A 112,587-nucleotide genomic window follows, 5' to 3' on the forward strand; every position below is an offset into this window, starting at 1 on the left:
GCTGGCTGCGGTGATGGTGCCGTTTTCCTTGCGGAACGCGGGCTTGAGCGAGGCGATCTTGCTCACGTCGGAGCGGCCGGGCTGCTCGTCGGTGTCGAACTTGACCTCGCCCTTGCGGGTGGCCACGGTCACCGGAACGATTTCATCGGCGAAGGCACCCGACTGCTGGGCGGCCTTGGCGCGCTCCACCGAAGCAGTGGCGAACGCGTCCTGTTCCTCGCGGGTGAAGTGGTACTTGTCGGCACACTGCTCGCCGAACACGCCCATGGCCTTGCCGTCGTACGGGTTGGTCAGGCCGTCCCACGCCATGTGGTCGACCAGGGTGCCGTCGCCATAGCGGATGCCGGTGCGCGCATTGACCATGTGCGGGGCATTGGTCATGGACTCCATGCCACCGGCCACCACCACGGAGGCGGAGCCGGCCTTGATCAGGTCATGGGCCAGCATCACGGCCTTCATGCCCGAGCCGCAGACCTTGTTGATGGTGGTGCAGCCGGCGGAGGGCGGCAGGCCCGCGCCCAGCGAGGCCTGGCGTGCCGGCGCCTGGCCCAGGTTGGCGGGCAGCACGCAGCCCATGATCACTTCGCTGACATCGCCCACGGCGAGGCCCGACTGTTCCAGAGCGGCGCGGATGGCGGTGGCGCCCAGCGTGGGCGTGGGTACACCGGTGAACTGGCCGAGGAAGGAGCCAATGGCAGTGCGCTTGGCACCGACGATGACAACGCTGACGTCCGACATGGGTATCTCCGCAAGTACTTGATAGGGCAAGAGCTGCCCGGATGAGCCAGGGGATTATCGCAGTCCACCGCTGACCGGGGCAAACCAGCCTCTTTTGCGATGGCAGTGCGATCTTGCCGCCATTTAGTTGCGTTTTCGTTGTGCCACTATGTGCCCGCTGCGCGATACGGCGCTGGGGACGGCGCGCGGCGGGGAATCCGGGAGTTGAGGCTGCGGAGGGGAAGCCATGAATACGGGTATGCAGGGCATGCGCTACCGTCGGGGAGCGGTGCTGGTGTGGGCGGCATTGGGGCTGGCCGCGTGCGGCGGTGGTGGCGGCAACGTCAAGTCGTCCCAGTCGAGCAACAACAATAACAATCCGTCGACGCCGCCGGCGTCATCTTCGAGCGTGGTGCAGCCGCCGATCGACGCGCAGCTGAGCATCACCAATGCCTATGCCGCCCATTCGGCTGGCTACACCGGCACCGGGGTCACCATCGGCATCGTGGATACTGGCGTGATGGCCAGCCAGCCGTCGCTTGCCGGGCGCGTGATCAAGGAACTGACCTACGTCGATCCGAGCAACAACAACCTGAGCGTGGATGACGTCAACGGACACGGCACCTACGTGGCGGAAATCGCCGCAGGCACGTCGTTTGGCCAGTTCGCCGGCGGCATCGCACCGGGCGCGGACATCGTCTCGGCGCGCATCATCGACGACAACGCGCCGGACGACAACGGCTCGACTGCCGCGAGCACGGTGACATCCTCCGATGCGATTCCATTGGCTCAGGTCAGCTCGGACCTGATCGCCAATGGCGTGAAGGTGATGAACAATTCCTGGGGCGGCATCAGCTGGAGTTCCAGCGACACCGCCACCACGCAGGCCTATCACGATGCCTACAGCACCTTCATCAACACGTGGGGTGGCCTGGTGGTGTTCGCCGCGGGCAACGACTCGCAGGCCAATCCCGACACCATCGCTACGCTGCCCAGCCTCGCGCCGGACCTGGAAAAGGGCTGGCTCACCGTGGTCGCCACCAACAGCAACAACCCGACGCAGTTGGACAGCTATTCCAACAAGTGCGGCATCGCGATGAACTACTGCCTGGCCGCGCCGGGTGATGTCATCGTCAGCGGCAAGAGCGACACCAGCCTCGCCAATGAGACGTACTGGATCGTCGAGGGAACCTCGATATCGGCACCGATCGTGAGCGGTGCCGCGGCGCTGGTGTGGCAGGCCTATCCCTATTTCAGCAACGACCTGGTACGGCAGACCCTGCTGGGTACCGCCGATCCACTGGGTGGCTCGCAGCCCAACCCCACCTTCGGCTACGGCGAACTGGACGTGGGCAAAGCGGTGAATGGCCCGGAGCAGTTCAACTGGGGTGACGTCACGGTCAGCTTCAGCGGCAGCTCCAGCTGGAACAATCCCATTTCCGGCGCCGGTGGCCTGATCAAGCAGGGTACCGGCACACTGACACTTACCCAGCCCTCCACCTATACCGGCCTGACCCAGGTGCAGGGCGGCATGCTGGTGGCGCAGTCGCTGGCAGCGGACGTCAGCATCGGAGCGCAAGGCGTGCTCAGCGGCACGCCGCATGTCGGCGGCACGGTCACCAATGCGGGTGTGCTGGCGGTGGGGAGTTCCAACGTCACCATCGGCGGCAATTACAGCCAGCAGGGTGCAGGCCGCCTGGCGGTATCGCTGGGTTCGGCGTTGCTCGTGACGGGTTCGGCCAGCATCACCGGCGGCGACCTCTACGTCACCGGCGCCAACCAGGGCTACCAGGCCAATTCGCATACCAACGTGCTCACCGCCAACGGTGGCCTCACCGGTACGTTCTCCGCGCTCAACACGGCCACCGGCGTGTTGCTCACGGCCACGCTCAACTACGACGCCGACGATGCGTGGTTGAACGTGAGCCAGGTGCAGGCCAGCAGCGTCACCGGCGTGACCTATACGCCGGCGTCCTACGGCGCCGCGCAGCGCGTGGATGAAGCCTTCAGCACGGTCAATGCACAGGTCTCGGGCACCACCACCGGCACGGGCGTGCCCAGCTCCTTCATCTCCGGTGCGGCAGCGCTGCAGCAAACGACCACGGCCGCTGCCCTGCAGCAGTCGCTGGCCAGCCTGTCGGGCCAGTTGCTCGCCTCGGGTGCGGCCATGACCTTCGAGGCGATGGATGCCGGTACGCGCGCGCTGTCCACCCGTTTCGACCAGCTCACCGATGTCGGCGCCGTGGGGGGCTGGACGCAGACGCTGGGCGACTACGGCAGCCTCAGCCGCAGCGGTTACGACAGCGTGGGTTACGACCTCAACGGCTGGATGGTCGGCCAGGACCGTCGCCTGGGCAGCAATGGAGTGGTCGGATTTGCCGTGGCGCAGAGCAACGACCTGGGCCGCCTCGATGAATTTGCCGACCAAGGCCAGAGTCGCGCCGTCGAAGGCATGCTCTATGGCGGCCTGGTGCAGAACCAGTGGTATGCCATGGGCCGCTTTGGCGTGGGCAGCTACCGGGAGGACATCCGCCGGCACCTCGAGCTGGGCAGCGACGTGGAGAGCGTGGCTTCCGACACCTACGGCCACTACGGCATTGCCTATGGCGAAAGCGGCTATCGCATGTCGCTGGGCAGCGTGCAGTTCACCCCCTACGTGAACCTGCAGTACGCCAACATCGAGACGGACGGTTACGACGAACTCGGCGGCGACGGCTTCGGCCTCAAGGCCGCTGCACAGGGCGTGCAGCGCTGGCAGGGTGGTGTGGGCCTGCGCGCGGCGCAGGACTGGACCCTGGCGGGCGGCAGTCACCTCAGCCTGCAGGCGCACATGCTGTGGCAGCGCGCCTTCAGCATGCGAGGCGATGTGGTCGACGCGAGCTTTGCCGTGCTCAACCAATGGGCTCCGGTGGGCGGCATCGGGCTGTCGCGTTATGGCGGCGATGCAGGCCTGGACCTCGACTGGGCCATCGGCGGGGGCTCCCATCTTTCGCTGGGCCTGGACCAGTACGTGGCCCAGCATGATCACGGCAAGATGGATACGCTGAACTACCGACTCTTGTTCTGATCGCTGCTTACTCCCGGGGGGGCCACCGATTGGCTCCGGGCCCGCCAGGAGCGGTGGCGGACCTCGTGTCCTTGCGGCCCAGCGATGCCGCTTTGCTGCGGAGCGCGCCTGTTCCCTGCCGCTTCCGCCCAGCCGGGCGGGGCGCCAGGGCAGCGCCAGATGACCTGAAGCGACCCCGGTGCGGCGGGCCTGCATAGGCCGCTGCGGCGCACCGTCTGCCACGAAGGGGGGCCCCGGACTGTGCGCCGGCGCCGGCATTCGCCAGTAAATTTATGCGAATATGGCGCAAGGAAGTGCTGGCGGAGTCCAGTCATTACGCCGGCCGCGCTGGGATTGCACGGGATGCCCAAAGGGCACAGGGGACGCTATGGATGGTGATTTGCGCGGAATGCGATTCCGCCAGATGTCTGTGTTGGTGGGCATGGCGCTGGGCGTGAGCGCCTGCGGTGGCGGTGCCAACGGCAACGTGAAGGTGCAGCCTTACTCGGCCCCCTCGGGCTACACGCCACCGAGTTCGGGCTACAAGCCGCCCAGCCGGGGATACCAGCCACCCAGTTCGGTGTATCGGCCGCCCGGCAGCCCCGGCACCACGCCGAACCCGCCTTCGGGCAGCACGCCGTCGTTGCCGACGCCACCGATCGACGCCCAGCTGTCGCTGACCAACGCCTATGCCGCGCAGAAGGCCGGCCTCACCGGCGCCGGCATCACCATCGGCGTGGTCGACAGCGGCGTCATGCGCAACCACCCGACGTTGGCGGGCAGGGTCAAGCAGGAACAGATCTACGTCGACCCCGGCACCAACAACCTATCGGTCGACGATGTGGTCGGCCATGGCACCTGGGTGGCCGAAATCGCGGCCGGCAAGGCGTTCGGCACGTTTGCCGGCGGCCTCGCCCCGGGCGCCTCGCTGGTGTCCGCGCGCATCATTTCGGACAAGTCCCCGGACGACAACGGCAGCACCGCGCCGGCGAAAGTGACCGCGGCTGATGCCCGGCCGCTGCAGACCATCAACGCCAACCTGATCTCCGCGGGCGTGCGCGTGATGAACAACTCCTGGGCCGGCATCACCTGGGACGCGAGCGATCCGGCCACCACCCAGGGCTTCCACGACGCCTACAGCCCCTTCATCAACTCCTGGGGCGGGCTGGTGGTGTTCGCTGCCGGCAACGACTCGCAGGCCAACCCCAGCACCATGGCCACGCTGCCCAGTCTGGCGCCCGACCTTGAGAAGGGTTGGCTCACCGTGGTGGCGCTGGACAGCAACAATCCCAGCCAACTGGCCAATTACTCGGACCAGTGCGGCGTGGCGATGAAATACTGCCTCGCCGCGCCCGGCAACGTGATCGTCAGCGGCAAGGACGACACCAACGCCAGCCAGGAATACTGGATCGTCCAGGGCACCTCGTTCGCGGCGCCCGCGGTATCCGGTGCGGCGGCGCTGGTATGGCAGGCCTTTCCGTACTTCACCAACGACCAGGTGAGACAGACCCTGCTCGGCACGGCCGATCCGCTGGGCGGTTCGCAGCCCAATGCCGTGTTCGGTTACGGCGCGCTCGACGTGGGGCGTGCGGTGAAGGGGCCGGGGCGCTTCGACTGGGGCGACTTCAATGTCACGCTCAATGGCAACTCCACCTGGGGCAACGCCATCAGTGGTGCGGGCGGCCTGATCAAGCAAGGCACCGGCACGCTGACGCTTGCGCAGGCGCCGAGCTTCCAGGGCGATACGCATGTTGCACAGGGCACGCTGGTCGCGCCGTCGCTGGCCGGCAACCTGTACATCGACAAGGCCGGTGCGGTGATGAGCGGTGCCCACAGCTTCGCCAAGGACGTGGACAACCTGGGCACGCTGGTGGTCGCCGGTGGCGACGTGCATGTCAGCGGCAGCTATTACCAGGGGTTCACCTCTGCCGACACCCAGACGGGGCGCCTGGCGGTGGAACTGGGTTCCGCGCTCAACGTGGACGGCAAGGCGATGCTGGCGGGCGGCGACCTGTATGTCATCGGTGCCAAGCAGGGTTACGTGGCCAGCGCGCACACCAATGTGCTCACGGCGAAGGGCGGCCTCACCGGCACCTTCTCCGGCCTGGACGTGGCGCAGGGCGTGCTGTTGTCGGCCACGCTCAACTACGACAGCAGCAGTGCGTGGCTCAATGTCAGCCAGGTACAGGCGACCGCCGTTGCCGGCATGACCTATACCGCTGCCTCGTTTGGCGCCGCGCAACGCGTGGACAACGCCTTCAGCGAGATCAATACGCAGCTGGGGCAGGGCGGCGCGGCCGCCGTTTCCACCGACTTTGTCGGCAGCGCGGCGAACCTGCAGCAGACGGCCAGCACGGCTGCGCTGCAGCGTTCGCTGGAAAGTCTCTCGGGCCAGATGCACGCTGCCAGCGCGGCGATGACTTTCGAGGCCATCGACGCGGGCACGCGTGCCTTGTCGGACCACTTCGACGACCTGGTCGACAGCCGCGGCAAGGCCGGAGGCTGGGCCCAGTCGCTGGGCTACCACGGCAGCATGAGCCGCAGCGGCTACGACAGCATCGGTTATGACCTCAGCGGCTGGATGGCGGGCCAGGACCGTCGCGTGGGCAGCAATGGCGTGTTCGGTTTCGCAGTCAGCCAGAGCCAGGGCCTGGGGCGCCTGGCCGAATACGCCGACCAGGGCCAGAGCCGCGCGGTCGAAGGCATGTTGTACGGCGGCGTGATGCAGGATGCCTGGTACACCATGGGGCGGCTGGGCTTGGGCAGCTATCGCGAGGATATGCGCCGGCACGTTGAACTGGGCAGCGACGTGGCGGCGGTGGCCAGCGATACCAACGGGCGCTATGCGGTGGCCTACGGCGAAAGCGGCTATCGCGCGTCACTCGGCGGCGTGCAGTTCACGCCGTATGCGAACCTGGAATATGCGCGCATCCAGCGCGACGGCTTCAACGAACTGGGTGGCGATGGCTTCGGGTTGAAGTCGGCTTCGCAGACCGTGGAGCGGTGGCAGGCCGGCGTGGGCCTGCGCGCCGGCCATCGTTGGCAGCTGGCCGGCGGCGGAAGCCTCAACGTGCAGGGACACCTGCAATGGCAGCAGGCGTTCGGCATGCATGGCGACGTGTTCGATGCCAGCTTCACCGCGGTGGACCAATGGGCGCCGGTCGGGGGTGTGGGCCTTTCGCGCTACCAGGGGCAGGCCGGGCTGACCCTCGACTGGGCCATGTCGGCCCGCTCCAGCCTGCAGTTCGGCATGGACCAGTATTTCGGCCAGCGCAGCGACGGCATGATGGGCACGCTCAATTATCGGCTAGCGTTTTGAGCCTCTAAGCGCTGCGCTGCACCGGATGTCGTTCCGGTGCAGTATGGCAATGCCATCCATGGCGTGAGGCTCGCCCCGCTATCAATGGACCATCGCTGAGGGCGAATGGGCAAACGTCGATAGCGAGCGCGCCATTGTGTGCATGGTGGCTGCCTGCTGAGTTGGGCGCACTCAGCGCCGTGCAAGATCGCGGCCCGTTGGAGTTTCCGTGAATCTTGTGACAACGTGAGTAGCTCATATTTGGTCGCAATCAAATATTAGGTAATCGATGACGGTCGAGGCGAGCGCTTCTCCCACTGAATTTCGCAGCCGTTGTCGTTGGCATTAGCTTTGCCACTATCCGACATGGTCGGGACATCCCGTACCTCGGTGCAGAGGCGAAATACACGGGATCGACGCCGATCGACACGTCTGGTTGCAGCGCCAATGCAAAATCACCGAGGCTCGTGGCTCGCGCTGGTTGATGTCGGTGTACCTGCTGGCGCCGAGCGGTGCTTGCGAAAGCGTTCCTTGCGCTTGAGCGCTGGCATATACCTTGCGCCAATAGCCAAGCAGGAAGAGTGCTCTCTCTATTGGGTAGCTGATAAGTTTGGGCGCATGCGCGATTGCCCTGCCTGCTGTGGATGATTGCGATCAGGCGATGGCGATGAACCGGTGCTATGGGTGGGCGCGGCGCCTTTTTTCTATGCTCTGGGCGCGTTGGTCGCAACCCGCGGGCGATCCAGCGGACTACGATGCTCGGCGATGTCACTTCTTAGCTCCAGGCCCAAAGGGCGCCGGTGTCAGTGCGAGGCGATCGTTGCTTCGTGTGGCTGCGGATAGCCCTGATCGTCCAGCAAGGTGAAGCGCACGCGCAGCGATGCTGCAGTGGCCACCTCCGTGGCCAGCCCGTAGTCGTGGCTGTCGAAAGGGCGGGTCATCATGTCCGCTTGCGGCTCCACCGGATGAGCCTGCCCATCCACGACGAGGGACAGTTCGCCGAACGAGGCGTGATAGGGCGTGGGGTTATGGCAGGTCAGGTGCAGGCTTCCAGGCTGGCCGCTCAGTGAGAATTGCAGCCGCGATGCCATTTGGTCGGGCGGGATGGGCAATTGGTCCGGGCGATAGAACACCTTCAGTTGGGTATTCATGGCCAAGAGTATTTTTGCTGTGTTGGTATCGTCTGCGCGCGTTGGCGGAATTTCGTAGAGGTTGAGCCAGAACACGGTTTCGCGGTCATGCGGGAGCGGGTCGCCGTTGTAGAGCAGGCGTATGCCTCGCACCGCATGTGCCTCCATCCGGAACACGGCAGGTAGCACAACGAACGGTGCCTTCACCGATTCGGGATCGCCTGTACCATCATCCACCCAGGTCTGCGCCAATATGGGGTAATCGTTGGTATTGGCGAGCATCAGGGCGCGTTCCCGATCACCCTCGTGATAGATGACGCGGGTGCTGGCGGCAAGCAGGCCGGCATGAGCCACGGATGCCGTTCCCAGGAGGCTAGCCATTCCCCAGAGCAGGTGGCCCGTCCAGGTCAGGCGTCGTACCGCGGGTTTCATTGGACCTTCACCAGCACGTAGCCCGTGGCGAATACCTTGCCCGGCGTTGCGTTCAACCCGGGAAGCCGTTTCAGCGTTGCCGTGTAACTCAACACGTAGTTGGTGTGGCCCGTATACGAGCTGCCCGTGGTCTGCGCACCGGCCAGCACGGGATACCAGCCTGCGTCATTGCCATGGGGGAAGGTCACGGCGGCATAGGTATTTCCGTCGCGGCTCACCGACGGGAGGCTGCCAGTGAATCCGGGTTGCCCAACGAAAACCATCGTGGGGTGGCTCGTACTGCTGAGACCGATGCCTACTCCACTGGCCAACGATGCGTCATGGCCGTAGTTGTCGGAGACCAGGTAGCTCACACCGCCACTGGCGTTGACCAGGCCGAGGGTCTGTGCGGCGCTGTAGGCGCCTGGCGACACCTGGATTCCGATGGCCGTCTGTCCGCTGGCGGTGCCGGAATCGACAGCATTGTTGCACTCGATCTGCACTTGGAACACGGCCGAAGGATTGACGCCTGCCTGCAGCTGCTGGGCCGACACGGCCGGGAATTCCACCAGTGGCGTCGCGTTGCGGGCCACGCAGGTATTGTTCTGGGTTAGCGAGGCGCCGCCCCACAGGGTGTATCCGAACCCGTTGTCGGCTCCCCAGAAGCTGTAATCCGAATTTGAATCCTCGCCGATGTTGTCGTGGCCGAACGGAATGGCGCTGTCGCTGCCCGATAGCTGGATGTAGGCGCTCGGCTGAGTGCAGATGTAGGGGCCATAGGAGCCCATGCCTCTGGCGGCACCTGGCGCATTGGTGGGCACGCTCATGCTGCCGCACCAGTCGGTTCCCGAGCCACTGACGGTGGGCAGCGAGCTGACACGATAGAGCTCGGCCACCAGTGGCGGTATGTCCTGCAGCCGGATCTGGATCGTGTTGCCTGAGGTGGCATAGGTGGTAACCGGCACCTGCTGCCAGTAGCGGCTGAGTACCACGCCCGCCATGGTTTGCCGCAGGCCGACATAAGTGAACCAGGTAGCGTAGACGCCGGTCAGTCCGTCGGGGCCACCGATGTCGTAATGGCCGCCAAGGCGGTCGTCGCCGTTGGTGGCCACCAGGAAATAGATGTTGGGAAGATCGGTTGCCGCGCAGGTCCATAGCACGGTGGAGCCGCTGGCGCCGCCATAGACGTAGCTGGTGGGCGGTACCACCACGCTGGCCAGAAGGGTTCCTGCGGGTTGCAGGTAGGTGTCGGTCAGGTTGATGTTGCCGAACACGATCTGTGCCGCACGCCCATCCTCCGTCTGGGCGGCACCTGAGCGGGAGCAGCTGGCGCGTGCGGTGCCTGTGAAGACCAAGAAGCCGCTGATGAGCAGTGTGGATACGAGTAGCAGGCGATGAAGGTTCATGGCGAGGGTCGCGAAACGACGCGCTCAACGCGTCGTCGGCAAGGGCTGATGGACAGTGCAGACGTGCTGCAGGCGGATGATGGGGCGGCTGAGGTCCTGGCCGGCCAGGTCATAGGGCAGGGTGCAGCGATCGCTCACGCCTTCTCCCCAACGCAGATCGAGCATGCCCCTGGCCTGGTCGCTGCGAACGTAAACCTGTCCGCCCTGGCCAACCATGCCGATGATCTTGCCGGACTCGTCGTAAACCTCGGTGCCCATGGGCAGGGCGCGGCCGTCCGATAGCCTGGTGCGGATCAGCAACGCGTTGCCGCTGCGAGTGCGAAACACCACCTTTACTGCCGCACCGGCATCCGGCGCTACCCGTTGCTCGCCGTCCTCAAGCTCGGTCTTGCCCTTCATGCCCTCCGGGTTCAAGGCCACCGTGTTGTAGCGGTATGGCGTCATCGACGGCACCAGGGCGTAGCCGCGGCCGTCGATGGCGGCGCCCATGCCGTTGAGAACCCTGGCGCCTTCGGCACCCTTGGCCTCGATCAGGGCAAACGTGTCGCCGAGATACGGACCGAAAGTAATGCCGCCACCATGGATCGCCAAGGCACCCTGCGCGTTGACCGAGGCCTGCCAGTAGTTGTCGCCACGCGAAGCCGTCACACCGATGGTGGCATCGGGCAGGCGCTTCTGCAGATTGCCGTTGAGCACGGTCTGTTGCCGATCCACGTCGCGGGTGGCACCCAGGCCATAGCTCACGCTGCGGTCCGCTCCGGTGGTGCCGGACATGGTGGCCTGGTACACGGTGCCACCGGTATCGCTGTGGGAATAGGAGGTATTGAGGCTGGATGGCGCGATGTTTCGGTTGCTGCCAAGCGGAATGGAGAACGACAGCATGGTTACCGTTTCGATGCTGCCGGACCAGCTGCCGTTCAACGCCGTGCGGTTGGCCACGTCGTTGCCATAGGGATCGTCATAGCTGCCGCTGGCCGAGGTGTAGCCGCTCATGCGCATGCGCGCCACCGACAGGTTCATGCTGATCGAGTGCCTGAACATGGTGGCGTAACCCAGCTGCACCTGCGTATCGCGGCTGCGTCCATCGCGATAGTCTTGGGTGGAGCCAGAGAGGTAAACGTTTCCCCATGAGCCCAGCCGTTGGTTGATCGACACCTCGAAACGGGCCCGCTGCATGTAGGTGCTCGATTGCCAATCACCGCCATGGGCAACGGCTAGCCGCACGCCAAGCACGTCGCCCAGGTCGCGATAACCCGCCGTGGAATAGCGGTAGCCGGCGATCGATAGCGTGGTGTTGGTCGGCTGATAGGTTCGACTATAGGAAAGGTGCGCCATCCAACCATCGGTATAGCCGATGGTCGGCATATCGGCGCGCGAGTAGGTCGCGTCCAGGCCGAATGCACCGAGAGGGCTGCTGTAGGCGCCGCCCAGCACCACCGCCTGGTAGCCCCCGGCGATACGCAGGCCGCCATTGGCCGTAACGGCGTTGCTCAGGCCTCGCTGATAGGTGAGGTCGCCGAAATCGGCGTGGTCACCGGCTTGGCGAGTTCGGCCCATGGTGACCTCGTAACGCGAGATGCCTGGGCGCAGGGACTCCGGCACGGCAGCAAATGGCACGGTGAATTGGTTGATGCTGCCATCGGCCTCGGTCACCACCACATCCAGATCGCCGTTGTAGCTTGTCGGATAGAGGTCGCCAATCTCAAAAGGGCCAGGGACTACCGTGGTCTGGTAGATCTCATTGCCGTTCTGGCGAATGGACACCCTGGCATTGGTGCGCGCCACGCCGCGAACCACCGGCGCATAGCCGCGCATGGAATCGGGCAGCATGCGATCGTCGGTGGCCAGCGTTACGCCTGTGTAGCTCAAGCCGGAGAAGATGCGGCCGGTGGTGAAGTTTTGCCCGACGGTAAGAGCACTGCCGATGCTCGGCAACCCGCGTGAGGCATAGCTTCGCGTATTGGTCCATTGGATACCCATGCCCTGCTGGTCGCTCACGTTGGACTGCTGGCGCAAGCGCCACCTGCCGAGGTTCAGGCCGCCATTGATGGACAGATACGCCGAATTCTGTGAACCGGCGTCGCTGCCGCCGTAGGAGACGTGATAGGCGTTGCCGATGTAGTTGAGGAAGGCGATGGCATCGCCGTGATCGAGTTCGGAGGGTGCGACATAGCCCCTTGGCACCTGCTTCATGAGACTCTGCGGAACGCTTAGGTCGAGCCTCAGACGCGGCAGGTCGAAGGAAGTGCTGCTGCCCTCGACGGCCCGGTCGAGGATCAGGCAGTCGTCGTCCTCGGCAGGTGACGCCCCGGTCCGGATGGCCGTGGCCAAGATACTGGCGTGATCCAACAGGGCGCGTGGCAGGCATGGTTTGACCGATCCGTCGCGCTGCATCCTGAAGGGGACATCGGCGCGATCGAGGAAACGTCGGTTGATGTACACGTCCACCATGTAGGTGGCTGGCGAAATGGCGTCAGCGCGGTTGAAGCGCTTCATCGTGGCTGCGCTCAGGTTGCCGCCCCGAAACAGGCTAGCGTCGAAGACATAACCATCTGCCGAATCCTCGGTCGCCGTGGTGCCTTCGGCGGCATAGGCAGCCGACGTCGTCAGGGCTGTGCCGATTGCCAGCATCAACATCGAGCGCGGCCTTGGGCGCCTCGCCGGGATATGCACGGGTCGTCGCTTGCAGCTCGGAAGGGATGGAGGGGCCATGGACGATGCCTGTCGACGGTCAGTGCAACGGCAGGTCGCTGGCTGTATCGCCGCCAAAATCGTTCACCAGCACCAACTTCAGTCGCACAGGATCGGTCCGTCGCATGCAATCTGCGGGAACGCGCCATTGCGCCGTAGATAGCGGTGGAATCATCACTGCGGCCGCCAGTACGCAGGGTTTGTCGCCGCCCTCGAGCGAGGCACGGCGAATCACCGCGTGATAAGGCGTAGGGTTGTCCACCTGCACGTGCTCGCTAGCGCTGTTGGACTTGCGGGTGAAGCTCAGTCGCTGTAGCAGTTCGTCAGGTGATCCGGGCAAACCCTTGGGGCGGTAGAACAGCTTTAGACGATTGCCGAACATCAGCACCAGCTTGTTGACGTTCTGATCCCTGGACTTGATGGCGGGGATCTGGTTGAAGTTGAGATAGAACACCGACTCACGGTCGTGGGGCAGGTCCTCGCCAGTGAACTCCAGTCGTACCATCTGGCCCGCATGAGCTTCCATGCGGAAGATCTGCGGCGTCACCACAAAGGGCGCATCGGCGGTTTCCACCGTTGAATGTGCATTACCCTTGTCCACCCACAGCTGCACCAAGTTGGGATGATCGTCCTGGTTGGTGAGCTGGATGGCTTTTTCCCGCAAGGCTCCGTCGTAGATCACCCGGGTATTGGTCATCACGACGCTGGCATGCGTGGAAAACGCGAGCAGAGCGGACCATACGGCGGCGCCGGCGGAAAGGGGTTTCGGGAAAACGCGCATGGCATAGCTCCCATGCTGCGTGGCAGCCTGCGAGAGGACGGGGACTGGCAGAGAGAGCGTCCTGCCCATCGAGCCGGAGGCTACGATGGACAGGAATGGAGCTACAGATAGCTCAGGGTGTACTCGGCTACGGCCTGTACGCTGCCGGCCTCGCCACCACCTGCCTCGGAGATGTACTGCGCGCCGAACTGATAGGCCGCGCTGGTGGCACCGGCTTGCAGCACCAGACCGGGCACGGTGGTGGGGCCATTCAGGGAAACCGGATTGCCACCACTGGCGGAGGTGGTGAGCTGGATGTCGACGTTCTTAGCGCTACCCGTGTTGCCCAGATTGCCGCCATTGGTCACGTTGTGGCCGAGGAATTCGGTGCCGATGGCCAGGTCATCGGCGCCCATCGTGCAACCGGTGACCTGAATCGTGAACGGCGTAAGACCTGCGGTCGCGCCTGCGGCCAACAACGATGCGGCCGAGACGGTAGGCAGCAGCACAACACTGTTGGTGTCGCCATTGATAGTGGCCTGACAGGTCTGATCCGTGACTTCACCCTGGAAGGTGACCGTCGGTGCGGCGAGGGCAAACGCTGGTACAACCATCACGGCTAGGCCAATCAAACGTCTTGCGGTTTGGACTTTCACGATGCGCTCCTGGAAACGAGGCTATGGATGGCCATGGCGATGGGTAGTCGATCGGTTGCGGCAACGGCGGGCCTTACGATGTCCGCGAGGACTCGCATCCGGTCGGATGGATAGAGGTAGCGCCGGGTAACAGTCTTCCTCGGCACGGGCATCACCCTGTTAACGGGGAATAGGGGTGAGATCGCGCCAGGTGAACAATGTCGCAGGGCCACCGAATAGGAATGTTCCTATTGCAGTTCGCTCGCACGATTGATCCGAATCAATTTTCCAAGGTGCAATTGGCGCGTGCGGCTTGTCGCCACACGTAACATTTTGTTGCCAGCTTGGGCGGTTTCGGCCCGTGCCATGTCAATGACGGTGACGCAAAGCAAGACGCCCACACAAGGGTGGGCGTCGTTTCCAGCGCGAGCGCGGCTAAGGACTCAGGCTTTGCCGTGGAACAGCTCACGGCCGATCAGCATGCGGCGGATCTCGTTGGTGCCGGCGCCGATTTCATAGAGCTTGGCGTCGCGCAGCAGGCGGCCTGCCGGGAACTCGTTGATGTAGCCATTGCCGCCCAGGGTCTGGATAGTTTCCAGGGCCACCTTGACGGCATTCTCCGAGGCGTTGAGCAGGCAGGCGGCAGGGTCGATGCGCGACTTCACGCCGTGATCGAACTGCTGCGCCACCATGTAGGCAAAGCCGCGCGAACTTTGCAGCGCGGTATACATGTCGGCGATCTTCGCCTGCATCACGCCAAAGGTGCCGATGGGTGCATTGAACTGCTTGCGCTCGCGCACGTAGGGCAGGGCGATATCCAGCGCCGCCTGCATCAGACCGATCGGGCCGCCCGAGAGCACCAGGCGCTCGGTATCCAGGCCGCTCATCAGCACGCGTACGCCCTCGTTCACTTCGCCCACGATGTTCTCGGCCGGGATCTCGCAATCCTCGAACACCAGCTCGCAGGTGTTGGAACCGCGCATGCCGAGCTTGTCGAGCTTCTGCGCGGTGCTGAAACCCTTCATGCCCTTTTCGACGATGAAGGCGGTCATGCAGCGGCTGCCGGCTACGCGCGGCGCGGTGCGCATGTACACCAGCAGCACGTCGGCATCGGGACCGTTGGTGATCCACATCTTGGAGCCGTTGGCGACCCACACGTCGCCCTTTTGCTCGGCCTTGCAGCTCATCGAGCCGACCACGTCGGAGCCCGCGCCCGGCTCGCTCATCGCCAGCGCGCCGACGAATTCGCCCGAGCACAACTTGGGAATGTACTTGCGGCGCTGTGCCTCGTTGCCGTTGTGGAAGATGTTTTGCACGCACAGGTTGGAATGCGCGCCATAGGAAAGGCCCACCGAGCCCGAAGCACGAGAGATCTCTTCCATCGCCACCATGTGCGCGAGGAAGCCCATGCCGGTGCCGCCGTATTCCTCGGGGATGGTGACGCCCAGCAGGCCCAGGTCGCCAAACTTGCGCCACAGGTCGGCAGGAAACTGGTTTTCGCGATCGATGTGATCGGCGCGGGGCGCGATCTCCTTTTCGGCGAACGCGTGCACGCTTTCGCGCAGCAGATCGATTTCTTCACCCAGCGGAAACGGACGCATGCCTACAACTCCGGTACTCGTGATCCGCGAATGGTAGCGCGGCGGGGATGACAAGCCGTTGCGCATCGCACAACCCGGGCACGGGAAAATTCAGGCTGAATGAAGCTCGTTGGCCAGTTTCGCCAGGCGGTCGCGCTGTTTCCGCACCCGTGCCAGCTGGCCCAGCACCAGCCGCGCGGTATCGTCGTCGCCGCACGTGGCAAGCGCCTGCGCCAGCGATGTGTCGTCATCGTGCGGCAACGCCTCCAGCCGGTGCGCGATGGCATCGGCAAGCTGCGCCAGTACCTCGCTGGTTTCCTGCCCGGCCTGGGTGACGGCATCGCGTGCCACGGTCGAGGGAATCACCTGCCGGTGCACGCCCAGCGCCGACAGCTGCCCCAGCAGGGTATGGCCCTCGGCAAGAAAGCGCAGCAGCCGCTCGGTATCGCCGTGGGGCTGCGCCGGCTCGCGCAGCATGTTGGCCACCACGGTGCTCAGCATGGCGTTGGCGTTGTGGGCGTCGCGCCGCGCGATGCGATAGTCCAGGTCATCGCGCCGGCCGCTGGCGTACTGGTTGATGATGCGGGTGAGGTAGTTCGCGTCGCAGCGAAGCACGTCGGCAAGGACATCATCGAAGCGGCGGCCTTTCCAGTCGGGCATCACCAGGCGCATGGCCAGCGCGGCGATCACCGAGCCCACCAGGGTATCGAGCAGTCGTGGCCACATGACCTCATAGCCACTGCCCACCTGGTTGAAGCACAGAACGATGAACAAGGTGATCGCGGCGGTTGCCGTGGGGTAGCGGCGCAGCCGGGTAGCGAAGAACACCACGCCGGCAACGATGATCAGCGGCAGCTGCCATGACAGTGCCGGCACCAGTCGCAGTACGGCCCACCCGAGCACCAGGCCGATGATCGTGCCGGCTACGCGCTGCACCAGTCGCAGGCGGGTGGCGCCATAACTGGGTTGGCACACCATCAGCGTGGTTAACAGGATCCAGTAGCCATGCCGTGGATGAAGCACGTGCAGCACGATGTAACCGGCGAGCAAAGCCAAGGCGAGTCGCAGCGCGTGGCGAAAGCGGAATGAGCGCGGCGTCAGGTGCAGCCGGATGCGCTCCCAGGCTTCACGCAACGACTGCGGGCCCGGATTCTGCAGCACGCTCTCGGCGCCGGCAGCGGGCAGGCCACTGGGCGCATCGCCGGCGAGCTGGTGTTGGATAGCACTCAGGTTGCGTGCCAAAGCCTCGATGGATCGCTGCACGTGCGCCGGCGGCGGATGGACCTGCAGTCGCACTGTGTCGATGGCGGCCAGCAAGTCGTCCAGCGCTTCGCTGGAGCCACCCACCGGTTCGGCCTGCACGCGCAGGCGAAGCGAAGCGGCACGCTGTCGGCACGCCGTGGCCTGCAGTCGCAGCAGGTGTTCGCAGCGAAACAGCACGTCGCTGTGGAACAGCGCTTCGGCCAGCGCGTCATAGGGATAGTGTGCCGAGCTGATGCGCTCGTGGATGTCCTGGGCAAGGAAATACAGCTGCAGCCGCACGGCGCTGGCGCCACGCGGCCGGCGCGCACCTATGCGGTCGATCAGCAGCAGGCGGCTATCGTTGAGGGTTTCCACCACGCGCTCGTTGCGGGTGGCCAGGGTCAGCTGCAGGGCCTCGCGGTTGACGCCATGCACGGGCGTGAACAGCGCCGCCTTCGCTTCCAGCAGGTCCGCCAGTGCTTCGTACAGGCGTGCCAGCGACTGGCGCACGGCCTGCTGCGGCGCCAGTACGCTCCATGCAAGCGAGAGCACGCCGTACCAGGCCGCGCCAGCCAGCAATGCCAGCGGTTGGTGCCAGGGATGGGCGGGCGTGGGGCCGGCAGTGTCCGCGCCGATCATGGTGTACACCGCCAGCAGCAGGGTGGCGCCTGCCACCGTGGCGTAGCGATCGCTGGCCGCCCCCAGCATGACCAGCACGAAGGTGGAAACGGTCAGCCCGATGGCAAAAAGCAGCGGATGCGGGAACAGCAGCTGCACCGAGCCGGAGGACACCGCAAAGCAGGCCAGCGTCACCAGCAGGGTGCCCAGCCGGCTGCGCCAGTGATCCTCGGTTTCGGCCAGTGCGCAGGCGATCACGCCCAGCAGCAGGGCAACGACGGCGTCGATCTCCCCGCTGCCGTAGCACCAGGCCACGACGCCGCCCATCGCCAGCAATACCCGGAGGCATTCGGCGTAGCGATCGGAGCCGCTCAGGCGGCGCCAGCCAAGAACGAAGGTGGAAGGTTTCACCCGTGCAGCATACGATGATGCAGTGCATCATTCCCAGCCGCCGGAATGAAAAACGCCGGCACAAGGCCGGCGTTGGGGGGCTCGCATCGGGGCAGGTGGGTTACTGCACCTTGGCCAGCTTGGCCTTGAGCTGCACGCCCGACATCAGGAAGCCGACGTGGCATTCGTAGCTGGTCGGGTCGCTGTACAGCACGTCGTTGTAGTTGCTGACGATGTCGACCACGGCATTGGCGCCGGCGGCCTTGGCGTCGTCCTGCAGCGCGATCAGCGCCGACTGCAGCACCCAGTCGCAGCTGACCTGGTCTTTCTTGCCGAAGGCGTTGGTCTTGCGGTTGGTGGTGACGTTGTCGTTGACCACCGTCACCTTGCCCGACGGCGTGTTGCCGGCCAGGTAGAACTTGATGTTCGGGTCGAGGCGGCCGTCCTTCTGCGCCTGCGCGACCACCTGGTCGAACGGCAGGTGCACCACCTTGTCGGCTGCCATGCCGAGCGCGGGCGCGGCGAACAGGACCAGGGCGGCGAGCCCGAGCGAAGCTGCTTTCATGCGTTGGTTCTCCTTAGGAAAGGCGTTGATCTGTGGGACGGGCGGCCGGCGCGTGTGGTATTGCTCAGCACAGGCCGCCATTGACCGCCAATACCTGGCGGGTGACGTAACTTGCCTCGGGGCTGACGAGGTACTGCACCGCGGCAGCCACTTCGTCGGGCGTGCCCATGCGCTGCATCGGGATCATGGCCAGGATTTCGTCCAGCGGCAGCTCGGCATCGAGCATGTCGGTGTCGATCAGCCCGGGCGCCACGCAGTTCACGGTGATGCGTCGCTTGGCCAGCTCCACCGCCAGAGCCTTGGCCGCGCCGATCACGCCGGCCTTGGATGCACTGTAGTTGACCTGCCCGCGGTTGCCGATGAGGCCGGATACCGAGGTGATGCACACGATGCGTCCGGGCGCGCGACGGCGGATCATGGGCATGATCAGCGGATGCAGCACGTTGTAGAAGCCATCGAGGTTGGTGCGCAGCACCTGGTCCCAATCGTCGTCGCTGAGCGCCGGAAACGCGCCGTCCCGGGTCAGGCCGGCATTGCACACCACGCCATAATAGGCGCCGTGCTCGGCCACGTCGGCCTCCAGCGCGGTGGCGCTGGCCGTGCGGTCGGCGATGTCGAACTGCAGGATGCGGGCCTGTCGTCCGCGGGCCTGGATGGCGGCCTGCACCGCTTGCGCCTCGTCGACGCGCGAGCGGCAGTGCAGCACCAGGTCGTAGCCGGCGGCGGCCAGGCGCATGGCGATGGCGCGGCCGATGCCGCGGCTGGAGCCAGTGACCAGGATGGTCTCGGACATGGGACGGTTTTCCTAAACGAGTGACGCGAGAAAGGTAGCCGGATCGGGGGGGCTGAAGACAGTGAGCCGTGCCTCAGCACGGATATCGCCCGCCTCGATACGGCAGGCGAAGGCACCCATGCCTTCCTCGCCATGGAAGGTGCGCGTTGCCTCGATGCGCAGTTCGCTGCCCGCCGGGAACGCCGGTGCGTTGCATTGGTACTGGCGCGTGCCGAGCAGGAAGCCAAGGCGCACCGGTTGCCCCGCATCCCGTGCGTGACAGCCGGACCATGCGGCCACGGCCTGCGCCATCAGTTCGATGCCGGCCCAGGCTGGCAGGTTGCCGTCGGCATCGACGAACAAGGCGCCCGGTACGATGCGGCGCACGCAAATGATGCTTTCTGCATCGTAACGCTCGACGCGGTCGAGCAGGATCATCGCGCCGGCGTGCGGCAGTACCTCGGCGATGGGGCGCAGCATCATGCCGCGTCCCCCAGGATCAGAGTGGTGTTGTTGCCGCCGAAGGCAAATGAATTGCTCATCAGGTAACGTCGGCCCCCCTCGGCCAGCTCGCGTCCCGCTGCCACCAGGTCGAGCTCAGGCAGGGCAGGATCGGCATGCCCGTCCCAGACGTGCGGGGGGAGCCGTCGAGTGGCGCGTGCGTCAGCCAGGCTGAGCCAACAGAAAGCGGCTTCGAGTGCACCAGCAGCACCCAGCGTATGGCCGGTGAGCGACTTGGTCGACGAACAGGGCACGCCTTGCGGGAACACTGCGGCGACAGCGTGGCTTTCCATCGCATCGTTCTGCCCGGTCGCGGTACCGTGCAGGTTGAGGTAGTGGATCTGCGAGGCTTCCAGTGCCGCATCGGCCAGTGCGGCATGCATGGCCGCCTGCGCGCCCAGCCCTTGCGGATCGGGCGATGACATGTGGTGCGCATCCGAACTGGCTCCGCCGCCCAGCAGCTGCACCGCGCCACGCTCGCGGGTCATCAGGAACAGCGCCGCCGCCTCGCCGATGTTGATGCCGCCGCGATGTTGCGAGAACGGGTTGCAGCGCCCCGAATCCACGGCTTCCAGTGCGTGAAAGCCGTTGATCGGCAGGCCGCACAGCGTATCGGCGCCGCCGCACAGCACGGCGTCGCAGACACCCATGCGCAGCAGCCGCCGCGCGCTCAGCAGCGCACGCGCGCTCGACGTGCAGGCGGTGGAGATGCCGTAGCAGGGACCAGACAGGCCCAGCCATTCGGCCAGGAAGGCAGCGGGTGCCCCCAATTCCTGGTGCGCATAGCGATAGTGCTCAGGCCATGCGCCGTCACGGCGATAGCCTGCAACGCCCTGGGTGGCCTCGTCGATGCCCGTGGTGCTGGTGCCGATGATGACGCCGATGCGAGCGTTGCCATAGCGGGCGACCGCATCGCGGATATCCGCCTCGCTCTCGTGTGCCGCGGCCAACAGCAGGCGATTGTTGCGGTTGTCCCTCGTCGCCAGGAGCGCGCCGGGCACGGCGGGCAGGGCGTCGCGAACGGCGCCGAGCGGTACCTCGCGGCCCGGCACCCAGCCCGCCGCGCGCTGGATACCGTCGTCCACGCCGGCGAAGAGTGCTTCGGCCACGGCCTGCTTGCCGCTGCCCAGCGCGCACACCACGCCCAGCGCATTGAGATACGTGTTCATGCGGCGTCGAGCGGCTTCTGTGCCACCACGTTGACCAGGGTTTCCTCGCGGATGCCCGGCGGCGCCGGGGCGCGCAGACCCCAACGTTCCAGCAGGCCGAAGTCGCGCGAGCGGCTCCACCACAGGTAGGGCAGCGAGATCCGTTCCGAGCCGAAGCGGAAGCCGCGTCCGCGTAGCATGGCGAGGTATTCGTCGGCGCTTATCTGCACGTGCCTCGGGTGGCGGAAGAACCAGCGGATCACCCAGGTATCGATATAGGCCTTGGTCGATTCGGCGAACAGCAGCAGGCCGCCGGGCTTGAGCACGCGCCAGAACTCGTCGAGCGCGCGTTCCTGTTCCACCAGGTGATGGAAGGTCTGGTGGCAGAACACGATGTCGACGCTGGCGTCGGGCAGGCCGATCTGTGCGCAGTCGCCGGCGATCAGTTCCGCCGGGATGCCTTCGCGGGCGGCTTCCTCGCGCGACAGTTCGATGCTGTGCGGATCGGCGTCCAGCCCGATCAGCCGCGCCGGACAAAAGGCATCGCGCAGCAGGCGGAACGAGCGGCCCTGTCCGCAGCCCACGTCGAGCAGGCTGCCGACCTGCGGCAACGGCTCGCCCGTCATGCGCCGGAGGTCGTTGATGGCCACGCGAAGCACATGGTGCTGCCAGGTGTGCGTGCGCAGGAAGCGGAAGCCGATGCGGGTTTCCGGTACGTAGGTAGCGCTGGCGTAAGTCATGCGGAAGTGCTGCCGATGTGAATGAGGGAGTCGGAGGAGGCCACCTGCACAGGCAGGTGGCGCTCGACCGCGTCGATGAACACCTGCGGCGAAACCAGCTGCATCTCGCCCTCCAGGTTGACCGCGACCTGGATCGTGCTGGCGCGCGTGAGGCGCTCGCCGCTGACTGCGTCGCGGATCAGGTAGTGCACCTTGAGCCGGTTGCGCCACTCGACCAGCTCGGCGCTCACCACCAGGCGCTGGCCGAAGCGTGCCGGCCCCACGTAACGCAGCTGCACGTCGATCACCGGCCATACCCAGCCGGCTGCCTTCATCTGGGTGTAGTTGTGGCCGATGGCATCCAGCAGCGCGCAGCGCGCCACTTCCAGGTACTTCACGTAGTGCCCGTGCCAGACCACGTCCATCGAGTCGACATCGAAGAACGGCACCAGGATCTCGGTGTCGGTGCGCAGTACGCCCTTAGCGCGCATGTTCGGTCTCCGTCGCCGGCGCCTGCCAGTAAGGGTAAAAGTTGAACCACTGCTGCGGCGCCTGCAGGCAACGTTGCGCGAGCCGGTCGGCATAGCCTTGGGCCCAGCGCTGGATGGTGGCATCGCGCTGGCCGCGCTCCCAGCTGTGGTCCTCGATGTAGGGCTCCAGGTGGATGGTGTAGCGGCCGTCCACCTTCAGGCAAAAGATCAGGTTCACCGGGCAGCGCAGCAGGCCGGCCATCAGCCAGGGGCCTTGCGGCATGGCGGCTGTCTGGCCGAGGAAATCCACCTGCACGCAACGACCGCCGTGCAACGGCACGCGGTCGCCGGCGATGGCCAGCCATTCGCCGCGCTCGATGCGCTGCGACAAGTCCATCATCAGGGCGGTGTCCAGCTCGCTCACCTGGATCAGGCGCATGCGATGCTCACCGGCTTCGCCGAGCAGGCGGTTGTAGTGCCCTACGTGGTGGGTATGCACCAGGACGTTGAGTGGCACCTGTTCGCCCAGCTCGGCCATGGCGCGGCATACGTCGAGATTGCCGAGGTGCGTGCACACCAGGATCTGCCCGCGACCACTGCCGCGACTCTGCAGCAGGCGCGAACGCACGTCGGCAGGGTCGTCGAGCTGCACTTGTTCCAGGCTGAGCTTGCCGCTCCATACATCCAGGCGATCGAGCAGGCATTCGGCGAAGGCCATGAACTGGCCGAACACGCTGCGGTGGCGCGGCATCAGTTCCGCACGCCCGCTCCAGCAGGAAAGCCGCGTCTGGTACTGGCGGATGCTGTAGCGGCCGCGACGGTCCGATGCGTAGAAATAGAACACGATGACGTACAGCAGCGGTGCCAGCACGCGGCGCCCGAGTCGGCGGGCGATCGCCGCGGTGAACTTCATCAGGATGAAGCTGCCGCGTTCCTTGCGGCCCGCCCAATGGCGGCGGTTGCTGCGTGGCTCAGCCATCGAGGCGCTCCCAGGCCAGCCGGCCGGAGGAGCAGTCGACGTCTCCGCAGGCGTAGCCAAAGTGCAGGCGCGCCATGGCCACCTCAGGACGAAGGCTCAGCTGCACGATCTGCCCGGGGCGCAGCGGTCGCTGGAACTTGAGCATGTCCACGCGATGGCAGCTCGTGGGCGTGGCAAGCCGTGTTGCCGCGAGCGCCAGCGCCCAGTCCAGCTGCATGACACCAGGCAGGATCGGCAACGCGGGAAAGTGTACGTCGAACTGCTGCAGGTCGACCGGGATGCGCAAGGTCAACACGAGTGCATCGCCAACGTGCTGCTCGTCGAGCACTTCGGGCTGTGACGGCCGCGCCTGGGCCAGCTGGCCATCGATCCAGCGTGCATCGGCATGCCCGGGCCAGGCGTCCACCAGTCGCCATGCCGGCGGCTCGGCCAGCGCGCGTGCCTGCCGATGCTCGCCAAGCACCCGCAAGACAGCTTGGCGGCCGTGTGTGCGCAGGGCGGCCAGGCCTTCGTCGGCCAGCTGCAGGACGATGCCGGCAGCGGTTTGTCCGGCATGGGCTACCCACGGGTGATCCGGCAGGCAGGGCGCCGGGGCAGCATGGGGCGCGCTCATGCCGTTGCCCGCAAACGCTGGCGCAACAGCCACTCGCCTGCGAACAGCGTACCCATGATGAAGTACACGATCAGGCCGTTGTAGAGCGTCCACCAGCTCAGCGGTTTCCACAGGGTGAGCACGGTGGAGGTGAGCGCGTTGAACACGAAGAAGCCGACCCATACCCAGGTCACCTTGCGCGTGTACGGAATGGCCGCGTCAGGCAGGTCCGGCTCGCGGATGCGCGCGATGCGCTCGACGATCGGCGGCCCGAAGCGCAGGCTGAAGGCGAATACGAACAGCAGCAACAGGCTGATCAGGGTCGGGTACCAGCGCAGCAGTGCGGCTTCGCCGCTGAAGGCGAGGATCACACAGTAGGCCAGCGCGGCGCCCACCATCCAGCGTCCACCCGGCTGCTTGAGCAGGCCAGGAGCACGGATCAGCCACACCGCGCCAAGCACCAGCGCGAACACCGGCGTGTCGACATGTTCCATGCCGAAGTACACCAGGAACGGGTACAGCAGCCCGACCACGGGCAGCAGGATGGAGGTCAGCTTGCGCATGCGGTCCGCTGAGCCTCGACGAAGGCGGCCAGACTCTCCACGTTGGCGAAATGCTGGCGCGCATCACGCGAGTCGGAGGCGATCTGGATGTCGTAGCGCTTCTGCAGCGCCAGGGCCAGTTCGAGCGCATCGATCGAGTCCAGCCCAAGGCCTTCGCCGAACAGCGGCAGGGCAGGTGTGATCTCGCTGGCCTCGATGTCCTCCAGGCTCAGCGTGTCGATGATCAGTTGGGCGATGTCCTTTTGAAGGTCGTTCACGGCGACGCGAGCTCCTTGAGATAGAGGGTGTGCAGGTGTTGGTTGAGGCGGCGCGAGGCGATCGGCAGCGGCGCGTCGTTGTTGAAGCTGGCGGGGTCGATGTCCGCGCCCACGCGCAGGCGTACATGGAAGCGACGGTGCGGAATGCTGTACCACGGCTCGGCCTTGGTCAGCGTGGAAGGCGCCACCGATATGTATACCGGCGTGATCACGCGTGCGCCACGCAGCGCGATGGCCGAGGCGCCGCGATGGAACACCGGTGACTGCCCGGGCGTCGTGCGCGTCCCTTCGGGAAACACGATCAAGGTCTGTCCTTCGCGCAGCACGTCGGCGGCATGTTCGAGCATGTCCGGGCTGCCGTTGTTGGCGATGTACTCCGCATGGCTGATCGGCCCGCGCATGCAGGGGTTGCGCCACAGGCTCTGCTTCACCACGCAATTGGCGTCGCGGATCTGCGAGACCAGGAACACCACGTCGATCAGCGAGGGATGGTTGGCAATGATCATCTGTCCCGGGCGGCCGAGGCGCTCGGCGCCCACCACCTCGAAGCTGAGCACGCCGCTGCGGTACATGAACTGCACATGCAGGTGGAAGGCCATGCTGATGGTGCGGCGCATGCGGCGGCGTCGCACGAGGTGGCCGCCAGGCAGCAGCCACAGCGCAGGGAATACCAGCGCATAGAGCGCGATGCCGCCGATGCCGAACAACACGAAGCTCATCGCGGTGGCGAACAAGCGCCACAGGTAGAAGTCGCTGCGGCGCAGGCTCAGGGGTTCGGCTGCCAGATCCATTGACGTGTCTTCCAGGTGTGCACGAGTGGGCCGGCCGGCGCATGCAGTGCCCGAACGAAATCGAGCGCGAAGGGCCAGTCGGTCTTGGCTGCGGTTTCCGTAGTACTGGCAAGGCTCAGCCGCCAGCGCGCGGCGAGCGCCGCATCGTTGCGCCCAGCGCCGACGCGCAGCGCCACGGCGTAGGAGAACGGGACATCGTCGATCCAGCCGGCGTAGGCGGCCGGCGGACATTCCTCGGCAAGCACCACGATCACGGCGGGAGCGCCCTGCTCGATCAGGATGGCGGCCTCCAGCATGGCGTGCTCGAAGGTATCGGCTTCGCCGGCAATGGCGGTGGACTCGCCGCGCTGCCCGCGCAGGATCGACCACTGCCCGGCGATGGCGTTGTGCACGGACAGCCCGAAGTGCGTGGGCGACAAGGGCTGGCCATCGGCGACGTCGCCGAGGATCGCGTAGGTGCGCGTGGTTTCGCCGTGGCGCGAGGCGGACACCAGCGGCAGCTGCTCGTCGTCGCCGCACAGGGGCCACGCCGCGTGCAGGGCGATGCGGGCCATGCGGCTCAGGCGACGACGCTGCATGGCTGGCAGGAAGCTGCAATCGGGTTGCTCGTCGCCTTCCTCGGGCGTCCAGGGCGAGCGGGCCCAGGATTGCCAGTCTTCGGCGCTGTCGAGGCCGGGGGCCCAGGCGCGCCAGCCGGCAATGTGCAGGTCGATCATGCCTCACCTCCACCATGGCGATGGAACACCAGCGAGGCGCAGCTGCCACCGAAGCCGAAGCTGTTGGACAAAGCGACATCGATGCGCCGCGCCGTGGTGGCGGCGATCAGCGGCATGGCGCCGAACGCGTCGTCGCGGCGGCCGATGGCGGTGCCGGCTGCGAGTCCGTGCTGCATCATCAGCAGGCACGCGATCGCGTCGAGCGCGCCCGCAGCTGCGGGCGCGTGGCCGATCAGCCCCTTGATGGAGGACAGTGCCGGCACGTCGACGCCGCGCTCGCCGAACACGGCGGCGATGGCTTCCCACTCGGCCAGGTCACCCAGCGGCGTCGAGCAGGCATGGGTATTGATGTAGTCGGGCAGGGCGTCGGCCTGCGCCAGTGCCTGCCGCATCGCGTCGGCGATGCCTGCCGGGCCGGGGCCGACCATGCTGGACGCATCGGTGCTGGCGCCGTAGCCGGTCACCTCGGCGAGGATGCGGGCGCCGCGCGTCTGTGCGTGATCCAGCGATTCCAGCACCAGCACGCCTGCGCCGGCGGCCAGCACGATGCCGTCGCGCTCGGCGTCGTAAGGCCGCGAGGCGAGCTCCGGCCGTGCATTGCTGTTGACCGACAAGGCCCCCATGGCGTCGAACCACAGTGCCGTGGTGTCGTGCAGCTCCTCGCTGCCGCCGCAGACCACCTGCTGCAGCTTGCCCAGCTGGATCAGCTCCATGGCCTGGCCGATCGCGTGGGCGCCGCTGGTGCAGGCCGAGGTGATCACCATGCTGCGGCCGCCGATGCCGAAGGCGTGCGCAAGACCGGCCGCCACCGAGCTGCTCATGCCGCGCGTGACGATGTATGGCGACAGGCGCGCGATGCCGCGCGAGGCGAAGCTTTCCAGCGCGGCCTGGTGTTCGCTCAGCGCGGCGCCGCCGCCGATCACCAGCCCGCACCCCGCCGAGGCGAGTTGTTCAGCCGTGACACCGGCCTGCGCAATCGCCTCACGCGCCGCCTGCCAGGCATACCATGCCGTGACGGGCAGGAAACGGCGCAGCTTGCGCGGCGGCTCGTCCAGCCAGGCTTCGTCAACCGGGCCGCCGACCTGGCAACGCATACCGAGTGCCTCAAGCTGCGGCATATGCCGCAGGCCACCGTGTCCGTGGCGCAGCGCTTCGAGCAGCCGCACATTGCCGACACCCACGCACGACACCGAGCCCATGCCGGTCACGACGACGCGGGGCAACGATGGGCGGACGGCGGCTACGGCGTTCATGCGTCGACGGTCTTGAAGATCAGCGAGGTGTTGATGCCGCCGAACGCGAAGTTGTTGTTCATCACGTAGCGCGCATCGAGGCGGCGACCTTCGCCCATGATGTAGTCCAGCGGTGCGCACTCCGGATCGGGCTCGTGCAGGTTGAGCGTGGGGGCAAACCAGCCCTCGCGCATCATCTCGATCGCCCACCACGATTCCAGTGCGCCGCACGCACCCAGCGTGTGGCCGACATAGCCCTTCATCGAACTGATGGGTGTCGCCGTGCCCATCACGGATGCGGTGGCGTGGCTTTCGGCCACGTCACCACGGTCGGTAGCGGTGCCGTGGGCGCTGATGTAGCCGATGTTCGCTGGATCGAGCCGCGCATCATCGAGCGCCATGCGCATGGCCACGGCCATGGTCTCGCGGGTGGGCTGGGTGATGTGGCTACCGTCGGAGTTGCAACCGAAACCCACCACCTCGGCATAGATGCGCGCGCCGCGGGCGAGCGCATGTTCGTATTCCTCAAGCACCAGCGTGGTGGCCGCTTCGCCCACCACCAGGCCGTCGCGTGCGCGGTCGAACGGGCGTGGCGTGAGCTGCGGTTCGTCGTTGCGCGTGCTGGTGGCGAACAGCGTGTCGAACACCGCCGCGCCCGGACCGGAAAGCTCTTCCGCGCCGCCGCAGAGCATCAGAGTCTGCTTGCCCTGCTGGATGGCCTCGTAGCCGAAGCCGATCGCCTGGCTGCCCGAGGTGCAGGCGCTGGAGGTGGGAATGATCCGGCCCTTGAGGCCGAAGAACACGCCAACGTTCACCGCGGTGGTGTGCGCCATCATCTGGATGTAGCTGGTGGCGGTGACGCCCTGCATGGAACCGGTGTCCAGCATGTGGCCCATCACGCGGATCGGCTCCACGCTGCCGCCCGACGAACCATAGGCCACGCCCATGCGGCCGTCGCTCACGGCGGGGTGGTCCTGCAGGCCGGCGTCGAGCAGGGCCCGCTCGCTGGCGGCCACCGCCAGCTGCGCCACGCGTCCCATCGAGCGCAGGTGGCGACGTGGCCACGACGGCAGGCTGAAGTCGTCCACCGGGCAGCCGAGGCGACCGTTCAGCGCGTCGAAGTAATCCCATTCGGGCATGCGGCGCACCGCGTTATGGTACTGCCGCAGGCGCGCGCCGATGGTGATCCAGTCGTGGCCGAGCGGGGTGATGCCGCCGATGCCGGTGATGACGACGCGCTTCATCGGCACGCGTCCTGCGCAGGAAGGATTGCGTTCATGGGTACGTCTCGGAGGCGGGCAGGCTGACCGGCGCGAACAGCGCGGTGATGCCGATGCCCAGCAACAGGGTGATGCCGAAATGCTGGAGCGCCGGCATGGTGCTCAGGCCCAGCAGTCCGAACGAAAGCAGTGCAGTGACGGCCGAAAGCAGCACGCTGGCGTAGCTGGCGCCGGGCAGGTGCGCGGTATGCGGCTCGCCCTCGCGCAGGAACACCGCATAGTTGGCGCCTACGCCGAGCACCAGCATCAAGGCCATCCAGTGGAACAGCGTCAGTGGCTGGCCGAGGTAGCCGAGCGCGGCCAGGCTGAGTCCGATGCCAAGCAGCGGCGGTGTCAGCACGCGCACGGCACCGCGGCCATAGCGCCAGGCGAATGCCGCGCCGACCAGCACGAGCGCAGCCAGCAACCACAGGCTGGCGTACTGGCGATAACGGCCGAACAGGGCCGACACGCTGGCTGGCTTGTCGACCAGGCTCACCTCGGCGAGGCCATCGGCGGCGCCACGCAGCACGGCGACGTCGTCCTGGCCTTGAGGAAGGACGATCGAGGCATAGCTGTGGTCGTGCTGGTTCATCCAGAGGTAGCGGAACGGAAGGGACAAGGGCATCGACAGCCAGTCGCTGATCTTGAGTACCTGTCCCGGCCATGCCGTAACGTAGGCCTGTGCAACAGATGCCTTGATGCCGGCCTTAAGCAGGGTTTCCTCCAGCGCGGCACCCGGTGCGAACAGTGGGGCCAGCGCGGCTCGGTTCTGCGCCTGTCGCTGTGCCGACGGCACCATGCTGGCCACGCCGGTCCAGCTGTCGAGTTGCTGCCGGGCCACCAACGCCTGCAGCCTCTGAGCCAGTGCTTCCTCGTGCTGGAGCGTGGCCTCCGGCGTGTCGCCGGTGACCAGGTAGAACTGGCTGCCGTTGCCGATGCCGGTGATGTCGCGGATGCGCGCCTCCTGCTGCGCGAGGTCGGCTGGAGTGGCGATCAGCAGATGGATGTCGTCGTCATGGCCCAGCCGCCACCAGCCCGGCAGCGCCACCGCCGCGGCCAACGCCAGCATGGCCAGGCCGGCGCGGCCCTGGCTGAGGCGCATCATCCTCCGTTGCCAGCCGCGCGCCATGGCCACCAGCGAAGGTGACAACGGCTTGCCGGTGGGCGGCACCGACAGTGCCGGCAGCAGCCAGAACACGCTGAGGCAGGCCACCAGCATGCCCACCATGGCAAAGCAGGCCATTTGCCGCAGCGCGGGGAAAGGCACCAGGCCAAGCAGCAGGTAGCCGAGCAGCGAGGTGCCCAGCGCAAGCAGCAGAGCCGGGCGCACCTGACGCACACCGTCTTGCGGCCGCCAGTGGCGGCCCATGTTGGCACGCGCGCAAAGGTACTGGATCGAATAGTCCACGGCCTCGCCAAGCAGGGCCGCACCGAATACCAGGGTGAGCAGATGGATCTGGCCGAACACCAGCAGGGTGACGGTCAGTGCGCTGATCACGCCCACGGCGGTGGACAGGAAGGCCACCAGCAGGGGTCTTGGCGAGCGGAAGGTCCACAGCAGCAGCAGCGCGATGCCCAGCGTGGAAGCCAGGCCCACCACGTGCACGTCGCGCTCGGCACCGGCGCGGGCCGCCGCCGCGTAGAACACCGTGCCGGTGCGCAGCAGCTGCGTGCCGGGATGATCGTGGCCCACGTCTTGCCAGGCGCGGTCGAGTACAGCCAGGGCCTCGCGCTGCACGCCATCGTCGTAGGACGAGCCGCGCAGCGCGGCAATCACCATGACGTAGGTGAGGCCATCACGGTGGGCGGTGAGCAGGTCGTCCTCGGGAACCAGCGGCGAGCGGCTCCAGGGCTGCTGGTCGAGCCAGTGCTGCAGCCAGCCAAAAGGATCGTCCTGCACGCGCGTGCCGATGCCGGCGAGGAAGGGTTCGTTGAGCCGGCGTGCCAGGGTCTGGCCGGCGGCATAGCCCGGCTGAGCCAGCGCCGTGCGATCGGCATCGCTCAACAGACTGAAGCGATAGGGCAGGTACGGTGCGATGAACTGGTCGAGATCGAACGGCGGCAACTCGGCCGTGACCGAGGCGAACACGTGCTGGCCGGTGAGTGCCTCGCCAAGCGCGCGCGCTGCCGCCTTGGCCTTGTCGTCATCGGCGTCGGCCACCACCAGCACCATGCGGTCGCCATTGGCGTGGGCCAGCTGGTCCACTGCAGCCTCGGCCAGCGGGTGGCGCTCGGTGGCAGGCAGCATGGCCAGCAGGTCAGTCTGGATCGGCAGCGGACCACGCCCGAACAGCAGCCAACTGCCGAGCAGCAGCATGCCCAGGGCGAATGCCCCGAACAGCGCCGCACGCCAGAGAGGTCCCCGCGGACTCATGGCATGCCCAGCGCCCGGGCCTCGAGTGGGCTCAGCGTGCCGGCATCGCGCGTTCCGCTGAAGCGGATCACGGTGCGTTCGCCGCCCTGCATCTCCACGTCGATGCCCTGAAGATAGCGGTCTCCACTGAGTTCGATGGCACTCAGCACGCGGGCCATGCGTTCCTGGCGTGGACTGAAGCGCAACGTCCAGCGGCTGGGGCTGCCGTGCGCTTCGACAGTGAACTGGCGCAGCGCCTCTTCGGGTTGCCCGGTAAGCATGGACTGCAGCATCTGCGAAACCTGGGCCACGCCGCGGTCGCCGTTGCGGATGACCTGCAGCTGGCCCTGCTCGTCGATGCGAGCGGTGCGCGCGCCAGTCAGCGCGAGCGTCTCGCGATAGGGTTGGGTGACCTGCCACAGCATGCCGTGCCCGCTGACGAACACGAGCTGCCCCTGGCTCTGCTGTGGTTGGGCCAGCGCCGGGTTTTCGCGACTCTGGGTGAAATCGGCGCGCACCTGCGGATGGGCCGCGAGTTCGGCCAGTACCTGGTGAAGCAAGTCGGCTTCCTGCGCGTGCAGGACACCGGCAAGCAGGCAGAGCAGGGTGGCGATCAGGCAGCGCATGCGGCCTCCGCGCGGCGCAGTCGCCGCCACAGCAGGCGCGGCGCGCGCGGCAGCATGCCGATCAGCAGGCGCGTATGCATGGCCGAGATGCGTACGTTGTCGCGCCACATGCGGAAATGGGACAGGCCGTTCTCGGGGTAGATCACCCGCGTAGGCAGGTTGCGCACGGGAACACCCCGCCATACCAGGCGCACGGCAGCCTCGGTGTCGAAATCCATGCGCGCGGGAAACGGCTTGCGCGCCAGCTCCGCGCAGGTCGGTGCCAGCGGGTATAGCCGGAAGCCGCACATGGAGTCATGGATCTCCATCGACAGCGTTTCCAGCCACACGAAGAAATGGGTGATGTAGCGACCGTACAGGCGTCCGCGCGGCACGCTGTCGTCGTAGACCGGGCGACCGCAGACCATCGCGTGCGGGTGGGACGCGCCCTCGGCCAGGAACCGCGGCACGTCGTCGACATCGTGCTGGCCATCGGCGTCGATCTGCAGCGCATGGGTGAACCCGCGCGCGCGTGCCGCCACCAGGCCGGCGCTGAGCGCACGCCCCTTGCCCTGGTTGTGGGGCAGGCGGAGCAGCTGCAGTTCCGGCCGATCGGCGATCAGCGCGTCGAGCACCAGGCGCGTGGCTTCGTTGCTGCCGTCATCCACGATCACCACCGGCAGTCCATGTGCGCGCAGGCCGGCCACGGTGCGGGCGATGGTGTCCTTGTGGTTGTAGATCGGGATCAGCGCGCAGGGCGCGAAGACGCCATCGATCGTCGCGGCACTCGCCGTCATGCCGGTAGCTGCCGGATCAGCGGTGCAGGAGGGTCTGCACGGTCGCGACCACGTCGCCTACCGTGCGTACGCTCTTGAAATCCTCGGGCTTGATGCGCATCCCGGTCATGTCCTGCACCTGGATCGCCAGGTCGACGGCGTCGATGCTGTCCAGTTCCAGATCGGTAAACAGATGCGCGTCGGGCTTGACCCGGTTCGGCTCGATCTCGAAGGTCTCGTGCAGCACTTCCCTCAGGCGGGACAGGATGTCCTCGTCGCTGATGCCGCTGGCCAAGATGGTGCTCATAAATCCTTGATCCTGCTCTCTGCACGGGTCGTTGCGGTTCGCACATTCTTGCGATACAAAGACCCTGGAACCCACTACGGCCGATTCCGGTGCCCATGTGCACAAGAACCCACGACGGCCGCACGCCGCGTGGCCGTGGCTGGAGCGTTCCCTGGTTGTCTATGCCGGTGACACCGGCCCCCTGGTGCTGCCAATTGCGTTTGTAGGCAATGCCTTACAACCGTCCATCGCAGCGGGCGGAAGTGTATCAGAAGATTGCTTCGGCCGAGCCGATCTTTCGGTTTGCAGGGGTTCCTGGCGATGCCGTCCGCAAAATAAAGAAGCCGCCAGCGTGGGCTGACGGCTTCCTTGCGACGACGGGCGTGGCCCGATCGGAGGCTTACTGGCCGCGCATGCGACCGGCAAAGCGCGGACCGTGGTCGCCCATGGTCGGCAGCTTGATCTTGCCGATGGCCTGGATGCGCTCCTCGGCCAGTCGGTCGGCCGCCTTGTAGGTCGGCACGCCTTCGGACTTGGAGATTTCGAAGATGCGGCCCAGGTTGTAGTAGATGGTGCGCATCATGCGCATCGCACGCTCGCGGTTGTAGCCATCGATCTCGAGCGACACGTTCATCACGCCGCCGGCGTTGACGGCATAGTCCGGGGCGTACAGCACGCCACGGCGCTGCAGCTCGTCGCCGATGGCATCGGTGGCCAGCTGGTTGTTGGCCGCGCCGCAGATGATCTTGGCCTTGATGCGGTCGATGGTCTGCTCGTTGAGCGTGCCGCCCAGCGCGCACGGTGAGTACACGTCGGCGTCGACGTCATAGATCTCGTCCAGGCCCACGGCTTCGCAGCCCAGCTCGTCCACGCAACGCTGCACGGCATCCTTGTTGATGTCGGTGACGAACACCTTGGCGCCCTGCTCGCGCAGCAGCTTGATGAACTCGCTGCCCACGTGGCCGCAGCCCTGCACGGCGTAGCTGTACTTGCCCACGTCTTCGTTGCCGTGCTTGACCTGCAGCGCGGCCATCAGGCCCTGCAGGGTGCCGAACGCGGTGAACGGCGACGGGTCGCCCGAGCCGCCGTGCACCTGGTGCACGCCGGTCACGTATTCGGTTTCACGGAACACGTATTCCATGTCGTTGACGTCGATGCCGACGTCCTCGGCCGTGATGTAGCGGCCATTGAGCGAGTTGACGAAGCGGCCGAACGCGCGGAACAGCGCTTCGGACTTGTCCTTGCTCGGATCGCCGATGATGACGGCCTTGCCACCGCCCAGGTTCAGGCCGGCCACGGCGTTCTTGTAGGTCATGCCGCGCGACAGGCGCAGCACGTCGTTCACCGCATCCTGCTCGCTCTTGTACGGCCACATGCGCAGGCCGCCGAGCGCGGGGCCCAGCACCGTGTTGTGGATCGCGATGATGGCCTTCAGGCCGGCGTCCTGGTTATGGCAGAAGACGACTTCTTCGTGACCCGTTTTGGCGATGGTTTCGAAAATCATTGGAACGGAGACTCCAGGTTGTGTGCCCGGGGACGGCACGACGGTGGAGGCGGGAACGGTCCAGCGCGATCCCGCCAAGGCTGAAAACGCCTGAAACTCAATCGCCCCAGCGGGGCTGGGGCGATCGAATCTAGTTCCCTATTGTAATACGCGCCGGATCGGTGCTGCTTCTGCGCCGCATCAAACCGTCCGCGTATGGCGCCGGCTGGCTCAGCCCTGGACCCACACGCCCACGTTGAGGTGCCAGCCGTCGCCACGCTGCACGTAGTGCGGATGCACATAGTGGTAACCCGGGCGCGCGGCTTCCCAGTGGCCGTGCATGGCGATGTACTGGTGGCCGTTCCAGTGCCAGTAGCCGCGTGCCCAGATGTAGCCCGGGCGCGGAGCCGGCTCCACTTCCACCAGTTCGACCGGCGGCGGCTGCGGCGCCACCACTTCAACGTATTCACGCGGCGGAGCCTGCTCCACCACCACCGGGCGCGGGCGCGGCGGCGGCTCGACCACGCAGCCACTGAACAGCAGGGTCACGGCAGAGAGAGCGACGAGACGGATCGACGACGACATAGATTGAGTTGCCCTTGTGAAAGGAAGGTGAGTGTTGTCGAGGAACGATGACGTGAATTGCTGAGGCTTACCTTTCGAGATACGTGCTGTTTTCAGCTATTTTTTGCTTTTTCGGCAATAACTTGCGAACACTTGCGCGGGCCTTGCCTGTGCGTGTGCGAGAGCGCCGCCACGGCCGGTTTCATCGTTGCGGGGAGCGCGGGCTGGCGTCCGCAATGGCGTCGGCCCCGCGGGGCCTGCGATCAGCGGCCCCAATAGCCCTCGTGGAAGCGCCAGCCGTCGCGGGCATGCTCCCAGCGGGCGGCGTGATAGATCATGCCGGGGCGTGCCGGCATCCAGTAACCGGCCACCCACACGTGGCGTTGGCCTTCCCAATGCCAGTAGCCCGGCGCCCACACGTAGCCGACGCGCGGCGGGGGCACGGCTTCATACGGCTGGGCCGGCGGCGCCACGTTGATGCCCACCGAAACCGTGACGCCGGCCGCGGCGGTCGGGGCGTAGCTGGCGGCCCCCACACTGGCGATGCCGATGGCAGCGAGCAGGGCGAGTTTGCGGGTCGTGCTCAACATGAGGTGCTCTCCTTGGTTGGCCGCACCCTGCGGCCTCATGGCGGAGAACGAGGGCTTACGGCGGCTGTTGACCCATTTTCCCCGGCTTGTTCAGCTTTGTGATGGGGGATTGGAGGTGTTTGTTCAGCTGTGCTTGACGTCAAAAGAACGAACGATCGTGCTATTTTATGCCCATGAGCACCCTAGCCCCCGCCAGCGGAAAGCGCGCCACCACCCGCGAGATGATTCTCGAGCACGCCTATGCCATCGCCATCCGCGATGGGCTGGAAGGCCTGTCGATCGGCTCGCTGGCGTTGGACGTGGGCATGTCCAAGAGCGGCGTGTTCGCGCACTTCGGTTCGCGCGAGGATCTGCAACTGGCCGTGCTCGAACTTGGCCAGCGCCGATTCCTGGAGCAGGTGAAGTGGCCGGCACTGCAGCTGCCGCGCGGGCTGGCGCGCTTGCGTGCCATCGTCGGACGCTGGGTGGATTGGGTGCAGGAGTACCAGAGCGGCTGCGTGCTGCAGACCGCCGCCAGCGAATACGACGGTCGAGAAGGCGTGCTGCACGACGCCGTAGTGAAGCAACAATCGGGCTGGCGGCAGGAAATGTGCCGCACCGTGACCCAGGCAATCGACAACGGCGAACTCGCCGCCGACATCGAGGCGCGCCAGCTTGCCTTCGAGATCAACGCGCTGATGCTGGGATTGCATCACGACGCGGCCCTGTTCGGTTTTGATGAAGCGCGCCGCCATGTGCTGGCGGCGTTCGAGCGTTTGCTCGCCAGCTGCAGCCCCGCCGCCAGCGGGAGGAATCCGTCATGACTCGTACTGCCACCCCCGCCCGTCATCCCCATGGTCCCGGCGCGCTGAAGCTCGGCGCGGTACGCGCGGGCTTTGCGCTGGGCAGCCGCCTGGCACCCGCACACGCCGTGGAGCATGCGCTGCGCATCTTCATCACGCCTTTCGGCAGCAGCCGCGCGCGCGCCCAGCGCGCCACGCCCGACGCCCAGATGCAGCGCGGTGAGCTGGAACTGCGTGGCCAGCGCATCGCGACCTACACCTGGGGCGATCCCTCGCGTGAGCCCTATGTGCTGCTGGTGCACGGCTGGTCCAGTTTTGGCCTGCGTTACCTGCCGTGGGTGGAGTCGCTGCGCGCGCTTGGCTACGCCCTGGTGGCGTTCGACCAGCCGGGCCACGGCAACAGCGGCGGCCGCTACTGCACCTTGCCCGACTTCGTGGACACCGTGCGCGAAGTGGGGCGTCATTTCGGCCACGCCGCGCTGGTCATCGCGCACTCGCTCGGTGGCGCCGCCGCGGCGCTGGCGCAGGGCGAGGACTGGCATGCGGAGAAAGTGATACTGATCGCGCCGGCGGCCGATCCGGTGGCGGCCACCCAGCGCTTCACCCACTTCGTGCACCTGGGCGACCATCTTTGCGCGCGCCTGCACGACAGCCTGCAGGCGATGACCGGCATCAATATCCACGACCTGCAGGTGCATCGATACCTGCCTTCACTGGGACAGCCTGCGTTGATCGTGCACGACGTGGATGATCACGACGTGCCGTGGGCAGAAGGCGAGCGTTATGCGAGGCACTGGCATGGTGCGCGCCTGCTGAGCACGCAGGGGCTTGGACATCACCGGGTGCTGGACGCGCCGGAAGTGATTGCCGCGTCGCTGGCGTTCCTGCGCGGCGAGCTGGTGGGCGAGCGTGTCGTGTCATCGCCGAACCTGCCCTTCGGTGACGGCTGACGGCCGCGGGCGATTCGTCGCCCTGCCGGCGCAATCCAGGGTGACGGCCGTGAGGCCGGCGTGACATACCAGTGCGCATGGTGCCGGCCTGCAGTGCGGAGAAAAGCCTTGTGGATCATGGCTTCCCCGCGCCGCAACATGTTCCAAACGTAAGCGTCCACTAAAATCAGGGATTACCCGCAGACGCTGTTTCCGGAGTCCCCATGAGTTCCCCCGCCCAGCACGTCACCGCCAGCGCCGTACAGGCGGAGACCCGCCCGTTGCGCTTCGTTACCGCTGCCAGCCTGTTCGACGGCCATGACGCCGCGATCAACATCATGCGTCGCATCATCCAGTCGCAGGGCGCGGAGGTGATCCACCTCGGCCACAACCGCTCGGTGGAAGACGTGGTGCGCGCGGCCCTGCAGGAGGACGCCGACGCCATCGCACTGTCTTCGTACCAGGGTGGGCATGTCGAGTACTTCAAGTACATGGTGGACATGCTCAAGGAGCATGGCGCTTCGCACATCCGCGTATTCGGTGGTGGCGGCGGCACCATCACCCCGGAGGAGATCCGTGAGCTGCAGGCCTACGGCGTGGAGCGCATCTATCACCCGAACGACGGCATGAGGCTTGGTCTCACCGAGATGATCGAGGACGTGATGCATCGTGCGCGTGCCGCGGCGGTGAAGCGCGCCACCGAGCACACAGGCAACGACATCGCGCCGCTGGTGGACATCGGCGACGAGATCGCCGTGGGCCGCGTGCTCTCCGCCATCGAAGAGGGCGAGCTGTCCGAAGCCGAGCTGGACCACTTGCGCAAGCAGTGGAAGATGGCCGGCAAGCAGACGCCGGTGCTCGGCGTCACCGGCACCGGCGGTGCGGGCAAGTCCTCGGTGGTGGACGAATTGCTGCTGCGCTTCCTGCACGCCTTCCCCGCCATGCGCATCGCCGTGCTTGCGGTGGACCCAACGCGTCGCCGCAGCGGTGGCGCGCTGCTGGGTGATCGCATCCGCATGAACTCCCTGCGCAGCCACCGCGTCTACATGCGCTCGATGGCCACGCGTCGCCAGCACGCCGCCACCAGCGCGGTGCTGCGCGACTGCATCGATTTCCTCAAGGCGCAGCCGTACGACCTCGTCATCGTCGAAACCGCGGGTATCGGCCAGAGCGACTCGGAAATCGTCGACCTGGTGGATTTCCCCACCTACGTGATGACCAGCGACTACGGCGCGGCCAGCCAGCTCGAGAAGATCGACATGCTCGACTTCGCCGAGCTGGTGGTGCTCAACAAGTTCGACAAGCGCGGTGCGGAAGATGCGCTGCGCGACGTGCGCAAGCAGTGGAAGCGCAACCGCACGGCGTTTGCGCTCACCGACGAGCAGGTGCCGGTGTATCCCACCATCGCCAGCCAGTTCAACGATCCGGGCGTAACCTGGATGTTCAGCAATCTGTGCCGCCTGCTGCGGGACAAGCTCGGCCTGCCGGCCGAGAAGTGGACGCCCGGCCTCGACACCTCGGTGAAGGAGCCGCGGGCCACCGTGCTGATCCCCGGCAGCCGCGTGCGCTACCTGGCCGAGATCGCCGAGCAGGGTCGTGGCATCAACAAGGAGATCGAGCGCGAAGCCGAGTTCGCCAGCAAAGCGCAGCATTACTACGAATCGCTGAAGGAACTGGGCGATGCCCAGCTGCCGCGAGAGCTGGCGCGCTACGAATCGGAGGCGTTGCATGAGGAAGGCGCCGATCGCACGCTGCTCACCCTGCGCCAGCGCTACAACGCGGCGATCAAGGAGCTGAGCCACGAAGCGATCCACCTGTTGCACGACTGGCCCAGGCGCTACAAGTCGGTGACCGAGGAGGTCAACGAGTACAAGGTGCGCGACAAGGTGATCCGCGTTGAGAACTACCGCGAGTCGTTGAGCCACCAGAAGATCCCCAAGGTGGCGCCGCCCAAGACCAAGGATTGGGGCGACCAGCTGCGCTTCCTGATGCGGGAGAACCTGCCGGGTTACTACCCGTATACCGGTGGCGTGTATCCGTACCGCCGCACCGGTGAGGATCCCACCCGCATGTTCGCGGGCGAGGGCACGCCCGAGCGCACCAACCGTCGTTTCCATTACCTCAGCCAGGGCGGTGCGGCCACGCGCCTGTCCACCGCGTTCGACTCGGTCACGCTGTACGGTGAAGACCCCGCGCCGCGCCCGGACATCTACGGCAAGATCGGCAACTCCGGCGTCAACATCGCCACGCTGGACGACATGAAGAAGCTGTATTCCGGCTTCGACCTCAGCGCGCCGACGAGTTCGGTGTCGATGACCATCAATGGCCCGGCGCCGATCATCCTCGCGATGTTCATGAACACGGCGATCGACCAGAATGTCGAGAAGCACCTGAAGGAAGACCCGGCGCGCTGGGCGGCCGCCGAGAAGAAGATCGCATCGCTGTATCCGAACGGCCGTCCGCAGTATTCCGGCGAGCTGCCCAAGGGCAACGAAGGCTTGGGGCTCGGCCTGCTGGGCGTCACCGGCGACCAGCTGGTGGATGCCGATACTTATGCGCGCATCAAGGAGGAAACCCTGCAGACCGTGCGCGGCACGGTGCAGGCGGACATCCTGAAGGAAGACCAGGCGCAGAACACCTGCATCTTCTCCACCGAGTTCGCGTTGCGCATGATGGGCGACATCCAGCAGTACTTCGTCGACCACAAGGTGCGCAACTTCTACTCGGTGTCCATCTCCGGCTACCACATCGCCGAGGCGGGTGCGAACCCGATCAGCCAGCTCGCCTTCACGCTCAGCAACGGCTTCACCATCGTGGAGTACTACCTGGCGCGCGGCATGCAGATCGACGACTTCGCGCCGAACCTGTCGTTCTTCTTCTCCAACGGCATGGATCCGGAATACACCGTGATCGGACGCGTGGCGCGCCGCATCTGGGCGCGCGCCATGCGCGAGCGCTACGGCGCCAGCGCGCGCAGCCAGATGATGAAGTACCACATCCAGACCTCAGGCCGTTCGCTGCACGCGCAGGAAATCCAGTTCAACGACATTCGTACCACGCTGCAGGCGCTTTATGCGCTGTTCGACAACTGCAACAGCCTGCACACCAACGCCTATGACGAGGCGATCACCACGCCGACCGAAGAGAGCGTGCGCCGCGCGGTGGCGATCCAGATGATCATCAACAAGGAACTGGGACTCAACTTCAACGAGAACCCGTGGCAGGGCAGCCATGTCGTCGACGCACTGACCGATATCGTCGAGGAGGCCGTGTACAAGGAGTTCGAGGCGATCAGTGAGCGCGGCGGCGTGCTCGGCGCGATGGACACCATGTACCAGCGCGGAAAGATCCAGGAAGAGTCGATGTACTACGAGCAGAAGAAGCACGACGGCAGCCTTCCGCTGATCGGCGTGAACACCTTCCTGCCCAAGGATCACGGCGGCGAGATTGCCACCGAGATCGAACTCATCCGCTCCACCGAGGGTGAGAAGGCGCAGCAGATCGACAACGTGCAGGCCTTCGGCTCGGCCCGCAACGGCCTGGCGCCGGACAGCCTGAAGACCTTGCAGGGTACGGCGCGTGAGCGCCGGAACGTGTTCGAGCAGCTGATGGAAGCGGTGAAGTACAACTCGCTCGGCCAGATCAGCCATGCGCTGTATGACGTGGGCGGCGAGTACCGGCGCAACATGTAAGCCGCGGTGGCGGCTTTTCCTGCTGCGCGTTTCGATGGCTTGATGCTTTTCCCCACCGGAGAAGGTGCCGGCTGGCGGAAGAGGGTGTGTCCGGAGCGATGCACGGATGGCCGCGGCGGTCAGGGACGGAGCATGTTTCCGGGCTCCCGTGAAGCGCGTCGGGTCGATGCCGTGTTGGGGCTTTGGTCCGCGCTCCTGCCTGGGGCGCAGGCCCGGCCGACACCCCATAAGTGCGCTTCAGCGCGCAGTGGTAGCTGGATTGGCGTGCTAGCCTCGCCTATCCGAGCCGCCGTTCGACTGCCGCCATGCTGACTGTCCATCACCTCAACAACTCGCGTTCGCAGCGTGTGCTCTGGCTGCTGGAAGAGCTGGACATCCCGTACGAGATCCGCCTGTACCAGCGCGATCCCAAGACCCTGCTGGCGCCACCAGAGCTGCGCGCGATCCATGCGTTGGGCAAGTCGCCCGTGATCGAGGACGAGGGGCAGGTGATGGCCGAGTCCGGTGCGATCATCGAGTACCTGGTCGATCGCTACGACACGGGCCAGCTGGCACCGCTGCCCGGCATGCCGGACCGGCAACGCTTCACCTACTGGCTGCACTACGCGGAAGGTTCGGCGATGCCGCCGTTGTTGCTGAAACTCGTGGCATCGCGCATCGCGAGTGCTCCGATGCCGTTCTTTGCAAGGCCGATTGCACGAAAGATCGCCGATACGTTGCAGTCGAGCTTCGTCGATCCGCAGCTGGCCTTGCATCTTTCCTACGCCAACGATGCGCTTGCCGCTACCGGCTGGTTCGTCGGGGATGCCTTCAGTGCGGCGGACATCCAGATGAGCTTCCCCATGGAAGCGGCGATGGCGCGTAGCGGCATGAATCAACGACTGCCGCATATCGCGGCGTTCGTGAAGCGGATCCAGCAACGGCCTGCGTATCGCCGTGCGCTGGAGCGCGGCGGCCCGTACAGTCTCTCGGGCTAGCCTTTGTTCGAGTCGACGGCCGTCCTGGCCGTCCGCTGACGCGGGCTCCACGCAACGCATGCAACGCTGGCGCTGCGATGTCTCACGGTCGTAAGTCTCGCGACAGGTCGTGGGCTGCTACCTGCGGGTTCCGCACATTTCGCGCCACGAGGTCCGCTTGCCGTTCCACCTGATGACGTGGTTTTCACGGTGCGGTATGCCATTCGTTCAGCCTGGTCGGTCGTCCGTGCGTTGCGCGGGACAACCGGGAAGTGCCTGCGGTTAACCAGGGTTTACTTCGTCACGAAGTGAGCATGGATGCCACTCACGCCTTGCATCGCAGGTCTGTCGCGCACGTCCTGCGTGGTTTTCAGCCAAATCTTGCTGTTTTGTAAGTTGCCGGCAAGCTTGGGGAAATGTTCCAGTCAGTGCCCATGAACACACTGCAGGCGCCCACTTCCCCCAGCGGAAAGCACGCTCTGCGTCCCCGTGTGTAGATCCTGGCTTTTGGGGCGTCGCTTTCTGGCGAGCCATTGGTGCGCAGCATGAAAGTGCCGATTTTGATGTATCACAACATCGCGCGTGTGCCGCCAGGCGTGGAGGTCTATCGCAGCCTCTATGTGTCGCCTGCGGCGTTCGCACGTCAAATGAGCCTGTTGCGCACGCTCGGTTATCGAGGTGTCTCGATGAGCGATGCGATGCCCTACCTGAGGGGCGAGCAGCAAGGCAAGGTGGCAGTGATCACGCTCGACGATGGCTACGTCGACAACCTCGACTCGGCCGTCTCCACGCTGCACCGCCATGGGTTTACCGCCACCTGTTACGTGGTGAGCGGGCGCATGGGCCAGTACAACATGTGGGATGCCGACAAGCTCGGCGTTCGAAAGCCGTTGATGACTGCAGAGCAATTGCGCTCATGGCATGGCGCTGGCATGGAAGTGGGGGCGCACACGCGCACGCACGTGCGCTTGAGCCAATGCGATGACGCGCAGCAGCGAGACGAGATCGCGGGCTGCAAGGCCGAGCTGGAAGACCGGCTCGGCATCCCCGTCACGCAGTTCTGTTACCCCTACGGCGACTACGACGACCGTGCGGTCGGGGTCGCGCGCGAGGCGGGCTATGCCGCTGCGACCACCACCCATCGAGGTCGTGCCGCCACGGGTGCGGCAACGGACCTGTGGCGTCTCCCGCGCATCCAGGTGGCACGTCACCATCTGCTCCCCCAGGTGGCGGCCAAGGTACTGACGGGTTACGAAGACAAACGCTCATGAAACTGTTGTTCGTTGGTACCAACCCGGAGAACACCGGCGCGGCCACTCACTTCGTCGCGCTGGCCAAGGCGATGTCCCAGGCTGGGCATGAGGTGGAGGCTGTTGCGTCCCGGCGAGGCCTGATCGGCGAAGGGCTCGAGGCCGCACGCATCCCGGTGACCTATAGCTCTTTTCGCAATGTCTACGACGTGCGTGGATACGCGGCGGTGCTCCGCCGCATCGCGCGCTGGTCGCCGGACTGGTTGATCGGCAACTTCGGCAAGGAGTACTGGCCGCTCATTGCCTGCGGCAGGCTCACGCATACGCCCGTGGCGTTGTTCCGTCATCGCAATCCGCGCATGAGCAAGATGTCCGAGTACGGCGTGCCCCGGCTGGCGCAGCGTTTCATCGCGGTTTCGGAGTACGCCCGAAACAAGTATCTGGAGTGGGGCGTGCCGGAGGATCGCGTGTCGATCTCGTACAACCCGGTGGATACCGTGCAGTTTCACCCAGATGCGCAGCGCCGCGCCCAGGTGCGCCGCGAATTCGGCATCGCCGATGACGCCATCCTGGTGGGTTTTGTCGGGCGCATGCATGGTGGCAAGGGCGTGACCCAGCTGATGCAGGCGCTGAACGAGGCGATGAAACAGCAACCTCGCCTGCATGCACTGTGGGTGGGCAACGGGCCCGAGGAGCACGTGTTGCATCGCATGGCCGATGAGGGCGGCATGTCTTCCCGCCATCACTTCACCGGCTGGGTGGGTGACACCTCGCGGTATCACTCGGCCTTTTCGTTCCTGGCTTTTCCTTCGGTGGAGCCGGAAACCTTCGGGCGTGTCGCCATCGAGGCCGAAGCCTGTGGCGTGCCGGTGCTGGGTAGCCGCATCGGTGGCGTGCCGGAAACGATGGAGGATGGCGTTACCGGTTACCTGGTGGAGCCTGGCAACGTCGACGACTGGCGCGAGCACATCCTCGCACTGTGTGACGACCAGCATCGTGCGCAGATGGGGCAGGCCGCCCGCGACTTCGTGGTGGAGTGTTACAGCAACGGTGCCGTGGCGAGGGATTTCGAGCAGCTGCTGCGTTACGGCAAGGTGCCCGTGCACCATTTTGGTCACGCTGCAACCTGAGCTCCGGGCAGTTTGCGGCAGCCAGGCGTCACGTAGGCTTCGTCAAGCATCACTCCAAAACAGGCCCGGGGCGATGCCGCGGGGCAGGCATCGTACGCATCACTTCGCGAAGCTCTCGCCAGGCCTACCCGATCGAGGGTGGCGCGGTGAGGCACGTCGCCCTCATGATGAGGCCTGCATCCTGGTGGTCGCCGGAGTGTCATCGGCTTCGTCGGGAGCGCAGCGCTTTCGCCATGGGCGCCGGCATGCGCCGGCATGGTTCCTTGTTCACGAGGCCTTGACGACCGATGAAGCGATCACTGTGTGCATTGCTGTTCACTGCCTGCTCGACGGCTGCCGTCGCGGCCGAGGCGCCCATTACCCATGCGGATGTCGATCACTGGGCCGTCGCATGGAACAGCCATGACATCGAGCAGGTCATGCAGCTGTTTTCACCCGACGTGAAGATCGACCAGCCGGAAAACCCCAAGCCGCTCGATTACAACGGCACGCGCGCCTTCTTCAGCATGATCTTCCGCGCCTATCCCGATTTCCACATCGTGGTGAAACAGGCTGTGGTGGATGGCTATAGCGCCGTTTCCATCGAGCAGGTCACCGGCACCTGGTCGGGGCCGTTCGTGGACCCGGCCAGCGGCAAGGTCACGCCCGGCAATGGCCGGCATTTCGATCATCCAGGCGCGATGCTGATCCAGTACGGGCCCGATCACCGCATTACCCACGTGTCGATCTTCTGGGATCAGCTCACGGTGGATCGCCAGTTGGGCATCACGCCCAAGGTGTGACCCAAGGCTGGAGAACCGCATCGCGTCGGTGCGCGGGCTGCAGGAAACGGCGGTGACGCGAGCACGGGTGGGGCGGCCATGGCACTTGCAATTCAATTAACCATATGGTTAATTGACTCCATGAGCGACGCACTGTCCCGCACGTTTGCAGCGTTGGCCGATCCGACCCGGCGCGCCATCCTCACCCGCCTCGCTCGTGGCGAGGCCACCGTAGGGGAACTGGGCGAGCCCTTCGAGATTTCCCCGCCTGCCATTTCCAAGCACCTGCGGGTGCTGGAAGAAGCGGGATTGATCGCACGGGAGGTGGATGCCCGCTGGCGCATCTGCCACTTGCGTGCCGAACCCATGCACGATGCGCACGATTGGCTGGAGGCGTATCGCCGCCATTGGGAGGGCAACCTGGATCGACTGGTCGAGTTTGTCGAACGTACCCATCGCGCCGAGGCCCGCAAGCGTGGCGACGGCGCCCTTCGCAAGCCGAGGAAAAAGCCATGACCACCCAAGCCGCAACATTCGAGCTGGAAATGACCCGCTTCATCCGCGCACCGCGCGAAAAGGTGTTTGATGCGCTTACCGACGAGGACGCGATGGCGGTGTGGCACTGCCCGCGCGGCCTGCACGTGGGCGAGGTGAACACCGACCTGCGGGTTGGCGGCCGCTATCGCATCACCATGGTGACCCGGGAGGGCAAGGTGCATCGCGTCGGCGGCGTCTACCAGGCGATCCAGCAGCCTTCGTTCCTGGCATACACCTGGGCCTGGGATGGCGACGGTGATGCGGCTGCGCGCACCACGCTCATCGAGGTCACGCTCACCGAAAAGGACGGTGGAACGCAGCTGCACATGCGTCATACCGGCTTCCCGGATGCCGCGGTGCGCGACGACCATCACCAGGGTTGGACGTCCGTCTTCAACCGCCTGGTGGACTACCTGGATCCGGAAGGCACGGCCGGCAACGTGCGGCTGGTGGGCAATCCGCTTAGCTCCTACGTGCGTGCCGTGCGCATCGCGCTGGCGGAGAAGGGCGTCGCCTATGCGCTGTCGCCGGAGGCGCCGCACACGTCCGAGGTCGATGCGATACATCCGTTCGGCCGCATTCCCGCGCTCTACGATGGCCCGCTGCAGTTCTACGAAACCCGGGCGATCCTGCGCTACATCGACGAGGCGTTCGCCGGGCCCAGCCTGATGCCCGCTGGCGGAGTGACGGCGCAGGCACGGGCGGAACAGTGGTACAGCGTGATGTACGACTATGGCTACGATGCCATCGTGCGCCGCTGCATCATGCAGTACGCATTTCCATCGGGCCCGGACGGGCAGCCCGACCAGGCCGCCATTGATGCCGCGCTACCCGATATCCGGCGCGTGCTTTCGGTGCTCGAGGCCGCCTACGGCGAGCGGGATTTCCTGGTGGGCAACGCGCCGTGCATCGCGGATTTCCTGGCGGCACCGCTGCTGTACTCGTTGTCGAAGTCGCCGGTGGGGCCTGCGCTGCTCGCCGGTTATCCCAACGTGCAGCGTGCCCAGGCAGTGATGCAGTCGCGGCCAAGCTTCCTTTCCGCGGAGCCCAGCCTGGAGGGCCATGGCGCCAGGGTGACGCCCCTGCGCAAGGTCAGTGCCGCCTGATTGCGGTGCCCCACCCGGTGTGTCTGGCCCAAGGCGCGCCGGGTGCCGCGGGGAGGGCGATGGTCGCGGCACTCAGGCGCGGGGCGATTCGCTAGCTGCCACTGCCAGGCCCGACACCACGCCCAGCGACGGATCGCCGTGCACCAGCGGGATTTCCGGGAAGCAGGACTGCACGCGTGCCTTCACCTGTGGCGAACGCGAGGTGCCGCCGGTAAGGAATACGCTGGCGGGCAGGGCGTTGAGGTCCGCACGCACGGTGCCCAGCGTGCGCTCCAGCTGCGCCAGGAACGGCTCGATGGCCGCGTCCAGGTCATCGCGCGTGGCGTCGACCGCGAGCCTGGGCTCGATGAAGTGCAGCTCCGCACGATGCTCCTGCACCGAACTGAGCATGATCTTGGTGCGTTCGGCCGCCTGGTTGAGGCGGGTGGTGGCGCCCAGTTCCTGCAGCGCGCGCAGCCGCGGCCCGTAGGGCGCGGCCACCAGCCGGTAGTTCTGCTTGCGGAACTCACGCTGCTTGGGCAGGTTGTGCACGCTGGCCGCTTCCACGAACTGGTGTTGCGGCACGCGCACGATGTCCTTGCCCAGCAGCGGCATGAAGCTGTGCAGGCTTACGCCCACGTCCAGGTCGGTGCCGCCCTTGGGCAGGCCCCAGTTGCGCGCGATGTGCGGAGCGGCCTTGCCGCCCAGTTCCGCGTGGCTGACGTCGGTGGTACCGCCGCCGATGTCCACGATCAGCGCGTGTTGCCGCTCGACGAGACTCTTGTGGTAGTGCATGGCCGCGGCGGCGGGCTCTTCCAGGAAATTCACCTCGTCGAAGCCGGCGGCGGCCGCGGCTTCGCGCAGGATCTCGATCGCCTGTTCCGAACCTGCCGCACCCATGGAACTGCGGAACTCCACCGGGCGCCCAATCACCGCGCCACGCACCGGCGTGCCGAACTGCTTGCTGGCGGTGAGGCGGATGTGTTCGAGGATGTGCGTGGCGATATGCACGATGACCTTGCGCACCTGCGGGTCCAGCCGATAGCCGAACATCGACTTGGGCGACTCGATCAGGTTGCCGCCACCGCTTTCCAGATAACCCTCCACCGCTTCCTCGCCGAACAGCGCGTGCTGGAAGCTGGCCACCGATCCCGAGGCGTTACGCGTCTGCTCCTCCATCCACTGGCGGCGGATCACGCGCAAGCCATCGCGGCGCAGTTCCTCGTCGGTGCGCGTCACCGGTGCCTGGCTACGCGCGGCAGCGGCGGCGGCCTGCTGGCGCAGGTCCGCGCGAGCGGAGCGGATATGGGCCTCCAGCTGCGCCTCGAGCTCGGGCGTGAGCTCGAAGTCGTTGGGATCGGGCACCAGTTCGGGGAAGTACACCGCCGTGCGGAACTGCTCCGCTTCGCCGAAGCGAACCAGGGTCAGCTGGCCTTGGATGATGGCGGCCGCAGCCGAGTAGCTGGTGCCGAAGTCGATGCCGATATGCATGAAAGAGGGCCGGTTGCTGGCGGGCAGCCGGCCATTATGACGGGTTCGGGCCCTTCAACCCAAATGCGACCTGACTAGCGGCACAGCTGGAGGGCCTGCTCCAGCACCACATCCCGCCCTGCGCGCAGGTCGGCGAGGGAGGGGCTCAGCGCGACGTCAGGTTCGACACCCTGCCCGTGGAACGGCGTGCTGCCGTCGTGGCGGGTGACGCGCAGGCCGGTAAAGCTGATGCGGTAGCCCGAGGGCGTGTAGAAGACCTGCACGTCGCCATTGGTGCCCGCACTGGGCGAGCCCACGATCGTGGCCAGGTGCAGGTCGGAGACATAGCCGAGCAGGGACTCGGCCTGGCTGATGGCCTGGCCATCGGTGAGCACCACCACCTTGGCCGTGATGCGTGGTGTCGCCGGGCTCAAGTCCCAGCCGATGTCGTTGTAGGCCGCTGGCTGGTCGAATGGCGCGTCATGCCTGGCCATATGCATCCACCGTGCATGTTCGGGCCCGGCCAGCAGGTGTTCCAGCAGCGACCTGCCGATGCCTGGCCTGGGATAGCCGCGCAGGTCCACGATCAAGGCTCGGGCATGGCCGAGCTGGTCGAGATGGCGTTCGAAATCCTCTTGCGATGCCCGCGTGATGTCCACGTACCACACGCCATCCTTCACGGCGGTGACGGGCTCCGGGCGTGCGGGGGCGGGCATGGCGGTCTGGCGCTGGTAGTCCAGCGCGGCATGCTCGGGGTGTCCGTCGCGCTCCAGGTCAAGCTGGACCTGCTTGCCGATCGGGCCGAACTGCAGCGCCGCGGCCACTTGCCAGCGGCGCCACTGCGGTGAGCCGGATACCAGCGGTGCCTGCCGCGCCATCCAGGCGGGGGCATCGAGGCCGTCGACGGATGTCACGCGATCACCCGCCCGCACCGTGGGATTGGCGCTGGCGGTGACCACCAGCGCGTCGCCTACCGGCTCCAGCACGACGGGCAGCGAGCCGAACGGACGGTGCGGGTCGTAGACCTGCCCATGGCCATCCTGCACCAGCGCAACCATCCTGCGCAGGGTGTCGCGCTGTGTTTCGCGGCTGGCAGGCGTGTCCGCCAAAGCCAGCAGCGGCTCCAGTTGCTGGTCCCAGTCGTCGCCGACTTCGCGCCAGTACGGATAGAAGTGACGGTAGACGTTCCAGCCCATCACGATGTCGGCCTGGCGCTGCGCGGCGCTGATCGGGGCGTCGTCCACAGGCAGCAGGCTGGTCGCCAGCGCGGCCACGGCCTGTTGCTGTTCGGGGCTGGCCTTGGCTTCGTCATCAGTCAGGTCGATCGGCACGCGGGCCTTGAGGCCGGCGCCAAGCGGAAATTCCGCGTAACGCGCGTGGGAGGAGGCGTCGGCATACAACATCGTCTGCGGCGCCATCAGCCGGGCGCTGGCTTCACGCTGCTGCTCCACGTTGACGTTCGGCGGCGGGTGACTGGTGTTCGCGAACACGCCGGCTCGTGCCGTGCGCTTGGCCTGGTAGGTCGCATAGGCGTTGACGCCCTCTGCATAGCCCAGGCGTTGCCAGTGGACGTGCGGCTGGTCGGTGTCCGCAGGTTTTGCGGCGGGAAAGGGCTGGTCATCCGGCACGATGTCGATGCCGCCGGCAATGGGATCGAACAGGTGGTGCAGGCTGGCGGCCAGCGCCTTGCTGTCGTGCGCGTCGCGCACCTGCGTAACGCCATATATCGCGAAGCGGTTCCACGGCACGCTTTGCGCGGCGTCGCCGGGATAGTAGTAGCGCACCACGCCATAGAGCCGGGCAAACGCGGCGACGTCGGTAGTGGTCGTGGTGGGCTGGGTGGCCCGGGCGGTGGCGGTGGCGCCCAGCGAAGCCAGGGCAGCGAACAGCAGAACACGGCGAAGGCAATCCATTGCGATCCTTGGCGATCCGGTTGGTGGCGGGCTTTATACATCGGGAGGGCCTGGTGCAGGACAGCCTTCCGCCTGGGGGCGCCGCGGTCTTATGGTGCGCCGTTCAGTAAGCCATAATCCGGCGCCATAACGTCACCGTCGCCCCTGTCAGGCTTTCATCGATGCACCGCTCACTGGTATCCACCCTGTTCGGCCTGGCCCTGTTGGCCGGCGCGTCGCTGGCGCAGGCGGCGCCGACCGTCATTGTGTCGCCCCAGCCATTGCCGCATGACGGTCGTACCAAGGTGTTCCTTGCCGGCAGCATCGACATGGGCAAGGCCGTCGATTGGCAGAAGCAGCTGATCGATGCCCTGGCCGATACCAACGTGGTGATCCTCAACCCCCGCCGTACGGACTGGAACCCGGCGTGGAAAGCCGAGCTCAATGACGAGCACTTTGCACAGCAGGTGAACTGGGAGCTGTCCGCCCTGGACCAGGCCGACGTGGTCGTGATGTATCTCGCCCCCGGCTCACATAGCCCGGTGAGCCTGATGGAGCTGGGCCTGCACGCGCGCTCGGGCAAGGTGATCGTGCTGTGCCCAGAGGGTTATTGGCGCAAGGGCAATGTCGATGCGGTGGCGGCACGCTACCAGGTGGAACAGGCTGATTCGATGGATGACCTGCTGAGGCGCCTGCGCAAGCGATTGCAGGCTGCACCCGGACGGCGTGCGCCGGGGGCGTAAGCGTCTTCATCGCGACGCGTCTGAGTTGCCGGACGGGCCGAAGGCCTGCGCTATCAGGGCTTGATGAACTTCAGCGTCATGCGATCGGATTCGCCGATGGCCTTCATGCGGGCGTGTTCGTCCTCCGGACCGGCGAGGTCGGGCGGCAGGCGATGCACGTTGATGTCTTCCGGGTCGTTGGGGTTGGCATTGATCTCCGATACGTCGGCCAGGCGGAAGCCGGCCTTGATGGCCTGCGAGATCATGTAATCCTCGGATACGCGGTGCAGTGCACCGGCGGTGACGCGTGGGTCGCCGAAGGGCTTGGCGCGGTGTTCTTCGATGCCCAGGATGCCGCCGGGCTTGAGCACGTCGTAGGACGCCTTGAATACGGCGGCAAGCGTGTCCGGGCTGTCGATCAGCCAGTCATGCGTGTTGCGGAAAGTGAGCACCATGTCCGCCGAGCCGGGCGGGCCCAGGTTCACCTGCTCCGGTGGCGCAAACGGAATCACCCGCGTGATGTGGCCAAATACGGCCGGGTTCGCCTTGAGCTTGGCATTGAACTTGTCGGCCTTGGGCGAGGCGGCCTCGATCAGGTGGCCGTGCGCGGCAAGATAGGGCGCCAGTATCTCCGTATACCAGCCGCCGCCCGGTGACAGCTCGATCACCGTCATGCCGGGCTGGATGCCGAAGAACTGCAGTGTTTCCACCGGGTGGCGATAGACATCGCGCGCCTTGTTGGTGTCCGAGCGCCAGTTGCCGGCAACAGCCTGCTGCAAGCTCACGTCCTGTGCGGGCGGCGTGGTGTCGGCGGCGAAGCAGGCGGCCGCCAGCAGCAGGCCCGCCAAGGCCGGCAGGGGCGTGAAGGTGCGACGGAGCATGGTGCGACCCTCCTTGCAGGATGCTCCAAGCCTACGCCGATGGGGCGACGCCGGCATGTCGATCCGGGCGGGCGTCGTTCGTCGTGATGGGGAAAGGCGTCCTGCGAACGTGCAGGACCTCTCCCGGGCCAACCACGAGGGCGGCCTTCAACCACGCAGGAGCACGCACCATGCGGTTCATTCCGTATCTCAACTTCGACGGCGATTGCAGCGAGGCCTTCGACTTCTACGCCCAGGCCTTCAAGGGCACGATCACCGCCCGCATGACCGGCGGCGAGTCGCCCATGGCCGCGGACATGCCGGCGGCGATGCATGGCCGCGTCATGCACGTACAACTCGAAACCACCAACGGCATCATCATGGGCGCCGATGGTCCGCCGCAGTCCGATACGCACGGCGGCGTGGTGAACATCGACGTGGCCACGGTGACCGAGGCCGAGCGCGTATTCCAGGCGCTGGCCGAGGGTGGCCGGGTGCAGATGCCCATCGCCGAGACGTTCTGGGCCAAGCGCTTTGGCCTGCTCACCGATCGCTACGGCAAGGGCTGGATGGTCAATTGCATGAAGCAGCCTGGCGGATGAGGACGCCGGCTCCCCAAGGCCACGAAGTTGCGGCAACATCCGATGCACTTCACAGGGGAGCGGAGTATGGAAACGCAACAGGGGATCGAGGCCGGTGATCTCCAGATCGCCGGCTTCTGGCGGCGGCTGGTCGCCTTTGCCATCGACGTGTTCGTACTGGGGATGGTGGGCCTGCTGATCGGCATACCGTTGTTCGATGCGCTGGCGCGCATGGGAGGTTATGCGCTGATCATCGGCTTTGCGCTGGCACTGCTCTATTTCGGCGTGGGTAACAGCCGCCTGATGAACGGGCAGACGCTGGGCAAGATGGCCCTGGGTGTCCGTGTGGTCGACCGCGAGGGACGCTTGCTGGAGCTGCCCCGTTCACTGCTGCGCTACGCGGTGCTTGGGTTGCCGTTCTTCCTGGGCAATATTCCCGATGCGGATCCCCTGCGTGGCTTCACGCCGGTGGTGCTGTTGCAGTGCCTGGGTGTCGCCGGCGTGTTCGCGGAGACCTACCTGTACATCTTCAATCGCCGCACGCGGCAGTCGCTGCACGATCTGGTGCTGGGCACCTACGTGGTGCGCGCCGGCACGGAGCCGCAACAGGCGGCGTTCGGCACGCCGTGGAAGGGGCATTGGGTGGGCGTGGCCGTCGTGGTGGCCCTGTGCCTGCTGAGCCCGGCGGTGATGGCGAAGCTGTCCACCACCGATACCTTCCGTGGCCTGCTCAGCGTGGCCGCACAGCTGTCGGCGCAGCCGCATGCGCGGCGGGTCGGGGTGATGCAGAGCGCCAGCAGTTTCAACGGTGGTCCGTTCAAGCATTCGTTGAATGCCACGGTGTGGCTGGATGCGCCGCTGCAGGAGGACGCCGAGGTGGCCCGCGGGTTTGCAAAGGTGATCGGTCGCGGAGAGGTCGATCTTTCGCACGAGGACGCGGTATTCGTCACGCTGGTGTACGGCTACAACCTGGGCATTGCGCGCAGCACGCTTTCGCACAGTTACCGCTACGAGCCGGCCGAACTCACGGCGCAGCCGGTGGCTCCCGCCGCAACCGAGTGAATGATCAGGGCGGGACGCTGCAGGCGCGGCGTCCCGCCATGGTTCACCGTGGGTAGTCGAGCTTCGGGTACCACCGGGTGCCGCGACCTTCGGGCACGCAATCGAGGATGGTCCAGATCGGCATCAGGTCCGGCGCGCCGCGCGCATCCTGGCCGGGATCGGCGCTGGCCTGGCCCATCTCACCAGCCCAGAACAGGCGGATGTCGCCGTCGCGCCGGGTGAACACGTTGAAGGCGGGCTGCTCGTCGCCATTGGCGTCGACCGCGTGGAAGTCACGGCTGAATTCGCCGTTGACGTCCGAGTACAGCTTCAGGTGGCGCCAGCCTCGTTCCAGGCGGAACTTTACCAGCCGCTCGATCGGCGAGCGGGCGATCACCGCCAGTGCGACGCGCTGATCGATGTCGCGGGCCTCTCCGTCCCAGGCGCTCAGCAGCGAGGTGCACATCGGGCACGGCTGCTCGCGCTGGGGGCCGAACATGTAGCTGTAGGTCACCAACGTCTGCTTGTCGCCGAACAGGCCGGCCAGGTCCACCGGGCCGCGCTCGCCCATGAAGCGGTAGTCGCCGCTTGCCTTCGGCCCGGGAGGCAGCGCGCGGCGTTGTTCCGCCACGCGCTCGATATGGCGGCGCAGTTCGATTTCCTCGGCGAGCAAGGCGTCGCGGGCGCGGCGGTAGGCCTCGCTCTCGTTCAGGAACCGCACGCCGTTGCGGCGGGCGAGTTCGACGGCGGGTACGAGAGATGGGGCGTGCGGTTCGGCGTGGGGCATGGCGGACGACCTCCGTGGCGGCGCTGCGCCCCGTGCTCGGGCAGGGGGCGTGAAGAGCTTGTCTTCTTCAGCGACGAACGAGGCGGCGTGGAATCGACACCATGTCCCGAGGCGTTCAGGCGGCCAGCGGGCTCACGTAGGACAGGGTCAGCGCAGCGTTGATGGTGGTGGCCATCTTGCCGGCCAGCTCGCCGTAGCTGTTCGAGCGCAACACGCGCGAGCGCTTGGGTGCGTCGGCGAGCAGGTCGAACTGCTGGCGCGAACAGGCATCGATCAAAGCCACGTACAGGCAGGCCCGTGGCGAATCGAGGAATACGCGCATCTCCGCGCACAGGATCGCATCCAGTTCCACGCCATCGTGCGGGCGCACCAGGATCCGCAGCGAACGGTTGCCCATGCGGCGCAGCAGGCGCAGGCATTCCTCCAGTTCCACCACCAGCTCGTGGCCTTCGGGAACATGGAGCTGGTGCTCCAGAATCGGCTCCATCTGCGCCACCGCCTTGCGCACCTCGTTCTCGATGCGCCCCAGGAAACCGGTGCGCAGCTGGTGGCGCGTGTAGTGCACCGGCATGGTGGATACCTGCACGTCGCCCTTGCGCACCAGCGTGGAGTGGTTGATGCGCGTGAAGATCAGGCCGGCGTCTTCGTAGCTCTGCTTGGCGTTGACGCCGCTGATACCTTCGAAGGCGGCCCATGCGGCCTTGAGATAGCCGATGTTCGGCGCTGAATTCAGCATACGAATCCCATGTCGAAAAGCGTCCCGTGACTGGGGCATGACCGGGTTATCGGCGGCCGCCGGGCAAACTTCAGTAGCCTGCGGTAGAGGGTCATGCCCCGGACATGCACCCTTGCTGGAATGAACCGGCCGCCCCCGCGGGGTGCGGCACTCCCGACTCCACAGGAAAGGCGGCTGGCCCATGTCCCACGAGCATGCAAACCCCCTCGCGGTGATCGAGCACATTGTCGTGCTGATGCTGGAGAACCGCTCCTTCGACCACATGCTCGGCTTTCTTTATGCCGATGCCGGCAATGTCTCGCCGAGCGGCCAGGCGTTCGAGGGGCTGGCCGGCGACGAGTCCAATCCCGGCGCCTCGGACGGCACGCCGGTGACGGTGTTCCGCATCGCGCCGGGTACGGCCAGCACATATTTCCTGCCTGGCGCCGATCCGGGCGAGGGTTACGCGGCCACCAATGCCCAGCTGTTCGGCAGCACCGCGGCCCCCACCGCGCCGGTGGCCACCAACCAGGGCTTCGTGACGAACTACGCCTATACGCTGGGCTGGGAGGCTTCGGCGCACGAGTCGGTGCTGGCGGGCACCGTAGCCGCCGACATCATGGGCATGCACACGCCCGGGACGCTGCCGGTGCTGTCGGCGCTGGCGCGTGGCTTTGCGGTGTGCGACCACTGGTATGGCTCGGTGCCCACCGAAACCCTGCCGAACCGGGCGTTCACCCATGCCGCCACTTCGCAGGGGCACATGGACGACAAGACCAAGGCGTTCACCGCCCCCACCATCTTCAGCACGCTGGCCGCACATGGCGTCTCGTGGATGGTGTACGGCTACGACGCGGCGCCGCTGACCCGGGTCAGCTTCTCCGACCTCACCGGTGCGCCCGACGCCAACTTCGGCCAGTTTTCGGACTTCCAGACGGCTGCGGCCCAAGGCGCCTTGCCGGCGTACGCCTTCCTCGAGCCGAGCTGGGGCTCCAGCGGCAACAGCCAGCATCCCAACTATGACGTGGCGCTGGGCGAACAACTGATCCACGACGTGTATTACGCGCTGCGCAACGGCCCGGCCTGGGAACAGACGCTGCTCATCATCACCTACGACGAGCACGGCGGCTGCTACGACCATGTGGCGCCGCCCACCCATGCCGTGCCGCCGGATACCACCGCGGGCGAGTACGGCTTCGACTTCCGGCGCTTCGGCCCGCGCGTGCCGACGGTGCTGGTCTCGCCACGGATTCCCGCCGGCACGGTCTTCCGCGTACCCGATGGCGCGATGCCGTTGGACCACACCTCGATACTGCGCACGGTGCAGCGGCGCTGGAACCTGCCTTCGCTGACCGCGCGCGATGCCGCCGCGCCCGACGTGGGCGCCGTGCTCAGCCTGTCCACGCCGCGCGGCGACGATCCACTGCAGGGCGTGGCGGTACCGGTATCCACCGGCAGCAATCCCGCCGCGGGACGTCCATCGCACCTGCAGAAGGTGTACGCGGCACTGGTGGCGCAACTGCCGGCCCCGGACGAAGCGCAGCCGGCCGCGCTGGGTACCGAACTCGACTACGCGAACTACATCAACGCGCGGCTGGCCGCGTGGCAGGCCGCGCGGCGGCGCTGAGCTGGCCGCCCATTAGGCGCGAGCGGCCATGCCAGTGGAAGCATGACGTTTGTCCTAGACGAGCCGGGCAGGGCGCTTGCTATAACTGTCGCGTCAAGGATCCTCCGCGGCAGGGCCGTTGCGCTCGTGGGTGGGCGGCGGCGGGGAAAAGGCCAATTCCGGGCAGTGACGCCTTCAACGTTGCATGGCAAGACCTTGTTGGGGAGAGAAAACGCATGACCCGATTGACGAACCGGCCGCTGCTGGCGGCCTGCCTGCTGGCCTCGGTGGGCAGTGCGCTCGCGGCCGGCGATGACGGCCACGGCAACGACCGCATGCTCGGCTTCACGCCGGCCGGTGCTACGGCCGAGCAAAGCCTGGAGCAACGTTTCGATGCACTGCTCGATCCGGCCGAGCAGCGCGAATGGCTCAAGCGGTTGTCCGCCGAACCCAACCAGGTCGGCTCGCCGCATGACAAGGCCAACGCCGAGTTCATGCTGGCCAAGTTCCGCGAGTGGGGCTGGGACGCGCATATCGAGACCTTCAACGTGCTGTACCCCACGCCGAAGAAGGTGGCGCTGGAGCTGCAGGGCGCACATCCGTACACGGCCAGGCTGCATGAGCCGCAGGTGGCGGGTGATGCCACCTCCGGCATCGAGAAGGACGTGCTGCCGCCGTACAACGTGTATGGCGGCGACGGTGACGTCACCGCCCCGCTGGTCTACGTCAACTACGGCATGCCCGACGACTACAAGGAGCTTGAGCGCCGCGGCATCGACGTGAAGGGCAAGATCGTCATCACCCGCTACGGTGGCGGCTGGCGTGGCCTCAAACCCAAGCTCGCGCAGCAGCATGGCGCGGTGGGCTGCCTGATCTACTCCGACCCACGTGACGATGGCTACGCCGAGGGCGAAACCTATCCGCAGGGCGGCTGGCGCCCTGCCGATGGCGTGCAGCGCGGCTCGGTGGCCGACATGCAGCAGTATCCGGGTGATCCGTTGACGCCTGGCATCGGTTCGACCGATGGCGCCAAGCGGCTTGCATTGAAGGACGCCAAGACCATCCTGAAGATTCCGGTGCTGCCCATTTCCTATGCAGACGCGACGCCGTTGCTGGAGTCGCTCACCGGCGCCACGGCGCCGTCGGGCTGGCGTGGCGGCTTGCCGCTGACCTACCGGGTCGGGCCGAGCGCGGCGCCGGTGCACCTCACCGTGCAGTCGGACTGGGGCCAGAAGCCGGTGTACGACGTCATCGCCACGCTCAAGGGTTCGACCGAACCCGACCAGTGGGTGGTGCGCGGCAACCATCACGACGGCTGGGTCTACGGCGCGTGGGATCCGCTGTCCGGCAACGTGGCGCTAATGGCCGAGGCCAAGGCCATGGGCACGCTGTACAAGCAGGGCTGGCGCCCGCAGCGCACGCTGGTCTACGCGAGCTGGGATGGTGAGGAACCGGGCCTGCTCGGCTCCACCGAATGGGCGGAGACGCATGCCAAGGAGCTGCAGCAGAAAGCCGTGCTGTATCTCAACTCCGATACCAACGGGCGTGGCTTCCTCAATGCGGGCGGCAGCCATTCGCTGCAGCACCTGGTGAACGAGGTGGCGGCGGGCGTGACCGATCCGGAAACCAAGGCCAGCGTGCTCGATCGCATGCGCGCCAGCATGATGGTGGAGGGCAGCGGGAAGGACGCCAAGCCGCAGGCCAAGGAGAATGCCGAGCTGGCCGCGAAGGGCGGCGACGTGCCCATCGGTGCACTGGGCTCGGGCTCGGACTTCAGCGCATTCCTCGAGCACCTGGGTATCGCCTCGCTGGACCTGGGCTTCAGTGGCGAGGACGACAACGGCGGCGTGTACCACTCCGCCTACGATTCGTTCGACCACTACGTGCGCTTCGGCGACCCCACCTTCCAGTATGGCGTGGCGCTGTCCAAGGTGGCTGGGCACATCGTGCTGCGCACGGCCGACGCGAGCGTGGTGCCGATGCGCTTCGGCGATTTCAGCGACACGCTCGACCGCTATGTGGAGCAGTTGCACAAGCTGGTGGACAACACGCGCAAGGACACCGAGCAGCAGCACCTGCTGATCGACTCGCGCGCCTATGCCTTGGTGGTCGATCCCACGCGCCCGGTCGGTCCTCCGGCGCGTGATTCGGATGTGGGCAACATCCAGCTGGCACCACTGGATCAGGCCGCCGACGCCCTGAAGCAGAGCGCCAAGGCCTACCAGGCGGCTTACGACGCTCGTGCGGCGGCGGGCTTCAACCTGTCGCCCGCGCAGCTGCAGCAGGTGAACGAGCTGATGGGGCGGATGGAGCAGTCGCTGTCCGACCGCCAGGGCCTGCCGGGCCGCCCGTGGTTCCAGCACATGATCTACGCACCGGGCATGCTCACTGGCTACGAGGTGAAAACCGTGCCGGGCGTGCGTGAGGCGCTGGAGGCGCGTCGCTGGGACGAGGCCAACCAGTACGCCAAGGTCACCGCCAAGGTCATCGACGGCTACCGCGCGCAGCTCGACCAGCTGACCGCCCTGTTGAAGAAAACCTCGTAACGCGCACTAACCGTGCGCCGTGCCCCCTCAGGGTGGTACGGCGCACGGCAATCCGCCGTTGGCCGCCATCCCGGCACAGGCGAGGCGCCTTTTCGCGTGATCAGCCGGCTTCGAAGTTGCCCGGCGTCGTCGGCGCAGGCAACTGCAGGTACGCGATCTTGCGCGCCTTCGGCAGCTGCTTGATTTCCCACTCCGCCCGCGAGGCCTGCGAACGACCGGCATAAGCCCGTGCGCCGATCAGCCGTTGAGGCGGATGCGAGCGCGTGTAACGCGCACCCTTTCCCGCCACGTGAATCGCATAGCGTGCCTGCACGTCGGTGGTGATGCCCGCGTAATAGGAGCCGTCCCGGCATTCGATCAGGTAGAGCCACCAGGTCGTGGCGATGGCATCGGCGGTTTCGGGCATGTGACGGGCTTGACCAAGTGGCAGCGGTATCGGACCGCCGTCGCGCGGCCCAGCCGCACGGGCGGGCACACTATGCCAGCAGCCAGCGTGCCTGGCACCTGTCGTGGATGGCGGCACCCGCGCACCGGTTGCCGGATGCGCGAGGGCAGGGAGGCGATTACCATCGGGCCATGCTGTTCTCCGATCCCGTATCCGCGCCGGCCGAAACCCTGGTGGCCTCATTGCGCGACTACCCCGAGTGGCATCGCGGTCGCGAGCGCTACGGCGTGTGGATCGTGCCGGTGGTCCAGCCGGCGCTGCTGGCGTACATCGACGAGGTGCGCCGACAGTTGCAGGACCTGCTGCATCCGTGCCCCGAGCGACAGCCACACCTCACGCTGTTCGTCTGCGGGTTTGATCAGCCTGTGCGCACCTACGACGACGACTTCGTGGCGATGCAGCTGCAGCAGCAGGTCGCGCGGCTGCAAGCCGGTGCGGGGAGCGCCTGCGCCTTGCCCCTGGCGAGGCCGGACAGCTTTGCCAGTGCGGCTTTCATTCCGGTGGGCGACCCCGAGGGCCGGCTGGCCGCATGGCGTGCAACGCTGCGCGCGGCGGGCAGGGAGGTACGCCAGGCGGCCTACGTGCCGCACATCACGCTGGGGTTGTACCGGCGATGCGTGGCGGCCTCCGAGATCCGCGCGCGATTGGGTGCACTGCAGGCGCCGGATCCATGGCTGGCGGTGGAACAACTGCACTACGCCACCTACCTGGCACGCAGCCAGTTTGGCGCGCTGCACGCCCATCATCGGGTGATGCTGGATGCACAGATACGGAGCAGTGCCGTAGCGGGCCCCTGCACGGCACGGTGAAGTCCACCGTGCCGCGCATCGTTGCTCAGCCGCCTGCCGCCGAGGAGGCACTGGCCGGCGCGCTGCCCTTGCCACCCCTGCGCGGGCCCGGGCCCTTCTTCGGGCCGCCCCCGGGGTTGCGATACATGGTGTCGGCGATCTGCTTCTGGTCAGGCGACAGCACGGCATAGAGATCGCTGAAGGACGAAGCCAGCTTCTTCATGTTGTCCGCGTGCGTCTGGGTGAGGTCCGCGTAGGACTTCATCGCGTCCACCGCATTCATGGTGGACAGCTTCTGCGCGCGATCGCGGAACGCCTGGGCCGCCGCGCGCGCGTTGTCGCGCATGGTCTGCGCGAAGGCGTCCCACTGCTTGCCCTGCTGGTCGGTGATCTTCAGCTGCGCGTGCAGGTCGGCGATGCGGCGCTCCACGGCGTCGGCATGCTTCTGCCCGTGGTCCTTGGTGGAGGCCGGTGTGGAGGTCGGCAACGTTTGCGACGTGCCCTGCTGGGCCCATGCAGGCGCCGCCACCAGCGCGAACGAGATCAGCGCGGGCAGGGTCAGGCTACGTAGAGAGGTTTTCATCGTCGGTTTTTCCTTGGAAAGGAGGCGAACGGATGCTCAATAGCCGTTGTTGTCGTAATACACCACGCCCGGCGGCGGTGGCGGTGGCGGCTGGGTATAGACCACCGTGGGCGGTGGCTGTGGCGTGGTGGAGCCGACGATCGCGGCCCCCGCCGCCACGCCCAGCAGCGCACCGGCCACAACGGCGCCGGAATCGTCGTGATAGTGATCGTGGTGATAGTCGTAGTGATGCGGAGGCGGCGGAGGCGGCGGGCCATGATGGTGGTACTGCGCCATGGCTGTCGCCGGCAATGCCATCCAGGTGGCAGCGAGGCAGATCGCCGTGAGCTTGTGATGCAGCGACAGGTGCGAGTTGCGGTTCATCGAATTCCCTCCGGCTTTGCGGCGGCGGTGTTGCGCAACCCAGAGCCTATGGCCGCTTGTGTGCACGGCGACACAATGCGACATGGTGGTGCCGTCGACGCTTTGGCGACGGTTTGCTTATGTCAGCAGCGCGTGAGGAAGTTGGTACGGAACAGTGAGGAAAGGGGCCTGACGTCAACATTCCTGGGAAACCATCGTGTTCCTCGGCGCGGCCGTCATGCATGGCGCCAGGTGTCTACGTGCTGCCCGCGCAGACGATGCCGGTCCTGCGCTCTACAATGCCGGGCTCGCGTCAAGTTTGGTCGTACACGGTTCCCAGCATGCCCAGGTCATCCCACTCCCCCGGTTCACAACAACTGGATCTGCTTGGCGGCGGCCAGCCAGCACAGATCCATCGCCTGTTCTTTGCGCTGCTCCCTGACGATGCCGTGGCCCGGCAGATCGAGACCGCAGCCGCCGCTGCCGCCCTGGCGCAGCAGTTGCGAGCGCGCATGATCCGCCCTTCGCGCTACCACCTCACGCTGCATTTCCTGGGGGATCATCCGCAGCTGCGCACGGATATCGTGAATGCTGCAATCGATGCAGCCGGCAAGGTACGCGGCGGGCCGTTCGAACTGCTGCTGGACTCCGCGTCGGCCTTCCACGGTCGCGAGCCGCCTTGCGTGCTGCGATGCGAGCAGACGCCGGCTGCCCTGCAGACCCTTTGGCAGGATCTGAGGCATGCGCTCACGCTGGCAGGCGCGGGCATGCATGTGTCGCGCAGCTTCACCCCGCATGTCACCTATGCGTACAGCCGGTCGGCCTTGCCGCAGGCCGTGGCCATTGAACCCGTGTGCTGGCGGGTGGACGGATTCGCGCTGCTGCACAGCGTGGTGGGTGGCGGCGAGTACCGTATCCTCGATCGCTGGCGCCTATAGCCGACCTGAGCCGCGCCGCCGGCGGTCGGCCATCCGCTTCACTGCGTATCGAAGCTGTCCGTCGACCTGGCGATATAGGGCGCCAGCGCGGATTCGTCATCGCGCAGCGCATTGCGCAGTTGCAGGAGATGGGCCAGTGCGGGCTGGCAGCTGGCGCGCGCGCCTTGCAGGGCCCGCGAGGCAAGCACGATGGCCCGCTCCACGGCATGATCAGCGACCTTCCATCGCGCGGCAGCGGGCGTGTCGTACAGCTCGGCCAGCGCTTGTACGGCCAGTTGCAATGCGGCATGCACCGCAGGCGGAAGCTCGGCGTGCTGCATGTCGCGGCGAAGCTCGATGAGCGCGCGACCACAGTCGTGCACGGCCAGTCCCCAGGCCATGAGGCTGCGCGATTCCTCGCTGCCATGTCTGGTGTGCTGGACGATCTGGTGGAACAGGTCGCGGTTGGCGCTTTCGAACGCGTAGAGCAGGCCCTGCATGGGCGCGGTGGCTGCCTGTTGCACCTGTCGCCGCAGCTGGTGCATCTGTCGCTGCCACAGCCAGCGTGTGCCGATTACGGCGGGCATGAGCATGAAGGCCATACCGGTGACCATCAGTCCGAACAGCGAAGCCAGCGTCTCATTGAGGAAATGTTCGGGGCTGTACACCATCGGGTTCTTGAGCGCGAGGGTCAGCACGAATCCCAGTGTGTACCCCGCGCCCACGCCCGGCAGGGTGGCGTTGCGGGTGGACAGGTAGGGTCCGATCATCATCAGCGGCAGGCTGCCGAGCACGAGCATGGTGAAGCCGTCGCTGCCGGGAAGCAGGCTGAACGCGGTGACGTAGGACGCGACGGCACCCAGTGCGAAGCCGCCAAACGTGTAGGCGGTGACGGTGACAGGGGCGGCAGAGGTGGCCAGCAGCCCGCTGAACAGCGTGCCCAGCAGCATGGCGGTGGTGGCCGAGGGCCAGTCCGTGGCCAGCCAGAACACCGACAGGCCCAGCATGGCGAGGAAGGTGCGGGCCACGGCAAACAGCGGGGCGACACGATCGTTGGAGCGGCGGAACGCCACGCGCTCCACCGTGCCACGCGCGCCGTGTGTTTCGCGCAGTGCGGCCTCCAGCGAGGCGAAGTCACTCAGTTCGCTGGCGAAGCGCTTCAACAGGGTGGCGCCGCTGTCGAATTCGCGCAAAAGCCCGGGCTCCTGGCGCAAGGTCGCACGCAGCTGCACGGCAAGCGGTGGCAGCCGTTCCTGGCATGCGTCCAGGCGGGTTGCCAGTGCACGGGGCGCGAGCGGATCTACGGCCGTGAGCGCATCACTCACCGGGGCGTAAAGCTGTACGAGTGCGCGGGCTGTGCGCCCGTGGTGGTTGCGTTCCAGCCGGCCGACAAGGTGATGCAGTGATTGCAGGCTGGTCGCGGCGGCCATGTAGCGAAGGTTCAACAGCCGCATGCGACTGCTGCGCGCGCGAGTCTCGGCGTCCTCGAAGATCACCGACGAGCGCAGGTCTTCCAGCTGCACGGCGGCGCGCACGCTGCGCATATGGGCCTGTTCAAGCTGTGTACGGGGGATGCTTCCCAGCAGGCTGTCGCGCGCGAACGCCATGAAGTGTTCGTAGTGCTCGTGCTCGGTGCGCTGCAGCACTTCGCGCAGGCGTTCCGGCCAGACGATGTCGCTGACCAGTGCGGCCACCAGGATGCCCAGCATCACCTCGCTGACACGCAGCATGGCCGTGTCGAACACGCGGTACGGATCGTCGATCGCCGGCAGTGCCACCACCGCGGCGGTGTAGCCGGCGAGCACGAAACCGTAGGACATGAAGTTGCGGTAGAGCACGGCGCCGCCCGAGCACAGCCCCACCCACAACGAGAGGCTGAACAGGAACAGCTCGCGCTGCTGCGGAAAGGCCGCCATCAGCAGCAGCGCGAACAGGCTCCCCGCCAGCGTGCCGATGGCGCGGTAGAAACTCTTGGCGAGCACCATGCCGCGCTGCGGGTGCATCACGATGGCCACCGTGATCATCGCGGTGGCGGGCTGCTGCAGCTGAAACTCCATCGACAGCCACGCCGTGAGATAGAGCGCCAGCACGCACTTGAACACGAACGCCCACGCCTGGCGCTCTCCGGCGAAGAACGAGGCCATGCGCGAACGCATCCGCGTCGCCGGGCGATCCATGGGCACCGGAATCATCGTGTCCCTGCTGTTGGAAGGAAATGGAGGAGCAGGGAAGCGAGCGATGCCGCACGGTGGCCGTGCGGCATCAGTATCGCGACACCCGTGGGCAAGCGGCGTTGCGCGGGGCCTGGCTGCCTGGCCGCCGCCGGCGTGCGGCTACGGGCAGCGGCGTGGGATCAGCCCTGGACCTGGTATTCCTCGATCTGCCCGCGGGCGATGCCGATCAGCGCGAGCTTCTTCAGGCTGTTCACGCGCTGCGAAAGCGCCGACACGGGCGTCTTGGCGGGGTCGATCGGCGTGCGGGACGATGCGACCAGTCGCGTGCCATCGCAGATCGTGAGGGTCATGGACACGCGTGCCTGGGCGCCGCTCGTCGCGCTGTCCTTGGCCGGCGCGGCGCAATAGGCGTCGTCACGCGGCTTTTCGCCGTTACCCAGTTCCACGACCAGACGTGGCGCGGTCAGGCCGGAAGTGCCAACGGTCGTTGCGTTGGGAATAGCCTGGGCGATCTGTGCGTTGGTGGCATCGGGCAGGGCGCCCCGCACTTCGACAGGCAACGTGGGCATGGCCTTTTTCCAGTGGTCCACGGTGTCGTTGGAGCTGGCCCAGCGCGCATCGACGGTGGCGTGGCAGCCGGCCAGCGCGAACGTGGCGGCGACAAGGGCGAAGGCGGTCAAACGGGAATGAGCATGCATGGTGTTGTTCTCTTGGGGCAGTTGGGGCGTGGCGGGCGCCGCGCGAAAGGCGCATCAGCCCACCGGGCGGCGCAGGGCCCCGGAAGCAGGTGATGCGGTTGTGATGGGGCCTGCGATGCAGTGGCGCCTGCGCTATGCGTGGGCGCGTGGTGCGATGCGTGGCAAACGGGCGGCGTGATCAGTGCTTGGCTGGGCCGCGCCTGTTGCGGCTATCCCGTCGGGACGTCGATGCGAACGGGCGAGGGACGGGCGGCATGTCGCGCCGGTGCGGGCGCCATGCGTTCGGTGCACCGCGGGTGTCGTGCGGTGAAAGCAGAAACGGTCATTGCCTGAAGGTGCGGGGATCTGCGAGGGGCGCCAGTGTCACGGAATCGTCTTCCGCGATAAATCACTTGCGGTGACCTTCACTCGGTCCTGGCCGTCCCCAATGCGTCGTTCAGTCCGTTGGGGCGGTGTCCGGCTCCCACGGCGCACCGTCGCCCCAGTGCTCCACCACCAGGTCGATGAAGGCGCGCGTACGCGGGGTGAGGTGCCGCTTGCTCGGATAGACCAGCCGTATCGGGTCCGGCGGCGGACGGAAGGGCTGCAACACTTCCACCAGGGTGCCGGCGCGCAGGTCGTCACCCACGATGTAATTAGCCAGGTAGGCCAGGCCGAATCCGGCCAGCGCCGATTCGCGCATGGCCTCGGAGCTGTCGATGTTCATGCGTCCCGGGCCCTCGTAGAGATACGGGCCCTGTTCGGTCTGCAGTCGCCACGGGCGGGGGCGCTCGGCGTTGAGGTACACGATGGTGTCGTGCCGGGCCAAATCGTCGGGCGTCCGTGGCGTGCCACGCTGCGCGAGGTATTCGGGCGATGCGCAAACGACGAACTGCTGCCATGCCACCGTGCGCGTCAGTATCTGCGAGTCGTCCTTGGGGGCGCCGATGCGCACTGCGATGTCGAAGCCTTCCTCGATCAGGTCCACGAAACGGTCGGTGAACCACAACTCCGTGCGCAGCTCCGGCCATTGCTTAAGGTAGGCGTGGATCAGCGGCATGATGTGGCGCTGGCCGAACGAGGGTGGCGTCATCAGCTTCAGCGTGCCGGTGGGGCGGCTGCGCCGCAGCGCCATGGTGGCGTCCACGTCTTCCAGCTCTTCGAGGATCTGCCGCCAGCGCTCGTAGACCACCGCCCCTTCGTCGGTGAGGCTGAGCTTGCGCGTGGTGCGATGGAGCAGCCGCACGCCCAGTTGGCTCTCCAGTCGCGCAATGCTCTTGCCTACCGCGGAGCGCGTCAGGCCAAGTCCGCTGGCGGCAGCGGTGAAGCTGCCGGATCGCACTGCCGCGACAAACGCAGCGATGTCGCCGAATCGATAGGGTTCCATGTTCGCCGTAATCGTGGTCGTAGGTGCGCCGACAAGGCGCCGGCTTCAACCCGCTTTCAAAGGAGCAGCGCGCACGGGAGGCTCCGTTGCGCGAAGACTGCATTCTAGCGGCGACGGTGAGCGTGATGGATGAACGGCCGCTTCGCGGGGCGGTCATGGCGTACATGACGCTTCGGCAGACAAGGGGCATCCGCCTATGGCGGCGGTACGATCAGATAGGCCCCAACGGCGAGCGGCCCGGCCGAAGTCGAGCCGCTCGCGCCCTGCGTTTGGGGGGGTCAGAAGCCGTTACGCTGATAGTGAATACGATCACTGTCGTCATTCAGTGAGCGGTTGAGGTGCTGTTGCTCCTGCGCGGTCAGGTGGCCGCCATGCTCGGCCTCGTCGCGCATTTCGCGGGCAGCGATGTTGGCGTCCTGTCGCTCATCACGGAAGGCCTGTTGCGCATTGATCTGGCCGTCTGCGATGCCGGCCTCGATACGGTTCTGCTGGTTGGCCAGGCGCTGGTTCACCTGGTTGATGCGGCCATGGCCGGGGATATAGATCGGGGCGACCTGGGCCGAGGCCGTGGCACTGGCCAGTGCGGCGACCAGGGCGAAGGCCATCATGCTGTAGTGGGTGTTCTTCATGAGCGTGGCTCCTCGTCGATGTGATGGAGTGCGTGTGCGGACTCGTCGCCATCTTTGTGATGGAGGATTCGCACCGGAGAGCGGAAGCCGAAACGTGGCGGAGGGGTGGGACGCGCCGTCCAAGCCATGCGTCGGTGAGCTGACGTGCTCAGGTTCGCGCAGCTCCCATCACCGGGTTTGCCAATTCGCACGCAAGCGCTGTCGGTGTTGGCGGGAATTCAGCCTGGCTTTCCGCTGCGCCGGATAACGCACGCTTGTCGGCAAGAGCGGCGAAAGTGGTGAGTGTGGCGCGGCCGCACCAGCGATGCGGTCAATGAAGTCGCTGGTGCGGGCAGGCAACGATCATGTGGGCCCCATCGAACACTGGCTCGGTGCAAGGCGCGCGCCCTGGTCATGATGGGTGCGCCGCATGCTTCCAGTCATGCGGCCATCAGGGCAACGCACCCCATCCCTGGCCGAGGGATGGGGTGCCTGCCGTGCGTCAGCGATGCGCCAGCGCGTAGTCCAGCGCGGCGCGCACGGCAGCGACCTGGGCGTCGTTGCATTGCTGTGGCGTGGCGCGCGGGCTGTCGGGGTAAACCTCGGTGGTGGTGGCATAACGCGCGTTGGTGATGCCAGCGCACAGGCTCCATTGCTTGACGGGGAACTTGATGACGCCGGGCAACAGCAGCGGTGCCCCGATGATCTCGCCCTTCGCATCGGCCTCCGCGATGTGCGTCACCTTGGCCACGGCATCGATCACGGCCTGCTGGAACGCAGGCAGGGGATGGTGTTCGTCGTCGACCAGATAGAAGCCGTCCGGGATCTCACCGGGCACAAACGGCTTGCCATCGCGGGCAGCCAGGGCAGGGCGAAACTCCGATTCGTCCGAATCGGTGGTTTCGTGCAGGTCGATATGCACCAACGTGCTGTCGCGCAACGGCTCCAGCAGATCCACCAATGCCGCTGATTCGCCCGCTGGGCTGTCCTTGCGAAAATTGCGGTTGGGGTCGAGCGCATCGGGGTTCCAGCGATGGATGCGCTCATAGGCCCAAGGGCTGACGCAAGGCACTACCAGCAGGTTCGCGCGCCCTGCGTAGTCCAGGCCGTGATGTTGCACGAACTGAAGCGCGCCATGCACGCCGCTGGTTTCGTAGCCATGCACGCCACCCGTCACCACCAGCACCGGGAGGGCTTCGTCCCAGTCCCGATTACGGATGGCCAGCAAGGGGTAGTGCTCGTCGCCGTAGTCCAGGACGCCGTACTCGACCACGTCGAAATGGTCGCGAAGCCGCTCGATGACACTCAATACGTCCTGCGCGTAGCTGCGCTGCCGGACCTGCGTCGCGAGCCATGCCGCGCGCTCCGTCGCGCCCCAGGGTTGTCCTGGCGTACCGATGGGATAGAAAGCCTCAGTCATGATGAAGTCGTCGCCTTGAAGTCGGCGTACTCTATCACCCGCCCGCGTCCAGGCGACCGCCAGCAACGTGCCCGGGCCAGTCAGCAAGCAGCGCGACTGCCAACGCATGACTTCGCTTGCTGTGTGACGGTTTTGCGTCGAGACAGACATTGCGACAGGTGTCGGGTTGGCCGCCAGGCAGGGCACGCCTAGCGCATTCGCTGCAGGAAGCAGGTCAATGCGGTGCTGCGGCGATGTGTGGCGAGCCTTGTATCGCTCCCAGCAGTTCGGCGATGCCATGCCAGCCCAGTTGCATGCCGATGCACAAGAGTATGAATGCGAACAGGCGGTCGATCACGCGTGAGCCGGTGGCACCGAAGATGCGGCACAGGCGATTGACGTAGCGCATGCATACGTAGATGCAAAGCGTCAGTGCGATGATGCCGATGCCTGCGCCGACGATATGGGGTGGTGAGCGGGTGTCGATGGCTTCCGTGCCCAGTGCGACGGCCACGGCGATGGTGCCCGGGCCAACCGTGATCGGCAGGGTGATGGGATAGAACGCCTTGGACAAGGCCTCCCCGCAGGAGATCGAAGCGCAGGCGCTCGTCGTTGGCGCGGTCAGCAGGTGATAGGCGGTAATGGCGATGACGGTGCCGCCGGCGATGCGCAGCACGGCGACCGATATGCCAAAGAACGCCAGCACGTAGGTGCCGGCCAGTACTGCGCCGACCATGAGCGCAAGGCAATTCAACGCCACCACGCCGGCCAGCCGCGCGCGTCCGGCATCGTCGAGCTGGGAGGTCATGCCTTGCGTGATGAGCGCGGCGCCGAACGGATTGATCACTGGAAACAGTGCGGCAAAGACCAGCAACAAGGCTTCGATGGTGGTGGTGAGCATGTGCCTATCCCGAGATGGTTGTCCGGGGCGGTGGGCGGACGGGTGGCCCTGGGCGAGGGGATGTTTGCGCGCACGTCGGTCGGGTATTTCCCTAAAAGCACGGGACGTTGCCGAAACGCAGCATGCGGGTGGCGCGGGAATGGCGTGGCGGAGCCGGTTTCCGGTGGTGCACTTGCCGCGATCACTGGCGCATTCACGTGCTTTGTGGCGCCGCAGCTCGGTCTCATGGTGCGCCTGGACTCAGGTTCTGGCTGGCGAGGCCGAAACATGGGGCAGGAGCGCCGGGTGAGGATGGCGCACCATCAGACCCAGGGAGCAGGCAGGAGCGAAGTTGTGTTGATGGCTTTCATGTTTGCCATGGTCCTGCTCGGTGGCATCGCCATCGGCGCCGCCGTGGTCGATCAAAGCTGGCGTCGGAAGCTACAAGGCGACCCGGTGTTCACACCGCCGAACGCCGAGGCCGCGGCCTTCATCGGAGAGTGCCGGCAGCACCTGCGCGTCTATATCCTCTCGGCGCGCCCGAGCGGCGTGTCGCTGGATCTGCCTTTCGCGGCGGCCAATTCCGGGGACGAATCCGTGTTGCGCCACCTGGGCGACATGACCTGCGTGGTGCCCATCGTGCGGGGCATGGCCCGCCTGCCGGGAGGCAGGGAGGTGGATCTGCGGCGAGGGCGTGAGATCGAGGAGGCGCTGGCCAGTTCCTACGTGGCCATGGGCGAGGCGGCGGCCATCCTTGTGCACTACGTAACGGCGCACTTCCGCCCACAGGAGCTGGAGCATTCCGAATCCAGCATGTTTCGATCGTTGGCCGGCAAGGACCCGCAGTACCCCATGGAAGTGGAGATCGGGCGCGTTGCCCGCCTGCTTGGCGCGGACCCCAGGCGCATCGACGGGGTGGTTGCTGGCGACCGGCTCTGGGCGCAGATCGATGCATGGCGTCATCGCGAGGATGCCGCGCCGCCCGGGGCGGCGCCGGGTCCGTCCGGCGAAGATCGGCATGAATTGGCGGAAGCCGGCACGATCGCGCCGGTTTAGGCGTATACGCGGATCCGCTGCTTGTGCAGGCCTACCAGCGATGAGCCAGGCGGGCCGTGTGTGGCAGTGGCGCTTGTGCGGGGCGGACGTTCATCCCCGGACGATGCCGTTGCCTAAGGCGCCGTCGCGGTCAGGCCGTATTGCGAGGCTCGTGATTCTATGGAGGGATCGAGCGCGCGTGCCGCATCAAGATCGGCGTGGCCTGCCTCGACCTGTCCACTGCGGATTCTCGCCAGGCCAAGCCCGTAGCGTGGCCACGCGTAGCGCGGATTTTGCGCTACGGCCTGCTCGTAGGCCTTGATCGCCTCGGGATAGTGTCCCAGCCGTAATTGCACCCATCCGAGGCTGTCGAGATAAGACGGATTTTCGCCGTCGCGCCTGATCGCCTTGCGGCAATCCTTGAGGGCATCGTCCAGCATCTGGTTGCTCAGTGCGCGTGCCCTGCATCGTTCATTGAGCGCGGAACCAAGCAACCCGTCATCGCTGTGCAGGCGTATCCAGTCGTCGAGCAGGGGCAGGGCCGCGGCGGGCTGGTCGAGTTGGAGATAGAGCGCGGCGAGCGAACGTTCCCGCGTCGAGCCCGGGGGCGTCACTGCGTTCGCCGCCGCCACGTCGGACGCGGCATCCGCGCGGTCCTTTTGAGCGATGTGGAGTTCTGCGCGCATCAGCAGCGCATCGCCATTCTTCGGGTCCAGGTCCAGGGCCTTGTCCAGGTCGGCGAGCGCGGCGTCGGACTGCTTGTCCACGCCGTGCGCTTTCGCGCGGGCGACGTAGTAGGACGCCTGGTCAGGTGCCATGCGGATAGCCTCATTCAGGTCGGCCACGGCTGCCTGCGATTCGCCGCGGGATAGGTGTGCCTGGCCCAGAAGGGCGTACTCCTCCGCTGACTTGGGCGTGGCGGTGGTTCCGTCCGGCGACGCGCCGGCAGCAGACTTGTCGCCGTTCTCGCCCGTCGTTGCGAAGGTGAAGACGCGACCGCCGTTGTAGGTGAAGTAAACCTTCTTCTTGCTGTTGGCGACGAACATGTGGTGGGCCAGGATGAAATCCACGCCGAGCAACATGTCGGTTCGGTCGCCTATTTTTCCGTCGATCACCTGCATCTGGCTGTGCTGGATGGTCTCCGTGCCGACCGAGAACGCATCGACCTTTACTGTCCATGTCCTGACCGGCTTGGCGCCTATGCCGATGCTTCGGCTCCCCGTCTTGACGTCCGGCCCGGCGAGGTTGATCCCGGCACGCTCGGCGGCCTCGCGGCTCAGCAGGGTGGCCGCTGCCCCGGAGTCGAGCGCGGCGCGTACCTTCTGGCCGTTGATCGTGACCTCGAGAAAGGTGCGCCGGTCGAACGGGCTGTCTGCCGGCAGGATGTCGGCGACGTTGTAATTGCCGTCCTTCGCCCAGTAGGCCAGCGATGTCTTGTCGCAATGGTCGACCTTGAACAGGGTCACCTTGCCGTTGGCCAGGTCGAGCTCCAGATCGGCGAAATCGAGCAGGTTGGCGCCGAGCAGGCCGTTGCCTGCATCGGTGCCACCGACAATGAAGTCGACGTTCTGGAGCGTGGTGCCAAGGATGCCGAACGCCTTGACGTGCGCCTGCTCAATGTTCGCGCTGCCCCCAATGCCGCTGACGCGGTAGCCGAACGGCGCGGGCTCAAGCTTGAGTCCAAGCGCGGACGCGTTGGCGCTGGACATGATGTTGAAGAACGCGCCGGTGTCGAGGATGAAGCGTGTATCGACCCCGTTGATCTTCACCATGGTGGTGGCACGGTCGCCGATCATTTCCACGGGCAAGGTGCCGTAGTCCTTCAAATGGCAATCGTCAGCCCAGGCGTGGCCTGCAAGCAGGAGGCCGGCCCCAAGGCAGCAAACGCGCAGTGCCCGCATCAGCGTGTCCCTTCCCTTTAGTGGCTTCGGAATGTTCTTGCGGCGACGCGTGACGCAACGATCATGGCTCCCCCCGGCAGTGTGCGGTCCATGGCTGTCTGTTTGATGCCTGTTCCCGGGTACAAGCGGAGGCATCGCGCGACATGCTTCCCGCGCAGGTCCAGCCTTGTCAAAGGTCGCTGTGTCGGAGTCGGTTGGCGACTTGCAAGTCATTGATTGAATTGGATGCGACTGGCGGGGCGTCGGGTGCCGGCGCTGGCAGGGGCCCACCGGGCCTGCGCCCGCTGGGCGAAACAAGGCTTTATTGTGCATCCGCACGAGTCACGGGCGGCACGACAGGACATACTCACGGCTCCTTCAACGCCGGTGAGATGCTCCATGCTGAAAACGTTGTTTGCCGCCATGCTGCCCCTGGCGATTGCACTGCCTGTCCAGGCCACCGCCATCGATGCCAACCAGGCGCAGGCGCGTGACATTTTCAGCCACCTCATTGCCTTCAAGACCGAAGTCGGACAGGCGCAGGTACCGGTCATGGCGAACTACCTGGCCGACCAGTTCCGGGCGGCCGGTTTTCCCGATGCGGACATCCATATCATTCCCCACGGCGAGACCGCCTCCATGGTGGTGCGCTATCGCGGCAACGGTAGCGGCGGCCGGCCGATCGCGCTGATGGCGCACATGGACGTGGTGACCGCCAAGCCCGAGGACTGGCAGCGCGATCCGTTCAAGCTCATCGAGGAAAACGGCTACTTCTACGGACGTGGCACCGAGGACATCAAGAGTGGCGTCACCGTGTTGGCGGCGAATTTCATCCAGCTGAAGAAGGCCGGCTTCGTGCCGACGCGCGACCTCATCATCGTCTACACCGGTGACGAGGAGACCTCGCAGGACACCATGGAAGACCTGGTCAAGAATCATCGCGACCTGATCGATGCGGAGTTCGCGCTCAATACCGATTCCGGTGGCGGCGAACTGGCCGAGGACGGCAAGCCGCTGGTGTACGGCCTGCAGACCGCGGAAAAGGCTTTTGCCGATTTCTCGCTGACCACGCACAACCCCGGCGGCCACAGTTCGTTGCCGCGCAAGGACAACGCGATCTACGAGCTGGCCGATGCGCTGAAGAAGGTGCAGGCGTACCAGTTTCCCGTGATGTGGAACGACACCACGCTGGCCTCCTTCAAGGCACTGGGCGCCACCACGCAGGGCAAGGTGGGGCAGGCGATGCGTGATTTCGCCAAGGATCCGCATGATGCCGCAGCCGTTGCGGTGCTTGCCGACGAGCCGTCCGAAGTGGGCAAGACACGCACCACCTGCGTGGCGACCCTGTTGCAGGGCGGCCATGCCGACAACGCACTGCCGCAGTCGGCCACGGCCAACATCAACTGCCGCATCTTCCCCGGCGTGGCGGTCGATACCGTGCGCGAGACGCTGCAGGACGTAGTGGGGCCGCAGGTCGAGGTGAGCCTGGTGGGCAAGTCCGTGTCCAGCGACGCCTCGCCGCTGCGGCCGGACGTGCTGGCGGCGGTGACCAAGGCGGTGCATTCGATCCGTCCGGGCGTGGCCATCACGCCGGTGCAGGAGTCTGGTGCAAGCGACAGCATCTACTACCGCGCCGCCGGCATTCCGGCCTATGGCGTGGGTGGCCTGTTCATGAAGAACAGCGATGCCTTCGCTCATGGCCTCAACGAGCGCATCCCGGTGAAGTCGTTCTATGACGACCTGGCCTACTGGCACGTGTTGCTGATGACCCTGGCGGGGCCGTCGTCCGCCCGTTGAGCATCCTTTCGCAAGTTTTTGGCGCAAAGCCCGTGCCGAAGGTCGTGCTGCGGTTTATCCTTGAGGGGCGCACTATTGCGCCCCCACACCTGACTACGGAGTTCGTCATGCGTCCGACCGTTCTTGCAGTGCTGGTTGCCCTTGCCTTTCCCGTCACCGCGGCGCTGGCCGGTTCGGGGGCGCCCGCGGGTACTGATATTCCCTCCTACGTCACCGCGGCGATCAACGACCCCGCCCGCAAGGACGACACCGCCAACGACGATCGACGCAAGATCGCGGACCTGATGGCCTTCGCCGAAGTGAAGCCCGGCCAGGCGGTGGTGGACTTGATCCCCGGCAGTGGCTATTTCACTCGGGTGTTCAGCGCCATCGTCGGTCCCAAGGGCCGCGTCTACGCGGTGTGGCCGAACGAATACGGCAAGGAAGCGGTATCCGATGTACAGGGTTCCAAGGCGCTGGTGGCCAATCCGCACTACGCCAACGTGGGCGTGCTGATGGTGCCGGCCAACGCGTTCAAGACGCCGGAGAAGGTCGACCTGGTGTTCACCTCGCAGAATTACCATGACTATCCGGACAAGTTCATGGGCAGCGTCGATCCGGTGGCGTTCGACAAGCAGGTGTTCGATTCGCTCAAGCCCGGTGGCGTGTTCGTGGTGATCGACCACGTTGCCGAAGCCGGCTCGGGCATGCGCGACACCGATACCCTGCATCGCATCGACCCGGCCATCGTCAAGAAGCAGGTTGAGTCGGTGGGCTTCGTGTTCGACGGCGAGAGCGACGTGCTGCGCAACCCCGCCGATCCGCACAACATCAAGGTGTTCGACAAGTCGATCCGTGGTCACACCGACCAGTTCGTCTATCGCTTCCGCAAGCCCGGGTAATGGTTTGACTGATACGCAACGACCCCAACCGTTGGAGGGCGCAGCCGTGCCCTCCAACGATCCACCCCCCATCAAGCCCCAGCGGCCGGACGATGAGGATTGCTGTGGCCAGGGCTGCGTGCCCTGCATCTTCGACCTCTACGACGAGGCGATGGGCCGCTACCGCGAGGAACTCGCGGCGTGGAAGGAACGCCACCCGGGCGAATCGCCCGAGTAGCCGCGGCCATGTGCCGTTCCGGTCTCAGGGCGCCGGCATGAACTTGAACGAAGGGGTGTCGACGAACTGCGCCGACACCTCGCCCGAGTACACCTGTCCGTTGGCGATGGTGAGCTTCTGCACCGGCGCACCAGGCTTCAGGTCGAGCTTGTGCATGTCCACCCAGAACGTGTTGGGCGTGGTAGCCGAATCGAAGTAATAGACCAGGTTCTTCTGGTCCGCCACGGTGTGCCAGATGGTGGAGGAGAGATTGGGCTGATCGGGCGTGCGTATGCCCAGCGGCACGCTCACCGCGCGCTGCACGCTCAGTACTTCGGCCACGGCCTGGTACGCGTACTTCTGGCCGGGTACGGCGGAGATGTAGCTGGGGTCCGTCTGCTTGGGTACCGCGTCGAGCAGGAACGAGGCGCGCGCGAAGCGGTCCGCGGCGCGATTGGTGCCGGGCAGGAATGTCAGGCCGCCGATGCTTTCCCAGTACTCGTACAGCGCCAGCTGCTTGTCGTAGATCGGCGAGTTGGTCATCACCTTGTACTGATGGCCGTGGTGGATCACCAGCTTGGCGTCGATGTACTCGAGGATGGCCGAATCGCCGCTCGCGTCGGACAGCGACACGTGGATGGTGACCGGCTTGCCGTCGGGAAGGGGTGGGGCAATGATCTGGAACGGCTCCCTGGCCAGCGCCTTCACCGCCTCGTCGACGGTGGCGAAGTTGTCCAGGATGTACTGGCCCCACACGCTGATGGCCATGTGCTTGCGTCGCGGGTCGGGCTTGCCGTAGTCGCTTTCGGCCAGGTACAGCGCATTCATCACCAAGCCCTTCTCGTTCATGCCGTCCACGCTGCCGATGTCGTAGCCCGACGCGATCACGCTGCCGTAGCGCGAAGTCCAGCTCGGCGTGTGCGCACCGGCGTTGCCATCGCGGTGGATGCCGGCGGGAAACACCCACAGGTTGGTGTGCATGTCTTCTGACCAGTCCATGTTGCGGCCGGTGATGACGGTGTTGTCGGCCCCGACGTAGAGCGTGCGTGTGCAGGCGAAGGCCGAGCCGGCGGCGAGCGTACCGTCGAGGGCCAGGGCAAGGGCGAGGAGGTGGCGGCGCATGGGCGGTCCTCTGGCAAGGCAAGGGCGTGGGTCACGGCGGCAAAAGACCACTGCGTGCATGAAAGCCCCGTGTAGTACGTTGCCCGGCCCGGCAGCACGCGCTGCGTGGCTCGCTGCTGTCGCTTTACACTTGGGTCCTTGGTCCCCGCCGGATACATCGATGCACTCCTTCCCATTGCGCACCCTCCTGTGCTGCCTGCTGATGCTGGCCGGCCAGACTGCCCTGGCGCAGGCGCCACGCACCGTGCTGCTTGAAAACCTCACCTGGACGGAAATCCGCGACCAGGTCAACGCCGGCAAGACCACCATCATCATTCCCATCGGCGGCACCGAGCAGAGCGGCCCGGGCATTGCCGTAGGCAAGCACAACGCGCGCGCGGCGTACCTGTCGCAGAAGATCGCCGAGCGACTGGGCAATGCGCTGGTGGCGCCAGTGGTGGCCTACGTGCCGGAAGGCGGCTATGTGCCACCCACCTCGCACATGCGTTTTCCCGGCACCATCACCATTCCCGATGCGGTGTTCGAGCAGATGCTGGAGTCGGCGGCACAGAGTTTCGCCGTGCACGGCTTCCGCAACATCGTCTTCCTGGGCGACCACGGCGGTTACCAGAAGGACCTGGACGTGGTCGCCGCTCGCCTCAACAAGGCCTGGGCCGGCAAGGCGCGCGCCATCGTGCCGCCGGAGTACTACGCCAGCTCCTCGGACGGTTATGCCGCGCAACTGCGCCAGCGCGGATTCCGCGATGACGAGATCGGTACCCATGCCGGCCTTGCCGACACCTCGCTGCAATTGGCCGTGGCACCGCAGATGGTGCGGTTGGACCAGCTGCAGCATGGGCCCAGGCTGGGGCCGGCCGATGGCGTGTACGGCGGCGATCCGCGCCGCGCTTCGGCCGATCTTGGTCAATTGGGCATCGATGCTATTGTGTTACATACGGTCGAAGCCCTGAAGAAAGACACCCAGGGTCACTGATGTCCCCACCGGGATCCCCCTCCAATTCCATCCATAAGTTGACCGCTCATGGCCATCGCCCCTATCTCGCGTTTCTCCCGTCTGTTCCGTCTTGCCCCGCTTGCGCTGGCCGCGGCGTGCGTGAGTGCCCCGGCCTTGGCCGCCGCGCCAGTCAACACGGTGCCGGGCATGCCGCCGGTAGTGAATCCCGCCAACATGTACAGCGAGGCCGGGTTGAACCACCTCAGCCCTGCCGTGGCGAACGACCTGGCGCGCATCTACGTGCCCAACCTGCGCTCCAACGATGTCTACGTGATCGATCCGGCCACCTACAAGGTGGTGGACACGTTCAAGGTAGGCCAGGGCCCGCAGCACGTGGTGCCGTCCTGGGACCTGCGCACGCTTTGGGTGACCAACAATGCCGAGCGCAAGGACGATGGCAGCCTGACCCCGATCGATCCGCGCACGGGCAAACCGGGCAAGGCCATCCCGGTCGACGATCCGTACAACATGTACTTCACGCCCGACGGCAAGGAGGCCATCGTGGTCGCCGAGGCGCATGCGCGCCTGGACTTCCGCGATGCCCACACCATGGCGCTGCATTCCAGCCTCGAGGCGCCGGAGTGCAAGGGCATCAATCACGCCGAGTTCGCCATCGATGGCAGCTACGCGATCTTCACCTGCGAGTTCACCGGCAAGCTGACCAAGATCGACCTGGTCAACCGCAAGGTGCTGGGTTATCTCGATCTGTCCAAGAAGGGCATGCCGCAGGACATCCGTTCCTCGCCCGATGGCAAGACCTTCTATGTGGCCGACATGATGGCCGACGGCGTGTACCTGATCGATCCCGTCAGCTTCAAGCAAGTGGGCTTCATCAAGACCGGCGTGGGCACGCATGGCCTGTACCCGAGCCGCGATGGCAGCCAGCTGTACGTGGCCAATCGCGGCTCCAACAAGGTCCACGGGCCGCGCGGTGGCAAGGGCAGTGTGTCGGTGATCGACTTCGCCACGCAGAAGATGGTGGCGAACTGGCCGATTCCGGGCGGCGGCAGCCCCGACATGGGCAATGTCAGCGCCGACGGCAAGACGCTGTGGCTGTCGGGTCGCTTTGACGACGTGGTGTACGCGTTCGACACCACCACCGGACAGGTGCGCATCATCAAGGTCGGCCAGGAGCCGCACGGCCTGGTGGTGTGGCCGCAGCCGGGCCGCTACTCGCTGGGTCACACCGGCATCATGCGTTGAGGTGGGGGCGGCCGGTCTCAACCATGTCCACGGATGGGCTGCACAGTTCGATGTGGGGCCGAACGGGCATGTTGGCGGTCGCCATCCGGCGTACAAGATGTCCGAGCAGTAGTCGAAACGAAGGTATGACGGCCGCTCAATGGTGGTGGACCTTTGTACAACTCACCTTTTCGACTTGCAGGCACAGGTTTCCCCCCATGGCCGGCAACTACCGCCCTGCCATCCGTAGATTTGCCACTGCAAACAGCCTGCTGATCTACGCGGTGGTCTTGGCCAAGACTCGGGAGCAGGTCCTCCGATAGCCGAGCCGGCGCTTGATGACGCTATCCGGCGAAGCGCCATCCTTTCCCCTGGCGCGCCGACTGTTTTTCAGACTAGTCCTATGGTTGCGAGTACGTTTTCGCCGCAGACTGTGATACGAAGGCTTCCTTGGTAATTTATAGAAATGAAGTGCTTACAATGGCTGGTGATGTTTTGCATTACCTCATGGCTTGTCGCCGCTTGCAGTAACTGTGCGGCGATGCAGGGCTCCGAAGCCCCGACTGCTTCGGCCGCCATTGTGACAACGACCGTGGCTGAGCTGCATGCGTCCACCCCAGCCTTTGTCGTGGGGACCCTCGGGGAGAATGAAGCAGATGACGAAAGCGAAGGTTGTGTAACCAGTCTGACGCAAATGGGCGCTGCCGCGTCAGGCAGGGACATATTCCGTGTCATTGGAGAGGCCCGCGGCCTCATTCGTATCAACGGAACCCTCATTCACGTAAGCCAGGTGCACGCCGAATCCAGGGAAGATGGGGAGGGGCAGCCGATCGGCTCCATGAGTGTGTTCGAAGATGCCTCGCACGCGACTCGTGTCGTCGCCACACTCAAGTTTGGCGCGTATAACGAGGCTGCGGACAGCACCGAACACACGGGCACGCTGACCATCACGTACAAGGGCCTGACCCAGAGGGTGCGCGTAGAGGGTGGTACGGCGTGCTAGGGATAGGTGGTCAACCGTGACACATCTACGCTCTCGCGACCTCACGAACGAGAACGCCAAGAAATGAAGTTTTGGATGATATCGACAGCGATGGCCATCGTTTTGATGGAAAGCATTGCATCGGTGCGTGCCGCTCTTCCGAGCGACAACACGGTTATTCCGATTAATAACGGCATGAACCGATTGACGCTCGACGGTGAGGAAGCGGTCGCTTTCAGAGCGTGGCGGGAGAATTTCAATGCGCATGGCTTCGATGTCATCAGTTTTTACGTTCGTGACAAAGCTGATGACGGTGCCAGCACGTGGAACCTCGTGCCGATCTTCGGCTCCTACGAAAATAAGGACGCGAGCGAGCGAGACCTGCTAACAGTAGGTGGCGGCGCAGATTGCAAGCTACACGATTTTCGGCTGGTCCAATCGGATGGCCATGGTCCCATGCGATTGATTGTTGCCGACCGTGACCTTGGTGCGAGTTACGCCGACGCGGCCACCGTGCATTTCAGCTACTTCGAACTCGCCAAGAATGAGGATGGCGTTCCTGGTTGGCCGCCGCTGTACTTCAAGCTAAAGAAAACGACGTTAGCCGCGCAGAAGTACTGTGACGTCGATGAAGCCCTGGACACGGAACTGCATATCAGCTCCTCGGGTCCGAGCGGTCACTGACACTGAGGCAAGAGGGCCTCTATAGGGTGCTTTTTAATCTTCGGGTGAATTGTGCAGAACTCCCCTGCGACTGATCCGGCCAGGCTGGTCCAGCGCCAGCTCGAGGCCTACAGCCGCAAGGACATCGACGCCTGGCTGGCTACCTACGCGCGCGACGCCGAGCAGTATGCGCTGCACGGCGAGCGGTTGGCGAAAGGGCACGAGGAACTGCGCCGGCGCATGCTGGCGCGCTTTGCCGAGCCCGATCTCCATGCGCAATTGCTGAGCCGGGTGGTGAGGGGAGCATTTGTCACAGACCTCGAACGCGTCACGCGCACGTTTCCCGAAGGCCGGGGCGTCATGGACATGCTGTGCATTTACGAAGTAACGCAAGGCCACATCGTGCGGGCTTCCTTCGCTTTCGGCGAATCGCGGCTGGCGCGCTGAGCGCGCGACAGCGGCTGGACCGGGAGGGCGCTGCCGATGCCGCCAAGCGACCGGCAGCGTTGTGCCGCGGGCCACCGTGGGGCCCACTTACAGGACATGACATCGCCTTGTCATCGGCCTGTTATCGCCTTTCTTGAGTGTAGTTGCTAAATTGTGAAGAAGAGCACAGTTTTGAACTATGGATAAGGTTCGCGGATGAACGGGAAGCAGTGGCTCGGACGGCTTGCATGCCGTCTTTTCAAGCATAAATGGCGTCGACCGGAACCCGGCCGGCGCGAGTGTGCCCGTTGCGGGCGCGTGGAGGAGCGAACCTGGCGCTACGGCTGAGGGCAAGGCTCGTTGGCATTTGCTGATGCCGTCCCCACATGGGTAGCTTCCCGCACAAGGACGCCCCATGATTCCGTTCTCCGTACTCGATCTGGCGCCAGTCACCGAGGGCAGCAACGCAAGCCAGGCGTTCGCCAACACCCTGGATCTGGCGCGTCGCGCCGAGCGGCACGGTTATCTTCGTTACTGGTTGGCCGAGCACCACAACATGCCGGGCATCGCCAGTGCGGCGACCGCCGTGCTGATCGGCTATGTGGCCGGAGGGACTTCGAGCATTCGCGTGGGTGCCGGCGGCATCATGCTGCCGAACCATGCGCCGCTGCAGGTCGCTGAGCAATTCGGCACGCTGGCCTCGTTGTATCCGGGGCGCATCGACCTCGGCCTCGGGCGGGCTCCTGGCACCGATCAGCCGACGGCCCGCGCGCTGCGGCGCTATTTCGATAGCGCCGATGCATTTCCGCAGGACGTGGCCGAACTGCTGGCCTTCTTCGAACCGGCCCGGGAAGGGCAGCCGGTGCGCGCCGTCCCGGGGGCGGGCATCGAGGTGCCGGTGTGGCTGCTGGGGTCAAGCCTGTTCAGCGCCCGGCTGGCCGCGGCCATGGGCCTGCCGTTCGCGTTTGCCTCCCACTTCGCTCCCGATGCCATGGACGAGGCGCTTGCGCTTTACCGGCGTGATTTCCGCCCGTCGACGCGGCTGCATGCGCCGTACGCCATGCTGGGCGTGAACGTGGTGGCTGCCGGCAGCGATGCCGAGGCGCGTCGCCTGTTCACCACCCAGCAGCAGAGCTTCATCAATCTGCGGCGCGGCCGGCCGGGGCTGATTCCCCCGCCGATCGATGACATCGAGAGCTACTGGACGCCCACCGAGAAGTTCGGCGTGGAGCGTGCACTGGCCTGTGCGGTGATCGGTGATGCCAACACGGTGAAGGACGGCATCAAGGCGTTCATGGCGCGCCATCGCCCCGATGAGCTGATGGTCACGGCCAACGTGTTCGAGCATGAAGCGCGCTGTCGTTCGTTCGAGATCGTGGCCGAGGTGCGGGCGCGCCTTGGCGCTTGATGCGGCGGACAGGCGCGGTCATGCCGCGCTTCAGTGCACCGGGAAACTCTTCTGCAGGTCCTGGCTGCAGCGGGCCAGCAGCTGGGGTGGGAATTGCGCCACCGGATCGTTGGTGTAGCCACCATGCGCGTCGACCAGGCCCTGCTCGGCGAGCAGTTGGTACATGGCCAGCCGCTGGGCCGCGTGCAGTACCCGGCTCATGGGCAGTGCCAGCGCGCCATGCCCCGCGGTGGCGTGTTCGGTCAGCGCGTCCACCACGCTGGGCGAAAGCTCCCAGTGCTGCGCGGCCTGCACGGTGAGTTGGGCGGCCACGGCGGCGCAGCCGGCAATGAAACCGGATGAGCAGGCCGGCAGGCCGCCAGCCAGGTCCTTGTCGAGCACGCGCGCCACGGCACCCAGTCCGCAATAGCCGACCAGGCCGGCGAGATAGGCCTCGAACGGGTCGCATTGCCCTTTGCTCAGGAACGTGGCGGCGTGTGCGCAGCGTTCGGCGTGGTCCCACAGGCGCTGGCCGATGGCCTGGCCGTTGGCGCCGGCGCTGGCCATCAGGATGGGTTTCATCACGTAAGAGGTCACGACGTGGCGCAAGCCGATCTGTCCCAGCAGCACAACTGCGTGCTGCAGGCTGCCGACCGGGTGGGCGGTGCGGTAGGTGACGCTGCCGGTGACGCGCATCACTTCACCCACCAGTACCGGGTCGCGGCGGATCAGGTTGGCCAGCTGCGCGCCGTTGAGGTTGTCGCTCTTCATCGCACGCATCAGCTGCGGCAGCACGGTGGGCATGCGTGGCAGGCTGCGTACGTCGAAGCGGCCCGCCTCGCACAACTCGCGCAGGCGCTGCAGCATCAGCTGCTCCCGCGTGGGATTGGCAGCGGCGGCAGCGTCGACCAGCTGGTTGAGGATGAAGCGATGGAAGCACTCCTCCAACTGGTCGCCACTCATGGTGCCGGTCGGTATCTCGGGGGCAGCGGGCAGGGGCAGGTCGCGCGCGGGGGCAGGCGGTGCCGGCGCCGCGGACGCGCGGTCTCGTGCGAATAGTCGCCACCAGTTCCCCATCATTGCCTCGCTCGCTCCCTCGTTACCCGCCCTCGCTCCGCTCCTGTATCGGCGGGTGGCGGAAAACATGTAGCGTGGATCCACGATCTTGCGACGTGTTGCTCAGCTTCCTGCGGAATGCGCCGACTGGCGGATCCAGTCGACGGCGCCCTGGGCGGCAAGCCGGCCGCTGGCGAAGCTGGCGGTGAACAGGTAGCCGCCGGTGGGCGCCTCCCATTCCAGCATTTCGCCAGCGCAGAACACACCGGGCAGGGCGGTGAGCATCAGTTGGGCATCCAGCGCTTCGAGTCGCACGCCTCCGGCACTGCTGATCGCTTCCTCGATCGGGCGGGCCCGCAGCAACCGCAGCGGCAGGCGCTTGATGGTGCGAGCCAGCGTATCGGTGTCCTGGAAGTGTCCGCGCCCGAGTACCTCGTGGAGCAGGGCGACCTTGACCCCGCCAAGGCCGGTCTGGCGGCGCAGGTGGTCGCTGGCCGAGCGGCTGCCGCGAGGCTTGGCGAGGTCCTGGCGCAGGCGTTCCAGCGTACGGCCGGGGGCAAGGTCCAGCTCGATGGTGGTGCTGCCGTGGGCGGCGATGGCGTCGCGCAGCACGCCCGAGTAGGCGTAGATCAGGCTGCCCTCGATGCCGGTGGCGGTAATCACGCACTCGCCCTGGCGTACGTGCTCCCGGCCGGCGGCATCGCGCAGGTGGATCACTACCGGCTTGAGCGGCGCGCCGGCAAAATGCTGGGACAAGTGTTCGCTCCAGCCGATGTCGAAACCGCAGTTGGCGGGTACCAGTGGCGTCAGCTCCACGCCGCGGGCGGCCAGCCAGGGTTGCCAGCTGCCGTCCGACCCCAGTTGAGGCCAGCTGCCCCCGCCCAGGGCCAAGATCACGGCGTCGGCCCGGATCGCCTGTTCCCCTTCCGGGGTGGCCATGCGCAGGCTGCCATCCTCATGCCAGCCCCGCCAGCGATGATGCGGGTGGAAGTGCACGCCGCTCTCGCGCAGGCGATGCACCCAGCCGCGCAGCAGCGGGGCCGCCTTGAGGTCGATGGGAAACACTCGGCCGGAACTGCCGACGAAGGTATCCACGCCCAATCCGTGCGCCCAGGCGCGCAGCGCGTCGGCATCGAAGTCGTGGAGCCAGCGGCCCACGGCGTCGGCGCGCGCACCATAGCGTTGGATGAATTCGGGCTTGGGCTCGCTGTGGGTGAGGTTCATGCCGCCCTTGCCTGCGATGAGGAACTTGCGGCCCACCGAGCCTTTGGCCTCGTACAGGTGCACCTCGATGCCGGCGGCGCGGGCCGTTTCGGCTGCCATCAGGCCGGCAGGGCCACCGCCGATGATGGCCAGGCGCGGTGGCGGCGAGGACACGGGCGTGCTGGTCACCGGCTCAGGCCGATGCCGTCATGCGCGCACGCGGCTCCACCGCGATACTGGCGTTGTCGCCCAGCAATTGCAGCTGGCCGTCCTGGATCAGGCACTGTAGGCGCAGGCTGCGCTCGCTGATGGCGGCCAGCTCGCCGACGGTATCGGCCGCCAGGTCCAGCACGGTGAGGTTGCGATGGCGTGCCAGCGTGCTGGCGTTCTTGTCCCACCACACATCCGCAGCACGGCCGCCGTAGTTCAGCACCACCACCTGCTGCGCCCGGTTGCACGCCTTGCGGATGCGCGCCTCGTCGGGCTGGCCCAGCTCGATCCATTGCTCGATCTCGCCGGTGTAGGCCTTGCGCCAGAGTGCGGGTTCGTCCTCGTCGCTCAAGCCCTTGCCGAACTCCAGCCGTTCGTCGGCGTGCAGCGCAAAGGCGAGCAGGCGCACCATCAGGCGCTCTTCGGTCTCGGAGGGGTGGCGGGCGAGGGTCAGCGCATGCGTGGCGTAGTAATGCCGATCCATGTCGCTGACCTGCAGCTCGGCCTTGTAGATGGTGGCGGTGAGGGCCATGGTGGCAATCCGGGTGGCGGTCAGCCCCCTATTGTACGTGGCTCGCGCGCCCGCCGTAGGAGGCTCAAGCCTGGCGTAGCTTGTCCAGCAGCGGTTGCAGCAGGTCCAAGGGCAGCGGAAACACGATGGTCGAGGCCTTGCCGCTGTTGGACATGTCGGCCATGGTTTGCAGGTAGCGCAGCTGCAGCGCCTGGGGCTGCTGCGCGAGCAGGGCGGCGGCGTCGCGCAGTTTCTCGGCCGCCTGGAGCTCGCCTTCGGCATGGATCACCTTGGCGCGGCGTTCGCGTTCGGCCTCGGCCTGGCGGGCGATCGCACGCACCATGGTTTCGTTGAGGTCCACGTCCTTGATCTCCACGTTGCTCACCTTGATACCCCACGGGTCGGTGGCTTCGTCGAGGATTTGCTGCAGGCTGTGGTTGATGGAGTCGCGCTGCGACAGGATGTCGTCCAGCTCGTGCTGGCCCAGCACTGAGCGTAGCCTCGTCTGCGCCAGCTGGCTGGTGGCCTGGAAGAAGTCGGCGACCTGCAGGATGGATTTATCCGGCTCGACCACGCGGAAATACACCACGGCATTGACGCGCACCGACACGTTGTCGCGCGAGATCACGTCCTGGGGAGGCACGTCCATCACGGTGACACGCAGGTCCACCCGCATCATGCGTTGCACGACGGGTATCAGGATCACCAGGCCCGGCCCCTTGGTGCCGGTGTAACGACCCAGCGTCAGCACGACGCCGCGCTGGTACTCGGGCAGCACCTTGATCGACAGGAACAAGAGCGCCGCTACCCACACCACGATCACACCGAAGAAGCCAAGCATGGATGTCTCCTGTGATTTGTCCGGTCAGGCAGGGGTGACCCGCAGCAGCAGGCCTTCGCGTCCTACGACGCGTACGCGCGCGCCTGCAGGCAGCGCCCGGTCGCAATGCACCCGCCACTGTTCGCCGCCGATGCGGGCCCAGCCCTCGCCACCGGCACCGACCGGCTGGATCAGCTCGCCGGTGCTCAGCAGCAGCTGGTTGTCGCCGTTGAACGGACGAGCCCGGCGCGAGCGCGTCACCAGCCGCAACAGCAGCGCGAGCAGCAGCATGCCGCTGGCGCCGATGCCGCCGATCACGCCAAGGTTCACGGCATAGCCCGGCACGCCGGCCTTGAACAGCATGATCGAGCCGATCACGAAGGCGACCACGCCGCCGATGCCGATCGCGCCCACCGAGGGCATCAGCGCTTCGGTCAGCATCAGCCCCATGCCAAGCACCATCAGGGCGAGGCCCACGTAGTTCACCGGCAACAGCTGCAAGGCATACAGCCCCACCAGCAGGCAGATCGCACCGGCTACGCCAGGCAGCAGCACGCCCGGGTGCAGCGCCTCCAGCACCAGCCCCCACACGCCTGCCAGCAGCAACAGGTAGGCGAGGGTGGGATGGGTGACGATGCCGAGAAAGCGCGTGCGCCAGTTGGGCGGATAGTCGCGTATGGGCAGGCCGGCGAGGTGCAGGGTGAGCTCCTGTCCGGCCACGCGCAGGTGGCGTCCATCCACGGCAGCCAGCAGGGCGTGGCCAGCGGGTGCGATCAGGTCGATCACGTGTTTCTGCAACGCTTCGTCGGCGGTGAGCGTGGCGGCGCCGCGCACGGCCTGTTCGGCCCATTCGGCATTGCGCCCGTTGAGCTGGGCCAGCGAGCGGATCGAGGCGATGGCGTCGTTGAGCACCTTGGTCGCCTCGGCATCGGCGGCAGGTTTGCCGGCCGTCGCGGAGGAGGCGGGGGGATTGGCGATGGGCAGCGGGTTGTCGCCCCCCAGTGATACCGGCGTGGCCGCGCCGAGATGAGTGGCCGGCGCCATCGCCGCGATCGGGCAGGCATAGAGGATGTAAGTACCGGCAGACGCCGCGCGCGCACCGGGGGGCGCCACGTAACCCAGCACCGGCTGCCTGGCGGCGAGCAGGCTGGCAATGATCTGCCGCATCGAGTCGCTGAGGCCGCCGGGCGTGTCCAGCTGCACGATGACCGCGCTGGCGCCATCGCGGCTGGCGCGCTGCAGGCCGTCATCGACGTATTCGGCGGCGGCCGGCCCGATCGGTCCCTGCAGGTCGATGCGGGCGACAAAGGCGCCGGCGGCTGGAGCACCGCCTGCGGGCGGGGCGGCCAACGTGGACAAGGCAAGCAACACGACGCCCAGTGCGCCTGCCCACATGCCGAGTCTTGGCTTCACGCAGTGCCTCCATCAAGGTGGCATCCGCACTTTGCACCCAGCCATGTTGTCCCGGTGTGAGACGGCGCGGCGGTGACGCCGCGCCGGTCGTCCGGGCTCAGTGCTCGTTGATCTGCAGCTTTTCGGTCAGCAGGTTGAGCTTGCCCTTCATGGTGTCTTCCGGGCGGGGCCCATCGACGCCGTAGAACGCGGTGTAGAGCACCCCAGGCTTGGCGGCGGCGGTCACCGGCGAGCCGCCCACCGTGCCGATGAAGGTCATGTCGTTCTCGCTGTACGGCACGCCGTCGTCAGGATGGCTGCGCTGCACGACCTTGTCCCAGGAGTTGCGGAAGCTGTCGTCGAGGTCGTCCGAGGGCGCCACATGGCGATTCACGCCCACGCGTTCGGCATTGTCGATGTTGGACTTCACCAGCACGTTGGAGACGTCCCACACCACCTTGCCCTGGTCCTCAAAGTACGACATGCCGAGCACCAGCTGGCTGTCCTGGTCGATCTTCTGCAGCTTGGGCGTGTAGGCGAAGCCCAGGCGCCTGGACTGGTAGCGGAAGTCATTGCCGTAGTCGAAGCCGATGGCGATGCTGGACAGCGTGCTGGGCAACAGGTCGGTGTTGGCCAGATATTCCTTCCACTGCGCCAGCGTGCCGCTGTAGGAAACGTAGACGTAGTTGGTAAGGGCATTGAGGTCGATGGTTTCCTCGTGCTCGTTCTTCGCCGAGACCACGCGGATCATCGCGGCGTAGCCATCGGGGACGGGCAACAGGAAGGCGATCAGCTTGCTGTTGTCATAGGCCATCGGCCACACCCGCACCTGCCAGCGCCGCTGGTAGGCGTCGGTGAAGTTGCGCTGTTCGGTGGGCTGGCCAAGCGAGGTGATGCGTACCTGCTCCGAACCGATGCGCCGCTGCAGCGGGGCGCCCTGCAGCAGCAGGTCCATGAACAGTTTGGGGTCGTTGTAGAGCTGCTTGCTGCTCACGTCGTCGGGCTTGCGCAGGTGGAACATCAGCTGGCTGCCGACGGCCGCCTTGGACACATAGCCGTTGTGGGTAAGGTTGCCCTTGCTGTCGTTGGTGCCAGCGACCACCCAGGTGCCGTTGCTGTTGCGGTGGAGCAGGGTGGGGAAGGGATTGAGATTCGACCCGGTGTGCAGCAGCCGGCTGGAGCCGCTGCCCTTGGGGAACAGGATGCTGTCGTTTTCGGCCAGCAGGTCATGCAGCTCCTGGTCGGCGCCGGCGTTGTAGTTCTTCTGGTAGTTGGAGCTGAAGTCGGCGAAGCTCTTGGGCAATGGGAACTCGAACTTGAAGCGCCCGCTGTGCTTGTTGTCGATCACGTCCAGCTGGTACAGCTCGCGGGTGTCGGCCACGGCCAGGTTTGCCGGCGCCTTCAGCACCAGGTCGATCGGCAATGCGTAGTTGAGGTTCTCGTCGGGTGACTTCATCAGCACCACGCCGATCACCTTGCCGTCCTTGTCGAGCAGCGGGCCGCCGCTGTTGCCTGGCGAGGCGGCGGCGGAGAAACGCATCCACTTCCAGCGACCGTCCTCTTCCTCCGGCGTCTGCGAGGTATACAGCCCGTCGCGAATGACGATGCCGGTACCGAGCGCGTTGCCCACCGCATAGACCACGTCGTTCATGGCAGGCTGGGTGTTCGGTTCCAGAGGCGTCACGTGTGGCGCGTCCTTCAGGCTGAATTCGACGAAATCCTCCTGCAGCGATTAGCGCGTGATCTTGTCGATCTGGTAGACGTGGCCGGCGGAGTCGCGCAGCGCCGGTTCGCCCATCAGGCTGTCGATGCCCAGTGACAGCACGTGGCCGGCGGTGACGTAGCGGTTGTCGCCAAGCGCGAAGGCGGTGCCGACCGAGTAATACTTGTCGCTGCGCTGCTGGAACGGCAGCTGGTCCATGGGCAACGGTCGTTCGTAGGTCAACGGGTCGTTCACCGGCTTGGGGATCACCACCTCGAAGGTGGCAGCCTGCACTCGGGGCAGTACGGACGGGTCAAGGGTGGCAGCGCCGGCGGCAGGTGCCAGTGCGAGCGCCAGCCAGGCGAGCCATGCCCCGCGACGAGGCGCCGGCCGAGTGGAAAGATCGTGCCGCGCCCCGTTTACCCGTTGAACCATGTCCTTCCCCTGTCAGTGTTAGCAGGCGTCCAGGTGACGCCATTCCCAACGCAGAGTGTAGCCAAGCTTCGTACCGGCGAAACGGGGCCCATGGCGGAGTGATGGGGGCGTCTCGAACGTGACCGCGATCCGCCACGCCAGCGACGCAAACTGGCGGTCCAGGCCCTAAGCTGGGGCGGCCTGCCCGAGAGACGCCGATGCCTGTTTCCACCACTGCCAGCTCCCTGCAGCTCCCGCCCGGCCCCTGGTTGACCGTGCTGGAGGCGGTCTGCGCGCGTTTCCCGCAGATCGATCGCCGGCGCTGGGAGGATCGTTTCGCGCGGGGCCTGGTGCAGGACGCCGAGGGTCGGCCCATCGGCCCCGATGCGCCGTACCGGGTGGGGCTGGAGGTGCGCTACTTCCGCGAGGTGGCGGAGGAGAAGCCGATCCCGTTCCGCGAGACCCTGCTGCACGTGGACGCGGACCTGGTGGTGGTGGACAAACCACACTTTCTTCCGGTGACGCCTGCCGGTGGCTTCGTGCAGGAGACCCTGCTGGCGCGGCTGATCCGTGCCCTCGACAATCCGGAGCTGGTGCCGCTGCATCGCATTGACCGCCATACCGCCGGGCTGGTGCTGTTCTCCGCCAGTCCAGGCAGCCGGCAGGCGTACCAGGCCCTGTTCCGCGAACGGCGCATCGACAAGCGCTACGAGGCCTGGGCGCCGCCGCTGCCCGGGCTGGCATTTCCGCTGACACACCGTTCTCGCATCGTTGCGGCCGAGCCGTTCTTCCGCATGGGCGAACAGCCCGGCGAGGCCAATAGCGAAACCCATATCGATGTGCTGGAGCGCACGCGGTCCTACTGGAGGTACGCGCTGCGCCCGGTGACCGGGCGCAAGCACCAGTTACGCGTGCATCTGGCGGCACTGGGGGCACCGATCCTGCACGATCCGTTCTATCCGGAGCTGTCCGAGCCGGCCGCCGATGACTACGCACGCCCGATGCAATTGCTGGCGCAGGGCTTGTCTCTCATCGATCCGGTCAACGGCCGGCCGCGCAGCTTCGCGAGCGAGCTGTCGCTGTTGCGCCTGGGCTGAGCGCGGCAGCGGCGCTCCCCGCTAAAATGATGGCTGGTCACTGTCCGGAATCGCCTGCGCGTGAAGTCTGCCGCTTTCCCTGCCGCTGTCCCCGACGCAGCGCTGGAGGCCTTGTTCGTTCCCTTCGACACGGGTGCCCTGGCGCTGCCTGCGGATGGCCGCGTGCTGGTCTTGCGCGCGCGCGATGGCTTTCGCCTGCGCGAAATGGCCAAGGCTGGCTGGGTCTGCGAGCAGAGCTTCAAGCCGTTCGCTGATGCATTGCAACGCAGCGGCCTGACCCTGGCCGATGCGCGGGATGACGAACGCTATCCCCTCGTGCTTGTGTTGCCGCCGCGGCAACGGGACGAGGCGCGCGCCCTGTTTGCCCGGGCGGTGACGCGTATGGCGCCGGGTGGCGTGGTGGCGGCGGCGGTGGCCAATGCCGAAGGCGCTCGTTCGGCGGAGTCGGATCTCGCGCGGCTGGCCGGCCCGCTGGGGCAACTGTCCAAGCACAAATGCCGGGTGTTCTGGACGCGTCCAGAACACGCGGTCGACCAGGCCCTGCTGGCCGAATGGCTGGCCCTGGACGCAGCGCGGCCAAACGAGGCCGGCTACATCAGCCGCCCGGGGTTGTTTGCGTGGGACCGTGTCGACACGGCCTCCGCCTTGCTGGCGGAACAACTGCCGGCCGACCTGACGGGCGAGGTCGCGGATCTTGGCGCGGGCTATGGCTACCTTTCGGCACGGCTGCTGGCTCGCTGCCCGGGCGTGTCATTGATCGACCTGTACGAGGCCGAGGCCCGCGCGCTCGAGCCCGCGCGGGCCAACTTGCTGCAGGCGCAACGCGAGAGCGGCCGGGCGGTTCCGTTCGAATTGCACTGGCATGACGTGGCGCAAGGCTTGCCGCGCCGATACGACGTGGTGGTCAGCAATCCGCCGTTCCATCAGGGGCGGGCGGATCTGCCCGAGTTGGGGCGCGCCTTCATCGGTGCAGCAGCCGACGCGCTGCGGCCCCACGGCCGGCTGTGGTTGGTGGCCAACCAGCATCTTCCCTATGAGGCCACGCTGGCCGCACGTTTTCAGGAGGTCCGCACGGTGACGTTGCAGGACGGATTCAAGATTATCGAGGCACGCGGAGTGCGCGCATGAAACTGGTCAAGCTCATCGCCAACCTTGGCTATGGCAGTCGCAAGGATGTTGCACTGATGTTCCGCGAAGGGCGCATCACCGATCCGGATGGCGAGGTGCTGTACGCCGACGACAAGGTGGCCCACGAATACATCCGCGTCGACGACGAGCCGCTCGATCCACCCGCGGGCCTGGCGCTGATGATGAACAAGCCACTTGGCGCCACCTGTTCGCGCAAGGACCAGGGCCGGGTGGTATACGACCTGTTGCCGCCACGGTACCGATTGCGCGACCCCGCGCTGTCCACCGTGGGCAGGCTGGACCGCGATACCTCGGGGCTGTTGTTGTTCACCGACGACGGGGCGCTGCTCCATCGCATCATTTCGCCGCGCGCCAAGGTCGCCAAGGTGTACGAGGCCGTCCTGGCGCAAGACCTGCGTGGCGACGAGGGGGCGCTGTTCGCCAGCGGCAGCATGATGCTGGAGTCGGAGAAGGAGCCGCTCGAGCCGGCACAACTGCAGGTACTGGAGCCGCGCCGGGCAAGGCTCACCCTTACAGAGGGGCGTTACCACCAGGTGCGCCGGATGTTCGCTGCCGTAGGCAACCACGTCGAGGCGCTCACGCGAATCTCGGTGGGGGGGCTGGTGCTGGGCGGGCTGGAGCCGGGCCAGTGGCGCGCGCTGGATGCCGAGGACGTGGCCCGGATTTTTTCAGGCCCGCCGGCCTAATTCGCAGGAATCCCCGGGGTCAGCCGAAAGGACTCTCGCGGCGGCGTGCCATCTCGTCTTCCCGGCGCGAATGTGCGCCAGGTTGCCATGAAACCAGCCGGAACCCCGGAGGATCCTGCGGTGACTTGACCGGGACGTCCTGCGTGTCCCTGAAAGTGAGCATCCCTGCGACCAGCTGCATTCCGCGTTCGATCGCGGAGCGGGCAAGAAGCATATGCATGTCGGGCTCCCGACTACCCCTGTGTAGTCGTTGGGCGCACTCTAATCATTTTCACGCCCGATACACAAATGCCAATCGTCACTGAATTTGCAAGAGGGGGTGGCACGCCCTTTTGTCATACTGTTCACAAAAGTGAAGGCAGGAACTTGCGAGTGGCGGCTTTTGACATTCGCTAGGCTGACGAGCAGGCAAAATTTCATTCGATACGCTGTCCTATCGGTACTTCCTCATGCGATCCCTACGTTTCGACAACCGCTTCATCCACGAACTGCCTGGGGATGCCGAGCAGGGCAGCCGGGTACGCCAGGTGCTGGGGGCGCTGTACTCCCGGGTCGAGCCGACCCCGGTCGCCGCGCCCGAGGTCGTCGCCTGGTCCCGTGAGATGGCCGCGACACTGGGGCTGTCCGAAGACGAGTTGCGCTCGCCCGCATATGCAGAGGTCCTCGGCGGCAACGCCCTGCTGGAGGGCATGCAGCCATACGCGGCCAACTACGGTGGGCACCAGTTCGGCGTATGGGCCGACCAACTGGGTGACGGTCGAGCCATCTCGCTGGGTGAGGTGCTGGATGGCCAGGGACGGCGCTGGGAACTGCAGCTGAAGGGCGCCGGCCCTACACCTTACTCGCGAGGGGCGGATGGCCGCGCGGTGCTGCGTTCCTCGATCCGCGAATTCCTGTGCAGTGAAGCGATGCACCACCTTGGTGTACCGACCACGCGTGCCCTGAGCCTGGTGGTAACGGGTGACACCGTCGTACGCGACATGTTCTACGACGGCCACCCGCAGGCGGAGCCCGGCGCGATCGTGTGTCGGGTGGCCCCGTCCTTCATCCGCTTCGGCAATTTCGAGTTGCCCGCGGCGCGCGGCGACATCGATCTGCTGCGGCGCCTCGTCGACTTCACCATCGCCCGCGATTATCCCGAGCTGGCGCTCCAGGGAGAGCCGCTGTATGCGGAGTGGTTTGCCCAGGTCTGCGAGCGTACCGCAGTGATGGTGGCGCACTGGATGCGCGTGGGCTTCGTGCACGGGGTGATGAACACCGACAACATGTCCATCCTCGGGCTTACCATCGACTACGGTCCGTATGGCTGGATCGACAATTTCGATCCCGACTGGACTCCCAACACCACGGACGCAGGCCGGCGCCGCTACCGGTTCGGCCAGCAGCCCAACGTGGCATGGTGGAACCTCAGCCGGCTGGCCATGGCGCTGGCGCCCTTGTTTGCGGATGCCGCACCATCCCTGCAGGCGGGGCTGGATCGCTATGTGGCGGCCTATACCCAGGCCGATCGGGCGAACACCGCCGCCAAGCTGGGGCTGTCGACCTGCCGCGACTCCGACCTGGAACTGATGCGCGACCTGCACGCCCTGCTGGCCGATGCAGAGGTCGACATGACGCTGTTCTTCCGCGGCCTGGGCGAGCTCGACCCAGCCGAGGAGTCGCTGGCTTCGCTGCATGATGCCTTCTACGACGATGCCAGGCGCGTGCAGTTCGAGCCGGCCTTTGCGTCCTGGTTGGCACGGTACGCGGCACGCGTGGCGGAGGACCCCTCCGCGGCTGCACAGCGTCGCGAACGCATGCGCGCGGCCAATCCGCGCTACGTGCTGCGCAATTACCTGGCGCAGGAGGCGATCGATCGCGCCACGCAGGGCGACTACGAAGGTATCCGCGAGCTGCTCGAAGTCATGCGCCGTCCCTACGACGACCAACCCGGGCGAGAACACTACGCGCAGAGGCGCCCCGCCTGGGCGATCAACAAGGCGGGCTGCTCCATGCTCTCGTGCAGCTCGTGAGCATCAGCGCAATGCGCCGCCGAGGAACTGCCGCAACTGCGACGCATTGAGCGCGCCGGCCTGGCGGGCCACCTCGCGTCCGCCCCGCAGCACCAGCAGGGTAGGGATGCTGCGGATGCCAAAGCGTTGCGCCAGCGCCGGTTGCGCCTCGGTGTCCACCTTGGCCAGACGCAACTTCGGCTCGAGCTGGTGGGCGGCCTCGTTGAACACCGGGGCGAAGTTCAGGCAGGGACCGCACCAGGGCGCCCAGAAATCCACCACCACCGGCAAGTCGCCACGCCCGGCTACCGCATCGAAGTTGGCCTGGGTGAGGTTGGCTGGCTTGCCCTCGAACAGTGCCTGCTTGCAGCGCCCGCACACCGGCTTTTCGGCCAGGCGCTCGGACGGCACGCGATTGAGGGCGCCGCAATGGGGGCAGGGAACGTCCAGGGTGGTGGACATGGCAGGCTCCGGTGGGAAGACTCACTGGCGCGAACATGGTGTTCGTGGCGACTCGATGCAAGGTGGCGCTGTCCGGAGGCGGTGACCGGTGAGACCTGCTATGCCCGTGCGCCTGGCCATGCTGGCCGGCGCTTGCTGGACACTGCCCAATAGCCTGCTTGGGCTGCTGGCGGGGCTGGCCTGCATGCCCTGGGGAGCGCGTCCACAATGGCGGGCCTCGGAGGCCGCCCTGGTCTTTCGGCACATGCCGTGGCCGGGGCCCGGCGGCGCGTTGACCTTGGGCAACGTGATCCTGCACACCGGCGACAACCTGGACACACCTTGCCTCACCTATGCGCATCGCGCGGGCTTGTGCACCGAGCCCCCCATCTCGCTGGCCGACCATGAGCGTGCCCACGTGTACCAGTACCTCGCGTTGGGGCCGTTGTTCCTGCCGCTGTATGCCTTGTGCGGCGGAATCAGCGTGCGCAACCGCTTCGAGCGCGCAGCCGATCGCTATGCCCGCGAGGGTTCGGGCTGGTGGCCGTGGCGGACGCCCGGGAGGTGAGCGTTTGCGACGCCTGAGGCGATGAAGGTCGACGGCGCGCGCTCAGGGGTTGTTGCCGCCGTTATTCGGCTGCGGGCGCTGCGGTGGACGCTGGTTGCCGCCCTGGCCCGAAGGCCGTCCCCCGTGAGGGGGACGGTTGTTGCCGGGAGCCGGGCGATTGCCGCCCGGGGCCGGTCCGCGGTTGGTGGCTTGTCCCTGCGGTGGGCGATTGCCCTGGTTGGGCGCGGGACGGCTGCCCTGATTGCCCGGCGGCCGGGCGCCGTGGCTGGGCGGCCGGTTACCCGGGTTCGGCGCCGGGCGATTGCCCGGGGAAGTGCCTGGCCGGTTGCCCGGGGAAGTGCCCGGCCGGTTGCCGGGGCTGGGCGGCGGACGATTGCCCTGATTCGGCGGGGGACGGTTGCCTTGGTTCGGCGGTGGGCGATTGCCCTGGCCGGGCGGTCGTGCACCCGGACCAGGCGGGCGACCGCCAGGGCCATGCATGGGCGGGCGCGGCGGCGGCCGCGGGGCGTATGGACGGCTGAACCAATAATCGCGATTGCGGTAGAACGGCCGGTTGACGTAGTACGCGCCCCAGTACGCCGCGATCGAGAACGCGATGATGGGAATGCCGATGCGCGCACCGTAATCGGCCACGATCACGGGCTGGTTCTGGTAGGTGTACTGCACATAGGTACCGGCGACCCAGCCGCGTTGGCCCACGGTGATCACGTCGCACCAGCCCCAGCCTTCGGTACATCCTTGGATCGCCACTCCGGTGCCGGCAGGCAGCTGGGCAATCGTCGGGTAGCCGATGTCGGGGCCGGCATAAAGATCGACATAGGACGTCACCACGCCATTGACTGCCTGCGCAAAGCAGGTGGACGCCACGCCCAGGGTCAACAGCAACGAACAGATGAAACGTTTCATCGGGCTGCTCCTGAAGTAACACCTTGATGAGACTGCGCGGAGTGCGAAGGCGTTGTCAAAGCGCATGGGCCCGGATCGCCATCGGCCGTTTGCGATGGGCGCCGTAGGAGCCCGTTCATGGCCGTAACGCGGGCCACGCGGAAAGCGTGGACAGGCCCCTGGCGGCAACGGTGTGGCCAACTGGCGCTCATGGCGCGAACCCCCAGCGGGGGCGGCGTCGGTGCTGGTCATCGGCCCAAGCTGAAGAGCCGCGCGCCGGAGGCGCTGGAATGGTATTGCCGGTTGCCGCGCAACACGGCGTTCACATGGCCGCGAGCGCCTCGCGATAGGCCTGGCGCACCAGTTCGTGGAAGTGATGCACGGCGTTCTCGCGCAAGGGGTTCAGTCGCCCGGTGTCATACGAGCCGGACGCCAGGCCACGCTGCACGTCTTCGCAGATCGTGACGTCCTCGTCCTGCACCTCGTCGCTGAAGGCGATGTCCTTCGCGCGCCGCGCTTGCGCTTCGGCGCTGTCGTCGGGCGGGTAGTAGAAATCGAACTCCACGCGGCAGCGATCCACGCCCAGCGGCAGCACGCGGTTGGTCTGCAGGCGCCCGGGCAGGATGTTGAGCATGGTATTGGGGTGGATGAAGTAATACAGCGCCTCGCCGCTGCCATACAGGTCGCTGCCGCTTTCCAGCGGGCTGTACTGGAACGAGTACCACGCGGCGGTCTCGGTGATGTAGCTGCGGTAATCGAGCAGGCTGTTCAGGCCCGGATGGATATGGGGCACGTGGTAGCCCTCCAGGTAATTGTCCACGTACACCTTCCAGTTGCAGGCCACCTCGTAGCTCGCCCGATGATGGAAGACATGGCCTTCCAGCGAACGGTCCGTGCCGAGGCGTTGGTCGATGCCGGCCACCACGTCGCCGAACGGCGGCGCATCGTCGGTGGCGACGAACACCAGCCCCTGCCACAGCTGCACGCGCACCTCGGGCAGGCGGATGTCGGAAGGGTTGAAGTCGGGCGTACGTCCCATTTCGGGAGCGCCGCGCAGGACTCCGTCCAGGCCATAGGTCCAGCCGTGGTATCGGCATCGCAGGGCCCTGGCGCCGCGACCATCGCAACTGGCGATGGGGCCGGCGCGATGCCGGCAGACATTGTGGAATGCACGCACCACGCCGTCCTCGCCGCGCACCACCAGCAGTGGCAGGCCGGCGATCTCGATCACTACATGGTCACCCGTTTCGGGTAGCTGCGTCTGGTGGCACACCAGCTGCCAGCTGCGGGCAAAGATCGCGCGTGCATCCAGCGATGCCATGCGCGGGTCGGTGTAGAAACGGGCGGGCAGCGTCAGCGCGTGGTCGAGCGGCTGCGGGGCAAGGACAGGAGCTTGAAGCAGGTCACGCATGGACGATGCACCGGGCTTGGGACTACCCGAGTATCGGCCGCCATCGCGCGAGGCGGGAGGGGGTAAGCGGCCAGTTTCAGGCGATGGCGGCGAGCTGCCCCTGCACCTCGTTGATCGAGTTGCGAATGCGCTGGCTGAAGATCGAATCCTCGTGGTGGATCAGCACCAGCCGTTCGGTCGCACGCGTCATGGCCACGTACAGCAGCCGTGCCTCCTCGGCTTCGTTCTTGCCCGGCTTGGGCAGCGAGCCCAGCCCGGGAATGATCACCAGCGGGAACTCCAGGCCCTTGCTGGAATGCATGGTGATCAGCTTCACCGTGTCGTCGACCACGAACAGCGCACTCTTGCCGTTGCCCTCGGCCAGCCGGCTGGGAATGCCCACGCGCTGCAGGGCCTCGTGCAATTTCTCGCCCTCCCAGGTGTTGCGGAAGATCACCGCCATGTCCGACCAGGGGCGGCCGCCAGCCTGCTCATCGCGCAGTCGCGAGATGATGGCGGGCAACTGGTCTTCCATGCGTTCGACGCGGATCAGTTCCGGCAGTGCACCGCGCCTGCCCGCACTTTCCGGTGCCACCAGCGGAACGCTGTCGTCGTCGCCGGGGCGCTCCAGCAGCAGCTCGTTGGCAAAACCTCGCGCTACCGCGAGGATCTCCAGCGTGTTGCGGTAGTTGAGCTTGAGGATGGTGGTGCGGCCCTGCGCCTGCACGCCCAGGCTCTTCCAGCTGAGCTTCTTGCGGTTGGCCTCGCCGTAGATGTTCTGCGCATCGTCGTACAACACCAGCAGCGAATTGGTGTTGGGGTCGATCATCTGCACGATCAGCCGGTACCATTCCGGTTCGAAGTCATGGCCTTCGTCGATCAGCACCGCGCCGTACTGGAAGCGCGGTATCTGCCCGCTGTCCACTCCGGCGATGACCGCCGGCGGCAGCTCCTCGGCGAAGCGCGGGCCGTCGGCAGGCAGGGGGACGTGATAGGCCGCAAGCATGCTTCGGCACCACTTGTGGAAGTTGTAGACCTGCACCTTGTCGCTGAGGCCGCGCTCGCCCATGAGCTGTTCCAGCCGTGCCGCGAGCGTCTTGTTGTAGCACAGCACCAGGATCGGCTTGGACAGCGCGCGCGCCAGTTCCATCGCGCGGAAACCCAGGATCATGGTCTTGCCCGAGCCCGCCACGCCGTGAATGATGCGGTGCTCGTCGCCCAGCGACCGCGCCAGCAGTTCCTGCTGTGCGTCCATCACCTTGATCAGGTCGGGTATGCCCACCTTGGTGCTGTTGCCCGAACTGCCGGCGGCGAACAGGCCGAACTGGCCGTCACCCGGCTCGACGCGGATCTCGGGGAACAGGTGCCAGCGCACGCGATCGATCTGCGGCAGGGTCAACGCCGTTGGAAACACCTGCGGGAACATCGCCCACAGGCGTTCCTGGAACACTTCCGCATCCACCGACTCGTACATCTCGTCCTGGCAGATCACCAGGTGCGCGGGAATCACCGCGTCCAGGTTTCCCGCCTCGAACTGCTTGCGGCTGATGTTGGCCAGCACCACGCCGTAACCCCACGGCATCAGCAGCTTGCCTTCGTAAGCATGGCCGGGTGGATGGCGCAGCGCCGGATCCTGTGCCAAAACCTTGTAGATCTCGCTGGCGCAGTCGCGTGCCTGCATCAGCGGGTTGTGTTCCTTCACGCTGCTGCTGCCGGTGAGCAGGGTGAACAGGGTGCGGTCGGCCTGCTGGATGGTGCCGTGCTTCCAATCCTTCACCTCCAGCACCAGGATGCCGCGGCGCGGGTGGAACACGATGAAGTCGGGGCGACGCTGGCGTGGCCCGATGGCCACGTCGTACCACAGCAGGTAGTCGTCCTCGAGTTTCTGCTCCAGTCGTTCGGACAGGCGTTTCTCGCCGCTGGTCATGCGCGGCAGGCAACTGTTGCGGGATGGAATGAGCGTCGCCACCTTGGCCCCCAGGCGTTCCGATCCGGCGACGTTAGCGGATCGGCGCGGGCTGTCAATGCAGGCCGATCGCAGGGCAGGGCCGCCGGCGTGCGCTCAATCCCAGCGCTGCAGTATTTCCACGCTCACGCCCATGCGCGCGCAGGCACGGCTGGCGATGCCGTCGTGCAGTGCATGCCGGAAAATCGGCGCCACGGACCACAGCGCCCGCGCGGCCACGCGCGACTGCGCGCGCTGCAGCGGCGAGCGCCCGAGCAGCGCATCCGCCCATGGAGGCAGCAGGGCGGCGCCGGCCTGCAGGAACACGTCGCGCGAGAGACCGGCGACGGGCACTGGCAGGCGTACCCGCGAAAGCACGTCAAGCACCACGCGCGAGCGTTCGCTGAAGGCCAGTTCCGCCTGCAAGCGGCGGAAATAGGCCTGCACCTGCGCCTCGGACGCGGGCACGTCGCGGGCGCCGAGTGCCTCGGCGATGCGGCGAACCTCGTCGTAATAGCGATCCGCGGCGCCGGCCGGCATGGCGATGTGGCTGTAACGTCGATAACCCTGCAGGAAGCTGTAGGCCTCCGTGACGTGTACCCAGGTCAGCAGGTGCGGGTCGTCGGCCGCATATGGACGTCCATCTTCCGCGGTGCCGCGTACCTGCGCATGGATGCTCTTCACGCGTTCGATCAGCGCCAGGGCTCCACCAGTGGGTGCATAGGTGGTGCCGCTGACGAACGAGGTGGTGCGGCGCAGCCGCCCGATCAGGTCGTCGCGGAAGTTGGAATGGTCCCATACACCGGCCAGCGCCAGCGGATGCAGCGTCTGCAACATCAGTGCGGCCAGCCCGCCGGCGAGCATGCCCGGGAAATCGGCGTGCACGCGCCAGGTGGCGCTGTGCGGGCCGAACAGGCCCGGTTCACCGAGCGGGAGATCGTAGTCCACGTGGCCGCCGCCACCGCGCGGAAAGGCGCTGAGTACCCACCGACGAATGGGTTCGCGGGCGGGCAGGGCGAGCAGGTTCCAGGGAGAAGGCATGCACGCAGTGTAGCGCTTGGTTTCAAATGCATCCTTTGCATGCACGAAATTCCTGTGTTATTCCTACACGCCATGACCAACCACACCGCCCGCCAGTATTTTTGGTTTTACGGCTATCCGATGCCGCTGGCGGAGGGTTGGTAGCGACTGTCTCAACGACAAGTCACCATTCCCAAAAAGGCCGCCAGCCACCACTGGCGGCCTTTTTCATGGTCGCGAGTGGATCCCCCCCCAGGAGCCCCGCCCGTGAACCCTTCCACCGATGACTTGCGCATTCGCGCCATCACCACCCTCAGCTCGCCTGCCGAGGTCATGCACGACTGCAAGCTGAGCGCGCGCGCCGCCAACACGGTCACCGCATCACGCCAGGCGCTGCATCGCATCCTTGCCGGCAAGGATGATCGCCTCGCCGTGGTGATCGGCCCATGCTCGATCCACGACACCGACGCCGCGCTGGAATACGCGCAGCGCCTGGCGGAACAACGCCTGCGCCACGCGGGCGAGCTGGAGATCGTCATGCGGGTGTACTTCGAGAAGCCGCGTACCACGGTGGGGTGGAAGGGGCTTATCAACGACCCGGATCTGGATGGCAGCTTCCAGATCGACAAGGGCCTGCGGCTGGCGCGCGGCCTGCTGCGCGACATCAACGAGCTGGGCGTGCCGGCAGGCTGCGAGTTCCTGGACATGATTACGCCGCAGTACATCGCCGACCTGGTGGCGTGGGGCGCGATTGGTGCGCGCACCACCGAGAGCCAGGTGCATCGCGAGCTGGCTTCGGGATTGTCGTGTCCGGTGGGATTCAAGAACGGCACCGACGGCAACGTGAAGATCGCCGTCGACGCGGTGCAGGCGGCCTCGCAGCCGCATCACTTCATGGCGGTGACCAAGGACGGCCAGACGGCGATTGCCGCTACCACCGGCAACGAGGACTGCCATGTGATCCTGCGCGGCGGCAAGACGCCGAACTACGACGCTGCGAGCGTGGACGCTGCCTGTGCGGCGATCGCGCGGGCTGGCGTCGACGGACGCGTGATGATCGATGCCAGCCACGCCAACAGCGCCAAGCAGCCTGAAAACCAGCCGCGCGTGGTGGAGGACATCGCGCGCCAGCTGGAGGGCGGCGAGCGGCGCGTGGTCGGCGTCATGGTGGAAAGCCACCTCGTGGGCGGCCGCCAGGAACTGGTGCCGGATCAGCCGCTGCTTTACGGCCAGAGCATCACCGACGGATGCATCGACTGGACGACGTCGGTCGAGGTGCTCGACCGGCTGGCCGAGGCCGTGCGTGCGCGGCGCAAGGCAGCACGCCCGCTGCGCATGGCGGCGGGCTGCTGAATCAGGCGTGGCTTTCGCGGCTCGTCGCGCTGGGATCCACCGCCAGCGTGAGACGCGCCGTCTGCACGCCGTTTTCCATTGACAGCGTGGCCACGGAGGTGTTGCCGCGCTGGCTGGTGTAGACCTGGTCTTCGGCGAGCGTGGTACGCGTCAGGCCGTGGCGCTGGTAAGCCGCCTGCGTCATCGCCGCGATGCTGGCTTCCTCGGGGAAGAACAGTTGGCCGGTATGCACGGTATGTCCGCCGCGGTAGTGGCCGTCCTGCATCTGGCCACCCACGTGCAGCTTGAGATGGATGTGATTCACCCGGCCCGCGTAGTAGCCGGGAAAGATGGTGCGGAAACCCGCCAGCCCGCGTTCGTCGGCCATTTGCACGCCACGCAGAAAAGTGAGTTCGTCCGTGGCCACGGTCCTCAGTGGCATGCCATCGCCGTTGGGTGGCGGCCCGGGCGGCGTTCCGCCCGGTGGTGGTCCCGGCGGCCTGCCACTGGGCGGTGGACCACCGGGTGGCGGACCCATGCCCGGGCCGCCGGCAGACATGGCCGTGAAGCCGGAATACTGTCCCTGCGCGTCGCAATGCCATACCTCCAGCGCCGTGCCGCTCAACGGGCGACAGGTGCGGCTGTCGAGCACTTCGAAGCGCAAGATCAGGGGTTGGCCAGGCCGGCCCTCGGTGATGTCTTCGCGCAGCAGCGCGCGATCGAGGTAATAGGGGCCTTCAGTCTGCTCGGGGTTGAGCGAGCACGCAGGCCGCCCATCCGGCAGGGCGCGGGCGACGCGGGCGAGGGGAAGGGCGGCGACGCCGCTCAGGCATAGCTGCAGGAAATGGCGCCTGTTCCAGGTGATCTTCACTACATGTCCCGTTGATGGAGAGCGCCATGCGTGCATGACCTTCCATCGAACGTTCATGCGGAGCGCTGGATGACAAGCGGCGCGCTTATTCCTCCAGGCGTGCGTCTAGCGTGATGTGCGCTTTCAACACCTTGGAGACGGGACATCCTTCCTTGGTCGCCTGGGCGATCTTGTCGAACGTGCCCGGGTCGATGCGCGGCACGCGCGCACGCGTGGTGAGATCCACGGTGGTGATGGCAAAACCATCGCCATCCTTTTCCAGCGTGACCTCCGCCTTGGTCTCGACGCGATAGGCGGTGAAGCCTGCCTGCTCGAGTCCGGCGGCGAGCGCCATGGTGTAGCAGCCCGCGTGGGCCGCGCCAAGCAATTCTTCGGGGTTGGTGCCGGGGCTGTCCTCGAAGCGCGAGCGAAAGCCGTACGCCGCGTCGTGCAGCACACCGGTGCCGGTGGACACCGTGCCCGAGCCTTCCCTGAGCCCGCCTGACCAGGCGGCGGATGCCGATCTCTTCATGGATACGCCTCTTGCCACGCGCTGCGAGCCGCTGGTGCAGTTTGCCCAAGCACCCATGCATGAAACGCGAAAAAGCGAGGCTCGTGCCTTCACGCTGGGTTCGCTGCACCATGCTTTATCCTTCGCCGCCTTCCATGCTTGCGGTACCGTTTCATGTTGGCCGAGATCAATCACAACCCAAGGGCGCATCGTTTCGAAGTCAAGGTGGACGGCGTGCCCTGCGTGCTCGATTACACGCTCACCGATGGCGTGATGACCATCACGCACACCATCGTGCCCTCTGCCGTGGGTGGCCGCGGCATTGCGGCCAACCTGGTGCGCACCGCGCTGGACATGGCGCGCGAAGAGCATTGGAAGGTCGATCCCGCCTGTTCCTATTCGGAAATCTGGATGAAGCGGCATCCGGAGTACGCGGACCTGCACGTCTGATACATCTGCCTTTCGAAGCCGACGCTCCCTCGTCGCCAACCCTGTACCCGGCTCGGTTTAAGATGCGCCTGCCCGATGGCGGGACACGGGGGGATCACTGATGAGGTTCTGCACACACGGAATGGGATCGGCGCATGGCGACGCCTGAAGCCGTGCCTCCACGCCATATTCCCTTCGGGAAGATTCGTGCCCGCCCGCGGCTGCTGGTCGCCTCGATCGTGTTCGTCATTGCGGGCCTGCTGTTCTGGCAGGGACTGCACATGAAGCCGGCCAAGGCGCTGCTGCTGGGATTCGACCTCGGTGTCGCGATCTACCTGGTTGCGCTGGCGATGCTGTTCAACCAGAGCACCACGCCCGAAGTGATGCACATCCAGGCCCGCAAGCAGGACACGGGGCGCTGGGGCGTGCTGTGGAGCGCCATCACGCTGACCGTCGTGGTCGCGGTGGCACTGACGACCGAGCTGGGTGCGGCCAAGGGTGGCGGTGTCGAGGCCCTGCTGGTGGCGGCGGCCAGCATCGTGCTGTCGTGGTTGTTCCTCAACGTAACCTTCGCGCTGCACTACGCGCATGGCTATTACGGCGATGGCGGCACGCGACATTCGGGCCTGGAGTTTCCCGGCACGCCCCAGCCCGACTACTGGGATTTCGCCTATTTCGCCATCGTGATCGGCATGACCTTCCAGGTATCCGATGTGCAGATCACCAGTCGCTACCTGCGTCGCGTGGCCCTGCTGCACAGCGTGATCGCGTTCTTCTTCAACGTGTTCATCATCGCCATCAGCGTGAACATCGCAGCCGGGCTGGCCGGATAAGGCCGCCATGCCGGCGCGGGCCGGCATGGCGCCGCAGACTCAGTCGCGGAAGTTGTCGAACTGCAGTGGCAGCTCCACGTCGGCCTTGCGCAGCACGGCCATGGCCAGCTGCAGGTCGTCGCGCTTCTTGCCGGTGACGCGCAGCTTGTCACCATTGATCTGGGCCTCGACCTTGAGCTTGGCGTCCTTCAGCGAGGCCACCAGCTTCTTGGCGATCGGCTGCTCGATGCCCTGTTTCACGGTGATCTTCTGGCGCGAACCGCCCAGGTTGGTCTCGGCGTCACCCACGTCGAGGGCGCGGATGTCGATCTTCCGCGAGGTGAGCCGGCCGCGCAGGATGTCCAGCATCTGCTCCAGCTGGAATTCGCTGGGTGCGCTCTGGGTGATCACGAGCTTGTCGAGCTCGAACTTGGCGTCCGTGCCCTTGAAATCGAAGCGGTTGGCCAGTTCGCGGTTGGCCTGGTCCACGGCATTGGTGAGCTCGTGCTTGTCGACTTCGGAAATGACGTCAAAGGAGGGCATGGCGGGATCCGGTGCGGCTGAAAGCCGGAAGTTTAAGCGATACGGCGCCAGCTGGCGGATAATGCGCGCCTTGTGACGATGGAACAGGCCATGAAGGTGGTGCGCGCGTGAAAGTGGATGTACTGGTCATCGGTGCGGGCGCGGCCGGCCTGATGTGCGCCATCACGGCGGGACAGCGCGGGCGTAACGTGCTGGTGGTCGACCATGCCAACAAGGTCGGCAAGAAGATCCTCATGTCGGGCGGGGGGCGCTGCAATTTCACCAACAGGGGGGTGACACCGGCCTGCTACCTGTCCGCCAACCCGCATTTCGCCAAATCGGCGCTGGCCCGCTACACACCCTGGGATTTCATCGCGCTGGTCGAAAAGCACCGCATCGCCTATCACGAGAAGGAGCTTGGCCAGCTGTTCTGCGACGAATCCTCCAAGCTGATCGTGCGCATGCTGCTGGACGAGTGTGCGCAGGCCGGCGTGCGCATCGAGACCAGCTGCGGGGTCGAGCGCGTGCGCCACACCGGCGAAGGCTTCACCGTGCACACGGCGCGTGGCGAAGTGCATGCGCAATCGCTGGTGATCGCCACCGGCGGGCTGTCCATCCCGAGCATGGGCGCCACGGGCCTTGGCTACGAACTGGCCCGGCAGTTCGGCCACCAGGTGCTGCCCACGCGGGCGGGGCTGGTGCCGCTGACGCTGAGCGGCAAGCACCAGGAGCGTTACCAGGATCTCTCCGGCGTGGCCTTGCCGCTGGTAGAGGCGCGCGTGGGCAAGCGCTCCTTCCGTGCCGGCATGCTGTTCACCCATCGCGGCATCAGTGGACCTTCGATCCTGCAGATTTCCTCGTACTGGCAGCCGGGCGACGACCTGCGCATCGACCTGCTGCCCGAGCTCGATGCGGGCGCCTGGCTGCAAGAGCAGCGCGGGGCGCGTCCCGCCGCGGAACTCAAGAACGTGCTGGGCGACGTGCTGCCGCGCCGTCTTGCGCAGCGCCTGTGTGAGTTGTGGTTCGAGAGCCGCCCGATGCGCCAGTACCGCGAGGCGGAGCTGGCCGGTATCGGCGAGCAGTTGCACGACTGGCCGATCGTGGCCAGCGGCACCGAGGGCTACCGCACGGCCGAAGTCACGCTTGGCGGCGTCGATACCGACGGCCTGTCGTCCTCGACCATGCAGTCGAAACGGGTGCCGGGGTTGTATTTCGTCGGGGAGGTGGTCGATGTCACCGGCTGGCTCGGCGGCTACAACTTCCAATGGGCGTGGGCCTCGGGCCATGCGGCTGGCGAAGTGGCGTGATTTCGCGCGCGCTGTACGCGCGGCGTGATCCACTCTCAACGTTTTGTGTGGCGGAGGATGGACGCATGAAAGTCGGTTTCATTGGCCTGGGCGCCATGGGCAGCGCGATGGCGAGCAACCTGCTCAAGGCCGGCCACGAGGTAACCGTATGGAACCGCTCGCCCGGCCCGACCGAGCCGCTGGCCTCGCTGGGGGCCAAGGTGGTGCGCAGTGCCGATCGTGCGGCGCAGGGCGAAGTGCTGTTCAGCATGCTGGCCAATGACGATGCGGTCCGGGCGATCTTCCTCACCGGTGGGCTGCTCGACGACATGGACAAGGGTACCGTCCACGTCAATCACGCCACGATCTCGGTCGCATTGGCGCGCGAGCTGGCGGCCGAGCACGCGCAGCGCGGGCTGGATTATGTCGCCGCGCCAGTGTTTGGCCGCCCGGATGTGGCCGCGGCCGGCAAGCTCAACATCCTCGCCGCGGGCCGTGCCGCGGTGATCGAGCGCGTGCGCCCGCTGCTGGAGGCCATGGGTAGCCGCATCTGGCCGCTCGGCGATGCAGCGGAACGCGCCAACGTGGTGAAGATCGCCGGCAACTTCATGCTCGGCGCCGCGATCGAGAGCATGGCGGAAGCCTCCGCGCTGGCCCGTGCACACGGCGTCAGCGCCGCGGATTTCCTCGACGTGATGACCAACACGCTGTTTGCCGCACCGGCCTACCAGGGCTACGCCAAGCTGATCGCCGAGCAGCGCTACACGCCGGCAGGCTTTGCCTTGCCGCTGGGCTACAAGGACATCGGCCTGGCGCTCAGTGCCGCCGATGCCACGCGGGTGCCGCTGCCGTTGGCCGGCCTGTTGCGCGACAACCTGCTGGAAGCCCTCTCGGCCGGTGACGAGGACGTGGACTGGTCGATCCTGGCGCAGGTGGCGGCGCGCCGAGCGCACCTGGACGATCGAAAGCTGTAGGAGAGCACCCTGTGCGCGATCAACCTACGAAGCAGAGAGGCCACGAAGCCCGAACGTGACGCCACCGGCAGGCCTCGGTCCCCTATGGGATGCGCCCCCCTGCAGGGGAGTGGTGTCATCGTGCCTGCCGGCGACGGGTGAGCCAGCGGTCGAGCTGGTTGGCGAAGGCCTGCTTGTCGCGGGCGTGGAATGCCGCCGGACCGCCGGTGTCGATGCCCGCGCCGCGTAGTTCGTCCATGAAGTTGCGCATGCCCAGGCGCTGGGCGATGGTTTCGGCAGTGTAGAGCTCGCCGCGCGGGTGCATGGCCAGGGCGCCCTTGGCGATCACCGCCGAGGCCAGTGGAATGTCCTGGGTCACCACCAGGTCGTCGGCCTGCACGCGCTGCACGATCTCGTTGTCGGCCACGTCGAACCCGCCGGGCACCTGGATCGCCTTGACGAAGCGCGAAGGCGGCGTGCGCAGCCACTGGTTGGCGACCAGGGTCACCATCACCTGCTCCCGCTCTGCGGCGCGGAACAGCACTTCCTTGATCGCTACTGGGCAGGCATCGGCATCCACCCAGATCTGCGAGGCCGGACTCACGCGGCGCCGCTCCAGTGCAGCGTGCCGTCGATGATGGTGTTGGTGTGGCCGCCGATCCACACCACGTCGCCGTCAATGCGCACGATGAGGCTGGCGTCGTGGCCGATTTCCCGGCCCTGGCTCACCGTATAGCCGCCAGCAAGCGCGCCATGAGGCTCCGCGTGGGCGATATACGCGGCGATCAGGCCGTTGGCGGCGCCGGAGGCCGGGTCCTCGACGATGCCCACGCCAGCGGGCAGGGCGCGCACCACCAGTTGGTAGTCCGGGTGCGCACTGCGCGCGAACACGCACAGGCCAAGGCTGTCGGTGGCCTTGGCCAGCGCGCCGATGGCAGCGTGATCAGGCTGCCAGCCGCGCAGGCTGGCCTCGTCGGCGCATTCGGCCAGCCACCAGTGGCGGCCACCGGCGACATACGCAGGCGGCAGCGTTCCCAACGGGATGCCGGCCAGTGCGGCATGCAGCAGCGGGTGCGCATCACGGCCGGTTTTCTCGACGGTGGCGTGGGGCGACTTCAGCAACAGATGGCGCGTGCCGCCTTCGCCTTCGATGCGGATAGGCAGCACGCCGGCGCCGCATTCCTGCCACAGCACGCCGTCGACCGGCGTCGCCAGGCCGCACTCGAGCACGGCATGGGCGCTGCCGATGCTGGGGTGGCCGGCGAAGGGAATTTCCTTGTGCGGCGTGAAGATGCGCACCCGATAGCTGGCGTTCGGCTGGCTCGGCGGCAGCAGGAACGTGGTTTCGACCAGGTTGGTCCAGCGGGCAAAGGCTTGCATGCGGTCGTCGCTCCAGCCGGTGGCATCGGTGACGACGCCCAGGTGGTTGCCGCCGCCGACCGTGGCGGCAAAGACGTCCAGATGCAGGTAACGAATCGACATGTGCGTGGGGTTGGCTGGCGTGGGGAAGACGCGCGAAGCCGCGCATGATAATGCGGATTTGGCCCCGATGCCCGGGTTTTCTGCCGCAGGCCGGTGTCGACAAGCGCTTCACGCGCCGCCAAGATGAGCTATTCCACGCCCAAATTCCGATACGGAAGTCTGCATGATCACCCTGGCCATCATCGCCATTACCTGCGTTGTCTCCTTCATGGCGTTCAACAACGCCCGCCTGATGAATGACCTGATCCTGTGGCCGCCCGCCATCACCCGCAACCGCGAATTCCACCGCCTGGTGACCTACGGGTTGGTCCATGCGGACTTCAACCACCTGCTGTTCAACATGATCACGCTGTTCTTCTTCGGGCGGCAGATGGAAGGTTTCTACACCGCCACCCTGGGCACGCTGGGCTTTGCGTTGTTCTACATCGTGGCGCTAGTGGTATCGATCCTGCCGACCTACCTGAACAACCGCAGCAACCCGAACTACCGCAGCCTGGGCGCGTCCGGCGCGGTGTCGGCGGTGCTGTTCGCCTACATCCTGCTGGCGCCGTGGTCCCGCATCATCGTGTTCGTGCTGCCGATGCCGGCGATCGTCTATGCCGTGCTCTACGTGGGCTATTCGATCTACATGGATCGCCGCGGCCAGGGCAACGTCAACCACAGTGCGCACCTGTGGGGCGCAGCCTTCGGCGTGGCCTTCACCTTGCTGATTCGCCCGGAGGTGTTCTCGCACTTCCTCGGTCAGCTGTCGCAGCCGCGTTTCTAGCCCGCGGCAGCAGGTTCCTGCTCACCGGGGATACATCTTTGCGGTGCTAATTGTCGGCTGGCCTGGCGAGCAGGGCGTCGGGCTTCTCCACCACCGCAGGAGTGAAGACGCATGGCAACGACGCGAAAGTCGGCCCCGAAGCGATCCGCGGCCAAGAAGACAGCCACCCGCAAAAGCCCCGCCCGCAAGACGGCAAGCAAAAGCGCACGCAAGACCACCGGACGCAAGGTGGTGACCCGCAAGACCGCCGTTCGCAAGGCCGCCACCCGGAAGACGGCCACCCGGAAGACGGCGACACGCAAGGCAGCACCCCGCAAGACGGCGGCCCGCAAAACCGCAGCCCGCAAAACCGCCACCCGCAAGACTGCCGTTCGCAAGAGCACCGCGCGCAAGATGTCCGCCCGCAAGAGTCCAGCGCGCAAGGTTGCCGCCAAGCGGCCAGCCGCCCGCAAGGTGGCGGCGAAGAAAAGCGTGGCCAAGAAGGCCACGCGCAAGACCGCGCGCAAGGTCGTCAGCAAGGCGGTCAAGAAAGCCGCGCCACGCAAGGCCGCCGTGAAGTCCAGCGGGCGCACCACCTCCCGCAAGGTAGCTGCCGCCCCGCGACACAAGGCCGCTACGAAGAAGGCGGCCAGCCCGCGTCCGCGCGCCAGCGCGCCACGCCGGCCGGCGAAGCGGCGGATCACGCCCGAGGAGGCGGTGGCCCACATCCAGGAGTTGCTCGAAGCGAAGCAAGAGCGCGTCCGCCAGGGGCCGAGTTGGCCGGGTGCCGACGCGTTTCCCTCCGCCGAGCTGGCTGGCAACGGCAACAGTCATGCCGGCGCTGGGGTATCCAGCGAGGCCGTGTACGGACACATCCGCCAGCCACCCGAGCGCGGCGGCAACGGTTGAAGCAGGGCGTCCGGCGGTGGCGTGGCCGGGTGAATGGCTGGCAGGTGAATGCCTGCCGGCCACTCCGCATGCATTCAGTGGCCACTCAACGGATCAGGACTAGCTTGGACTCATCCTCCCTGAGGCCATGAGTCATGAAACGCACGATTGCCGGCCTTGCTCTGGTGGTGGTCACCGCAGCGCTGTCTGGTTGCTACTACTACCCTGACTACAGTTACGTCCGGCCGGTGACCACCACCGCCGGGGGCGATGCCTACTACGGCAGCGGTGTCACCTACGCCAACAGCTACTACGCCTATCCGGGTTACTACTACCCGTACGGTTATTACGGGTATGGCTACGGCTGTTGCTACGGTCCGGCTGTCAGCATCGGCATCGGCGGTGTCTGGTACGGCGGCTCGCGCTATTACGGCGGGCGCTATTACGGTGGCCACTACTATGGCCGAGGACCCAGCGGCGGTCATGGCGGCTGGGGTGGCCGCGGTGGCTGGAGCGGCCACGGCAACACCGGCCACTGATCTCAAGGCACAATCGCGGCATGAGGTGGTTTGCCATCATGCCGCTACGCTGGAAGGGACTCAGGCCGATCGCCATGCTGGCGGTCGGCCTTGTGCTATCCGCGTGCAGCACCATGGGTTACTACGGCCACGTGGCGGCGGGGCAGGGCCAGCTGTTGATGCATCGCCGTGACGTTGCGCGCGTGGTGGAGGATCCGGGCACCGATCCGGCGCTGAGGACGCGCCTGCAGCTGGCGCAGCAGGCGCGCAGCTTCGCCACCCGTCACCTGGACCTGCCCGACAACCGCAGCTACACGACCTACGTGCAGTTGGACCGGCCCTACGTGGTGTGGAATGTGTTCGCGACACCGCGCTACTCGCTGGCGCCAGTGCAGCATTGCTTCCTGTTCGCTGGCTGCGTGGCCTATCGGGGCTATTTCTCGCGCGACAAGGCCCATGCCGAAGCGGCCCGGCTGGAAGCGACCGGTGATGATATCTACGTGGGTGGCGTGCCGGCCTATTCGACCCTGGGCTGGTTTGCCGACCCCATCCTCAGCAGCATGATGCGCTGGGATGACGACGAGCTTGCCGCCACCATCTTCCACGAGCTGGCCCACCAGCTGATCTACGTAAAGGACGACACTGCCTTCAACGAATCGTTCGCCACCTTCGTGCAGGAGCAAGGCCTGCGCGAGTGGCGTGCTTCCCGTGGGCTTCCGCCGCAGGAGGGCAAGGACAAGGCGATGGACGATGGCTTCACCCGCCTGGTGCTGGAGCTGCGCGACCGTCTCAAGGCGTTGTACGCGAGCGGTGTCGACGAGTCGGCCATGGCCGCCGGCAAGCAGCACGAGATCGCCGATTTTCGAGTGCGTTACGCCGCCTGGCGCGACGGCCAGTGGCACGACGACCGTCGCTACGACGCCTGGGTAGCTTCACCCATCAACAACGCCCGCTTGCTGCCGTTCGGGCTGTACGATCACTGGACCCCCGCCTTTGCCGCCCTGTTCCATCACGCCGAGGGGCAGTGGCCGGCGTTCTACGCGGTGGTCAGGCAACTGGCGCAGCTGCCACCGACCCAGCGCGAGAAACTGCTGCAGCAGTGGCTGGACTACGCCGCACGCTCTTGAGGAGGGTCAAGGCTGCGCCTTGCGCCCGGCCATGTGATGCAGGTAAGCCAGCAGGTCGTCAAGGTCGGCATCGCTCAGCGCCTGGTGATCGAAGCCCGGCATGCGCGCCTGCGGCCAGCGTCGCAGCGACTGCGGATCACGGATATAGGCACGCAGCAGGTCTTCGCGCAGGTACTCGGTGGGGTTGTGGGGGATGTTGAGGTCGGGGCCAAGGCGCGCATCGCCCTCGCCATTGAGCGTATGGCAGGCGAAGCAGGTGCGCTGGAACACGTCGAAGCCCCGGCGCACCGGGCTGTCGGGCTTCAGGCTGGCGGCGGGCCGGATCGCGGGGAACCGCTCGGCGACCGGAGCCAGGCGGCGGATCGCGGCGAGCTGGAACGGCCATTGCTCCTGGCCAATCTTCATCGCCTGCGGGTCGGTCCACACCAAGTAGAACGGGCCGGCGCTCGGCTTGTCGGCGGCCAGCGCCGGCCAGGCATGGACGGGGTCCTCGATGGCCAGCCAGGCCTGCGATCCGTGGGCCTGCAGCACCAGGGAGGCCGGGATCTCCACCGCAAACCCGTCGCTGGCGACGAACAGCAGCGAGTCGTCGGGTGACGCACCGGCCAGCAGGGCCTTCAGCGGCACGGCGCGGTAACGCATCGGGTGCTTGTAGGCGACGTCCTCGGGCACGTCGATGCCGCGAACGTCATGCCGTCCCAGCAGCTCCCCGGTCGAATAGGTGTGCGTCCCGTGGCCAAGGTCGACGGTGAGCTCCGCGGCATGCAGGGGCAGGGCGACGCACAGGGCCAGCAGGCACAACCGGCGAAACAGCGGGAGCATGGTGGTTTCCGACGCAAAGTGGTGGGCCATTCTAGGGGCTGTCGGCCGCAGCTGGCCGAAAGCTGAACGGAATCGGCCCGGGTCTTGAACTACATCACGTCGAACCACACTAAGTAGTCGTATCGCCGTGACGGCGACAAGAAGTGGTGCAGCAAGATCGTGCCACTGAGGGGTCGGTCCGTTTCCCCTCTTTGTTTGAGACCGGCCTGACAAAACCTCGGTAGTCCCTCCCCTGACTACCGAGGTTTTTATTTGCCTGCGATTCGCCCAGGCTCGCGTCAGAGTGGCCATGGCGGGGATAATCAGGGTTACCCCGTGCCCAGTGCGTCCGCGTGAGCGACCGATGATCGTCACCTCCCTGCTCGATACCGACCTGTACAAGTTCTCCATGATGCAGGTGGTGCTGCACCACTATCCGGCCGCCCACGTCGAATACAAGTTCAAGTGCCGCAACCCGGGCATCGACCTGGTTCCCTACATCGACGAGATCCGTGCCGAGCTGGCGCAGCTTTGCACGCTGCGCTTCACCGAAGAGGAGCTCGACTACCTGCGCAGCTGGCGCTTCATCAAGAGCGACTTCGTGGACTTCCTCGGG

Annotated in this window: 107 protein-coding genes (2 of these 107 running past the window's edge); 44 read left to right on the forward strand and 63 right to left on the reverse strand. The window is 66.2% G+C overall.

Annotated features, from left to right (window positions below; genetic code table 11):
* On the reverse strand, nucleotides 1–738 hold the 5' portion of the coding sequence (locus tag DVU99_RS05945) for an acetyl-CoA C-acyltransferase (RefSeq protein WP_114239284.1). 447 nt of this gene lie to the left of the window's left edge; 738 of the gene's 1,185 nt are visible here — the first part of the coding sequence; the start codon lies at nucleotides 736–738; the stop codon falls past the left edge of the window.
* 226 nt (nucleotides 739–964) lie between these two features.
* On the opposite strand from DVU99_RS05945, the gene DVU99_RS05950 reads away from it, so the two are divergent.
* Nucleotides 965–3,784, forward strand: coding sequence for an autotransporter serine protease (locus DVU99_RS05950; RefSeq protein WP_114239285.1), 2,820 nt, complete (start codon nucleotides 965–967; stop codon nucleotides 3,782–3,784).
* A gap of 403 nt (nucleotides 3,785–4,187) precedes the next feature.
* A complete protein-coding gene (locus tag DVU99_RS05955; protein ID WP_232823472.1) occupies nucleotides 4,188–7,082 on the forward strand; it encodes a S8 family serine peptidase in 2,895 nt (964 codons plus the stop codon).
* Between the two features lie 782 nt (nucleotides 7,083–7,864).
* Here DVU99_RS05955 and DVU99_RS05960 read toward each other — a convergent pair.
* The 28 genes from DVU99_RS05960 to DVU99_RS06095 all read right to left on the reverse strand — a co-directional run bounded on the left by DVU99_RS05960 (nucleotide 7,865) and on the right by DVU99_RS06095 (nucleotide 35,148).
* Complete coding sequence (locus DVU99_RS05960) at nucleotides 7,865–8,623, reverse strand: molecular chaperone (protein ID WP_198670199.1); 759 nt, start codon at nucleotides 8,621–8,623, stop codon at nucleotides 7,865–7,867.
* A complete protein-coding gene (locus tag DVU99_RS05965) occupies nucleotides 8,620–10,008 on the reverse strand; it encodes a fimbrial protein (RefSeq protein ID WP_114239288.1) in 1,389 nt (462 codons plus the stop codon). Before DVU99_RS05965 ends, DVU99_RS05960 begins: the two co-directional genes overlap by 4 nt.
* Nucleotides 10,009–10,032: 24 nt before the next feature.
* Nucleotides 10,033–12,645 carry a fimbria/pilus outer membrane usher protein gene (locus DVU99_RS05970; RefSeq protein WP_114239289.1) on the reverse strand — a complete coding sequence of 871 codons (2,613 nt, stop codon included), beginning with the start codon at nucleotides 12,643–12,645 and terminating at the stop codon, nucleotides 10,033–10,035.
* 94 nt (nucleotides 12,646–12,739) lie between these two features.
* On the reverse strand, nucleotides 12,740–13,480 hold the full coding sequence (locus DVU99_RS05975; RefSeq protein ID WP_114239290.1) for a molecular chaperone: 741 nt from the start codon (nucleotides 13,478–13,480) through the stop codon (nucleotides 12,740–12,742).
* A gap of 101 nt (nucleotides 13,481–13,581) precedes the next feature.
* The gene (locus tag DVU99_RS05980; RefSeq protein ID WP_198670200.1) at nucleotides 13,582–14,115 is read right to left on the reverse strand and encodes a fimbrial protein; all 534 of its coding nucleotides are present in this window, start codon (nucleotides 14,113–14,115) and stop codon (nucleotides 13,582–13,584) included.
* Between the two features lie 422 nt (nucleotides 14,116–14,537).
* Nucleotides 14,538–15,695 (reverse strand): isovaleryl-CoA dehydrogenase, encoded by a 1,158-nt coding sequence (locus DVU99_RS05985; protein ID WP_114239291.1) that lies wholly within the window; start codon nucleotides 15,693–15,695, stop codon nucleotides 14,538–14,540.
* Nucleotides 15,696–15,785: 90 nt separating this feature from the next.
* Entirely contained in the window at nucleotides 15,786–17,945 is a 2,160-nt protein-coding gene (yccS, locus tag DVU99_RS05990; RefSeq protein ID WP_232823473.1) for a YccS family putative transporter, read from the reverse strand.
* Between the two features lie 100 nt (nucleotides 17,946–18,045).
* Nucleotides 18,046–18,489: an excinuclease gene (locus tag DVU99_RS05995; RefSeq protein WP_114239292.1), complete on the reverse strand. Its 444-nt coding sequence runs from the start codon at nucleotides 18,487–18,489 to the stop codon at nucleotides 18,046–18,048.
* Nucleotides 18,490–18,553: 64 nt separating this feature from the next.
* On the reverse strand, nucleotides 18,554–19,282 hold the full coding sequence (gene fabG, locus DVU99_RS06000) for a 3-oxoacyl-ACP reductase FabG (RefSeq protein ID WP_114239293.1): 729 nt from the start codon (nucleotides 19,280–19,282) through the stop codon (nucleotides 18,554–18,556).
* 12 nt (nucleotides 19,283–19,294) lie between these two features.
* The gene (locus DVU99_RS06005) at nucleotides 19,295–19,744 is read right to left on the reverse strand and encodes a hotdog family protein (RefSeq protein ID WP_114239294.1); all 450 of its coding nucleotides are present in this window, start codon (nucleotides 19,742–19,744) and stop codon (nucleotides 19,295–19,297) included.
* Nucleotides 19,741–20,931, reverse strand: a complete 1,191-nt coding sequence (locus DVU99_RS06010) for a beta-ketoacyl-ACP synthase (RefSeq protein WP_114239295.1) — start codon at nucleotides 20,929–20,931, stop codon at nucleotides 19,741–19,743. The genes DVU99_RS06005 and DVU99_RS06010 overlap by 4 nt, the downstream gene beginning before the upstream one ends.
* Nucleotides 20,928–21,650 (reverse strand): class I SAM-dependent methyltransferase, encoded by a 723-nt coding sequence (locus DVU99_RS06015; protein ID WP_114239296.1) that lies wholly within the window; start codon nucleotides 21,648–21,650, stop codon nucleotides 20,928–20,930. The genes DVU99_RS06010 and DVU99_RS06015 overlap by 4 nt, the downstream gene beginning before the upstream one ends.
* Complete coding sequence (locus DVU99_RS06020) at nucleotides 21,647–22,120, reverse strand: thioesterase family protein (RefSeq protein ID WP_114239297.1); 474 nt, start codon at nucleotides 22,118–22,120, stop codon at nucleotides 21,647–21,649. The genes DVU99_RS06015 and DVU99_RS06020 overlap by 4 nt, the downstream gene beginning before the upstream one ends.
* Complete coding sequence (locus DVU99_RS06025) at nucleotides 22,110–23,078, reverse strand: glycosyl transferase (RefSeq protein ID WP_114239298.1); 969 nt, start codon at nucleotides 23,076–23,078, stop codon at nucleotides 22,110–22,112. Before DVU99_RS06025 ends, DVU99_RS06020 begins: the two co-directional genes overlap by 11 nt.
* Nucleotides 23,071–23,691, reverse strand: a complete 621-nt coding sequence (locus tag DVU99_RS20075) for a hypothetical protein (RefSeq protein WP_114239299.1) — start codon at nucleotides 23,689–23,691, stop codon at nucleotides 23,071–23,073. Before DVU99_RS20075 ends, DVU99_RS06025 begins: the two co-directional genes overlap by 8 nt.
* Nucleotides 23,688–24,233 (reverse strand): hypothetical protein, encoded by a 546-nt coding sequence (locus DVU99_RS06035; protein ID WP_114239300.1) that lies wholly within the window; start codon nucleotides 24,231–24,233, stop codon nucleotides 23,688–23,690. The genes DVU99_RS20075 and DVU99_RS06035 overlap by 4 nt, the downstream gene beginning before the upstream one ends.
* Complete coding sequence (locus tag DVU99_RS20080; protein WP_114239301.1) at nucleotides 24,221–24,490, reverse strand: phosphopantetheine-binding protein; 270 nt, start codon at nucleotides 24,488–24,490, stop codon at nucleotides 24,221–24,223. Before DVU99_RS20080 ends, DVU99_RS06035 begins: the two co-directional genes overlap by 13 nt.
* Nucleotides 24,487–25,281, reverse strand: coding sequence for a 1-acyl-sn-glycerol-3-phosphate acyltransferase (locus tag DVU99_RS06045; protein WP_114239302.1), 795 nt, complete (start codon nucleotides 25,279–25,281; stop codon nucleotides 24,487–24,489). Before DVU99_RS06045 ends, DVU99_RS20080 begins: the two co-directional genes overlap by 4 nt.
* On the reverse strand, nucleotides 25,257–25,997 hold the full coding sequence (locus tag DVU99_RS06050) for a beta-ketoacyl synthase chain length factor (RefSeq protein ID WP_114239303.1): 741 nt from the start codon (nucleotides 25,995–25,997) through the stop codon (nucleotides 25,257–25,259). The genes DVU99_RS06045 and DVU99_RS06050 overlap by 25 nt, the downstream gene beginning before the upstream one ends.
* The gene (locus tag DVU99_RS06055) at nucleotides 25,994–27,250 is read right to left on the reverse strand and encodes a beta-ketoacyl synthase (protein ID WP_114239304.1); all 1,257 of its coding nucleotides are present in this window, start codon (nucleotides 27,248–27,250) and stop codon (nucleotides 25,994–25,996) included. Before DVU99_RS06055 ends, DVU99_RS06050 begins: the two co-directional genes overlap by 4 nt.
* Nucleotides 27,247–28,473, reverse strand: a complete 1,227-nt coding sequence (locus DVU99_RS06060; protein ID WP_114239305.1) for a beta-ketoacyl-ACP synthase — start codon at nucleotides 28,471–28,473, stop codon at nucleotides 27,247–27,249. The genes DVU99_RS06055 and DVU99_RS06060 overlap by 4 nt, the downstream gene beginning before the upstream one ends.
* Nucleotides 28,474–28,504: 31 nt before the next feature.
* Nucleotides 28,505–30,865, reverse strand: a complete 2,361-nt coding sequence (locus tag DVU99_RS06065) for an MMPL family transporter (protein WP_114239306.1) — start codon at nucleotides 30,863–30,865, stop codon at nucleotides 28,505–28,507.
* A complete protein-coding gene (locus DVU99_RS06070) occupies nucleotides 30,862–31,470 on the reverse strand; it encodes an outer membrane lipoprotein carrier protein LolA (RefSeq protein WP_114239307.1) in 609 nt (202 codons plus the stop codon). Before DVU99_RS06070 ends, DVU99_RS06065 begins: the two co-directional genes overlap by 4 nt.
* Nucleotides 31,458–32,246 (reverse strand): glycosyltransferase family 2 protein, encoded by a 789-nt coding sequence (locus DVU99_RS06075; protein ID WP_114239308.1) that lies wholly within the window; start codon nucleotides 32,244–32,246, stop codon nucleotides 31,458–31,460. The genes DVU99_RS06070 and DVU99_RS06075 overlap by 13 nt, the downstream gene beginning before the upstream one ends.
* A gap of 16 nt (nucleotides 32,247–32,262) precedes the next feature.
* Entirely contained in the window at nucleotides 32,263–32,532 is a 270-nt protein-coding gene (locus DVU99_RS06080; protein ID WP_198670201.1) for an acyl carrier protein, read from the reverse strand.
* 379 nt (nucleotides 32,533–32,911) lie between these two features.
* Nucleotides 32,912–34,015, reverse strand: coding sequence for a Glu/Leu/Phe/Val dehydrogenase dimerization domain-containing protein (locus tag DVU99_RS06085; protein ID WP_114239309.1), 1,104 nt, complete (start codon nucleotides 34,013–34,015; stop codon nucleotides 32,912–32,914).
* Nucleotides 34,016–34,225: 210 nt separating this feature from the next.
* Entirely contained in the window at nucleotides 34,226–34,579 is a 354-nt protein-coding gene (locus DVU99_RS06090) for a YXWGXW repeat-containing protein (RefSeq protein WP_114239310.1), read from the reverse strand.
* Between the two features lie 242 nt (nucleotides 34,580–34,821).
* Nucleotides 34,822–35,148, reverse strand: a complete 327-nt coding sequence (locus tag DVU99_RS06095) for a YXWGXW repeat-containing protein (protein ID WP_114239311.1) — start codon at nucleotides 35,146–35,148, stop codon at nucleotides 34,822–34,824.
* 173 nt (nucleotides 35,149–35,321) lie between these two features.
* Between DVU99_RS06095 and DVU99_RS06100 the strand changes: the two genes are divergently transcribed.
* The 9 genes from DVU99_RS06100 to DVU99_RS06140 all read left to right on the forward strand — a co-directional run bounded on the left by DVU99_RS06100 (nucleotide 35,322) and on the right by DVU99_RS06140 (nucleotide 46,291).
* Nucleotides 35,322–35,951 (forward strand): TetR/AcrR family transcriptional regulator, encoded by a 630-nt coding sequence (locus tag DVU99_RS06100; protein ID WP_114239312.1) that lies wholly within the window; start codon nucleotides 35,322–35,324, stop codon nucleotides 35,949–35,951.
* Nucleotides 35,948–36,880 (forward strand): alpha/beta hydrolase, encoded by a 933-nt coding sequence (locus DVU99_RS06105; RefSeq protein WP_114239313.1) that lies wholly within the window; start codon nucleotides 35,948–35,950, stop codon nucleotides 36,878–36,880. The genes DVU99_RS06100 and DVU99_RS06105 overlap by 4 nt, the downstream gene beginning before the upstream one ends.
* Before the next feature lie 203 nt (nucleotides 36,881–37,083).
* On the forward strand, nucleotides 37,084–40,551 hold the full coding sequence (locus DVU99_RS06110) for a methylmalonyl-CoA mutase family protein (RefSeq protein WP_114239314.1): 3,468 nt from the start codon (nucleotides 37,084–37,086) through the stop codon (nucleotides 40,549–40,551).
* A gap of 305 nt (nucleotides 40,552–40,856) precedes the next feature.
* Complete coding sequence (locus DVU99_RS06115) at nucleotides 40,857–41,528, forward strand: glutathione S-transferase (RefSeq protein ID WP_114239315.1); 672 nt, start codon at nucleotides 40,857–40,859, stop codon at nucleotides 41,526–41,528.
* 524 nt (nucleotides 41,529–42,052) lie between these two features.
* On the forward strand, nucleotides 42,053–42,778 hold the full coding sequence (locus DVU99_RS06120; protein WP_114239478.1) for a polysaccharide deacetylase family protein: 726 nt from the start codon (nucleotides 42,053–42,055) through the stop codon (nucleotides 42,776–42,778).
* Complete coding sequence (locus tag DVU99_RS06125) at nucleotides 42,775–43,887, forward strand: glycosyltransferase family 4 protein (RefSeq protein WP_114239316.1); 1,113 nt, start codon at nucleotides 42,775–42,777, stop codon at nucleotides 43,885–43,887. The genes DVU99_RS06120 and DVU99_RS06125 overlap by 4 nt, the downstream gene beginning before the upstream one ends.
* 287 nt (nucleotides 43,888–44,174) lie before the next feature.
* Entirely contained in the window at nucleotides 44,175–44,669 is a 495-nt protein-coding gene (locus tag DVU99_RS06130) for an ester cyclase (protein ID WP_114239317.1), read from the forward strand.
* A gap of 78 nt (nucleotides 44,670–44,747) precedes the next feature.
* Nucleotides 44,748–45,164 (forward strand): helix-turn-helix transcriptional regulator, encoded by a 417-nt coding sequence (locus tag DVU99_RS06135; protein ID WP_232823474.1) that lies wholly within the window; start codon nucleotides 44,748–44,750, stop codon nucleotides 45,162–45,164.
* On the forward strand, nucleotides 45,161–46,291 hold the full coding sequence (locus DVU99_RS06140) for an SRPBCC domain-containing protein (protein WP_114239318.1): 1,131 nt from the start codon (nucleotides 45,161–45,163) through the stop codon (nucleotides 46,289–46,291). Before DVU99_RS06135 ends, DVU99_RS06140 begins: the two co-directional genes overlap by 4 nt.
* Before the next feature lie 72 nt (nucleotides 46,292–46,363).
* Here the strand turns inward: DVU99_RS06140 and DVU99_RS06145 are convergent, their stop codons facing one another.
* Together DVU99_RS06145 and DVU99_RS06150 are read right to left on the reverse strand one after the other, a co-directional pair.
* Nucleotides 46,364–47,761: an Hsp70 family protein gene (locus DVU99_RS06145; protein ID WP_114239319.1), complete on the reverse strand. Its 1,398-nt coding sequence runs from the start codon at nucleotides 47,759–47,761 to the stop codon at nucleotides 46,364–46,366.
* A 74-nt stretch (nucleotides 47,762–47,835) separates the two neighbouring features.
* Entirely contained in the window at nucleotides 47,836–49,653 is a 1,818-nt protein-coding gene (locus DVU99_RS06150; RefSeq protein WP_114239320.1) for a S41 family peptidase, read from the reverse strand.
* A 161-nt stretch (nucleotides 49,654–49,814) separates the two neighbouring features.
* Here DVU99_RS06150 and DVU99_RS06155 point away from each other — a divergent pair, with 161 nt between their 5' ends.
* Nucleotides 49,815–50,375 carry a nucleoside 2-deoxyribosyltransferase domain-containing protein gene (locus tag DVU99_RS06155; RefSeq protein ID WP_114239321.1) on the forward strand — a complete coding sequence of 187 codons (561 nt, stop codon included), beginning with the start codon at nucleotides 49,815–49,817 and terminating at the stop codon, nucleotides 50,373–50,375.
* Between the two features lie 53 nt (nucleotides 50,376–50,428).
* Here DVU99_RS06155 and DVU99_RS06160 read toward each other — a convergent pair whose 3' ends face one another.
* The gene (locus DVU99_RS06160; protein ID WP_114239322.1) at nucleotides 50,429–51,235 is read right to left on the reverse strand and encodes a class I SAM-dependent methyltransferase; all 807 of its coding nucleotides are present in this window, start codon (nucleotides 51,233–51,235) and stop codon (nucleotides 50,429–50,431) included.
* 170 nt (nucleotides 51,236–51,405) lie between these two features.
* On the opposite strand from DVU99_RS06160, the gene DVU99_RS06165 reads away from it, so the two are divergent.
* Entirely contained in the window at nucleotides 51,406–51,816 is a 411-nt protein-coding gene (locus DVU99_RS06165; RefSeq protein WP_114239323.1) for a VOC family protein, read from the forward strand.
* A 66-nt stretch (nucleotides 51,817–51,882) separates the two neighbouring features.
* The gene (locus tag DVU99_RS06170; protein ID WP_157971363.1) at nucleotides 51,883–52,857 is read left to right on the forward strand and encodes an RDD family protein; all 975 of its coding nucleotides are present in this window, start codon (nucleotides 51,883–51,885) and stop codon (nucleotides 52,855–52,857) included.
* Between the two features lie 43 nt (nucleotides 52,858–52,900).
* On the opposite strand, the gene DVU99_RS06175 is transcribed toward DVU99_RS06170, so the two are convergent.
* Together DVU99_RS06175 and DVU99_RS06180 are read right to left on the reverse strand one after the other, a co-directional pair.
* On the reverse strand, nucleotides 52,901–53,623 hold the full coding sequence (locus tag DVU99_RS06175) for a DUF899 family protein (protein ID WP_114239325.1): 723 nt from the start codon (nucleotides 53,621–53,623) through the stop codon (nucleotides 52,901–52,903).
* Between the two features lie 115 nt (nucleotides 53,624–53,738).
* Nucleotides 53,739–54,359 carry a hypothetical protein gene (locus DVU99_RS06180; RefSeq protein WP_114239326.1) on the reverse strand — a complete coding sequence of 207 codons (621 nt, stop codon included), beginning with the start codon at nucleotides 54,357–54,359 and terminating at the stop codon, nucleotides 53,739–53,741.
* A gap of 181 nt (nucleotides 54,360–54,540) precedes the next feature.
* Between DVU99_RS06180 and DVU99_RS06185 the strand changes: the two genes are divergently transcribed.
* Both DVU99_RS06185 and DVU99_RS06190 read left to right on the forward strand, forming a co-directional pair.
* Nucleotides 54,541–55,965 (forward strand): alkaline phosphatase family protein, encoded by a 1,425-nt coding sequence (locus DVU99_RS06185; RefSeq protein ID WP_114239327.1) that lies wholly within the window; start codon nucleotides 54,541–54,543, stop codon nucleotides 55,963–55,965.
* Between the two features lie 215 nt (nucleotides 55,966–56,180).
* Nucleotides 56,181–58,490, forward strand: a complete 2,310-nt coding sequence (locus DVU99_RS06190) for a transferrin receptor-like dimerization domain-containing protein (protein WP_114239328.1) — start codon at nucleotides 56,181–56,183, stop codon at nucleotides 58,488–58,490.
* Nucleotides 58,491–58,590: 100 nt separating this feature from the next.
* Here DVU99_RS06190 and DVU99_RS06195 read toward each other — a convergent pair whose 3' ends face one another.
* Entirely contained in the window at nucleotides 58,591–58,896 is a 306-nt protein-coding gene (locus tag DVU99_RS06195) for a GIY-YIG nuclease family protein (RefSeq protein ID WP_114239329.1), read from the reverse strand.
* A 17-nt stretch (nucleotides 58,897–58,913) separates the two neighbouring features.
* Between DVU99_RS06195 and DVU99_RS06200 the strand changes: the two genes are divergently transcribed.
* Entirely contained in the window at nucleotides 58,914–59,744 is an 831-nt protein-coding gene (locus DVU99_RS06200; RefSeq protein ID WP_114239330.1) for a 2'-5' RNA ligase family protein, read from the forward strand.
* 25 nt (nucleotides 59,745–59,769) lie between these two features.
* On the opposite strand, the gene DVU99_RS06205 is transcribed toward DVU99_RS06200, so the two are convergent.
* Nucleotides 59,770–60,306, reverse strand: coding sequence for a Spy/CpxP family protein refolding chaperone (locus DVU99_RS06205; RefSeq protein WP_114239331.1), 537 nt, complete (start codon nucleotides 60,304–60,306; stop codon nucleotides 59,770–59,772).
* Between the two features lie 36 nt (nucleotides 60,307–60,342).
* Nucleotides 60,343–60,669, reverse strand: coding sequence for a hypothetical protein (locus DVU99_RS06210; RefSeq protein ID WP_114239332.1), 327 nt, complete (start codon nucleotides 60,667–60,669; stop codon nucleotides 60,343–60,345).
* A 320-nt stretch (nucleotides 60,670–60,989) separates the two neighbouring features.
* Here DVU99_RS06210 and thpR point away from each other — a divergent pair, with 320 nt between their 5' ends.
* Complete coding sequence (thpR, locus tag DVU99_RS06215; protein WP_114239333.1) at nucleotides 60,990–61,586, forward strand: RNA 2',3'-cyclic phosphodiesterase; 597 nt, start codon at nucleotides 60,990–60,992, stop codon at nucleotides 61,584–61,586.
* A 38-nt stretch (nucleotides 61,587–61,624) separates the two neighbouring features.
* On the opposite strand, the gene DVU99_RS06220 is transcribed toward thpR, so the two are convergent.
* The 6 genes from DVU99_RS06220 to DVU99_RS06245 form a co-directional block, all read right to left on the reverse strand.
* The gene (locus DVU99_RS06220; RefSeq protein ID WP_232823475.1) at nucleotides 61,625–63,757 is read right to left on the reverse strand and encodes an FUSC family protein; all 2,133 of its coding nucleotides are present in this window, start codon (nucleotides 63,755–63,757) and stop codon (nucleotides 61,625–61,627) included.
* A 161-nt stretch (nucleotides 63,758–63,918) separates the two neighbouring features.
* Entirely contained in the window at nucleotides 63,919–64,437 is a 519-nt protein-coding gene (locus tag DVU99_RS06225; protein WP_157971364.1) for a hypothetical protein, read from the reverse strand.
* 436 nt (nucleotides 64,438–64,873) lie between these two features.
* A complete protein-coding gene (locus DVU99_RS06230; RefSeq protein WP_114239335.1) occupies nucleotides 64,874–65,803 on the reverse strand; it encodes a LysR family transcriptional regulator in 930 nt (309 codons plus the stop codon).
* Between the two features lie 278 nt (nucleotides 65,804–66,081).
* Nucleotides 66,082–66,432, reverse strand: a complete 351-nt coding sequence (locus DVU99_RS06235; protein WP_114239336.1) for a hypothetical protein — start codon at nucleotides 66,430–66,432, stop codon at nucleotides 66,082–66,084.
* A 481-nt stretch (nucleotides 66,433–66,913) separates the two neighbouring features.
* Nucleotides 66,914–67,834 (reverse strand): M14 family metallocarboxypeptidase, encoded by a 921-nt coding sequence (locus DVU99_RS06240; RefSeq protein WP_198670221.1) that lies wholly within the window; start codon nucleotides 67,832–67,834, stop codon nucleotides 66,914–66,916.
* A gap of 211 nt (nucleotides 67,835–68,045) precedes the next feature.
* A complete protein-coding gene (locus DVU99_RS06245) occupies nucleotides 68,046–68,711 on the reverse strand; it encodes a MarC family protein (protein ID WP_114239338.1) in 666 nt (221 codons plus the stop codon).
* Between the two features lie 348 nt (nucleotides 68,712–69,059).
* Here DVU99_RS06245 and DVU99_RS06250 point away from each other — a divergent pair, with 348 nt between their 5' ends.
* Nucleotides 69,060–69,746, forward strand: a complete 687-nt coding sequence (locus tag DVU99_RS06250; RefSeq protein WP_157971365.1) for a hypothetical protein — start codon at nucleotides 69,060–69,062, stop codon at nucleotides 69,744–69,746.
* Nucleotides 69,747–69,859: 113 nt separating this feature from the next.
* On the opposite strand, the gene DVU99_RS06255 is transcribed toward DVU99_RS06250, so the two are convergent.
* Complete coding sequence (locus tag DVU99_RS06255; protein WP_114239340.1) at nucleotides 69,860–71,626, reverse strand: aspartyl protease family protein; 1,767 nt, start codon at nucleotides 71,624–71,626, stop codon at nucleotides 69,860–69,862.
* Nucleotides 71,627–72,004: 378 nt separating this feature from the next.
* Between DVU99_RS06255 and DVU99_RS06260 the strand changes: the two genes are divergently transcribed.
* The 3 genes from DVU99_RS06260 (at nucleotide 72,005) to DVU99_RS06270 (ending at nucleotide 74,500) form a co-directional block, all read left to right on the forward strand.
* Nucleotides 72,005–73,402, forward strand: coding sequence for a M20/M25/M40 family metallo-hydrolase (locus DVU99_RS06260; protein WP_114239341.1), 1,398 nt, complete (start codon nucleotides 72,005–72,007; stop codon nucleotides 73,400–73,402).
* A gap of 107 nt (nucleotides 73,403–73,509) precedes the next feature.
* A complete protein-coding gene (locus DVU99_RS06265; RefSeq protein WP_114239342.1) occupies nucleotides 73,510–74,283 on the forward strand; it encodes a class I SAM-dependent methyltransferase in 774 nt (257 codons plus the stop codon).
* A 46-nt stretch (nucleotides 74,284–74,329) separates the two neighbouring features.
* A complete protein-coding gene (locus tag DVU99_RS06270; RefSeq protein WP_232823476.1) occupies nucleotides 74,330–74,500 on the forward strand; it encodes an oxidoreductase-like domain-containing protein in 171 nt (56 codons plus the stop codon).
* 24 nt (nucleotides 74,501–74,524) lie between these two features.
* Here DVU99_RS06270 and DVU99_RS06275 read toward each other — a convergent pair whose 3' ends face one another.
* Entirely contained in the window at nucleotides 74,525–75,601 is a 1,077-nt protein-coding gene (locus DVU99_RS06275; protein WP_114239344.1) for a linear amide C-N hydrolase, read from the reverse strand.
* A gap of 160 nt (nucleotides 75,602–75,761) precedes the next feature.
* Here DVU99_RS06275 and DVU99_RS06280 point away from each other — a divergent pair, with 160 nt between their 5' ends.
* The 7 genes from DVU99_RS06280 to DVU99_RS06310 all read left to right on the forward strand — a co-directional run bounded on the left by DVU99_RS06280 (nucleotide 75,762) and on the right by DVU99_RS06310 (nucleotide 81,256).
* Nucleotides 75,762–76,574 carry a creatininase family protein gene (locus tag DVU99_RS06280; protein WP_114239345.1) on the forward strand — a complete coding sequence of 271 codons (813 nt, stop codon included), beginning with the start codon at nucleotides 75,762–75,764 and terminating at the stop codon, nucleotides 76,572–76,574.
* 48 nt (nucleotides 76,575–76,622) lie between these two features.
* On the forward strand, nucleotides 76,623–77,798 hold the full coding sequence (locus DVU99_RS06285) for a YncE family protein (protein WP_114239346.1): 1,176 nt from the start codon (nucleotides 76,623–76,625) through the stop codon (nucleotides 77,796–77,798).
* A 445-nt stretch (nucleotides 77,799–78,243) separates the two neighbouring features.
* Entirely contained in the window at nucleotides 78,244–78,780 is a 537-nt protein-coding gene (locus tag DVU99_RS06290; protein ID WP_157971366.1) for a hypothetical protein, read from the forward strand.
* Between the two features lie 90 nt (nucleotides 78,781–78,870).
* The gene (locus tag DVU99_RS06295; RefSeq protein WP_157971367.1) at nucleotides 78,871–79,443 is read left to right on the forward strand and encodes a hypothetical protein; all 573 of its coding nucleotides are present in this window, start codon (nucleotides 78,871–78,873) and stop codon (nucleotides 79,441–79,443) included.
* Nucleotides 79,444–79,494: 51 nt separating this feature from the next.
* Nucleotides 79,495–79,869, forward strand: a complete 375-nt coding sequence (locus DVU99_RS06300; RefSeq protein ID WP_232823477.1) for a nuclear transport factor 2 family protein — start codon at nucleotides 79,495–79,497, stop codon at nucleotides 79,867–79,869.
* Between the two features lie 195 nt (nucleotides 79,870–80,064).
* Nucleotides 80,065–80,196 carry a DUF1660 family phage protein gene (locus DVU99_RS20325; RefSeq protein WP_114239349.1) on the forward strand — a complete coding sequence of 44 codons (132 nt, stop codon included), beginning with the start codon at nucleotides 80,065–80,067 and terminating at the stop codon, nucleotides 80,194–80,196.
* Nucleotides 80,197–80,263: 67 nt separating this feature from the next.
* Complete coding sequence (locus DVU99_RS06310; protein ID WP_114239350.1) at nucleotides 80,264–81,256, forward strand: LLM class flavin-dependent oxidoreductase; 993 nt, start codon at nucleotides 80,264–80,266, stop codon at nucleotides 81,254–81,256.
* Nucleotides 81,257–81,286: 30 nt separating this feature from the next.
* On the opposite strand, the gene DVU99_RS06315 is transcribed toward DVU99_RS06310, so the two are convergent.
* The 7 genes from DVU99_RS06315 to DVU99_RS20085 form a co-directional block, all read right to left on the reverse strand.
* Nucleotides 81,287–82,198, reverse strand: coding sequence for an HDOD domain-containing protein (locus DVU99_RS06315; protein WP_114239351.1), 912 nt, complete (start codon nucleotides 82,196–82,198; stop codon nucleotides 81,287–81,289).
* 216 nt (nucleotides 82,199–82,414) lie between these two features.
* Entirely contained in the window at nucleotides 82,415–83,683 is a 1,269-nt protein-coding gene (locus DVU99_RS06320) for a TIGR03862 family flavoprotein (protein ID WP_255412907.1), read from the reverse strand.
* A 4-nt stretch (nucleotides 83,684–83,687) separates the two neighbouring features.
* Nucleotides 83,688–84,236: a YaeQ family protein gene (locus DVU99_RS06325; protein ID WP_114239352.1), complete on the reverse strand. Its 549-nt coding sequence runs from the start codon at nucleotides 84,234–84,236 to the stop codon at nucleotides 83,688–83,690.
* Nucleotides 84,237–84,300: 64 nt separating this feature from the next.
* A complete protein-coding gene (locus DVU99_RS06330; RefSeq protein WP_114239353.1) occupies nucleotides 84,301–85,056 on the reverse strand; it encodes a slipin family protein in 756 nt (251 codons plus the stop codon).
* Nucleotides 85,057–85,080: 24 nt separating this feature from the next.
* Nucleotides 85,081–86,448, reverse strand: a complete 1,368-nt coding sequence (locus DVU99_RS06335; RefSeq protein WP_232823478.1) for a nodulation protein NfeD — start codon at nucleotides 86,446–86,448, stop codon at nucleotides 85,081–85,083.
* Nucleotides 86,449–86,545: 97 nt separating this feature from the next.
* Nucleotides 86,546–88,111: a serine protease gene (locus tag DVU99_RS06340; protein WP_232823479.1), complete on the reverse strand. Its 1,566-nt coding sequence runs from the start codon at nucleotides 88,109–88,111 to the stop codon at nucleotides 86,546–86,548.
* Between the two features lie 48 nt (nucleotides 88,112–88,159).
* A complete protein-coding gene (locus tag DVU99_RS20085; protein WP_232823480.1) occupies nucleotides 88,160–88,564 on the reverse strand; it encodes a hypothetical protein in 405 nt (134 codons plus the stop codon).
* A gap of 197 nt (nucleotides 88,565–88,761) precedes the next feature.
* On the opposite strand from DVU99_RS20085, the gene DVU99_RS06345 reads away from it, so the two are divergent.
* From DVU99_RS06345 to DVU99_RS06360, 4 genes are all read left to right on the forward strand, one after another.
* Nucleotides 88,762–89,640: a pseudouridine synthase gene (locus DVU99_RS06345; RefSeq protein WP_114239355.1), complete on the forward strand. Its 879-nt coding sequence runs from the start codon at nucleotides 88,762–88,764 to the stop codon at nucleotides 89,638–89,640.
* Nucleotides 89,641–89,700: 60 nt separating this feature from the next.
* Nucleotides 89,701–90,768 carry a class I SAM-dependent methyltransferase gene (locus DVU99_RS06350; protein ID WP_114239356.1) on the forward strand — a complete coding sequence of 356 codons (1,068 nt, stop codon included), beginning with the start codon at nucleotides 89,701–89,703 and terminating at the stop codon, nucleotides 90,766–90,768.
* Nucleotides 90,765–91,475: a pseudouridine synthase gene (locus DVU99_RS06355; RefSeq protein ID WP_114239357.1), complete on the forward strand. Its 711-nt coding sequence runs from the start codon at nucleotides 90,765–90,767 to the stop codon at nucleotides 91,473–91,475. The genes DVU99_RS06350 and DVU99_RS06355 overlap by 4 nt, the downstream gene beginning before the upstream one ends.
* Before the next feature lie 449 nt (nucleotides 91,476–91,924).
* On the forward strand, nucleotides 91,925–93,487 hold the full coding sequence (locus DVU99_RS06360; RefSeq protein ID WP_114239358.1) for a YdiU family protein: 1,563 nt from the start codon (nucleotides 91,925–91,927) through the stop codon (nucleotides 93,485–93,487).
* Between the two features lie 3 nt (nucleotides 93,488–93,490).
* Here the strand turns inward: DVU99_RS06360 and trxC are convergent, their stop codons facing one another.
* Nucleotides 93,491–93,928 carry a thioredoxin TrxC gene (gene trxC / locus DVU99_RS06365; RefSeq protein ID WP_114239359.1) on the reverse strand — a complete coding sequence of 146 codons (438 nt, stop codon included), beginning with the start codon at nucleotides 93,926–93,928 and terminating at the stop codon, nucleotides 93,491–93,493.
* A 100-nt stretch (nucleotides 93,929–94,028) separates the two neighbouring features.
* Between trxC and DVU99_RS06370 the strand changes: the two genes are divergently transcribed.
* Entirely contained in the window at nucleotides 94,029–94,475 is a 447-nt protein-coding gene (locus tag DVU99_RS06370) for a hypothetical protein (RefSeq protein WP_114239360.1), read from the forward strand.
* Between the two features lie 42 nt (nucleotides 94,476–94,517).
* Here DVU99_RS06370 and DVU99_RS06375 read toward each other — a convergent pair whose 3' ends face one another.
* The 4 genes from DVU99_RS06375 to DVU99_RS06390 form a co-directional block, all read right to left on the reverse strand.
* Nucleotides 94,518–95,381: an SH3 domain-containing protein gene (locus DVU99_RS06375; protein ID WP_198670203.1), complete on the reverse strand. Its 864-nt coding sequence runs from the start codon at nucleotides 95,379–95,381 to the stop codon at nucleotides 94,518–94,520.
* A gap of 301 nt (nucleotides 95,382–95,682) precedes the next feature.
* Nucleotides 95,683–96,771: an aromatic ring-hydroxylating dioxygenase subunit alpha gene (locus tag DVU99_RS06380; RefSeq protein WP_114239362.1), complete on the reverse strand. Its 1,089-nt coding sequence runs from the start codon at nucleotides 96,769–96,771 to the stop codon at nucleotides 95,683–95,685.
* A 76-nt stretch (nucleotides 96,772–96,847) separates the two neighbouring features.
* Entirely contained in the window at nucleotides 96,848–98,719 is a 1,872-nt protein-coding gene (locus DVU99_RS06385) for a 3'-5' exonuclease (RefSeq protein WP_232823481.1), read from the reverse strand.
* Between the two features lie 93 nt (nucleotides 98,720–98,812).
* Nucleotides 98,813–99,736 (reverse strand): oxygenase MpaB family protein, encoded by a 924-nt coding sequence (locus tag DVU99_RS06390; RefSeq protein ID WP_114239483.1) that lies wholly within the window; start codon nucleotides 99,734–99,736, stop codon nucleotides 98,813–98,815.
* Nucleotides 99,737–99,982: 246 nt separating this feature from the next.
* Here DVU99_RS06390 and DVU99_RS06395 point away from each other — a divergent pair, with 246 nt between their 5' ends.
* Nucleotides 99,983–101,068 carry a 3-deoxy-7-phosphoheptulonate synthase gene (locus tag DVU99_RS06395; RefSeq protein WP_114239364.1) on the forward strand — a complete coding sequence of 362 codons (1,086 nt, stop codon included), beginning with the start codon at nucleotides 99,983–99,985 and terminating at the stop codon, nucleotides 101,066–101,068.
* A 1-nt stretch (nucleotide 101,069) separates the two neighbouring features.
* On the opposite strand, the gene DVU99_RS19690 is transcribed toward DVU99_RS06395, so the two are convergent.
* Complete coding sequence (locus DVU99_RS19690; protein WP_157971368.1) at nucleotides 101,070–101,918, reverse strand: intradiol ring-cleavage dioxygenase; 849 nt, start codon at nucleotides 101,916–101,918, stop codon at nucleotides 101,070–101,072.
* Nucleotides 101,919–102,003: 85 nt separating this feature from the next.
* The gene (locus DVU99_RS06410; protein WP_114239366.1) at nucleotides 102,004–102,429 is read right to left on the reverse strand and encodes an OsmC family protein; all 426 of its coding nucleotides are present in this window, start codon (nucleotides 102,427–102,429) and stop codon (nucleotides 102,004–102,006) included.
* Nucleotides 102,430–102,582: 153 nt separating this feature from the next.
* On the opposite strand from DVU99_RS06410, the gene DVU99_RS06415 reads away from it, so the two are divergent.
* Nucleotides 102,583–102,858 carry a GNAT family N-acetyltransferase gene (locus tag DVU99_RS06415; RefSeq protein ID WP_114239367.1) on the forward strand — a complete coding sequence of 92 codons (276 nt, stop codon included), beginning with the start codon at nucleotides 102,583–102,585 and terminating at the stop codon, nucleotides 102,856–102,858.
* A 134-nt stretch (nucleotides 102,859–102,992) separates the two neighbouring features.
* Nucleotides 102,993–103,670, forward strand: coding sequence for a DUF1345 domain-containing protein (locus DVU99_RS06420; protein WP_114239368.1), 678 nt, complete (start codon nucleotides 102,993–102,995; stop codon nucleotides 103,668–103,670).
* Between the two features lie 39 nt (nucleotides 103,671–103,709).
* Here DVU99_RS06420 and DVU99_RS06425 read toward each other — a convergent pair whose 3' ends face one another.
* Nucleotides 103,710–104,192 carry a YajQ family cyclic di-GMP-binding protein gene (locus tag DVU99_RS06425; protein WP_114239369.1) on the reverse strand — a complete coding sequence of 161 codons (483 nt, stop codon included), beginning with the start codon at nucleotides 104,190–104,192 and terminating at the stop codon, nucleotides 103,710–103,712.
* A gap of 107 nt (nucleotides 104,193–104,299) precedes the next feature.
* Between DVU99_RS06425 and DVU99_RS06430 the strand changes: the two genes are divergently transcribed.
* Together DVU99_RS06430 and DVU99_RS06435 are read left to right on the forward strand one after the other, a co-directional pair.
* Nucleotides 104,300–105,478, forward strand: a complete 1,179-nt coding sequence (locus tag DVU99_RS06430; RefSeq protein ID WP_114239370.1) for an NAD(P)/FAD-dependent oxidoreductase — start codon at nucleotides 104,300–104,302, stop codon at nucleotides 105,476–105,478.
* Nucleotides 105,479–105,543: 65 nt separating this feature from the next.
* Nucleotides 105,544–106,431, forward strand: a complete 888-nt coding sequence (locus tag DVU99_RS06435) for an NAD(P)-dependent oxidoreductase (RefSeq protein WP_114239371.1) — start codon at nucleotides 105,544–105,546, stop codon at nucleotides 106,429–106,431.
* Between the two features lie 115 nt (nucleotides 106,432–106,546).
* On the opposite strand, the gene DVU99_RS06440 is transcribed toward DVU99_RS06435, so the two are convergent.
* Nucleotides 106,547–107,014, reverse strand: coding sequence for a YaiI/YqxD family protein (locus DVU99_RS06440; RefSeq protein WP_114239372.1), 468 nt, complete (start codon nucleotides 107,012–107,014; stop codon nucleotides 106,547–106,549).
* A complete protein-coding gene (locus DVU99_RS06445) occupies nucleotides 107,011–107,892 on the reverse strand; it encodes a PhzF family phenazine biosynthesis protein (protein ID WP_114239373.1) in 882 nt (293 codons plus the stop codon). The genes DVU99_RS06440 and DVU99_RS06445 overlap by 4 nt, the downstream gene beginning before the upstream one ends.
* 163 nt (nucleotides 107,893–108,055) lie before the next feature.
* On the opposite strand from DVU99_RS06445, the gene DVU99_RS06450 reads away from it, so the two are divergent.
* From DVU99_RS06450 to DVU99_RS06465, 4 genes are all read left to right on the forward strand, one after another.
* Nucleotides 108,056–108,658, forward strand: a complete 603-nt coding sequence (locus tag DVU99_RS06450) for a rhomboid family intramembrane serine protease (protein ID WP_114239374.1) — start codon at nucleotides 108,056–108,058, stop codon at nucleotides 108,656–108,658.
* A 111-nt stretch (nucleotides 108,659–108,769) separates the two neighbouring features.
* The gene (locus DVU99_RS06455; RefSeq protein ID WP_114239375.1) at nucleotides 108,770–109,546 is read left to right on the forward strand and encodes a histone H1-like repetitive region-containing protein; all 777 of its coding nucleotides are present in this window, start codon (nucleotides 108,770–108,772) and stop codon (nucleotides 109,544–109,546) included.
* Nucleotides 109,547–109,680: 134 nt separating this feature from the next.
* Nucleotides 109,681–110,064, forward strand: coding sequence for a hypothetical protein (locus DVU99_RS06460; RefSeq protein WP_114239376.1), 384 nt, complete (start codon nucleotides 109,681–109,683; stop codon nucleotides 110,062–110,064).
* A gap of 74 nt (nucleotides 110,065–110,138) precedes the next feature.
* Entirely contained in the window at nucleotides 110,139–111,170 is a 1,032-nt protein-coding gene (locus tag DVU99_RS06465) for an aminopeptidase (RefSeq protein ID WP_114239484.1), read from the forward strand.
* A gap of 6 nt (nucleotides 111,171–111,176) precedes the next feature.
* Here DVU99_RS06465 and DVU99_RS06470 read toward each other — a convergent pair whose 3' ends face one another.
* On the reverse strand, nucleotides 111,177–111,992 hold the full coding sequence (locus tag DVU99_RS06470) for a cytochrome c (RefSeq protein ID WP_114239485.1): 816 nt from the start codon (nucleotides 111,990–111,992) through the stop codon (nucleotides 111,177–111,179).
* 343 nt (nucleotides 111,993–112,335) lie between these two features.
* Here DVU99_RS06470 and pncB point away from each other — a divergent pair, with 343 nt between their 5' ends.
* On the forward strand, nucleotides 112,336–112,587 hold the beginning of the coding sequence (gene pncB / locus DVU99_RS06475) for a nicotinate phosphoribosyltransferase (RefSeq protein WP_114239377.1). It continues 945 nt past the right edge of the window; only the first 252 of its 1,197 coding nucleotides appear in the window; its start codon is at nucleotides 112,336–112,338; its stop codon lies beyond the right edge, outside the window.

Source organism: Dyella sp. C9 (assembly GCF_003332825.1).
Taxonomy (GTDB): domain Bacteria; phylum Pseudomonadota; class Gammaproteobacteria; order Xanthomonadales; family Rhodanobacteraceae; genus Dyella.

Excerpts from the sequence above, each read along its gene's own strand:
- DVU99_RS05950 (WP_114239285.1), top strand. The coding sequence starts at position 965 with ATGAATACGGGTATGCAGGGCATGCGCTACCGTCGGGGAGCGGTGCTG.
- DVU99_RS05955 (WP_232823472.1), top strand. The coding sequence starts at position 4,188 with ATGTCTGTGTTGGTGGGCATGGCGCTGGGCGTGAGCGCCTGCGGTGGC.
- DVU99_RS05960 (WP_198670199.1), bottom strand. The coding sequence starts at position 8,623 with ATGAAACCCGCGGTACGACGCCTGACCTGGACGGGCCACCTGCTCTGG.
- DVU99_RS05965 (WP_114239288.1), bottom strand. The coding sequence starts at position 10,008 with ATGAACCTTCATCGCCTGCTACTCGTATCCACACTGCTCATCAGCGGC.
- DVU99_RS05970 (WP_114239289.1), bottom strand. The coding sequence starts at position 12,645 with ATGTTGATGCTGGCAATCGGCACAGCCCTGACGACGTCGGCTGCCTAT.
- DVU99_RS05975 (WP_114239290.1), bottom strand. The coding sequence starts at position 13,480 with ATGCGCGTTTTCCCGAAACCCCTTTCCGCCGGCGCCGCCGTATGGTCC.
- DVU99_RS05985 (WP_114239291.1), bottom strand. The coding sequence starts at position 15,695 with ATGCGTCCGTTTCCGCTGGGTGAAGAAATCGATCTGCTGCGCGAAAGC.
- DVU99_RS05995 (WP_114239292.1), bottom strand. The coding sequence starts at position 18,489 with ATGAAAGCAGCTTCGCTCGGGCTCGCCGCCCTGGTCCTGTTCGCCGCG.
- fabG (WP_114239293.1), bottom strand. The coding sequence starts at position 19,282 with ATGTCCGAGACCATCCTGGTCACTGGCTCCAGCCGCGGCATCGGCCGC.
- DVU99_RS06005 (WP_114239294.1), bottom strand. The coding sequence starts at position 19,744 with ATGATGCTGCGCCCCATCGCCGAGGTACTGCCGCACGCCGGCGCGATG.
- DVU99_RS06010 (WP_114239295.1), bottom strand. The coding sequence starts at position 20,931 with ATGAACACGTATCTCAATGCGCTGGGCGTGGTGTGCGCGCTGGGCAGC.
- DVU99_RS06015 (WP_114239296.1), bottom strand. The coding sequence starts at position 21,650 with ATGACTTACGCCAGCGCTACCTACGTACCGGAAACCCGCATCGGCTTC.
- DVU99_RS06020 (WP_114239297.1), bottom strand. The coding sequence starts at position 22,120 with ATGCGCGCTAAGGGCGTACTGCGCACCGACACCGAGATCCTGGTGCCG.
- DVU99_RS06025 (WP_114239298.1), bottom strand. The coding sequence starts at position 23,078 with ATGGCTGAGCCACGCAGCAACCGCCGCCATTGGGCGGGCCGCAAGGAA.
- DVU99_RS20075 (WP_114239299.1), bottom strand. The coding sequence starts at position 23,691 with ATGAGCGCGCCCCATGCTGCCCCGGCGCCCTGCCTGCCGGATCACCCG.
- DVU99_RS06035 (WP_114239300.1), bottom strand. The coding sequence starts at position 24,233 with ATGCGCAAGCTGACCTCCATCCTGCTGCCCGTGGTCGGGCTGCTGTAC.
- DVU99_RS06045 (WP_114239302.1), bottom strand. The coding sequence starts at position 25,281 with ATGGATCTGGCAGCCGAACCCCTGAGCCTGCGCCGCAGCGACTTCTAC.
- DVU99_RS06050 (WP_114239303.1), bottom strand. The coding sequence starts at position 25,997 with ATGATCGACCTGCACATTGCCGGCTGGCGCGCCTGGGCCCCCGGCCTC.
- DVU99_RS06055 (WP_114239304.1), bottom strand. The coding sequence starts at position 27,250 with ATGAACGCCGTAGCCGCCGTCCGCCCATCGTTGCCCCGCGTCGTCGTG.
- DVU99_RS06060 (WP_114239305.1), bottom strand. The coding sequence starts at position 28,473 with ATGAAGCGCGTCGTCATCACCGGCATCGGCGGCATCACCCCGCTCGGC.
- DVU99_RS06065 (WP_114239306.1), bottom strand. The coding sequence starts at position 30,865 with ATGAGTCCGCGGGGACCTCTCTGGCGTGCGGCGCTGTTCGGGGCATTC.
- DVU99_RS06070 (WP_114239307.1), bottom strand. The coding sequence starts at position 31,470 with ATGCGCTGCCTGATCGCCACCCTGCTCTGCCTGCTTGCCGGTGTCCTG.
- DVU99_RS06075 (WP_114239308.1), bottom strand. The coding sequence starts at position 32,246 with ATGACGGCGAGTGCCGCGACGATCGATGGCGTCTTCGCGCCCTGCGCG.
- DVU99_RS06080 (WP_198670201.1), bottom strand. The coding sequence starts at position 32,532 with ATGAGCACCATCTTGGCCAGCGGCATCAGCGACGAGGACATCCTGTCC.
- DVU99_RS06085 (WP_114239309.1), bottom strand. The coding sequence starts at position 34,015 with ATGATTTTCGAAACCATCGCCAAAACGGGTCACGAAGAAGTCGTCTTC.
- DVU99_RS06090 (WP_114239310.1), bottom strand. The coding sequence starts at position 34,579 with ATGTCGTCGTCGATCCGTCTCGTCGCTCTCTCTGCCGTGACCCTGCTG.
- DVU99_RS06095 (WP_114239311.1), bottom strand. The coding sequence starts at position 35,148 with ATGTTGAGCACGACCCGCAAACTCGCCCTGCTCGCTGCCATCGGCATC.
- DVU99_RS06100 (WP_114239312.1), top strand. The coding sequence starts at position 35,322 with ATGAGCACCCTAGCCCCCGCCAGCGGAAAGCGCGCCACCACCCGCGAG.
- DVU99_RS06105 (WP_114239313.1), top strand. The coding sequence starts at position 35,948 with ATGACTCGTACTGCCACCCCCGCCCGTCATCCCCATGGTCCCGGCGCG.
- DVU99_RS06110 (WP_114239314.1), top strand. The coding sequence starts at position 37,084 with ATGAGTTCCCCCGCCCAGCACGTCACCGCCAGCGCCGTACAGGCGGAG.
- DVU99_RS06115 (WP_114239315.1), top strand. The coding sequence starts at position 40,857 with ATGCTGACTGTCCATCACCTCAACAACTCGCGTTCGCAGCGTGTGCTC.
- DVU99_RS06120 (WP_114239478.1), top strand. The coding sequence starts at position 42,053 with ATGAAAGTGCCGATTTTGATGTATCACAACATCGCGCGTGTGCCGCCA.
- DVU99_RS06125 (WP_114239316.1), top strand. The coding sequence starts at position 42,775 with ATGAAACTGTTGTTCGTTGGTACCAACCCGGAGAACACCGGCGCGGCC.
- DVU99_RS06130 (WP_114239317.1), top strand. The coding sequence starts at position 44,175 with ATGAAGCGATCACTGTGTGCATTGCTGTTCACTGCCTGCTCGACGGCT.
- DVU99_RS06135 (WP_232823474.1), top strand. The coding sequence starts at position 44,748 with ATGGCACTTGCAATTCAATTAACCATATGGTTAATTGACTCCATGAGC.
- DVU99_RS06140 (WP_114239318.1), top strand. The coding sequence starts at position 45,161 with ATGACCACCCAAGCCGCAACATTCGAGCTGGAAATGACCCGCTTCATC.
- DVU99_RS06145 (WP_114239319.1), bottom strand. The coding sequence starts at position 47,761 with ATGCATATCGGCATCGACTTCGGCACCAGCTACTCGGCTGCGGCCGCC.
- DVU99_RS06150 (WP_114239320.1), bottom strand. The coding sequence starts at position 49,653 with ATGGATTGCCTTCGCCGTGTTCTGCTGTTCGCTGCCCTGGCTTCGCTG.
- DVU99_RS06155 (WP_114239321.1), top strand. The coding sequence starts at position 49,815 with ATGCACCGCTCACTGGTATCCACCCTGTTCGGCCTGGCCCTGTTGGCC.
- DVU99_RS06160 (WP_114239322.1), bottom strand. The coding sequence starts at position 51,235 with ATGCTCCGTCGCACCTTCACGCCCCTGCCGGCCTTGGCGGGCCTGCTG.
- DVU99_RS06165 (WP_114239323.1), top strand. The coding sequence starts at position 51,406 with ATGCGGTTCATTCCGTATCTCAACTTCGACGGCGATTGCAGCGAGGCC.
- DVU99_RS06170 (WP_157971363.1), top strand. The coding sequence starts at position 51,883 with ATGGAAACGCAACAGGGGATCGAGGCCGGTGATCTCCAGATCGCCGGC.
- DVU99_RS06175 (WP_114239325.1), bottom strand. The coding sequence starts at position 53,623 with ATGCCCCACGCCGAACCGCACGCCCCATCTCTCGTACCCGCCGTCGAA.
- DVU99_RS06180 (WP_114239326.1), bottom strand. The coding sequence starts at position 54,359 with ATGCTGAATTCAGCGCCGAACATCGGCTATCTCAAGGCCGCATGGGCC.
- DVU99_RS06185 (WP_114239327.1), top strand. The coding sequence starts at position 54,541 with ATGTCCCACGAGCATGCAAACCCCCTCGCGGTGATCGAGCACATTGTC.
- DVU99_RS06190 (WP_114239328.1), top strand. The coding sequence starts at position 56,181 with ATGACCCGATTGACGAACCGGCCGCTGCTGGCGGCCTGCCTGCTGGCC.
- DVU99_RS06195 (WP_114239329.1), bottom strand. The coding sequence starts at position 58,896 with ATGCCCGAAACCGCCGATGCCATCGCCACGACCTGGTGGCTCTACCTG.
- DVU99_RS06205 (WP_114239331.1), bottom strand. The coding sequence starts at position 60,306 with ATGAAAACCTCTCTACGTAGCCTGACCCTGCCCGCGCTGATCTCGTTC.
- DVU99_RS06210 (WP_114239332.1), bottom strand. The coding sequence starts at position 60,669 with ATGAACCGCAACTCGCACCTGTCGCTGCATCACAAGCTCACGGCGATC.
- thpR (WP_114239333.1), top strand. The coding sequence starts at position 60,990 with ATGCCCAGGTCATCCCACTCCCCCGGTTCACAACAACTGGATCTGCTT.
- DVU99_RS06220 (WP_232823475.1), bottom strand. The coding sequence starts at position 63,757 with ATGATTCCGGTGCCCATGGATCGCCCGGCGACGCGGATGCGTTCGCGC.
- DVU99_RS06225 (WP_157971364.1), bottom strand. The coding sequence starts at position 64,437 with ATGCATGCTCATTCCCGTTTGACCGCCTTCGCCCTTGTCGCCGCCACG.
- DVU99_RS06230 (WP_114239335.1), bottom strand. The coding sequence starts at position 65,803 with ATGGAACCCTATCGATTCGGCGACATCGCTGCGTTTGTCGCGGCAGTG.
- DVU99_RS06235 (WP_114239336.1), bottom strand. The coding sequence starts at position 66,432 with ATGAAGAACACCCACTACAGCATGATGGCCTTCGCCCTGGTCGCCGCA.
- DVU99_RS06245 (WP_114239338.1), bottom strand. The coding sequence starts at position 68,711 with ATGCTCACCACCACCATCGAAGCCTTGTTGCTGGTCTTTGCCGCACTG.
- DVU99_RS06250 (WP_157971365.1), top strand. The coding sequence starts at position 69,060 with ATGTTTGCCATGGTCCTGCTCGGTGGCATCGCCATCGGCGCCGCCGTG.
- DVU99_RS06255 (WP_114239340.1), bottom strand. The coding sequence starts at position 71,626 with ATGCGGGCACTGCGCGTTTGCTGCCTTGGGGCCGGCCTCCTGCTTGCA.
- DVU99_RS06260 (WP_114239341.1), top strand. The coding sequence starts at position 72,005 with ATGCTGAAAACGTTGTTTGCCGCCATGCTGCCCCTGGCGATTGCACTG.
- DVU99_RS06265 (WP_114239342.1), top strand. The coding sequence starts at position 73,510 with ATGCGTCCGACCGTTCTTGCAGTGCTGGTTGCCCTTGCCTTTCCCGTC.
- DVU99_RS06275 (WP_114239344.1), bottom strand. The coding sequence starts at position 75,601 with ATGCGCCGCCACCTCCTCGCCCTTGCCCTGGCCCTCGACGGTACGCTC.
- DVU99_RS06280 (WP_114239345.1), top strand. The coding sequence starts at position 75,762 with ATGCACTCCTTCCCATTGCGCACCCTCCTGTGCTGCCTGCTGATGCTG.
- DVU99_RS06285 (WP_114239346.1), top strand. The coding sequence starts at position 76,623 with ATGGCCATCGCCCCTATCTCGCGTTTCTCCCGTCTGTTCCGTCTTGCC.
- DVU99_RS06290 (WP_157971366.1), top strand. The coding sequence starts at position 78,244 with ATGAAGTGCTTACAATGGCTGGTGATGTTTTGCATTACCTCATGGCTT.
- DVU99_RS06295 (WP_157971367.1), top strand. The coding sequence starts at position 78,871 with ATGGCCATCGTTTTGATGGAAAGCATTGCATCGGTGCGTGCCGCTCTT.
- DVU99_RS20325 (WP_114239349.1), top strand. The coding sequence starts at position 80,065 with ATGAACGGGAAGCAGTGGCTCGGACGGCTTGCATGCCGTCTTTTCAAG.
- DVU99_RS06310 (WP_114239350.1), top strand. The coding sequence starts at position 80,264 with ATGATTCCGTTCTCCGTACTCGATCTGGCGCCAGTCACCGAGGGCAGC.
- DVU99_RS06315 (WP_114239351.1), bottom strand. The coding sequence starts at position 82,198 with ATGAGTGGCGACCAGTTGGAGGAGTGCTTCCATCGCTTCATCCTCAAC.
- DVU99_RS06325 (WP_114239352.1), bottom strand. The coding sequence starts at position 84,236 with ATGGCCCTCACCGCCACCATCTACAAGGCCGAGCTGCAGGTCAGCGAC.
- DVU99_RS06330 (WP_114239353.1), bottom strand. The coding sequence starts at position 85,056 with ATGCTTGGCTTCTTCGGTGTGATCGTGGTGTGGGTAGCGGCGCTCTTG.
- DVU99_RS20085 (WP_232823480.1), bottom strand. The coding sequence starts at position 88,564 with ATGGTTCAACGGGTAAACGGGGCGCGGCACGATCTTTCCACTCGGCCG.
- DVU99_RS06345 (WP_114239355.1), top strand. The coding sequence starts at position 88,762 with ATGCCTGTTTCCACCACTGCCAGCTCCCTGCAGCTCCCGCCCGGCCCC.
- DVU99_RS06355 (WP_114239357.1), top strand. The coding sequence starts at position 90,765 with ATGAAACTGGTCAAGCTCATCGCCAACCTTGGCTATGGCAGTCGCAAG.
- DVU99_RS06360 (WP_114239358.1), top strand. The coding sequence starts at position 91,925 with ATGCGATCCCTACGTTTCGACAACCGCTTCATCCACGAACTGCCTGGG.
- trxC (WP_114239359.1), bottom strand. The coding sequence starts at position 93,928 with ATGTCCACCACCCTGGACGTTCCCTGCCCCCATTGCGGCGCCCTCAAT.
- DVU99_RS06370 (WP_114239360.1), top strand. The coding sequence starts at position 94,029 with ATGCCCGTGCGCCTGGCCATGCTGGCCGGCGCTTGCTGGACACTGCCC.
- DVU99_RS06375 (WP_198670203.1), bottom strand. The coding sequence starts at position 95,381 with ATGAAACGTTTCATCTGTTCGTTGCTGTTGACCCTGGGCGTGGCGTCC.
- DVU99_RS06380 (WP_114239362.1), bottom strand. The coding sequence starts at position 96,771 with ATGCGTGACCTGCTTCAAGCTCCTGTCCTTGCCCCGCAGCCGCTCGAC.
- DVU99_RS06390 (WP_114239483.1), bottom strand. The coding sequence starts at position 99,736 with ATGCCTTCTCCCTGGAACCTGCTCGCCCTGCCCGCCCGCGAACCCATT.
- DVU99_RS06410 (WP_114239366.1), bottom strand. The coding sequence starts at position 102,429 with ATGAAGAGATCGGCATCCGCCGCCTGGTCAGGCGGGCTCAGGGAAGGC.
- DVU99_RS06415 (WP_114239367.1), top strand. The coding sequence starts at position 102,583 with ATGTTGGCCGAGATCAATCACAACCCAAGGGCGCATCGTTTCGAAGTC.
- DVU99_RS06420 (WP_114239368.1), top strand. The coding sequence starts at position 102,993 with ATGGCGACGCCTGAAGCCGTGCCTCCACGCCATATTCCCTTCGGGAAG.
- DVU99_RS06425 (WP_114239369.1), bottom strand. The coding sequence starts at position 104,192 with ATGCCCTCCTTTGACGTCATTTCCGAAGTCGACAAGCACGAGCTCACC.
- DVU99_RS06435 (WP_114239371.1), top strand. The coding sequence starts at position 105,544 with ATGAAAGTCGGTTTCATTGGCCTGGGCGCCATGGGCAGCGCGATGGCG.
- DVU99_RS06445 (WP_114239373.1), bottom strand. The coding sequence starts at position 107,892 with ATGTCGATTCGTTACCTGCATCTGGACGTCTTTGCCGCCACGGTCGGC.
- DVU99_RS06450 (WP_114239374.1), top strand. The coding sequence starts at position 108,056 with ATGATCACCCTGGCCATCATCGCCATTACCTGCGTTGTCTCCTTCATG.
- DVU99_RS06455 (WP_114239375.1), top strand. The coding sequence starts at position 108,770 with ATGGCAACGACGCGAAAGTCGGCCCCGAAGCGATCCGCGGCCAAGAAG.
- DVU99_RS06460 (WP_114239376.1), top strand. The coding sequence starts at position 109,681 with ATGAAACGCACGATTGCCGGCCTTGCTCTGGTGGTGGTCACCGCAGCG.
- DVU99_RS06465 (WP_114239484.1), top strand. The coding sequence starts at position 110,139 with ATGCTGGCGGTCGGCCTTGTGCTATCCGCGTGCAGCACCATGGGTTAC.
- DVU99_RS06470 (WP_114239485.1), bottom strand. The coding sequence starts at position 111,992 with ATGCTCCCGCTGTTTCGCCGGTTGTGCCTGCTGGCCCTGTGCGTCGCC.